This window comes from Thiorhodococcus minor, assembly GCF_010820565.1.
In the GTDB taxonomy this organism is placed as follows: Bacteria; Pseudomonadota; Gammaproteobacteria; order Chromatiales; family Chromatiaceae; genus Thiorhodococcus; species Thiorhodococcus minor.
On sequence record NZ_JAAIJQ010000001.1, the window covers coordinates 1 to 115,343 of the forward strand.

Sequence of the window (115,343 nt, forward strand, 5' to 3'; positions counted from 1 at the left end):
CTGGGTCGTCTGGCCTCGATCCGCGCGGGCCTGCGTGACGCGCTGGAGTCAGGCCCCTGGTGCGACGAGGCGGGCTTTGCGCGGCGCGTCGAGCAGGCCTATCGGGAGATGTGGCGGAAATGGTGTCTCGCAGCCCCGGATACGACGCATCGGTCCTCGTCCGATACCTAAGTGCATGACCGTGACGAGACTACACTGCGGGTAGCTTCGCTGCGCGTAGCGGGGCGGTGGTCCCGCGCTTGAGGGCGGTCCCCGATCAGCCCATGGCCGATCGGGGCGGTCAGCGTTTCCTGCTCCGGGGTTGACGTTCCGCCCGGTGCGTTACCGTGGAACAGCACCGCAGCCGTTCGATTTCGTGGGAGCGGTGCCCCGCCGCGACGAGCTTGCAGGCTGCTGCGGCGTCTGCCCCATGCTCCGGGGGTGCCGGAATCACGGCATGGGCGTTAGCGCGAAAGTCCTGGGGCCGTTGCGGACGACCTCGGAGCTCGGAGCAAGAGCCGGATGGCTTACCGAGCTGCGCCGCAGGCGCCCTGGCCAGCCGCCGGTCCGCTCGCTTGGTTCTTGTGGGCGCGCCACCTGTCGCGCCGGGGCCGCGCTCTCACGCTCATGTATGGTTTCTGCCCTGTCTCCGGGGGAGCCAGCTAGAGATAGGGTATCGAGGCTTCCGCTCTATGTCGGGAGCCCGGTCTCGTGTCGGTCGGATTCATCCCGAGGTGGGCTCATCTCTTCGGCGCGCCGCGGCGTATCTGTGACGCGGCTCACGCTCCCTTTGTCGCGAGTTTCAGATTCGCCACGCCTAGCCGTTATCCAAGGCTGTCAGTGGGCGCGCATCGGTAAGGGAATGGACGGGGCAGCACCCCGCGTCTCATGCAAGATCCGCCGATGGACGCCCAAGACGTCGCTTCGTCGATCGCTATCGCTAAAGGTATCCCCGGCGCCTGCCGTTAACCTTAGCGAACAGCAGAACGTCACCACGGCAGGCCGCTGTCACGTACAGCTCGCCAGTAAGAGGCCCATAGGAGATCCGTCATGGCAATGGTCATCAATTCCAACATCATGTCGCTGAGCGCTCAGCAGAATTTGAACAAGTCGCAGAACTTGCAGTCCCAGACCATGGAGCGCCTCAGCAGCGGTCTGCGTATCAACTCGGCCAAGGACGACGCGGCGGGCTCGGCGATCGTCAGTCGTTTGACCTCTCAAATCAAGGGGCTCGACCAGGCCGTGCGCAACGCCAACGACGGTATCTCGTTGGTGCAGACCGCAGAAGGCGCCTTGAGCGAGTCTTCCAACATCCTGCAGCGCATGCGTGAGCTGGCGGTTCAGTCGGCGAACGGGACCTACACGAGCGGCAACCGCAGTACGCTCAATGCCGAGTCCCAGCAGCTGATCCAGGAGCTGGATCGCATCTCTTCGAGCACCAACTTCAACGGCCTCAATCTGATGGACGGGTCGGTCGGCGAGATCAAGCTGCAGATCGGCTCGGACGCGAACCAGACGATCGGTGTCAGCATCGGCCAGATCGACGCCGAGTCGCTTGGCGTGGAAGATACCGCGGGCGTCGGCTCCTTCAGTCGGACCGGTTCGGCGAACGACGGCACCGTTGCCAACGCCATGGCGAGCGCCGCCACGGACGTCCATGCCCTAGGCTCGGGCGACCTTATCATCAACGGCATTGCGATCGACGGCGCGCAGGCCTCCTACGACACCGCCTCGGCCTACGGCAAGAGCGCGAGCGCAATCTCCACCGCCGCCGCGATCAACGAAAAGAGCGACCAGACCGGCGTGACGGCCATCGTGGGCGCGACCGAGCTGGGCGGTCAAGCCATGACCGTCGGCGGCGGTGGCGCGGTCACGGGCAGCATCAACCTCAATGGTGTCGATATCACGCTTGCGACCGTCGAAGATGATACCTTCGCGACCCGCGCGGGCATCGTCGATGCGATCAACAAGGAAAGCGATCGGACGGGCGTCACCGCCATCGACACCGGCTCCGACAACGGCGGCATCACTCTGCAGGCCGCGGATGGCCGGAACATCACACTGCATCACGCGACAGCAGGAAACTTGACCGAGGCATTGACTGGTCTCGATATCGGTACCAACGATGATGCATCGATCACCACTGGGACGGTGACGCTGGTGTCGGACGGTGGTCAGGATATCAGCATCACCTCTGGAGCCACGGGCAATGCCTCCGACGCCGGCTTCATGGAGGGCACCTATAGCGGGACCAAGACCCAGGTCTCGTCGAACCTCGACGCCGACGCGGCCGGCATGACGACCGCGATGACGGCGGGCAACGTCTATGTCAACGGCGTCTCGGTGGGGCCGTCCTACGCACAGGACGATACCGCCTCTTCCGGTGGTAAGGAGTTCAGCGCCATCTCCAAGGCCGCGGCCTTCAATCTGGTTTCCGACAAGACCGGCGTGACCGCGGTCGTGAACGAAAATCGCGCCGGCAACACCACGGCGCAGACCGCGACCACGGGCAGCGCGGTCTCCGGCTCCATCAACGGGGTTGCGATTGCGGGCTTCAGCACGGTGGGCGATACCAGCGCCGACCGCCAATCGCTGGTGAGCGCGATCAACGCCATCGCGGATCAGACCGGCGTGCGGGCCGTCGACACCGGCGAGGACGGTACCTCGGTCGGCAACGGCGGCGGCGGCGTACAGCTGGTCGCCGAGGACGGCCGCAATATCATCACGAACTTCCTCAACAGCGCGGAGGCTGGCTTCAACGCGGGGCCGCAGACCCATGTCGGCGAGTTCACGCTCACCTCGGACCGGGAGATCGAGATCACCCGCGGCACCAATGAGAATCTCTCCAACTCGGGTCTGAAGGTTGGGGGCTTTGGCGGCGGCGAGGACGGCATGGCCATCAAGAACGTCGACATCTCCACGGCGGAAGGCGCTCAGGAGGCCTTGACGGCGATCGACAATGCGCTTAGCCGGGTGAACGATGTCCGCGCCGATCTGGGTGCCGTGAACAACCGGCTGGACTTCACTATCAACAACCTGTCGAGCATCTCGACCAATGCGGCGGCCTCGCGCTCTCGCATCCAGGACGCGGACTTTGCGTCGGAAACGGCGCAGCTCTCCCGGGCGCAAGTGCTGCAGCAGGCGGGCACGGCGATGCTGGCCCAGGCCAACGCTGCGCCGCAGCAGGTGCTCTCGCTCCTGCAATGATGGTAGCTCTTCGTAGCTGACGGACAGCGGCCTTCCATTCGGAAGGCCGCACCGCTGACACGAAGGAGGCATTCATGGTCAGTGAAGCAAACAATATGGCGGTTGGCGCAGTCCAGGTCTCTCAAGGTCAATCGACGGGGATTTTTCCGCGGCACAATGTGGCCCTTGCAGCCGATGAGCCCCGCGCCAAGCAGGGGACCGAAGCCGCAAGGCTCGAGGGGGAGCGGGCGGATGAAGTTGGCCGCCTCGGTAATCGCGCCGCCAGCGAGGCCGAGTCCGAGGAGGCTGGGCTCGAGCAAGTGACTCAGGCTGTCGACCGCATCAATGAGATGATGCAGAAGGGCAGGAATACGCTGAAGTTCGAGCTCGACGATGACGCAGGACGCATGGTGGTAAGGGTTTTGGATGCGGAGACCGAAGAGCTGATTCGTCAGATTCCGAGTGAGGAAACCCTCAAGTTCGCGGAGTATGTCGAGGGGCTCGTGGGTCTCATCTTCAACGATCAGGCGTGATTACCTGAATCCGGCGGGGAGGTGCTTCGGACGTGGCCAACAACATCATCAGCTCGCTCGGCGCCGGCTCGGGGATCGACATCACCAGTCTCGTTTCCCAGCTCGTGGAGGTCGAGCGTGCCCCCCAGGAGCTGACGCTCGACACGCGCCAGGAGAAGTTGGAGGCACAGATCTCCGGCTACGGGCAGTTGTCGAGTGCGCTCGACGAGCTCAAGGGCTCGATCAGTGCTCTTGCGAACAACGACCTCTTCAACGCGCGCTCCGTGACGGTGCCGAGCTCAGAGGCCATCACGGCCGACTCGGTTGCCCCTGGCGCCCAGACCGGCTCCTACAAGATCGAGGTTCTGGAGGTCGCGAGCGCCCAGTCGCTGGCAATGACGGCGGCTGCTCAGAGCGAGCCCGACAGCGAGCTGGGCAAGTCCGGGCAGATGACCATCCGTTTCGGGGCCTGGACCTACGATGACGACGGCGATCCGGATACTACAGATGCGCCTCTGAGCTTCTCGGTCAATGGCGACCGCGCCGCCTTGACCCTGGATATCGAGTCCTCGGATTCGCTCGAAAGCATCGCGGAGAAGATCAACGGTCAGGGTGCGGGGGTGCAGGCTTCCGTCCTGCAAGTGGACGGCCAGTACCAGCTGATGTTGACGTCGCCCTCGGGCGAGTCCAATGCGCTCGAGATCACCATCGGTGATGGCGCGGTCGGACTCGAGGATTTCGCATTCAACGCGGGCAATTACGCCAACGTGACGGAGACGCAGCAGGCGAGGGATGCCGAGCTGAAAGTCAATGGCCTCAAGGTGACGCGCGACAGCAACACGCTGGACGATGTCGTCTCCGGCTTCCAGTTCACGCTCAACAAGGCTGCTCCCGGCGAGAGCTTCAGCTTCTCCATCACGGCTGACAAGAGTGCCGCGGAAGCGGCGATTAGAGGGTTTGTCGAGACCTACAACGGTTTTCAGGAAGCCGCGTCGAAGCTGGTCGGCTACTCTCGTGACGAGGACAACAATTTGGTGCGCGGCGAGCTGGCCGGAGACAGCACGGCGCGCACGATGATCAACCGGCTGCGTGAGGCGATCGGAAGCGCGGTCCCTGGTGTGGAAAGCGGCTTCACCGCACTGACCAATGTTGGTATTCGCACGGAGCGGGACGGAGCTCTCAGCATCAGCGAGGATGAGCTCACGGATGCGCTCAGCAACAATTTCGCGCTGTTCGAAAGCCTCTTCGCTACGCAGAGCAGCACGACGAACAGTGCTGCGAAGGTGAATCAAGGCAGCTTTGCGTCCAGGGCGGTGTCGGGCACCTACGAGGCTTCGGTGACACGCAATCCGACCCATGGTGAGGTGGCCGCGAGCGCCTTGTCTCATGATTTCGCGGCTCCGCTCGATACCTCGGGCGGGGGCTACAGCTTCAAGATTCAGGTCGATGGAGTCACTTCGAATCTGATCGAGCTGACGGATAGCTATGCGTCGGCCGAGGAGCTGCGCGCCGATCTTCAAGCGCGCATCAATGGGGACGATAATCTCAAGGCGGCAGGCGTTGGTGTGGAAGTCGGCTACGACGTGGCGACTCAACGCTTGAGCTTCCAGTCACGCGAGTACGGCTCCATTTCCCAAGTCGCTTTCACTGAGACTGGGGCAAACATGGGTATGCTGGGTCTCGAGCCAACTCAGGCGCTTATCGTTGGCACTGCCGTGACTCAGGCTGCGTTCGAGAGCAGTACCGATACCTTCACGACTCCGCTGGACGCCGCGGCTGGCGACTATGGCTTCAAGATCAGCGTCGACGGCGTGGAGTCAGGCTCGATCAACTTGAGCGGAACCTATAGCACGGCGGAGGAGCTCCGCGCGGATATTGAGGCGATGGTCAATGCCGACTCCGAGCTCGTCGCCGCTGGTGTCGGCGTGACGGTTGGGTACGATGCCGATAGCGATCAATTCAGCATCACTTCTTTGTCTGGCGGGGCGAGCTCCGAGGTCTCTTTCACGGAGACCGGCGACGACATGGCCGAGCTGGGTATCAGTGAGGCCATGACGGGGACCCGGGGTGTGGATGTCGCGGGTAGCATCGATGGAATCGAGGCCTTCGGCGTCGGGAATGTACTGCTCCCCGATCTCGATTCGAGCGCCTATGGTTTGAATATCAGCGTCAAGGAGGGCGCGGCGGCTCATGGGGATTTCCAGTTCAGCTTCTCTCGCGGGTTCGCGGGCGAGCTGTCCAAGCTGATCGATGATTTCCTCAGCTCATCCGGCGCCATTGCGATGCGCGAGGACAGTATCCAGACCCAGCTCGACAAACTTGACGAAGACCGCGATAAGCTCGATACCCGCATGGAGATGTTGAACAGCCGGCTGCTGGTGCAGTTCACGGCGATGGAGAACATCGTCAATAGCCTTCAATCGACAGGCGATCAGCTCGAAGGTCTCAGCGAGCGCCTGCCCTTCACGGCGAGCAGCTAGCGCGCTCTACGCTTAGGGGTCGTGCGCGCTCATGGGCGGTTTGGGGGCGAGTGAGCATCACAGCTCTACGCGAGCGTGGCGCCGGATCAGCGGCTCGCTCGGGTGGCAGCTTGACAGACACATTCTAGGGCCGTTGCCGCCCTGTCTCATCATCCCGGGGATGCGCTCCCCGCCTAGCTGAGGTCTCTGATTTGGCTTGCCCGGTGGCCGGAGGCTCGGGCGCTGGACGCCCGTTGTGCCCGCCACGGCCGCTTTGCTTCGTTCAGCCGAATGGCGCGGAACAGGTTGTCTCATCGACTCCCGCTCGACCAGCGTCAGCCATTGGTGGGGACGCTGAGTCTGGATCTGTGCGCGGCGTCACGCTGTCCTCTTCGGTTGCGCCGGCTCTGTGAAGCCGGCGATCGCCGAATCGCTAAAGAAAGGTCTCATCGTGCCGTTATCCTGACTGTGCGAGGAGTGGGGAGCGTCGGAGGGTTGACGTGATGCGGGGCTCTCGAGCCGTCTTGGCAAACGTGGTTTCGTATCTATGAACAGGCGAGTGCCGTTCGAGCGCAATGGCTACCGCCAGTGTTAGCGACCGTCGTATGAGTGACAACACCACCTCTCGCATGGAATCGATAGAGCAGCTGAGTGCTCATGCTCAGAGACTTAGGCGCAGAATCGAGGTGACCGGTGCCAGCCCTTCCGATCGTTTCTCGATTCGTGTGATGGACGAAGTCGATCGAGCGACAATTCGACGGATTACAGCGGAGCTAGCGGAGCGGCTCTTGATGTCAGCTCGCAGCTTATCGGCTTGGGTCGCGACTGATGAATTCAATCAACGCCACTCTTGGGAGTGAGACGAGATGTATGGGATGCGCAAAGAGATCAACCAATATCGCCAAGCAGGCCACCTTGCCGAGGCCGCAGTGGCTGATCCACATCGACTGATCCAGATGCTTCTTGACGGCGCTCTCGAGCGGATTGCGGTTGCACGCGGAGCCATGGTGAACGGCAATCCAAAGATCAAGGGTGAGCAGCTTGGGAAAGCCATCTCTATCATCGATGCCTTACGGGAAATGCTCGATCACGAGAAAGGCGGAGAGCTTGCCGAAAATTTGGCGGCGCTCTATGAGTACTCGTCTCGGCGTCTGCTTCAAGGTAGCGCCCGAAACGAGGCTGAAGCGCTTACCGAAGTCTCGAATCTTCTGCGCGAGATCAAGTCGGGGTGGGATGCAGTACCTGACCAGTTAAGGCAGGCATCCTGAGGATCGGGGAGGGCAGCTGGCTAGCCAGTAGGGTTGACCAGCGAAAGTGAAGTCCACCGAATCCCGCGCCAAAGCTGATTGATTGTGCTGAGATTGTCCGGTCTATGTGCAATGACTGACCGAAAGAATGATCGAGACCGGATTGGGTGATGATGTTGTCGATTGCCGGCCACTGACCTGGCAAAGCGCGGCGAAAGTTTGACGTTGTGCGGCTGTATTGCCTACAAGCTCATGATGCCGATTTGGTGAGAGCGACGGATTTCCGTCGCTCTTTTTTATTTCGTTGTAAGTTTTTGTTTAGACTGAGGAATATTATTGGCCCATTAATTGCTTTTTGAAATCTAGGTTCATCTATCCAGGCATGCCGTTGTGAGTCCGACGACCCAAATCGAAAGTCCGCAGCTCAAGCTGGTTTCCTCGACCGCGCACGACGCTCGGCGCGCGGATCAGGGTATCGATCCCGTCCACTTCCTCCAGTCCATGACGGCCTCTCTGGAGCTGGATGAGGTGATGGGGACGCTGGGGCGGTTCCTTTACGACCTGGTCGAGCAAACGGGCTGGGAGTATCGCCGCTCTGAGGGTGACGAGGTCATGACGGGTGGCAAGCCGGATCGTCATCGTCTGGAGTATCTGCTGACGCTCAACGGTGCCGAGATGGGTACGCTCAAGCTGATGAGGGGGCGGCGGTTTTCGGAGTCCGAGCAGGTTGCGATCGAGAGTCTGCTCGGGCTGGCGGCGCCCGCGATCCAGAACGCTGTGCGCTTCTCGGCCGTGACGCGGCAGTTGGAGCGGGATCCCTTGACCGGGCTCGGCAATCGGCGCGCCTTGAAGCTTCAGGGGGCGCAGTGGCTTGCGGACAGCATTCGGCACCAGCAGCCCATCTCGATGCTGGTCATGGACCTTGATCGCTTCAAGGACGTCAATGATACGCACGGTCACCCTGTGGGCGATCGCCTGCTCTGCCGGGTCGCCGAGATTCTGACGGCCTGCACGCGGACGTCGGATCTTTGTGTGCGTCTGGGCGGGGACGAGTTCGTCGTGCTCTTGCCCTGGTCTGGTCTGGCTGACGCCCTGGACTGTGCCGAGCGGATCAGACGTCACTTGGCGAGTGCGCCGATCGAGACGCCAACGGGCGAGCAGGTCGCGGCGCAGGTCAGCATTGGGGTGGCAGGCTATCGCAAGGGCATGGACTTGGATCAGCTCTACCACCAGGCCGACCAGGCGCTCTATGCCGCGAAGCGCTCTGGCGCCAATCGCGTCCTCGCGCTGCCCAGCACCTCTGAGTAGCCGCTAAGTGAACCCGTTGGCATACCGGGCGCGAGGTTTTTCGTAAACTCGCCGCAACATCGGGCTGAGCGGTGGACTTGCTCGGAGAGGGCTTGCGTTTGCGCTCCGAGATCATCCTGGCTCATTGCGCTACCCTCATCCATTCGGCGTCTACGCCGAGCCTTTGAGTCGCCTCCTGTCTGGATCCGCAATCAGGCCGCGGCTCTAGGTCGTCATTGCAGGGAATGCTCAAGTCTGATCCTTGCGTCGAGCGAGCGGCAGCGAATAGGCCGCTGGCTTGGCAGAGCCACGGGTTGTAGGAAGGTATGCCATGAAGAAGTTGCGCTTGAGCGTGAAGCTGATCGTCGGTTTCTCGTCGTTAGCCTTGATCGTCCTGTTCGTCGGTGCGTTCGGCATCAAGGGCGAGACGGATATGCGCTCGCACCTGCTGTCGATCAGTCAGGAATCCCTGCCCATCATCGTCGAGCTGAACCGCCTCAATTACGAGCGGGTGCAGATTCGCGGACAGACCTATGAGATCAAGGGGCTTGCGAGCTGGAATCCCGAGGCGGGCGGGCTGATCGAGCAGGTGATGCGCCAGCGCGTCGCCTCGTGGAGCAATGTCGAGGCCGCGCTCGCGCGTTACGAGCAGCTGCCGCGCAGTGCCGATGAGGCCGCGCTCTATGACGCCTTCAAGGCGGATTACCAGGTCTGGCGCTCGGAGTACGAGGAGCTGGATCAGATCGCTGGGCGAATGGCCGAAGCCACGGATCCAGTCGCCTATGCGGAGCTGCAAGCCGATTATGCGCGTGTGGTGGACGAGACCTTTCTGGTGTCGGATCGCGTTGGCGTGCTCATCGAGTCCATGGTCGCCGTCAAGAATGATGCGGTGCAGTCCGAGCTCGATGATGCCGTTGGGGAGAGCGAGCTGATGGCAAAGCTCTATTCGGGCGGCATCGTCGTGGGGCTGATCCTGGCCGCCGTCTTGGGGACCCTGATCACGCGAGACACCCTCAAGCAGCTCGGCGGGGAGCCGGCGCAGGTGTTGGCCGTCGTCAATCGCTTGGCGGAGGGGGATCTCACCACTTCCATCCCGCTGCGCAAGGGCGATTCCAGCAGCCTCATGGCGGCCATCTCGCGCATGGTGGAGAGCATGAAGCGGCTGCTGCAGGAGGTCTCCAGCGCCAGCTCCCAGGTTGCCGCGGCAGCGGTTCAGCTCGCGGCGACCAGCGATCAGACACGCGAGCAGGTGAAGATCGGCCAGACGGAGACGGATCAGGTCGCGACGGCCATGAACGAGATGACGGCGACTGTCGAAGAGGTCGCGCGTCACGCGAGCGATGCCGCGAGCGCGGCGCAGGAGACCGATAAGGAAACCCAGGCCGGCGGTCAGGTCGTCACGGAGACCATTACGGCGATCGATCTGCTCGCTCAGGAAGTGGAATCCGCAAGCGACGTCATCGCCAAACTTTCGGCCGACAGTGAAGAGATCGGCGCGGTCTTGGACGTTATCCGGGGTGTCGCGGAGCAGACCAATCTGCTGGCCCTCAATGCCGCGATCGAGGCCGCGCGCGCCGGCGAGCAGGGGCGTGGCTTCGCCGTGGTCGCGGCCGAGGTGCGCACGCTGGCGAGCCGCACCCAGTCGTCCATTCAGGACATCCAGGAGAAGATCGAGCGCGTCCAGAATGGCTCGGCCGGGGCGGTCTCCGTGATGGAGAAGGGCCAGTCGATGGCGCGCGAGAGCGTGGCCCAGGCACAGCGTGCCGGGGCGTCCTTCCAGGCCATCAGCGCGGCCATCACCGGCATCAACGACATGAACCGCCAGATTGCGAGCGCGGCCGAGGAGCAGACCGCAGTCGCGGAAGAGATCAACCGGAACATCCATACGATCTCTTCGACCGTCGATCAGACCTCGTCCGGGTCCGAGCAGATCGCGACGGCGAGCGAGCAGCTCGCCAATCTGGCCTCTCTGCTGCAGGAGCGCGTCGGGCAGTTCAGGATCTAACAGGGTCTGTTCGGGCGGTCTGTCCAGCCGAAGTCCGGCAATTTGAGCCGCGAAGGCCCAAAGGGCGCAAAGAAAGGCAAGATTTGTCTTGGGTGGGTGGGGGATGAACCGATGCCGGCGGCGCCACCCCTAGGCGTGTCGGTCTCGAGGCCGACAGGTGTTGACCTGGAGGTCAACACGCCCGGCGCCGCTCAGCCTCTCGAGAGAGGGCTGAGCTGCGTAGGTTGAGCCGACGTAGGAGGCCCAACAATCAGCGCCTTAGCTCGGCCGCTCTGTTGGGCTTCGTGCCTCAGCCCAACCTACTCGATCTTCCTTCCCGACAGTCTCGGAGTACAGCCCACCGGCGTCGACGCGGAATTCGGTGGGCTTCGCGCTCGCTCGTCTGCCCTGGCTGATGGGGAATTCACCGATGCCGGCGGCGCCACCCCTGGGCGTGTCGGCCTCCAGGCCGACAGGTGTTGACCTGGAGGTCAACACGCCCAGCCCCGCTCAGCCTCTCGAGAGAGGGCTGAGCTGCGTAGGTTGGGCCGACGTAGGAGGCCCAACAATCAGCGCCTTAGCTCGGCCGCTCTGTTGGGCTTCGTGCCTCAGCCCAACCTACTCGATCTTCCTTCCCGACAGTCTCGGAGTACAGCCCACCGGCGTCGACGCGGAATTCGGTGGGATTCGCGCTCGCTCGTCTGCCCTGGCTGATGGGGAATTCACCGATGCCGGCGGCGCCACCCCTAGGCGTGTCGGTCTCGAGGCCGACAGGTGTTGACCTGGAGGTCAACACGCCCAGCCCCGCTCAGCCTCTCGAGAGAGGGCTGAGCTGCGTAGGTTGGGCCGACGTAGGAGGCCCAACAATCAGCGCCTTAGCTCGGCCGCTCTGTTGGGCTTCGTGCCTCAGCCCAACCTACTCGATCTTCCTTCCCGACAGTCTCGGAGTACAGCCCACCGGCGTCGACGCGGAATTCGGCGGATTTCGCGCTCGCTCGTCCACCCTGGCCGATCTGATGCCTGAGGTCTTTCTGTGCTCAGAACTGATTGGCGTATCGCAGCACGACTTCTTCCAGCACATTGGGATTCAAGGGCTTGGTGATGTACTCGTCCATACCGGCCTCGCGGCAGCGTGCGGCGTCGGCCTCGAGCGCGTGGACGGTCATGCCGATGATGGGGGTGCGGTTCCCGCCCCGCTCGATCTCGCGCAGGGCGCGGGCGGTTTCGATGCCGTCCATTCCCGGCATGTAGAGGTCGAGGAAGACGAGGTGGAAGCGCTCGGAGCTGTAGCGCTCCACGGCCGCTTGCCCGTCCGTCGCGATGCTGACGTCATGGCCCCATTGCTTGAGCAGGCTGCCGGCGAGCTTTTGCGCGATGGGGTTGTCGTCGACGAACAGGATGCGCAGGCGTTGCCGGTGCTCGGCCAAGTGGTGCCTTGTGACCAGGGGTGCGTCGGACTCCGTCTCGTTGACGCTTAGGAAACGGGTCAGGGTCTCACGCAGCTCCAGCGGTGTCGCCGGTTTGGTGAGGAAGGCGCCGACCCCAGTCTCGCGGCAGCGTCGCGCGTCGCCGCGCTTGCCGGCGGCGGAGACGAGGATGACCTGACAGCGCTCGCTCAGGCCAGCCGCCTTGAGGGCGCTGGCCAGCGCGAAGCCGTCGACGTCGGGGTGCGCGGTGTCGCAGAGATAGACGTCGATGGGCAGATCCTCGGACTGGCTCTTCTGGGCGATCTCCATCGCCTGCTGACCTGTCTCCGCTTCCAGCGTCTCGAAGCCCCATTGTTTGAACCAGTAGACGAGCGCGCGGCGGTTGGCGGTGTGTCCGTCGACGATGAGTGCGCGCTTCCCTGGCCAGTGATGGAGCGGGAGGAGCTGGGTCTCGGTCGGCTGGGCGCGGCGCAACGGCAAGCTGACATGGAAGGTGCTGCCGGTGCCTTCCTGGCTTTCCACCCAGATACGTCCGCCCATCAGATCCACCAGTCGGGCGCTGATGGTGAGCCCCAGCCCTGTTCCTCCGAAGCGTCGCGCAATGGCGGCGTCGCCTTGGCTGAAGGCCGTAAAGATCTCCTCGAGCTTGTCTGGGGGAATGCCGACACCCGTGTCGCTGATGGAGATCTGGATCTCGTCACGCTCGGGGTCATCCAGTGCCCCGCTGGCGGCCGCGATGCGGATCTCGCCCCGATCCGTGAACTTGATGGCGTTGTTGCAGAGGTGGGAGATCACCTGGCGGATGCGGCCCGGATCGCCAAGGCTTTGCTGAGGCAGATCGCCTGCCTGATCGAGGACGAAGCCAAGCCCTTTGTTGCCAGCGGTGAGCGCGAAGGGCTTGAGCGTCTCGCTCAGCATCACCGGGAGATTGAAGGGGATCTCGTCGATCTGCATCTGCTCGGCGTCGATCTTGGCAAGATCCAGGATGTCATTGAGCAGATCCAGCAGGGTGTCGGCGGAGCGGCGGATGAGCTCCATGTAGTCGCGCTGCATCGGATCCAGACCCGAATCGGCGGCAAGCTGGGTCAGGCCCAGAATGCCGTTCAGTGGGGTGCGAATCTCGTGCGTCATGCTTGCGATGAAGCGGCTCTTGGCCAGGCTGGCGGATTCGGTCGCGAGCTGCAGCCGCTGCTTCTCGAGACTCAGCATGGACTCCAGCAGGCAGGCGTGTGCCGCATTCGCGAGCTTCGGCCAGAGCGGAGCGAGCGCATGCTGAGCCTGCGTGGATAGCGCTCCGGTATCCGCGTCGCGGATGAAGAGGAGCACGCCGAAGTCTGGGAGCCGAAAGGCATGTGTCACCCAATCTCCAGTGAGGGAGACGACAGGTAGGCCGGGAGGGCGCTCGGCGAGCGCCCGATCGAGCGCTGCCGGGTGCCATTCCTCCCAGAATGCACTGTAGGCGGGGTGGCGAGGGAGGTCTTCCGGGCTCATGCGGGCAACTGGTGTCAGGTCGTCGTCCGCCGCCTTTGGCGGGTGGAGCTGCAGAACCGCGCCGCCCTGGCCCGCGAGGAGGTCCCGCAACCTGTCGAGAAACCCGTCGAGCATGGCCTCCGGGTCCATGGAGCTGCCGATTGCGAATGAGAGTTTGAGCAGGAGGTCGGTGTCGGTCGCTAGCGTCATGATTGGATGCGAGTCGTGCGAAGAGCCTTAAGGCGATTTCTGTCAATTCCCATACCGTCTGGCTTGTCTTGACGCCCGCCTTCTGTGTCGCCCCGCCAGTCACATCGCCCAGCGATGCTCCTGTCGGCGCTCCGTGAAGGCGGACCTCAATCCGGCGCCACCTGGCATAAGAATGTCCGGCAATCGCCTAAGGAGATAGGCGCCGGGTGCGTCGGTGGGCGCTCGGCACGATTTTCGACGATTCAGGTGAGGGCGTGCGGACAACCGGACGAGAGGTTGCGCGCTAGTGTCGAGGAGGGGGTGTGGAAAAGACAAGGGGGATGACGCCTCATTGCCTTCTAGCGTTGGCGCCGGATCTTTGCGGGGGGAGCTCGGCCGGCTTGAGCGCGGCTGTGCGCTACTGCCGCGAAGGGGGCGGATGCTGCATGCGCTCAGCAGCCTGCCTGATGCGCAGCGAGGGATCGACGAAGAGAAAGTCGGTGTCACCGCCCCTGAGGATCGGTGACACCCTGGTGCCGCTGTGGCTACTCGGAGGCTTGCTGCTCAGGGGCCTCGTCTGGCGTGGCAGCATCTGGCGTCCGCGCGGGCTCGGCCTGCTGGACAGCTTCCGTTGCGGGGCTTGCCTGGATCGATTCCAATTGCTCGGCTTCGGCTTCGGGCTCCGGCGTTGGCATGGCTGCATCCGTCGGGGTCGCTTCCGGCGCAGCGTTCCCGGTTGGCTCGGACCTTGGCTCGTCTTCCGCCATGGGCGTGCTTTCATCCGCCGGCTCGGCCTCCGCGGCCTCATCCTCGACCGGCTCGGGCTGGACGATCAGCTTGGAGCGGTCCAGGTCCAGCAGCCCTTCCAGGTCGTACTTCGACAGCTTGAAGTAGTAGGGCAGGGCATCGGACTTGAGCACATAGTCCTCGCTATCCTCGGGCTTCGAGACGCGGTAGCTGCGCTCGGTGCCGTCGTCCAGGCGGATGCCGATCTCGAGGCGCGGGTCATCCTGCTTGTAGGCCGGGTCGTCCTCGATGCCAAGCACGCCTCGGTAGCGCAGGCCGGCCAGCTTCATGGCGAGGTCCTCGGCGGTCTCCTGATCCAGCGGCTCCTCGCTGTCTGCGAGCGTCCAGCCGTCATCCGTCTTGGTCAGCGCCCAATCCTTGCCGCCGATGGCCGCGAGCGTCTCCTCGTCCAGGCTCAGCAGCCCGGTCTGCGACCAGTCGTCGCGCCGGCTCGAGACATCGGACAGCGCGAGCGGCAGGTCGTAGACGGCGTCATCGCCGGCTGGCCGTCCATAGAGACGGCGGAAGCCGGGCGTCTCGCCCAGGATGAGGGCGACCTCCTCGCCGTCCTTGGTCTCCAGGGTGAGGCGACGCACGAAGTCGTCCTCCGCGACCTTGAAGCGCGTCAGCGATGCCGCGCTGGTGCCGACGGGCAGGGGGCGCTTCAGCTCGGCGACCTGGGTCAGCAGCTGGTCGGCCTTTCTGGCCGTGACCGGCAGGTCGGCGAGCGCGGCGATGACCCAGTCGTCTTCGCCCTTGCGGCTGAGCCGGATGCGCTCGTCGTCCTCCGCGCCCTCGATGGTGATGGCGGTGACCTGATCCGGCTGGATCGCGACGAGCGGCGTCTGCGGGGTCAGCGCCGCCATGCCCGGCTTGCTCAGGCTCTGCCCGAGCGCGATCAGCAGCTGGAGGGCGAGCACCAGCAGCAGCCCCAGGATCAGCGGCGAGCGCAGATCCCGCCCCCAGCCCAGATCGGCCTTCGACGTCTTGATCTGAGTCATGACTGAGTGCCTCCGTTACCCAGGATCTCGGCATAGGCCCGCTCGCGGCGCGCACGGCTCTGGCGATAGAGCAGATAGACCAGCGCCAGGCCGGCGAGCGCCAGGATGTAGTTCAGCGACTCCCAGAAGAGGCGCGTCTGCTGGCCGACGGGCTCGAGCATGCGGCCGAACTGGCCGCGTCCGCGCAGGGCCAGTAGGCCGCGGTCCTCGAGCGACCACTCGGCAGCGTTCTGCACCAGCTCGACCGGCTTGAGGTAGCGCGTCTGGGTCGCCTCGTTGGCCAGGCTGATGGCGGTGTCCGTGAGGAAGCTGGACGAGCCGATGAGGATGAGTCGGGCCGACTCCGGCGAGGACTCGACCACGCCCGAGATGACAGGTGTTTGATCCTCTTCCTCGGCGTCTTCGGTCATGGTCGGATCCGCATCCGCCGCGTCATCGGATGACTCGGCGGTCTCCTCCGGCAGCAGCGGCGAGGGCTTGCCGGCGAAGGGCGAGTCGAAGCGGCCCTCGATGGCGACGGCCAGCAGCTTGCGGCCGGTGTCGTCGCCGACCGGGAAGCCGAGCCCGCCGTGTGCCTCGAAGTCGGGCTGCATGTTGGTGGAGTCGCTGGTCCAAGCGTTGGCGGAGCTCTGGATCAGCGTGGTCACGGTGCGGCTGGCGTTCTTCTCGGCATCGATGCTGATGGGCGACGACCAGTTCATGGTGATCTGACCGAGATTCGCGGTCATGCCGTTGTCTTCCGCCAGCCCGTCGCTGCGCACGTCCGGGAAGTAGGGATAGTCGAGCGTCTGGATCTCACGGACGATGAAGCCGCCGACGTCACGCTCCACCGGGATGGGGAAGGGCGTGTTCTGCGGGTCCAGCACCAGCGCGGGCTCCAGGGTGATGCCCTGATGGCTCAGCCAGTCCTCGAGCCCGGTCTGCGCCTGGCTCGCCGAGATGCTGCCGCCGCTGAGGTCGACCTTGAAGCTGGAGGCGGCCAGCACGACGGTGCCGCCCTGCATCAGGAATTGGTCGATGGCGAACTGCTGCTTTTCGTCCAGTGCCTCGGGTCCCACGACCATGAGCAGGTCGGCGTCCTCGGGCACCTGGCCTGAGCTGAGGTCGGTGTCGCGCACGGAGAAGCTGTCCTGGAGGCTCTGCTCCAGCAGGCTGTAGTCGCCGCCTTGGGGACCGCCCATGAAGGGATTGCTCGGCGCCGCCGGCGGCGTATAGAGGGCGATGGTGCGCATGACGCCGGGCGCGAAGCGCTTGATGCCCGCCTCGATGGCGCGGCTGAGGCCGGCACGGTCCAGCGACTCGGGCAGCGGGATGGGGATGCCCTGCTCGCCGCCCTCCAGGACCATGTAGAAGTAGAAGGGCGTGGGGTCGAGCAGGCTGACGATCAGCGGCTCGAAGCCGTACTCCTCCTTGATGCTGGCCGCCAGGGTACCGTCGCCGGCGTCCGGGTCCTGGATCTCGAAGCCGAACTTGCCCTGAGACTGCGCCTGCAGCTCGCCGAGGACGGACTCCAGATCGCCGCGCAAGGCGGGCAGGGGCTCCGGCAGGGTGTCGGCCGGCGAGATGTAGCCCCTGAGCGTCAGCGGCTTGGTGATGTTGGCGAAGACGTCGCCGCCGCCCTGGTAGCCGTAGAGCACCTTCTTGATGGTGCGCGTGAGGTCGTACTCCGGGTTGCGCAGACGCACGTCCAGGTCGGTCTCGCTGCGCACCTTGACGTCGATGAGGTCCTGGAAGCCGAGCGTCTCGTACTGGTCGCCGTACTTCACCAGGAGGTCGAAGTAGGAGTTGACGACGGCCGCCTGGTACTTGGAGGCGGTCTGGAAGGCGACCGGGCGGATGCCATACTGCTCGCCGGCCTCGCGCTCCAGCTCGGGCGACTGCTGCGGGTCGACGATCTCGACGCGCACCTTGCCCTTGCCGGCGATCTGGTACTCCTCCAGCAGGTCGCGCAGCTGCGGGACCAGCGGGGCCAGCAGCGGGTGGGTCTCGGCGCTGAAGTAGCCGCGGATCAGCAGCGGCTCCTGGAGCTGATCCAGGTAGTTCTCGGTCGCGTCCGAGAGGGTGTAGAGATCGCCGTCGGTCAGGTCGGTACGGACGTTGGTGACGCCCTGCATCCAGAGATTCGCCGCGATCAGGTTGGCGGCCGTGAGCCCTGTGATGAGGGTCCAGCGGTGGTGGCCGCGCGGGTTGGCGGCATGCTCCGCCCAGCGCAGGCGCTCCAGGCTATAGACCGTCAGGGCCAGGAAGGCGCCGACGATGCTCAGGTAGTAGTAGAGGTCGCGTAGGTCGATGACGCCTCGGGTGATGGACTCGAAGCGCGAGCCGGTGCCGATGAGGCGCAGGAGCTCGCCCCCGCTATGGCCGACCAGGCTGGTGAGCGCCGGCGAGCCGAGCAGGTAGAAGACGCCGCACACCAGGGCGCTGCCGATGAGGGCGACGATGGGGTTGTCCGTGCGCGAGGAGACGAACAGCCCGATCGACAGATAGGCCGCCGCCAGCAGCAGGGTGGCGAGATAGGCGCCGATGACCGGACCCCAGTCGAGCGGGCCGAGCAGGGCGACGGTAATGGGCATCGGCAGCGTCAGGGCCAAGGCGACCGTCACCAGGCCCAGGGCGGCCAGGAACTTGCCGAGCACCAGCTTGGGCGTGGCGACCGGCAGGGTCATCAGGCTCTCGAGGGTGCCGGCGCGCCGCTCCTCGCTCCACAGCCGCATGCTGAGCGCGGCGCAGAGGAAGATCAGCAGGATGGGCATCCACTCGAACAGCGGACGGGCGTCCGCGATGTTGCGCGAGAAGAAGGCGTCCACCCAGAAGAAGACGAAGAGGCAGACCGCGAGGAAGGTCCCGATGAAGATGTAGGCCACCGGGGAGCCGAAGAAGGCCGCCAGCTCGCGGCGCGCCACGCGCGTGACTTCAGCCATGGGCCACCTCCTTTTGCTGATGATGCATGCTCTCCAGCGTCACGGCGCCGAACAGCGCCTCCAGGTCTTGGCGCTCGGGCTCCAGGCCGTAGAGTGGCCAGCCCTGCTCGGTGACGGCCTGGGCCACCAGCGGCGAGGTCGCGCGGATGTCGCTCGTCTCCAGGGCGAAGCGCCGCAGCCCGGCCTCCTCGCCGAGGACGCTGACGCCGCTCACGCCCGCGAGCTTGGCCAGGATGGGCTGCGCCTCGCTGGGGTCGCGGTCGAGGCTGACCAGCAGGCGCGGCTGGCGCCCGATGTCGTCGAGCCGGCTGTCGAGGGCCATGCGCCCGCCGCGCATGATGAGCACCCGCCCGCAGACGGCCTCGACCTCCTGCAGGATGTGGGTCGAGATGATGAGCGTCGCGTCCTGGGCCAGCTCCTGGACCAGGCTGCGCATGTGCTGGATCTGCGCCGGGTCCAGGCCGTTGGTGGGCTCGTCGAGGATGAGGATCTTGGGCTCGTGGAGGATCGCCTGGGCCACGCCGACGCGCTGGCGGTAGCCGCGCGAGAGGGTGCCGATGAGCGCCGTCGCCTTGGCCTCCAGCTCGGTGCGCTCCACCGCGCGGCGGATGGTCGCGCGCCTGGATTTCGGCGAGATGCCGTGCAGCGACGCCTGATAGTCCAGGTAGTCCAGCACCGTCATCTCCGGGTAGATGGGGCAGTTCTCCGGCAGATAGCCGATCCGCCGCTGGGCCTCTCGGCGCTGCTCGGCGATGTCCAGGCCGTCGATCCGGATCTCGCCGCCGCTGGGCTCGAGATAGCCGGTCAGCATCTTCATGATGGTCGTCTTGCCCGCGCCATTGTGGCCGAGCAGCCCGACGATCTCACCATGTCCGATGCTGAACGAGACGTCCTGGACCGCCTTGAGCTCGCCATAGCTGCGACTGAGCTCGCGAACCTCGATCATTGAGCTTCTCCTTGGTACTCGATTGCGCGATAGCTTTGGGGCTTCGAGTTCTTAGTTTTCAGTTGTCAGTTGTCAGTTGTCAGTTGGGATTGCTGTCGGCGGGACAATGACAGGCTCGAGGACATGCTGAGCTGGCGCGAATTTCAACCAAGCGCCGTAGGGTGGACAAGCCGCGCGCAGTCCACCGCGCCCGCCACCAGACGCCGCGGCCAGAGTGGATTTCCCTGCGCTCATCCACCCATCGGCCCTAGATGCCTGAGACGCGAGTCAAGCCGACCGCCAACACCTCACCGGCGCGGATTTCAACCCAGCGCCGTAGGGTGGACAAGCCGTGCGCAGTCCACCGCGCCCGCCACCAGACGCCGCGGCCATGGTGGATTTCCCTAAGCTCATCCACCCATCGGCCCTAGATGCCTGAGACCCGAGTCAAGCTGACCGCCAACACCCCACCGGCGCGGCTTTCAACCCAGCGCCGTAGGGTAGACAAGCCGTGCGCAGTCCACCTTGCCTGCCACCAGAGGCCGCGGCCAGAGTGGATTTCCCTAAGCTCATCCACCCATCGGCCCTAGATGCCTGAGACGCGAGTCAAGCCGACCGCCAACACCTCACCGGCGCGGCTTTCAACCCAGCGCCGTAGGGTGGACAAGCCGTGCGCAGTCCACCTTGCCTGCCACCAGACGCCGCGGCCAGAGTGGATTTCCCTGCGCTCATCCACCCATCGGCCCTAGATGCCTGAGAGGTGAGCCTAGCTGACCGCCAACACCCCACCTGCGCGGATTTCAACCAAGCGCCGTAGGGTGGACAAGCCGTGCGCAGTCCACCTTGCCCGCCACCAGAGGGCGCGGCCATGGTGGATTTCGCTGCGCTCATCCACCCGACGGCCCTGGCTGCCTGAGACGCGAGCCAAGCTCGCCGCCAACACCTCACCGGCGCGGATTTCAACCAAGCCGATGAGGTAGCGCAAGAGGGGGCTGCCGCTGGGGCGGATCCGCCGCTCATGGCTAGAGGGAAAATGGCTTACAGGTCAAGCGCTAAGGTGTAAGCCTCAGCCGCCGAGGGCATGGTTAAACTTTGGTAAGGGCCCTATGCGGATGATTGACCTGCGGTTTTCAGGGGCTCTGATGCCAGAGAAGCGGCAGCCGATGGATCCATGGGAGCGGCGCCCCGCCGCGACCGGTGCGGTTGGAGCAGGCCTGGTCGCGCCGGGGATGGCGCTCCCATGCGATGTCCGCCCAGCGACGGAAGATCGAATCGCTCTCGCGCCCCTCAATCGACCTCGACCAAGACCCGTCCGTGCGTCTGTCCGGCCAGCATCCGTTCGAAGACATCCGGGAGTCCTTCGAGCTTGACGGTCTCCGTCAGCATGTCCTCCAGTGCTTGCGGTCGCCAATCGTCCGCAAGGTGTCCCCAAAGGTCTTTCCGCAGCGGGGGCGGGACGTCGACCGAGTTGCAGCCGAGCAGGCTGGCGCCGCGCAGGATGAAGGGCATGACGGTGGTATTCAGCTCATGCCCGCCCGCGAGCCCGATGGCGGCGATGTTGCCGTTCGGGACGACGGTGCGGGTGATCTGGGCCAGCATTTCGCCGCCGACGTTGTCGACCGCGCCGCCCCATTCGGCTTTTTCCAGCGGGCGCTTGGCCTCGGCCAAGGCGTCGCGGCCGACGATGCGGCTCGCGCCCAGGGATGTCAGCCAGTCATGCAGCGCGGGCTTGCCCGAGACGGCGACCACCTCGTAGCCGAGCTTGGCGAAAATGGCGACGGCCATGGAGCCCACGCCGCCGCTGGCACCTGTCACCAGGATGGGACCCATGTCGGGGCGCTGGCCGTTGGTGAGCATGCGATGCACGGCCAAGGCGGCCGTGAAGCCGGCGGTGCCGAAGATCATCGCTGATCGGGCGTCGAGCCTTGCTGGCATGGGAACGAGCCAGTCGCCCGGCACGCAGAGATACTGGGCATAGGCGCCGTCGTGGTCGAAGCTCAGCCCCCAGCCGGTGGCGATGACGGCGTCGCCCGGCTTGTAGTCGGGGTGGTCGGACGCCTCGACCTCACCGGCGCCGTCGATGCCGCCGACCAGCGGGAAGGTGCGCAGGATCTTGCCCTTGCCGGTCCCTGCCAGCGCGTCTTTGTAGTTCACGGCGGAGTGGGCGACGCGAACCAGAACCTCGCCAGAAGCCGGCTCGGGCTTCGGTAGCTGCTCGATCCCGGCGTGATGGCCTTGGTCGTCTTTATGGATACGAAAGGCGGAATAGGTGGTTGCAGACATGACAAATCTCTCGACGCTTCGCAGGTTGATCGAAGGGCTGCTGTGGGTTGGTCCGGTGCTCAGGATAACGTCCGAGCGGGGCCAGGTGGACTTCGCTCGCGCTCGTCCACCCTACGCGGCTCGCGGGTGAGTCAGCCTGCGTTGCCCGGCTCAGAGCAGCAGGCCATCCTCGTACTGACAACTGACAACTGACAACTGACAACTGACAACTGACAACTGACAACTGACAACTGACAACTGACAACTGACAACTTCTCAGGTGACGACCTCGACCGGAATGAGTCCGATCTTGCTCCGCCATTTCGCGGGTCCGGTCTGGTGCACAGATTCGCCGCGGCTGTCGACGGCGACCGTGACCGGCATGTCCTCGACCTCGAACTCGCGGATGGCCTCCATGCCGAGGTCTTCGAAGGCGACGAGTCTGGACCCCTTGATGGCCTTGGCGACCAGGTAGGCGGCGCCGCCGACCGCCATCAGATAGACGGCGCCGTGGCGCTTGATGGCCTCGATGGCCGCTGGGCCGCGCTCGGCCTTGCCGACCATGCCGATGAGACCGGTTTGGCCGAGCATCTGCTCGGTGAACTTGTCCATGCGGGTGGCCGTGGTTGGGCCGGCGGGGCCGACGACTTCGTCGCGTACCGGATCGACCGGGCCGACGTAGTAGATGAATCTGTTGGTGAGGTCGACGCCCTCGGGCAGCGATTCGCCGCGATTGAGGAGGTCGACGATGCGCTTGTGGGCGGCGTCGCGCCCGGTCAGCAGCTTGCCGGAGAGTAGCAGCCGGTCGCCCGGCTGCCAGGCGGCGATGTCCTCGCGCGTCAGGTCGTCGAGATTCACCCGCTTGGCGCTGCTGTCCGCCTCCCAGACGATGTCCGGCCAGTCATCCAGGCTGGGCGGCTCCAGGGCGACCGGACCCGAGCCGTCCAGGGTGAATTCCAGGTGCCGGGTCGCCGCGCAGTTGGGGATCATGGCGACCGGCAGCGAGGCCGCGTGCGTGGGATAGCTGTGGATCTTGACGTCGAGGACGGTGGTCAGGCCGCCGAGCCCCTGGGCGCCGATGCCGAGTGCATTGACCTTTTCATGCAGCTCCAGCCTCAGCGCTTCGAGCGGGTCCGCCGGGCCGCGCGCCTTGAGCTCATGGATGTCGATCGGCTCCATCAGGGCTTCTTTGGCCATCAGCATGGCCTTTTCGGCCGAGCCGCCGATGCCGATGCCGAGCATGCCCGGCGGACACCAGCCGGCACCCATGGTCGGCACGGTCTTGAGCACCCAATCGACCAGGCTGTCGCTTGGATTGAGGATGGTGAACTTGGACTTGTTCTCCGATCCGCCGCCCTTGGCCGCCAGTTTGACCTCGACGCTGTCGCCCGGCACCAGCTCCATGTGCAGGATCGCGGGCGTGTTGTCGCCCGTGTTCTTACGCGCTCCGATCGGCGGGGTCACCATGGAGGCGCGCAGGATATTGTCCTTATGGGTGTAGGCGCGGCGCACGCCCTCGTCGACCATCGCCTGGACGCTCATCTGGGTCTCCCAGCGCACCTCCATGCCGACCTTGAGGAAGACCACGACCATCCCGGTGTCTTGGCAGATGGGACGATGGCCCTCGGCGCACATGCGCGAGTTGTAGAGGATCTGCGCCATGGCGTCGCGCGCGGCGGCGGACTCCTCGGCCGCGTAGGCGGCGGCTAGGGACTGGATGTAGTCGCGCGGGTGGTAGTAGGAGATGAACTGCAGGGCGTCGGCGATACTCTGAATGAAGTCGTTCTCGCGGATGGTCGTCATGGGGCTCGGCATCTATCTGTGGGGCCAGGGGCGCTTGAGTATAGCCATGGTGCAGTGCGGAATTCGATGGGCCAACCCTGGCTTCGAAGGGGGGCGCAAAAAAGTGCTTGCGCAGGCCGAAGGGCGCCTGTAATATGCGCGGCTCCTGACGACAGGCGCGTAGCTCAGTTGGTTAGAGCACCACCTTGACATGGTGGGGGTCGTTGGTTCGAGTCCAATCGCGCCTACCAATTCCGAAAAGCTGCCAGCCTTCAGCGATCAGCTTTCAGCATCCATCCGCTGAGAGTCGGGCGCTGAGGGCTGGCGGCTTTTTTGTTGCCGACAGGATTCATCGCTCCCGCCGCTCTTCTGAAGGGTCAGGGCCGCGCAAACCGCATCATGTGATCCCTCGTATCGATCACCACTGAGACCAGGACCTCGACATGCCTCTGATTACGCTCCCCGACGGCTCTCAACGCCCGTTCGATCAGCCCGTTTCCGTCCACGACGTCGCCGCCTCCATCGGTCCCGGACTTGCCAAGGCCGCGCTCGCCGGGCGTGTGAATGGCGCGCTGGTGGATACCAGTTACGTCATGAGCACGGATGCGGAGCTCGCCATCGTCACCAGCAAGGACGAAGAGACCGCCCTCGAGCTGATGCGCCACGACGCCGCGCACGTCATGGCTCAAGCCGTTCAGGAGCTCTATCCGGGGACGCAGGTGACCATCGGTCCGGCGATCGAGAACGGCTTCTACTACGACTTCGCGCGCGACGAGCCCTTCACGCCGGCGGACCTCGAGCAGATCGAGGCGCGCATGCACGAGATCGTCAAGCGCAATCTGCCGATCGTGCGCGAGGTGATGGATCGCGAAGAGGCCAAGCGGGTCTTTGGCGAGCTGGGCGAGCAGTACAAGGTCGAGATCATCGACGACATCATCCCCGAGGGCGAAGCGGTCTCCATCTATCGCCAGGGCGACTGGTTCGACGTCTGCCGCGGCCCGCATCTGCCGAGCACCGGCAAGCTGGGCAATGGCTTCAAGCTGACCAAGCTGGCCGGCGCCTACTGGCGCGGCGACTCCAGCAACGCCATGCTGCAGCGCATCTATGGCACGGCCTGGCGCGACAAGAAGGAGCTGAAGGCCTATCTGCGCCGGCTGGAAGAGGCGGAAAAGCGCGATCACCGCAAGCTCGGCAAGCAGCTCGATCTCTTCCACTTCCAGGACGAGGCGCCCGGCATGGCCTTCTGGCATGCCAAGGGCCGGGTGATCTACCGGCTGGCCGAGGCCTACATGCGCGAGAAGCTCGACCAATACGGCTATCAGGAAGTCGAGACGCCCCAGGTGCTCGACCGCTCGCTCTGGGAGCGCTCTGGCCATTGGGAGAAGTTCGCGGACGACATGTTCACGACGCACCTGGACGAGCGCGACTACGCCATCAAGCCGATGAACTGTCCCGGCCACATTCAGCTCTTCAATCAGGGGCTGAAGAGCTACCGCGACCTGCCGCTGCGCATCGCCGAGTTCGGCGTGGTGCACCGCAACGAGCCCTCTGGCACCCTGCACGGTCTGATGCGCGCGCGCCGCTTCACCCAGGACGACGCCCACGTCTTCTGCACCGAGGAGCAGCTTCAACCCGAGGTTGCGACCCTTATCGAGATGGTCTTCGAGACCTATCGCGACTTCGGCTTCACCGAGATCGAGCTGGCGCTCTCGCTGCGGCCGGAGAAGCGCGTCGGCTCGGACGCGCTGTGGGACAAGGGCGAGGCCGCGCTGGCGAAATCGCTGACCGACAAGGGGCTGGAGTACAAGGTCAAGCCGGGCGAGGGCGCCTTCTATGGCCCCAAGATCGAGTTCACCCTGCACGACAGCATTGGTCGCGCCTGGCAGTGCGGCACCATTCAGGTCGATTTCTCCATGCCGGGCCGCCTGGGCGCGCACTATATCGCCGAGGACAACAGCAAGCAGACGCCGGTCATGATCCACCGCGCCATCCTGGGCTCGGTCGAGCGTTTCATCGGTATTCTGATCGAGCACTATGCCGGCTTGCTGCCGGTTTGGCTCTCGCCCGTGCAGGCGGTCCTGCTCAACATTACGGATCGTCAGGCGGCTTTTGTCGAAGAGGCCGCTAAGACGTTGCGCAACAAGGGCTTCCGCGTCGAGACAGACTTGAGAAACGAGAAGATCGGCTTTAAAATCCGCGAGCACACCCTGCAGAGGGTACCCTACCTGCTCGTGGTAGGTGACCGGGAGGTCGAAGCCCGGTCCTTGTCTGTTCGCGACCGCCAAGGCCAAGATCTCGGCACTTTCACGCTCGACGCCTTTTCGGAGCGGCTGAGCGAAGAGGTCGCGAACCGAATCCACTAGCGTATGGCTAGGCGGGCCGGCTTGCGATGCTGCTGGTCCGGCCAATTCTATTTGCGTATTTGGAGGAGCTTGCTATCGCCGCACCAAAGAGAAACCGCGTCAATAACGACATCAACGTGCCGGATGTTCGGCTCATCGGCGCGGATGGAAATCAAGTTGGGGTCGTGAGTACGCGTGAAGCGATGGAGCTCGCCACCGAGGCAGAGCTCGACCTCGTCGAGATCGTTCCTAATGCGGACCCGCCGGTTTGTCGATTGATGGACTACGGTCGGTTTCTCTTCGATCAGAAAAAGAAGAAGAACGAGGCCAAGAAGAAGCAGAAGCAGGTTCAAGTCAAGGAAGTCAAGTTTCGCCCAGGGACGGACTCAGGAGACTATCAGGTCAAACTACGCAACCTGACGCGTTTCCTACATGAAGGGGATAAGGCCAAGGTCACCATGCGTTTCCGCGGGCGTGAGCATGCCCACCGCGAGCTCGGTTTGGAGCTGTTGCGGCGAGTGGAGGCGGACCTGGCCGAGATCAGTGTCGTCGAGCAGCAGCCGCTGATGGAAGGGCGGCAGATGGTGATGGTGCTGGGCCCCAAGAAGAAATAGCGACGATCAAGACGCCGGCCTCGGGGCGAGTCCCACTGAGCGAGGCCAGAGGAAGCATCGGGCGCCGCTCTGGCGCCCGATGCTTTCCTGGCGTTTGCGCGAGGCGGGCGGGTGTCTTCGTCGCATCACATCACATCAGCAAATAGCGGAGTAATTGAGACCCATGCCTAAGCTGAAATCCAATCGCGGAGCCGCGAAGCGCTTTACGCGCACGGCCTCCGGAGTCAAGTGCAACGCGTCGCACAGGCGTCACATCCTCACCAAGAAGAGCACCAAGCGGAAGCGTCAGCTGCGCGCCGCCAAGATGCTCCACAAGGCGGATGTGCGGGCTGCGCTCCGCATGATCCCTTATTGCTAGTTGCCCTTGATTTGAATCCGGAGAGCTTGAATGCCTAGAGTCAAACGCGGCGTTACCGCCCATGCCCGCCACAAGAAGGTCTTGGATGAAGCCAAGGGCTATTACGGCGCCAGAAGTAAGGTCTATCGTGTCGCCAAGCAGGCCGTCATCAAGGCCGGCCAATATGCCTACCGCGACCGTCGCCAGAAGAAGCGCCAGTTCCGCGCGCTCTGGATCGCGCGTATCAACGCCGCCGCGCGTGAGAATGGTCTCTCTTACAGCCGCCTGATCGATGGCCTGAAGAAGGCCGGTGTCGAGGTCGACCGCAAGGTCCTGGCGGACATCGCCTACCACGACAGCGTGGCCTTCGCAGCGATCGCAGCGCAGGCGAAGTCGGCCCTGGCCTGATCCAGCGCCGTCCCGTCCGCGTCCGCTGACGACCGAGAGGGAAAGGCCATGGTCTTTCCCTCTTTTCGTTTGTGTCGAGCGCGGTGAGCCGAATTCCAGCCGGAAGTTTCATAGCATGGCCGAGAATAACGAGCTTGGGCTCGACTCCTTGCAGGCCGCCGCCCTAGCGGCCATCGCCGCTGCCGCCGATTTGGCCGGTCTCGATCAGGTGCGCGTGCGCTATCTGGGCAAGAGCGGCGAGCTGACCGCGCTGCTCAAGCAGCTGGGTAAGCTGCCCGCGCCCGAGCGTCCCGCGGCCGGACAGGCGATCAACCAGGCGAAGGTCGCCGTGCAGCAGGCGATCGATGCGCGCAAGTCGGCGCTCGAAGAGGCCGCGCTGGCGGAGCGTCTCGCCGCCGAACGGATCGACGTTACGCTGCCTGGACGCGGACAGCGTCCCGGCGGTCTGCATCCGGTGACCCGCGCGCTCCGACGTATCGAGCGGCTCTTTGCCAACGCCGGCTTCGCGGTGGTCGAAGGTCCCGAGGTGGAGGACGCCTACCACAACTTCGAGGCGCTCAACATCCCCGAGCACCATCCCGCCCGGGCGATGCACGACACCTTTTACTTCGACACCGATCGGCTGCTGCGCACCCATACCTCGCCGGTTCAGATCCGGGTGATGGAGGAGCAGGCGCCGCCGCTCAAGATCATCGCGCCGGGCCGCGTCTACCGCTGCGACTCCGACCTGACGCATACGCCCATGTTCCACCAGGTGGAGGGGCTTCTGGTCGACGAGCAGGTGAGCTTCGCGGACCTCAAGGGCGTGCTCTACGAGTTTCTGACCAATTTCTTCGAGCGCGACCTCAAGCTGCGCTTCCGTCCCTCGTACTTCCCCTTCACCGAGCCGTCGGCGGAGGTGGATATCCAGTGCGTCATGTGTGACGGCAGCGGCTGCCGGGTCTGCAAGCAGACCGGCTGGCTGGAGGTGCTGGGCTGCGGCATGGTCTACCCCGAGGTCTTCCGTCATGTCGGCATCGACCCGGACAAGCACCTCGGCTATGCCTTCGGCATGGGTGTGGAGCGCCTCGCCATGCTGCGCTATGGCATCGACGACATCCGACTGAACTTCGACAACGATCTGAGGTACTTGCGGCAGTTTGCTTGAGCCTGGCTGCAACCTCGGCACGGGGATGGTTTGAGCCGCAAAGGCGCGAAGGGCGCTCAGGGTTTTCGGGTGACTGGCTCTCTGCACGCTGTCGTTGGTAGCTCGGCGGTGCCGTGACCAGCCCTTCAAGCTTCCCCGATCGAAGACAACGACTTTTCAGCGGCCTCATCCATTGCGCGATGACGCGGCTAAGACATAGGAAAGCGGGACATGCGATTCAGTGAGGCGTGGCTGCGCGAGTGGGTGAGTCCACCCGTCGACACCCAGCAATTGGCCGATCAGCTCAGCATGGCGGGTCTGGAAGTAGACGCCGTCGAGCCTGCGGCGCCGGCCTTCAGTGGCGTGACCATTGGTTTGGTCCAGGGCATCGCGCCCCATCCGGACGCCGCCAAGCTGCGGATCTGCACTCTGGACGTCGGTCAGGATGAGCCGCTGCAAATCATCTGCGGCGCGGCCAATGTGGCCGAGGGGATGCGGGTACCGGTGGCGACCATCGGCGCGGTGCTGCCGGGCGACTTCAAGATCAAGAAGGCCAAGCTGCGCGGCGTCCAGTCCTTCGGCATGATCTGCTCCGCGAGCGAGCTTGGCCTGGCCGAGTCCTCCGTCGGCATCCTGCCCCTGCCCGCGGACGCGCCCATCGGTGAGGACTTCCGCGGCTGGCTCAGCCTCGATGATCACTGTATCGAGGTCGACCTGACGCCCGATCGGGGGGACTGCCTCAGCCTCGCCGGGCTTGCGCGCGAAGTTGGCGTCATCAATCGCGCGCCTGTGTCTGCACCCAGGATCGAGCCGGTCGCGCCCGCTTCGGACGCGCGTTTCGCGGTTCAGCTCCTCGCCCCCGAGGCCTGCCCGCGCTATCTCTGCCGCGTCATCCGCAACATCGATCCGAGCGCCGAGACGCCGATCTGGATGCAGGAGCGGCTGAGGCGCGGTGGCCTGCGCGCCATCAGTCCGGTCGTGGACGTCACCAACTATGTGCTGCTCGAGCTAGGGCAGCCGATGCACGGCTTCGACTTGGCGAAGCTCGCGGGCGAGATCCGCGTACGCATGGCCGAGGAGGGCGAGAAGCTGGCCCTGCTGAATGGCGAAGAGGCGAGCCTGCGCGGCGATACCCTGGTCATCGCAGACGCCGAAAAGGCCGTCGCGCTGGCCGGCATCATGGGCGGTGCCGAGAGCGCGGTCGGCGAGGGGACGCGCGACGTCCTGCTCGAAAGCGCCTTCTTCGCGCCCGTTGCCATCAGCGGTAAGGCCCGCAGCTATGGCCTGCATACCGACTCGTCTCACCGCTTCGAGCGGGGCGTCGACCCGCAGCTGCAGGCGACGGCCATGGAGCGGGCGACGCGCCTGCTGCTCGACATCGTCGGCGGCGAGCCGGGTCCGATCGTGGAGGCGACCGCCGAGGCGCACCTGCCCAAGCGCGAGCCGCTGCATCTGCGCGAGCGCCGCGTCGCCCAGATCCTCGGGCTCGAGCTGCCGACCGACACCATCACCGATATCCTCGAGCGTCTTGGCATGGGGCTGGAGCGCCTCGACGACGGCTGGCGCGTCACACCACCCAGCGCGCGCTTCGACCTCGTCATGGAAGTCGACCTCATCGCCGACATCGGCCGCATCCACGGCTACAACGCGATCCCCATAACGCATGCCAGCGCGGCCTCGGCCACCAAGGCGCCGCCGGAGACGGCCTTCGATCTCGACCGTGCGCGTCTGGCACTGGTCGATCGCGGCTTCAACGAGGTCATCACCTACAGCTTCGTCAGCCCGGAGATGCAGGCGCTGGTCGCCCCGGATGCCGAGACGCTCAAGCTCGCCAACCCCATCAGCTCGGAGCTCTCGGTCATGCGCACCAGCCTCTGGCCTGGGCTGCTGCAGGCCGCGGTCTACAACCAGTCGCGTCAGACCGAGCGCGTGCGCCTCTTCGAGTCCGGGCTGCGCTTCCGTCAATCGGGAGACGGGCTCGAGCAGACCCAAGGGCTTGGCGGCTTGATCCTCGGTGCACGGCTGCCGGAGCAGTGGGGTGCGCGGGCGGGCGGGGTCGATTTCTTCGACCTCAAGGCCGACGTGCAGGCCGTGCTCGGTCTGACAGGGGCGCTGGAGCAATTCCGCTTCGTCGCGGCGACCGATCCGGCGCTGCATCCAGGACAGACGGCCGCGATCGAGTGGGGCGGGCGCCGGGTCGGCATCATCGGCATGCTGCACCCGTCGTTGGCCAAGCAGCTCGACCTCGACGGCGATGTCTTTCTCTTCGAGCTGGAGATCGAGCCGATCGCAGAGGGTGTGCTCCCGAAGTTCGAGAAGATCTCGCGCTTCCCCAGCATCCGCCGCGACATCGCCTTGGTCGTCGACGAATCGGTCTCCTTCGACGCGGTCGCGGACTGCGTTCGGGCCGCCGCGTCCGAGCTGCTGAAAGACATCCTTCTCTTCGATGTCTACACTGGCGAGAACGTCGAGACTGGACGAAAAAGTCTGGCTTTGGGATTGATTTTACAGTCTTCTTCTCAGACACTTGAAGACAACATCATTGAAACGACGGTGGGGCGAATCGTCGACAGCCTCACCACCCAGATTGGCGCGAGATTGAGGGACTGAAGGTATGGCGTTGACCAAAGCCGAGATGGCGGAGCACCTGTTCGACCAGCTGGGCCTGAACAAGCGCGAGGCCAAAGATATCGTCGAGATGTTCTTCGAGGAGATCCGCACGGCCTTGGAGCGCGGCGAGCAGGTCAAGCTGTCGGGCTTCGGCAACTTCGATCTGCGCGAGAAGAAAGAGCGCCCGGGCCGTAATCCCAAGACGGGCGAGGAGATCCCTATCACCGCCCGCCGCGTTGTCACCTTCCGTCCTGGCCAGAAGCTCAAATCGCGGGTAGAGGCCTATGCTGGAACCCACAGATAGCGTCGAGGATGTCGGAGACGGCGATCTCCCGCCGATTCCCGGCAAGCGCTATTTCACCATCGGTGAAGTCAGCGAGCTGTGCGGCGTCAAGCCGCACGTCCTGCGCTATTGGGAGCAAGAGTTCCCCCAGCTCAAGCCCGTTAAGCGCCGGGGCAACCGGCGCTACTACCAACGTCACGACGTCCTCATGGTCCGGCAGATCCGCAGCCTGCTCTACGACCAGGGCTTCACCATCGGCGGCGCCCGCCAACAGCTCAGCGGCGAAGGCGCCAAGCACGATCTCAATCAAACCCACCAGATTCTCCGTCAGATGCGGCTAGAGCTTGAAGAGATCCTTCAAGTCCTCAGGCGTTGACACGCCTGCTACCAAACCTTATCCTTAACGGTCTTTACGGGGCGTAGCGCAGCCTGGTAGCGCACCTGAATGGGGTTCAGGTGGTCGGAGGTTCGAATCCTCTCGCCCCGACCAATAGAAACAAGCGGTTAGCTGAGAAATTGGCTAGCCGCTTTTTCTTTATACCGAATAGAGTCGTTTTGTAGTCGCGTCTGTAGTCGCGTTGGATTTTGGTCGCCTCACTGCCCTTGCAAGGTCGTGAGAACGCGCCTGCGCAGATCAAGGGGCGGTGATGTCGGCGATTGCCGGTCGATGCCCCGGAAAAGAGGCGTGCCGCAAGTGCTCGCCCGGAAGACATGAGCGATCTGCGCCTGTGCTGCAGGACGGGTGGCATTGCCTGAGGGCGCTATCCGTTGTGGCCGGGATCCATCCCATGGAAGACAGCAAACCGCCGTCCGCTACGTCCGCTCGACTCGGACCTGCCAATGCGCATCAAGCTGCAGATAGACCGGGCCATGCGCGTCGGTCGCAGCGATCGGCCCGGCGCGGCCGTGCTCGATCAGCGCGCGGATCTGCCCCTCCGTCAGCACCAGAGCGTCAATCTGCTTCCAGACCACGAAATGGCAGCCGTCACGATAGCGGTTGCAGCCGAAGCCGCGGCGACCCTCAATGATGCGTCCCTGGCCGCATTTGGGGCAAGTTGGCGGATCCTCGCGCAGGGAGGGCGCGTGACTGGAGGCAGGCTCCTGGGGTGGCGCTTCGACCCTCTTGTCCGATGCCCGTGGGGCCGCGCCCGAGCTGGCTCTGGCGTTGCGAGGCGCCGCCGAGCGTCCCTTTGCGGCGTCGCCGAAGTCCAGCATCACCTTGCCGGCCGGGTCGAGTCGCAGGGCGGCGGAGAAGGGCTTGCCGGCCTTGGAGACAAACCCCTGGATAGGATCGGTGTGTCCCTGCGCGATGAGCTGGCGGATCTGGGGCTTGGTCAGCGTGCGACCCGCCACCGTCTTCCAGATGGTGAAGCCGCAGCCGTCGCGATAGCGGCTGCAACCGAGCGCCTTGGCCGTCTCGGTGATCTCGCCCTGCCTGCAGACGGGACAGGGGCCGTCTCCCGCGCCCTTGGCGCCGCTCGCCCGTCGCGAGGTCTTCGTGGCGCTTGCGGCCTTGCCCCCGTTGCGGCGGGGCTCACCCTGTCGGGCGGCGTCGACCTGCTCCGGGCTCAGGGCTGGACCTTGGGCGATCTGGGGGACCAACTCACGCAGGAAGGTGACGATGTCGCGATCGAACTCGGCGGCCGTGCGCTCGCCCAGCTCGATCTCCTTCAGCCGCTGCTCCCACTCCGCCGTCAGCTCGGGGCTGCGCAGCGGGGCGGCGACCAGGCCGATCAAGGCCTGGCCCTTGGCGGTGGCGCGCAGCTGCTTGCGCTGCCGTTCCAGATAACCGGTGCGGATCAGCTTTTCGAGGATCTCGGCGCGGGTCGCCGGCGTGCCGAGCCCGCAGCCCGCCATCGCCGAGGCCAGCGCATCATCCTCGATCGTGCGCCCGGCGTTCTTCATGGCCGCGAGCAGACTGGCATCGTCGTAGTGACGCGGTGGCTGGGTCTCCTTCTCCCGCACCTCCAGGCGGTCCACATGCACCCTCTGACCGACCTCCAGCGGCGGCAGCGGGCCTTGGGGCTCGCCGTCATCGGCCTCCGCCTTCGCCTCGGCCGCTTTCGCCGGGCGACGCTCCTGCTCGACCCGCTTCCAGCCCGGCTCCAGCACCACTGAGCCGCGCGCCAGAAAGGTGGCGTCGCCGATGGCGATTTCGACCCGCGTCTCCTCGACGCGCTGATCGGGCAGGAAGATCGCCACGAAGCGCGCCACAACCAGATCGTAGATCCGGCGCAGGGGCGGGGGCAGCGCGGCGGACGGCGCCGTCCCGGTGGGCAGGATGGCGTGGTGATCCGTCAGCTTGGTGCGGTCGACGTAGGCCTTGTTGAGCCGGTGCCCGCCCTCCAGGCGCTGCAGGGCCTCGGGGGCGAGCGGATGCTGCAGCTGCTTCAGGATGCCAGGGAGCTGCGGCAGCATATCCTCGGAGATGTGCCGGCTCTCGGTGCGCGGATAACTGATGAGCTTGTGGGTCTCGTAGAGCGCCTGGGCGTGCTCGAGCACCTGTGCGGCGGTGAAGCCGAAGCGGCGATTGGCGTCGCGTTGGAGATTGGTCAGATCATAGAGCGGGGGCGGGCGGTGGTGGCGGACCTTCTTCTCCACCTTGCTCACCGTCCCGGTCTGGTGCGGGCTGAGTTCGCGCTGCAGACGCTCGGCCGTCTCTTTACGGTCGATCCGGGTCGTGCCGTCTTGCAGATAGAGGGCGACGAAGCCCTCCGTCAGATGCGCGACCAGCTCATAGAAGAACGCCTTGGTGAAGTGGGCGATCTCGGTGTCGCGCGCCACGATCATGGCTAGCGTCGGCGTCTGCACCCGGCCGATGGTGCAGAGCACCCGGTTGTGCACCGTGTAGGCGCGGGTCAGATTCATGCCGACCAGCCAGTCCGCCTGGGCGCGGGCACGCGCGGCATCGGCCAGCGGGTTGAAGGCATGGCCGGGCTTGAGCGCCCGGAAGCCAGCGCGGATCGCCTCGTCGGTCAGGCTCGAGATCCACAGCCGCTCGAACGGCTTCTTGCAGCGGGCATGCTCATAGATCAGCCGGAAGATGTGCTCGCCCTCGCGCCCGGCGTCCGTCGCGCAGATGAGGCGCTCGGTCTCCGGGGCGGTGATCAACGCCTTGACGATCTTGAACTGCTTCGCGGTCTGCTGGCCGATGCGCAGCTTCCAGCGCTCCGGGATCATCGGCAGCGGCTCGGCCGACCAGCGCCCGGCCCAGGCCTCTCCGTACTCGTCCGGCTCGGCGAGATGGACCAGATGGCCGAGCGCCCAGGTCACGCGGTAGCCGTTGCCTTCCAAATACCCCTCACCCCTGCGCCCGGCACCGAGCACCCGCGCGAGGTCACGAGCGACGCTGGGCTTTTCGGCGAGGACGACGGTGGTCATGGCGAGCGCTCATCAGGATGCCCGCGCCAATGGCTTCTGAGCCTACTCCTGATCGGCATGATCTCGCTCCATCCACTCTTGCACGGCCGCAATCAAGGCATCGGTCGAGTTCAGCACCGCATCGACCCGCTCGGTATCGAAGGGCGCAAACCGATTGAGGATACGCAGGCGTGGGCGCGGTCCCAGACTGCCGCGACCCGCCCGCACGTTGGACAGCGTGTTGCGGGCGACGCCAAGAAACTCAGCCAGTTCGGCATCCGTGCGGAACCCGCAGGCATCCTGCACCAGATCGAGCAGCTCACCCTCGACATCCAGGTCGCGGGTGATGCGCTGTCGCGAACGAACCTGGCGTTGCGCCAAGGCGTGGCTCGTGCGGCGGATGCGCGCGCTTAAGTTGTCCGGCAGGAGACTCTCCAGCCACTGGCGGCTGTGCAGAAAGCCAATATGGTCGAGGATCTTCAGCCGCTGCACGATCCCCAGACGCGCTTTGCCATGGCGCACGCTATGAATGGTCGTGCGCGTGATGCCGAGGAACGCCGCGACCTGGGCATCGGAGCCCAGGTCGAATCCTGTCTTCAGGACATCGAGCAGCTCGGCGTCACGGTGAAGGGTGTCGGTTGGCATTGCTTTTTTCATTGCGGATGTTATGGTAGCAAATCATGACATTCGGCGGTTGATGGTTGCACGCTGTCGCGACCGTTAGCTTACCACTGAGCGTTAGGGTCAAAAACGAAAACACTCACATGCACACCCCAGCTACCCCCCGTCGCTATCTGCGCGAACGTGCGCTCGCGGAGCATCTTTCGGTCCACCGCTCGACGCTGCGCCGGTGGGTGGCGCGCGGCCTGATGCCCGCGCCTATTCGCCTGGGTCTGCGCACCGTCGTGTGGGATGCCGAGGAGATCGAGCATTGGCAGGCCGCCCGCGCGGCCGCTCCGCGGGGGCAGCCGGAGTGAGGAGCGACGCCCGATAAAGGAACGCCCCGCCGAACATCAGCGGGGCGTCTCGGACACCGTCGGCTGGCGCCGAGCAGGGCGCTAGCCACGAAGCTCCAACCGTGACCAAGGGTTGAGCACCGGCAGATCCCCGTGTAGCGCACCGGGCCGACGTGCGTCGCCTTGGGGGCAAGCCCTTGCCAACCCCCGTCACGGTTGGTCTCACGCCTTCCTGTGAGACGGATCGATGACCTTGACCTCCCACTCCTCTGAGCCAACGCCCCGTGCCGGGCAGGGTGCTGACGTCATGGCGGCCGGTGTGGCCTTCCAGCGGCCCTGCGCGCAGACTCTAGCGCTCCGCGCCGATCCCTCGGATCCGGTCCTAGACGTCGCCTTTGTCCGCGCGGCCAATCAGCCGATCGCGCGTGCAGGGCGACTGCGCTGGTCGGTGTTGGCGCGGCGGCTCGCGACCGTCCAGATTGGCCCCAAAGACGGACCTGCTTGGCTGCCGGCCGCGATCGCGCCCGGACCGCGCAACGCCCAGCGCGTCGCAGCGATCTCCGCCCTGGTCCTGGACATTGAGGCCCGCACCCGCCTCGACGGCACGACCGGCGTCAAGACGGTCATCGGACCCGAGCCGCCAAGCCTCGAGAGCCTGGCCGCCGAGCTGGAGCTGCATGGCTGGCGGGCCATGCTGCAGACCTCCTATTCCCATCTCGATGCGACCATCCAGCCGAGCGATCAGCCCCATCCACGCTATCACGTGGTGCTGGCCTTGAGTCGCCCGCTCACCCGCGCGGAGCTACGCCCGCTCGGCCTGCATGTCGCGATGCTTCTGGGGCTCAGCGCCTGCCTGGATACCCAGTGCCTGGAGCCGGCGAGGCTCTACTATCTGCCGCGCTGTCCGCCGCAGCGGCAGGCCGACTTTCGCCATCACCTTCTGGCGGGGGAGCTGCTGCCGGTCGATTCCCTCCTCGCGCAGGCCCGGCAGATCACGGCCGCCTGTGCTCAGGTCGGGCACACCGATCCGGGGCCTCAGACGCGCAGTGTCATTGATGCGTTCAATGCCGCCCATCCCCTCGCTGAGTTGCTGCATCAGTACGGCTATCTTCCAAAGGGGGCCGCGCGCTGGCTGCATCCGGCGAGCACCTCGGGGGTGCCCGGTGTCCGGCTGCTGCCGGACACCACGCCGGAGCGCGTCTATTCGTCGCACGCCCAGGATCCGCTCAACACCGGTCAGGCCCACGACGCTTTCAGTGTCTATTGCCTCCTGGCGCATCAGGGCGACATGACTGCCGCCGTACGCGCGGCGGCGAGGGCGCTGGGGCTGGCAGCGAGGCCGAACTCGGCGGTATCTGCCACCGCGCGCCCCGCACCAACGGGGCCATCGACGTGTGCGTCGGGGGAGGGTGATCCAGGACTCGACAAGGCGGCGCTGCGGCGCCGTGCCCAGCAGCGGCTCGCGCCCGACCTCAGCCTGGGCGTCGAGTACCCCATCGACGCCCTCGGACCCTTAGCCGACACCTGTCGCGCCTTGGTCGCCGGGCTGCAGGTGCGTCCCGCGCTGGCCGGACAGTCGCTGCTTGGGACCGCCGCCTTGCTGACTCAATCGATCGCTAATGTCCGCACCCTGGAGGCGGTCAAGCCGCTCTCGCTCTATCTCCTGACGATCGGCGAGTCGGGTGACGGCAAGTCGGCCGTCGACAGCGTTGCCCAGGCGGCGATTCAGGCCCGCCAGCGCAGTGAGACCCGGGCCTATCGCGCCGAACTCGAGGCGATGGCTCAGTCGACGTCGAGCGATTCACCGACCACCCCGCCGCGCGAGCCCTACCGCATCGCCCGCGACGGCACCGTTGAGGGGTTGCGCCGCAGCTTCCTGCAGGGGGTGCCCTCACAAGGCGTCTTCACCGCCGAGGCTGCCGCGCTGCTCGCCGGCTACGGCATGAGCCGTGACAACCGCGCCAAGACCGCCGCGACCTTCAACAGCCTCTGGGACGACGGCGAGGTCTCGGTCGCGCGCGGCACCGCGGGCCGCATCCAGCTCTACGACCGGCGGCTCTCGCTGCACTGGATGCTGCAGCCCGAGGCCGCCCAGGACACCTTGCTCGATCCGCTGCTCGCGGGCATTGGCTTCTGGCCGCGCTTCCTGCTCGCCTGGCCGGAGCCGGCGCTGCCGCGTCGCGCCCAGCACTGGCGGGCCGATCAGGACCCGGTGGTCGGGGACTATTGGCGTGCCTGCAACCGGCTGCTGGATCAGCCGCTCGGCGAGGATTGCGGCGGACTCTCGGTCCTCGAGCCGACCCAAGAAGCGCTGACCTTGGCCGGGGCCTTCTTCGAGCGCATGGAGCAGCTCGCCAAGGGAAGCGGCGCCAAGCTGCGCGACATCAAGTCCTTCGCCGTGCGCCTCACTGAGCAGGCCTTCCGCATCGCCGCGGTGCTGACGGTCTTTGGTCAGCGTCAGGCGACTCGCCTCGAGGTCGAGCCCCTGCGCCAAGGCATGGCGCTGGCCAGCTACGCCCTGGAGACCTGGCGCGGGGTGTTCGGCGAGCGCGATGTTCAGGACGCCCGCGAGGGTGCCCTGAAGCTCTACAGCTGGCTGCTTGAGCAGCCGAGCGCGCGCGCCCATGAGCGCGCCATGCTGCGGATCGGCCCCAAGGCACTGCGCAGCGAAACCCGGCGCGATACCGCGCTCGCCACCCTGGAGCAGGCGCGGCTGGTCTACCGCGACGGTTCTCAGTGGGGTGTGATCATACGCCCGGATGAGGAGGAGGGTGGCGCATGAACGTCCTCGACCTTGTCGCCGATTTGTTGACACCCGCCCTGGAAGAGGCCGCTCAGGCGTCCTCCAACCGGGGCGACAGGGGCGACAAGGGCGACAACGCTTCTGTTTCAAGGTCTTGCGCTTCACTCCAAGGGGGCGACACGGGGGCGACAAGGGGCGACATCGCCACCAAGGACGGCTCAATGTCGCCCTGTGTCGCCCCTCTGTCGCACCCCACAACAAAGGCGCAAGCGCTTGTTTCGAGGGGAATGTCGCCCTTGTCGCCCCTGTCGCCCAGCCCAGATTCACCATCGAGTGAGATGAATCGTGAATCGTGTACAAACGCGCCGATGGGCGGATGCGGGGCTTCGACGCTAACACCACCTGAAAAACGGGCTTTAACCGGAGGACGGTTTGCGACAGGCGGGGTGACCGAGCCGCTCGATCCTTGGGCGCAGAGCGATGAACGGGCCACTCGGAGTGCGCGTGATCAGACGGGACCATCGGCGTCGGAGCCTCCAGCGACAGCATCGCCGTCTGGAGAACAGGCGGCAGGGCGCCGGCGTGCGTCCGACTCGGAGCACCTCAGCGATCGTGACGACACCCGCTATCGGCTCTGGGATGTGATCAAACCCGATGGGCAGTGTCAGTCGGTGTCGCTGACTCCGCCCGCGACCCGTGCCGAGATGCAGGAGGCGCATCCGCAGTGGTGGATCATGCCCGTGATCGAACCCAGCGAAACGGATTCAGGCGGCCGATGAGGCTGGGTCAGCCTCTCCGGGGCTGGTCACGTTGACCTTGGCGGACGCCGCTTCAACAATGCAAAGCGCGTCGTGGCGCAATGACGACCCAGGGCATCCGCCTGGCAGGCCACGGCCATCGCTTCAGAGATCCGTTCTATCATGCCCGCGTTGACCTACACCGAGGAGCAAAGACGCTCGATCGAGCACCCCAGAGGCCACTCCCTGACCTTCGCCGTGGCCGGCTCCGGGAAGACGCACATGCTCGTGGGGCGTGTCCTGTTCCTGCTGGAGCAGGGCCTCATGCCCGAGCGCATCCGGGTCTTGGCCTTCAACCGGGCCGCCGCGACCGAATTCCGCGATCGCCTCACCGAGGCGCTTCCCGTTGGCACGAAGGTGCCCGAAGTGCGCACCTTTCACAGTCTCGGCCTGAAGCTCACGGCGCACTTCGAGACGGTCGGCCTGCTGCCGCGGCGGCGCTTGGAGGCCAGGGAATCCATCGCGAAGACCCTCGCGCGTCAAGCCGCCCAGGCCGCCTTGCGCGAGGAAGGCGCCGACGACTATCCAAGCCCGGACGACCTGGAGGCCTTCGCCCGCTTCATCGACCTGGTGAAATCCGACCTCCTCTCCGCGGCCGACGCCTTCGAGGCGCTCTCGATCCCGCCTCAGTATGGCTATTTCATCCGCGGTTTCGCGCGCTTCGAAGAGGCGCGCGCACAGCAAGGTCTGCGCTTCTTCGCCGACCTGCAAAGTGAGCCCGTCGCGCTCTTGTCTCACAGCGCCGAGGCACAGCGGATGGTCACCAACAAGCTCGACGCCGTCATCGTCGATGAATTCCAGGACGTCAGCCGGGTGCAGGTCGAACTGCTCCGCCACCTCGTCGGCACGCGCGCAAGCCTCAGTGCGGTCGGCGACGACTCCCAGTGCATCTATGTCTGGCGTGGCAGCAAACCGCAGTTCATGGGTGATGATTTCGACCACTTCTTTCCCGGTGCGACCCGCTACAGCCTCTCGCGCACCTTTCGCTTCGGTCATTCAGTTTCGCTCGCCGCCGCCCAGCTCATCGCGTACAACGCCGATCGCATCGACACGCTCTGCGTCTCGGCGCCCGGAACGCCCCACACGCGCATTGAGGTGATTCGTGGCACCTCGAGCGGCGATCAGGCGGGCGTCGTTGCGGCCATTGAGGCGTGGTACCGCAGCGGCCGGCGCTACCGTGACTGTGCCGTGCTCGGGCGGCTCTGGGGCCAGACCCTGGGGCTGGAACTTGCACTGCTCGAGCGCGGCATCCCCTTTACCAAGCCCGGCAAGGACGCCGCCTTCCAGGTCCCCGATGTCGCCGGTCTGCTCGGCTACCTGCGCCTCGCCGCCGGCACCCTGTTCGAGGCGCCGAACGCCCGCGAGATCATCCGACACATGCTGGGCACCCCGAGCCTGCGACTCGCCAATCGCGTGCTCGACGCCCTGATCGAGGCGATCCTCCAAGCCCCCGGGCAGGGCGCCGCGGCCATCGCCCAGGTCGCCAAGCGCGTCAAGATGCCCTTTCACGCCGAGAAGATCCGCGAGCGCGCGGCGCTCTGGCGCGAGGCCACCCAATGGCGTGCGTGGCCGGCCGCCGACGCGCTGCGTCTCTACGCCGCGCGGACGGACCTCCTGCGCGCCTATGCGACATCCGCCGACAGCGACACCGCCTCCGAAAAGCAGCTGGCCTACGACACCCTCCTCGGATGGGCGACGCGAACCGCGACCTCGGTGCCGGACTTTCTGTCCCGGATGGACGACCTGCGCCGCACGGCCGAGCGCTACGCCGCCGGCGGCGACGTGGTCTTGCTCTCCTCGATCCACCAGGCCAAAGGCCGCGAATGGCCCATGGTGGTGGTCCTGGGGCTCGAGGAAGGCCTGTTTCCCGCAAAACGCGCCGATCGCCAGGAGGAACGGCGCTTGGCCTACGTCGCCTTGACGCGTTGCAAAGAGGCACTGCATCTAGTGATCCCCCCGGATGCACACTTCGACGCCCAGTGGCGTGGCGAGCCGATGAAGCCCTATGGTCTGGCTAGATGCAACGCGAGCCTCTTCGCGTTCGAGGCGCGCCTGCGAACCAGCCGTGAGCTCGGTGAGGCCATCACCCGCCATCTTGAGGGTCAAGAACCGCTCAATACCCTTCCAGCCGCGCCGACCGCTCGGCTCGCGGTGCTCAATCGCTATCTCGGTGAGGTCGGCATCGAAGCGCGATACGAGCGGCCGGCGTCGATGGCTCCTGGCAGCGGTGAGCCTCAGCGCCCGCCGCGTTGGGCGTTGAACGACCGCATTCGGCATCGCGTATTCGGGGAAGGCTTTATTGTCGGCCTCGTCGATCGCGACATCGTCGACATCGATTTCAATGGCCAGCTCCGACGGATCAAGACGAGTATGGCTCCGCTGGAGCGGTTGTGACTGTCACTGGACGCGCTCTGCGCGTTGGGAGCATTGCAAGCGGGGTGGGGGCTCGATGTGCTTTTTCGCCATCTCCGGTAAGCCGACGCTTAGTCTTCGGCGCGATCTGGTCGCAATGTCCCATTAGCGGAAACTCGCCCACGACGGCTGAGCGGAAGGACTCGGCCAAGACCGGACTCTCAGCAAACCACCAAACCGATGAGACATCAGGCGTTCCTGCTACTCACAATCCGTGGAATCATCGGACGAGCCGTGCAACCACTCGCATGAGGTCGTCATCGAACTAGGTTTTGAACGACTTTCCCGACTATCGAAACAGTGGAGCATATGGTGGATTGCATGGTTGGCCCAAGCCAGAAACGAGTTTCAAGTCCGATCTCTACCGGCGGCGAGGGTGTGTTCTTCGAGCAACACGTCGCGGCGTACTGGCTAGCTCAGCTGCTCGTCCGCAGCATCCCGCCGATCCTGACCGATGCCGGTGTCACCGAAGTCCATTTCCAGACCGAGCATCTCGGCTTCAATACGGACGACGTCCTCGTCGTCTGCGCGCGCGCCGGCGCGGCGACTGCGCGGCTCGTCGGGCAGGTGAAACGCAGCTTCACCATCAGCGCCGCCGACGACGAATGCAAGAAGGCCATTGGCGACTTCTGGAAGGATTACAAGGAGGCCGACCCTTTCAATCCCCAGCACGACCGCTTTGTCCTCGTGACGCTGCGCGGCACGAACACGCTCCTTGAGAATTTTGTCGGGTTGCTCGACTGCGCCAGAGGCGCGGCCGACGGCGAAGAGTTCAAACGGCGGCTCTCCCTCGACGGGTTCATTGCGAAGAAGTCCATCCGCCAGTGCAACGAGCTTTGCGAGATCGTCAGCTCACTGGAAGGAACGCAAGTCACTGCCAAAGACCTGTGGCCTTTCCTGCGTATGCTCCACGTCCTGAGCCTCGACCTGCACACCTCAACCCGCCAGACCGAGGCGCACATCAAGACGTTGCTCGCCCTCAAGTCAACCGATCTGGATCCTGTCGCGAGCGCGAAGGCCGTGTGGGACGCCCTTCTGACCTTCGCGAGCGACGCCGGACCGGGTGCGCGGAGCCTGAAACGCGTCGACCTTCCAGCCGCTCTCGTCCGGGCGTACGGCGAGGTGGGCGCGAACGAGCAGCGCGTGCTGACGGCACTGAAGAACCATACTGATCTCGTGCTGGGGAAGATCCACACCACGATCGGACCGACCTTCCATCTGCAGCGTCCCAGCATCGTCCAACAGGTGCTTGCGGCCATCGAGGCGAAGCAAGTCGTCCTGATAACGGGGCCAGCCGGCAGCGGCAAATCCGTCATCGGAAAGGGAGCGATGGCCTTTCTCTCCCGCGAATTCTTCGCCTTCGGGTTCCGGGTGGAGGAATTCGCCGTCGCCCACATCGACGAAACGCTCCACAACAGCCAGATTCCGGCGCGCGCCACAGAGCTTCAGGCCATCCTCGGCGCACAGGGCCGCAAGGTGCTCGTGATCGAGAGCGTCGAACGCCTGCTTGAGAAACCGACGCGAGACGGGTTTAGCGACCTCATGACGCTCGCTCAGGGCGACGACGGCCTCGGTATCCTCATGACCTGCCGTGACTATTCCGTGGAGCAGGTACAGGCCAGCTTTCTCCAGGCGGCGGGGATTGATCACGCGGTCATCGAAGTTCCGCCGCTTGACGACACTGAATTGCAGGAGATCCGGGCCGCCTTTCCGTCGCTGGCAGTGCCGCTCGCCAATCCTTCCCTGCGCGAGATCCTGCGCAACCCGTACTTCATCGACAAGGCATTGCGGATTCCGTGGGACGCGGGACGACCGCTTCCGGAGAACGAGCGCGATTTCCGCACCGTCTTCTGGCGGCAGATCGTGCGCGCGGACCAATATCCGGCCGACGGCATGCCGCGCCTGCGCGAAGCGGCTTTGCAGGAGCTGGCGGTGCGCAGGGCGCGCGCCCTGTCGGATTACGTGCCAGCGACGGGACTCAATGCCGCAGCCATCGCCCGCCTCAAACAAGACTCCCTCGTTGTTTCGCCCGACACCAATGCTTTGCTCGTGGCGACGGCGCACGACGTCCTTGAGGACTGGGCCATCCTGCAATGGATCGAGGAACAGCACCTCACGGATGAGACGGCGTTCAAGGCATTGTCGTCGGCGATAGGGCCGCATCCTGCAGTGCGCCGCTCGTACCGGAAGTGGGTTGCCGAACTGGTCGACCGCGATGCGCCCGCAGCGGACCGGCTGTTCAGCGCGGCCATCGCACAGGCCGACGTGCCCGCCCAGTTCCGAGACGATACGTTGGTCTCGCTGCTCAAGGCACCGTCGGCGTCAGACTTCCTGACGCGCAACGAGGCCGAGCTGCTCGCCAATGACCGCGCCATCCTCAAAAGGGTCATCCACCTCCTGCGCGTCGCCTGTGTGACGTCGCCCCCGTGGCTTGCCAACGTGCCCGGACACAGCTCGATCCTGAGCGTGCCGGAAGGCGCGGTCTGGGCAACCGTCGTGAGACTGGTGCATCGCAGCATCGGCAGCTTTGGACCGGAAGACGCGCCGCTGCTTCTTGCATTGATCGAGGATGCCGTGCGCGGCGTTAGCTGGTGTGCGCCTGACATTGACGGGGCCGAACATGTTGCCGGCATTGCCCATTGGCTCCTCCCGCGCTTTGACCACTACAGGGTAGGAGACACGCGCCAACGCATTCTGAAGGTGATTGCGAAGATCCCGAAGGCCGACCCTGCGCGCTTCGAAGCCATTCTGCGCGGGCAAATCAAGGAAGGGCGCCGCCGCGATCCCGTCGCCGAGGAATTCCGCCACATCCTCCTTGCATGCCTAGACGGCGCGCCCGCCGCGCGCGACCTGCCGGACCTCTTGATCTCCGTCGCACTGGATACCTTCCTCGCCACGGAGGAATATCTACGCGCGGAACCCTATGGCCGCTCATCCATCGACATTGACCTTTACTTCGGCATCAAGGGACACCTGCACCATGATTTCTTCCCTGCCAGTGCCTTCCGGGGGCCGTGGATCACCCTGCTCACGCACCATCTGAGAAAGGGCCTCGACTTCCTGATCCAGGTCTTCAATCACAGTGCCGAGTGGTACGCGCATCTGCGTCTCCGTGATCGCCTCGAACCCGCGTGGGAAGTCGAACTCACGTTCGCCAATGGGACCACGCGAAAGCAATGGGTGAACCCGCGCCTTTGGGGCCTGTATCGCGGCATGACCGTCGGGCCTTATTCGCTCCAGTCGCTGCTGATGGCCGTCGAAAAGTGGTTGCTTCACTATGCCAAATCCCATCCCGAGGGGCTCGACGCGGTATTGCTAGAAATCCTCCAGCAAAGCGATTCCGCCGCGCTCGCAGCCGTCGTCGCAAGCGTGGCGACCGCTCATCCTCACCGCTCAGGCGAAGCCCTTCTGGTGCTGCTGTCGGTGCAGGACTACATCGAGATCGATCGCAGCCGCATGTCCGGCGAGCACCAGAACTCGAGCCTCACGGGGTTGTTTCCAACCTTCCGCGCCGAAGACAAGATCTACGAAGAGGAGAGGAAGGAGTCGAATACGCTGCCGCACCGCAAGCACGACCTTGAAGCGGCCATCGCAAACCTGCAACTGGGCTCTCTGGCCCCACGGGTTCACACCATCATCGACCGTTATATCGCGGCACTGCCCGCGCCGGACAAGCGCAAAGAGCGGGATCTCGCATGGCAGCTTGCCCTTCATCGGATGGACTTTCGGCAGTACGACCTGGCCGATGCCCCGCCAGCAGCGGACGAAACGTCGGTGAGTGACGACGAACCGCCTCCGAAGAACTATATTGTCCTCGAACCCAAGCCTCCTGCTCCGGAAGTGCAGCAACGCATTGACGAAAGCGTGAAGAACCTGGGAGAAGTGAATGCCCGGCTGGGCGTTTACGTATGGGGCCTCAAGACCTATAAGCGCGAGGCCGGCCCTGCTGATCCTGCGCGGTGGCAGGAGATGCTGGCAAGTGCCAAGGGCATAGACCGCACTGCGGAACATCCGGACAACAGCCGCAACGCTCCGGGATTTGTGGCCGCCGTCTGCGTCCGCGATCACTGGGACGAGATGTTGCCAGAAGAGAAGGAGTGGTGCATCGATGTCATCTGCTCCGAAATTTCCAGGCACGCGGACCAGTGGGGAACCATCGACCGCGGACAGCGGTTCTCAATGCTTGCGGATCGTCCGTGTGCTTTCGTCGTACCGCTGTTGCTCTCCAAGACCCTGACAGAAGCCCAGACGCTACGCGTGCGCCATGCCTTTATTGCCGCAGTGACCCATCCGATCGATGAGGTCCGCTGGTACGCCACCTGGGGCATCGACAACAAGTTCTGGGCCACGAACCCTGCCCTTGCCCTGCGCGCCGTCAACGCGATCGCGACCGAGGCCGCGCTTGCCGATCGCAACTGGAACGCCGAGGAGAAAAAGCGCTACGACGAACGGCGCACGCCGGACTCGATCTCCGCCACTGCGGCTGAAGACGTCCGCCAGCGGTTCTGGATCGAGGGGGAAATCGCCGCAGATGCGCACGTCAGGTTCGATATCACCGAGATATTCGGAGCCGAGGCGAACGCGAAGATTCTCGCGATCCTCGGCCAGGTGCCCAACGAGCCTGTGGCGGTGGCTGCACACCGACGTGCCAGCGAAGACCTGGTGGAGTGCTGGAACCGTGAGCACGATCGTTCTCCGGACCGGCGCGATAGGAATTTTCACACGGAGCAGGCGATATCCGACCTCATTCAGCCATTTGCTATGCGGGCGTCAGACGCCGATGCCGAGCAAGTCCTCCAGCCGATCCTCGACGCCGTCGATCTTCATCCGCGCGAGGTCCACAACGTCATCCAGGGGCTCACGAGCTTCGAGGATGGTAATCCCAACACGCCGCACTACTGGTTCCTATGGAACCTGTTTGCCCAGCAGGTCAAGCGCGCCAAGTGGCTTGCGCACCTGGACAGGGAGCATCCGCATGGCAGCGAGGTGCTGTCGACGATCTTCCTGACTGCGTGGTGGAAGGACAACGTACGGCACTGGCGGAGCCTGGAAGGCTATGCCCACAACGTTGACGCGCTCTTCGACGCGCTGCCGCCGGTCTGGATCGTGCTGGATAGCTACGTCCGTTTCCTCTACCACATCGGCGAGCGTTCCATGCCCGATGCATTCGTGCGCATCGCGAACGCGCTCAGGCGCGGAAATCCCGCCGACATGCTGCGCGAGTCCAACACCGTCTTCATGCTCGAAGTTCTTCTCCGGGGGCATGTCTACGCGCGGCCGCTGGAACTCAAGCGCGATCCGGCCCTGCGCGAGGCGATCCTGTATATGCTCGATGTTCTTGTCGAGAGCGGTTCCTCCGCCGCGTTCAGGATGCGAGACGACTTCGTGACGCCGGCCACCTGACGCTCCCCGAAATTCTTTCCAAGGAACAGGCTGAAAGATGTGCCGTGGGCTGTTTCAACGATCTACGCCATGCGCTCGGAGCGCCGCTCGCAAGCCGGTCATTCAGTGGCTGCTTCGGGTCGTGACTTGTCACTTGCTCCGCAGGTCGGACTTTCCGCTCCCCGCGTGATACGGACACAGCACGAGCAAACTCCCCTGTCCGCTTTTCTGGGGCGACGGGCTCATCACCGAGGGTCTGTCGGAAGGCGCAAGACGCGTCCCGCGTGGTTGACAGCGCGCCCTGGCGATGCCCCTGATCAGGGATGACGTTTGCGGAACCGGATGAAGAAGTTCTCGCGCAGCTTGAGCGGCTCATCAATGAGGTCGAACCCGGCCTGCGTGACCTCCTTGATGACGGTGCGGCGATCCGCCCGGACATGCCCGAGGATCCAAGGCGCGCTGATGTCCGGCTCCCGTCGGTCGTCGATGATCGCGAGCATGCCGCCGGGTGCCAGTGCTTCGCGGATAGCGGCGAGCATCGCGTCCGGATACTCGAAGTGATGATAGGTGTCGCACAGGAAGACCAGATCGACACTGGCGGGATCTAACTCGACGCTTGTCTGCTGGTTGATCACTGGCACCACATTCTCGAGTCCTTCGGCGCGTGCACGACGCCGAATCGAGTCGACGAAGGATTCCGAGACGTCCACCGCATCGACCCTCCCGCTCGGACCCACCGCCTCAGCAAAGCGCAGTGTGAAGAGTCCGGTTCCGGCGCCGACATCGGCGATCCGCAGTCCGGGAGGAATCTGAAGCGCCTGCAGAATCTCGACGCGGCGGTCGAAGACCTCTCGGCCGCTGCGCTCGAAGATGGATTCCCAGCGCTGGGGGTCGGCGCCATGGTCGTCAGCGTTGATCTCCGGTCCGACCGCCGGGGTCTCGGCGGCCGACAGGACGGGCAGGAGGAGCCACAGCGCGATCAGCGCTGGGCCGCGGAGATGTTGGGCGATGGGCATCAGGCGTTGACCTCTGCGCGTCAATCTCATCGGGAGACCTCCGTCAAGAGCTCCGGTCGGAGCATCCAGGCCAGCCTCCAGTGACCGTCCGCGTCGCGCTCCAGGCAGGCCAGGCTTCCCGGCTGAAAGGCGAGCAGCGACTGGTTGGCGTCCGCAACGAGCAGGTGGGAGGCGAGCCTCCCCACAAAGGGCAGATGCCCGACGATCAAGGTGTCCGCGGACCAGTCGGCTATCTCCGAGGCCAGCGCCTCCACCGGGTCATTCGGCCTGAGGCCGCCGCGCGCCTGCGGCACTGCGCCCGCCCGCAGCGGTCCGGCCAGGATCTCCGCGGTCTGCGCCGCCCGGGTCTTGCCGCTGTGCAGCATCCGCTCAACCACGATCCCGGCTCGATCCAGGCGCGCCGCGAGACGCTCAATGTCTGTGCGGCCCTTCGGGCTCAAGGGACGCTCGGGATCGACGTCCTCGGGGACGGCCAAGCCATGCTGTGCGAGGTAGAGGTGCATCTTGGACTCCGAATCGTTTGGATAGATGGCTCCCCCGGCCCGGCTCACTCCGCATAGAGCATGGTCCGCGTTATCCCGCCGTCGACCACCAGGTTCTGCCCGGTGATGAAGCCGGCTTGCGGGCTGGCCAGAAAGGCGACCGCCGCGACGATGTCGGCCGGCTCGCCGATCCGCCCCACCGCATGCTGGGCCTGGTCGATCAGGCGGTGCGTGGGCGAGCGCCGATCGCTCGGCTTCTGCCAGGGCCGGTCTCGATCCAGCCCGGACTGACCGCGTTGACGCGGATCTCCGGTCCGAGGCTGATGGCCAAGGCATGGGTGAGGGCCAGCAGCCCACCCTTGGCCGCGGCATAGGCCTCGCACTGCGGCTCGGATTGGAGTGCGCGGGTCGAAGCGATGTTGACGATGATCCCGCGCCGCGCGCGCAGCCTGCGTATTCCACGCCCATTCGGCCACCGATTCCACGGGCATTCGGCCACTGATTCCACGCTGATTCGGCCACCCATTCCACGACGATCCGGCCACTGATTCCACGGCCATTCGGCCACCCTTCCGGCAGGAAGCGGCGCAGGACCACGATCCACTAGCATCGGCCCCTTTTTCGAAGCGAGGAGGTCGAGATGGAGCGTTTGTCCATGCGCAAGATTCGAGAGTATTTACGCCTGCGGTTTGAGGCGGGACTGTCCAGGCGCCAGATTGCCGCCAGCCTGCAGGTGGCCCGTAGTAGCCTCGGCGAGTACGAGCGGCGTTTCGCCGCGACGGGGCTGACCTGGCCGTTGCCAGCGTCGTTGAGTGACGCGGAGCTGGAGCGACGGTTGTTTCCACCGCCCCCAGCGGTCCCGATCGAGGCGCGGGTGGTGCCGGACTGGTCGACGGTCCACCAGGAATTGCGCCGCCCCGGCGTGACCCTGATGCTGTTGTGGGAAGAGTACCGCGCCACTCACCCCCAAGGTTTCGGCTACAGCTGGTTCTGCAAGTCCTACGAGGCCTGGAGCGGCAAGCTCGACGTGGTCATGCGCCAGACCCATCGCGCGGGCGAGAAGCTGTTCGTCGACTACGCCGGGCAGACCGTCGAGGTCATCGACCGGAGTAGCGGTGAGGTGCGCACCGCGCAGATCTTCGTCGCGGTCCTCGGGGCCTCCAACTACACCTACGCCGAGGCGACCTGGTCGCAAAACCTGGCGGACTGGATCGGTGCGCACGTACGCGCGTTCGCGTTTCTCGGCGGGGTGCCTGAACTCCTGGTCCCCGACAATCTGGCCAGTGGTGTGAGCAAGGCCCATCGCTACGAGCCCGACCTCAATCCCACCTATGCGGAATTGGCGGCCCACTATGGTGTCGCGGTCATCCCGGCACGGGTACGCCGCCCACGGGACAAGGCCAAGGTCGAAGCGGGCGTGCAGGTCGTCGAGCGCCTCATCCTGGCGGTGCTGCGTCATCGCACCTTCTTCTCCTTGCGCGAACTCAATGGCGCGATCGCCGAACTGCTGGAGCGGCTCAATCGCCGTCCCTTCAAGAAGCTTCCGGGCTCGCGTCTTGAGGCGTTCGAGACCATCGACCGCCCAGCGCTACGTCCCTTACCGGCCACGCCCTATGTCTACGCGACCTGGAAACGGGTGCGGGTGAACATTGACTATCACGTCGAGGTCGACGGGCATTACTACTCCGTCCCCTATGCGCTGGTGAAGCAGGCGCTGGAGGTGCGTGTCACCGACCACACCGTCGAGTGCTTCCATCAACGCCAGCGCGTCGCCAGCCATGTGCGCTCCGCGCTCAAGGGTCGCCACACCACCGTGGCCGAGCACATGCCCAAGGCCCATCGAGAGTACGCCGACTGGACCCCAGAGCGGCTGGTGCGCTGGGCCGAGAAGACCGGGCCGGCGACCGCCGGGGTGGTCGCTCACATCCTCGCCAACCGCCCGCATCCCCAGCAAGGTTTCCGCTCCTGTCTGGGGATCCTGCGCTTGGGCGAGCGTCACGGCAACGACCGCCTCGAAGCGGCCTGCGCGCGCGCCCTGCGCTTCAACGCCTGTCGCTACAAAAGCATCGAATCAATCTTGCAGCGCGGCCTCGACCGCCAGGCATGGCCCGAGCAACCGACCCTCGACCTGCCACCCGCGCACGATCACCTGCGCGGTCCAGGCTATTTCCACTAACGACTAACCATTGGAGTCAGAGACCCATGCTACATCATCCCACCCTGGATAAACTCCAACAGCTGCGACTCAACGGAATGCTCGCGGCCCTGCGCGAGCAGCGCGATCTCCCCGAGATCGCCACCCTCGGCTTCGAGGAACGCCTCGGGCTGCTGGTCGATCGCGAGCTCACCGCGCGTGAAGAACGCCGCCTGCAAAGCCGCCTACGTCAGGCCAAGCTCAAGCACAGCGCCTGCCTTGAAGACCTCGACCGTCACACCCCACGCGGACTCGATCAGGCGCTGATCACCCAGTTGGCCACCGGGGAGTGGATCCGCGAAGGGCTTAATTGCCTAATCCTTGGACCCACCGGAGTCGGGAAAACCTGGATGGCGTGCGCGCTCGCCCAGCAAGCGTGCCGCCAGGGCTTCACCACCCGCTATCTGCGCGTCCCGCGGCTCTTCGAGGACCTGCGCCTCGCCCATGCCGACGGTGGCTTCCCCAAATTGATGCGCGACTTCGCCAAGACCGATCTGCTGCTGCTCGACGATTGGGGACTGATGGGGCTCGATGCCGAGGCGCGACGCGACCTCCTGGAACTGGTCGATGACCGCCACGGCCAGCGCGCCACCCTCATCACCAGCCAGCTTCCGGTCGAACATTGGCATGATTTGATCGGCGATCCCACCCTGGCCGACGCCATCCTCGATCGCCTGGTGCATAATGCCTATCGGGTCACCCTCAAGGGGGAATCGATGCGAAAGCGTCGGGATCGGCCATTGACCGCCACCACCGTCACCGAGTAACAAGGCCACACCTGCGTCGCTTCGCTCCGACGGCCCGGCCGAATCGACGTGGAACGGGTGGCCGGATCCTCATGGAATCACCGGCCGGATGCCGGTGGAATGGGTGGCCGAATGGCGTGGAATGCGCACGCAGCCCAGGGATGGCCGCGCGGGTACAGAGAAAGGCGCCGGTCAGATGACTGTCCTGCCAGCGACGCCAGGCGGTGAGTGTCAGGGATTCCAGCGGACCGCTGACCGGATCGGCAATGCCCGCATTGTTGGCCAACAGATCGATTCCCTCGGGCTGGTCGGTGCGTGCCTGCCACTCGACCAGGGCCGCGAAGGCCGCGGTCACGGCCGCTTCCTCGCCCACATCCGCCGTGCATCCCCGCAGGGCCGGGTGCTTCAGGCTGGCCTCCAGATCGGCCATGGCCTCGGCATCACGGTCCAGGACCAGAACCCGCCAGCCCGCGCTCAGGAAATGCTGCGTCAGGGCGCGGCCGATGCCTTGCGCACCGCCCGTGACGATCGCGACCGGAGTTTGGTCGGCCTCAGTCATCGCCAGTGCTCCTCTGGGCTGTCGTGTGCCCGGTTTGGGACGGGATGCCGGTGGACACGCTGATCGACGCGGATTCCACCTCCCGCCGATAGCCGCGCTGCCGTCGTCGCCGGGCGATGCCCTCGATCTGCGCCAATCCCTCCGCCTCGGACGCCACGCCGACCACCCGCAGGCGTCCCCGCCGTGAGCCGAGTGCGCCCCAGCAGAGCACCAGCGTCCAGTCACCGAGCAGGTCCTGAACCAGATCGACCAGGTAGTAGCGATCCTTCTCCGCATGGATCCAGCGTTGCATGGCGTCCGCCCACCAGGAAACGATGGTCCAATGATGGCACAGGAACGGTTGATTGCAGGCTGGACCGTTTCAGGTTGAGGAGGACGTGCGTGCGGCGCAAAAAAATCCCTGCCAGGGCGGCAGGGTAAGGATGGCCGAACAGGAACTGGAGCGCGGGTCGCTGAGGTCAGCCCGTGGGCGTGGGCAGCGGCCGGGATGGCGGCGTTGACTTAGCCATCGGACGCTGGCAGCGCACCTCACCGCCGTGTGTCAGACCGCAGACCTGCCCGTCGAGCGCTAGTGCATGTGTCCGACGCCCGGCGCGCCACGCGGCCCCGGCGAGCCTCGGCTCGGGTGCATGCGTGGCATACCGCGGCAACGGCATGCGGATCAGATGCGGGGTCGGTGGTGGCTGGATCGGCGGTGCGGCACAGCCGACCAGGCTGGCGAGCGCGGCGACGCTGAGCAAGGGATGCAGACGCATGGGGCATGGACTCCGCGGATGGCACTGTCTGCGATCCTAGTCCGCCGACCTCACCCGCAACAGTCGAAAACGGTCCCCGGAGCGAGAGACCGTTTCGACTGTCCTGGCGTGTGCACATCTGCTGTGATGCAGCCATCTCCGGTGACTGATCAACCGCTTCTCCCTACCGCGATGCCGACCTTGCTGACCCGCTGCCGTGCAGCCTGGAGCGCCTTTCGCGTGGGCGAATCCGCCGCTGATCCAGCGTCGCCTCCAGCTGTCAGTGTCGCCATCGCCGAGTCCGATATCCCACGCTATCCGCCCTTTCTCCAGGGCCTGCCGGTGGCCAGCACCGCCCAGATCCTCGCCACCCAGTCCGAGCTGATCGCCAGTCTCCAGGAGGCGTTGGCGATGACCGATAGCGACTACCAGACGTTGGTGCTGCCGCTCATCGAGCGCTATGCCGCCTTCGCCCATCTGCTCCCGGCTTCGGAAACCCATCATCATCGCGGCGCCGGCGGACTCTTCCGCCATGGACTCGAGGTCGCCTTCCAGTGCGCGCGGGCGAGTCGAGGGCGCCTCTTCGCCGTCGATCGCCTGCCCGAGGAGCGTCGCCTGCTCGAGCCGCGCTGGCAGCTCGCCGCCGCCGTCGTCGGACTGCTGCACGATGTCGGTAAACCCGTGGCCGATCTCCTGGTGCTCGACCGTGAGGGCACGACCCGCTGGCAGCCGGTCGACGAGACCATTCTCGACTGGGCGACCCAGCGCGGCATCGACCACTACTTCCTGCGCTGGAACGGCCAGCGGCTGCATCAGGGGCACGAGGTCTTCACCACCTCGGTGTTTCCGCAACTCATCACCCGCGAGCTGCGCCGCTGGCTGATGGATCCCGATCCGCTGGTTTGGTACAGCCTGGGCAGCGTGCTGGCGGGGCGCGACGACCAGGCGCTGCTCGCCCAGTTGATGCGCGAGGCCGATCGGATCAGCGTCGCGCAGGACCTACGCGAGAACCGCCTCGACCCCGAAGCGCTCTCGCTCGGGGTGCCGATCGAGCGTTATCTGATCGACACCATGCGCGCCTTGCTGCGCGATGGGACTTGGGCGGTCAACAGCCCGGGCGCACGGGTCTGGGTCTTTCCCTACGGTCTACATCTGGTCTGGCCAGAGAGTGCCCAGGACCTGGTGCAGCGCCTCGCCGAGGCCCGGGTGCCCGGCATTCCGCGCGATCCCGACACCCTGGCCGATCTGCTCCTGGAACGGCAGCTCGCCATCCCCTGTCCGCTGGAGGGGAGCGAGCGTCCAGCGCGCACCTGGCGGCTCGCCCCGCAGGTTCTAACGCGCGATCAGCCGCAGTGGCTCAGCTTCCTGCGCCTGGCCGAGCCCGAGCTGCTGTTCTCAGGCGTGGTGCCACGTGCGACAGCGTTGATCGAAGCGTGCGTAGCCTCAGCAACGGCACCGCGCTCCGTGCCGACCGAGCTGGTGGCCGAGGAGACGTTCGCGAGGGCGGTTGTGGCGACCGATAAGGAGGCGATGCCCACGGCGCCCCAGCCGCTGAAGGCGACGTCGAGCGCGGACACCGAGGCAGTGCCGGCCGAGCCACCGCAGGGGGCGCCGCGACCATCATCGCGAGCTGCAGCATCGGAGGCGCCCGAGCCATCCGCCGCCGAATCGGCTCGCGCCTGGCTCGACCAGCATCCGCCCGCCGGTCCTGGTCTGATCGCACTCATGCGCCGGGTGGAGGAGGGGAGCCAACCACCCGAGGGGCAGCCCCGCCGGATCGACGGACAGCTCTTCCTGCCCTATCCGCAGGCCTTCGCCGGGGGCGAGCATGCGCCCGGCCCCGAGAGCATCTTGGACGACCTCTGGATGCGGGACTGGATCACGCGCGATCCGCGCCGACCGCTGGTGCGCGTGCGCGCGCTGGATGGCGTCAGCGGTGTCCTGCTCACCCCGGCCATCTCTGAGCGGCTGCTGGTCTTGGCCAACCCGGCCGCGAGCGTCGCGGTGGAATCGTGTCGTCCGGCCCCCGAGCGGAAAGCGCCGCCATCCGCCAGGTCGGTGTCATCGGCCACGGGAACACCGCGACCGCGTCCGGCTAAGCCAGCACCCGCCCGCACCGGCGCGGCCGACTACGCACTCGCCCTGGAGCAGCGCCTGCTGGCCCGCGATCCGGCCCTGGGACCGATCCAGGTGCACGAGAACGCCCTGTCGGTCGCGCTGCACGGCCCGGTCCTGGACGGCGCCAAGGCCGCCGGCATTGCCGAGGCAACCCTGATCCGGGCGCTGCGCAAACGGCCTCGGGGACAGGTCGAGCAGGGACGTTTCATCCTTGGCCTATAGCCCACCCTGGCGACCCAACTTCGAGGGCGCGGCGTTGCTCACCTGGCTGGTGGTTGCGTTCGTTGCTGCCGTGCTCCAGAGCCGCTGGCCGCTGCACCAGGCCCCCTTTCAGGCCCTCACGCTACTGGCCGTGGCCATGATCCTGCGCTGGTTGCCCTCCGCGCTGCGTCACGGCCACCGCCGGGCCAAGCTGGGGGGGCTTCCGCAACGCTTTCTCACCCCCGCCGAGCTAACCCGGCACCGGCGCGCGCGCCCCGGCGACCTCTGGCTCGGCTGGGGCTTCGACTGGAACAGCGAGCACGCCCAGCTCGCGCTCGATCTGATCCGTGCCGGTCCCCATCGACTGGTGCCGGGCGATGCGGAGACCCTCGGCGCCCACTGGCTCCATGGTTTGGCCGACCGGGAAACCCCGGTCTGGTTGCCGATCGCCCACAGTGCCGGCCATCTCCTCATCGTCGGCACCACGGGCGCCGGCAAGACCCGGCTGCTCGATTTGCTCGTCACCCAGGCCGTGCGCCGAGGCGAGGCGGTGGTCATCCTCGACCCCAAGGGCGATCAGGACTTGCAGGCCTCTGCCCGGCGGGCCTGTGCCGAGCAACCGGGACGCTTCGTCAGCTTCCATCCGGCCTTCCCTGATCGCAGTCACCGCATCGATCCGCTCTATTCCTTCAACCGGGCGACCGAATTAGCCAGCCGCATCGCCGCGATTCTTCCCAGCGAGACCGGCAACGACCCCTTCAAGAACTTCTCCCAGATGGCCCTCTCGCACGTCATCGGCGGGGTGCTCGCCGCCGGTGAGCGGCCAAGCTTGGTGATGCTGCGCCGCTATCTGGAGGGTGGGGTGGACGCCCTGGTCGAGCGGGTGCTGCGTGAGTACCTCAAGACCCAGGCTCCGGGCTGGGATCCGGCGAGCAGCCGCTCGCTGGCGAAGGCCAACGACACCAATGCCCGGGCACGCGCCCTGGTGCGGCTCTATCAGGAAAAGCTCCGCCCGAGCAAGCCCTCGAGCGTTATCGACGGCTTGGTCTCGCTGTTCGAGCACGACAAGGTGCACTTCTCCAAGATGGTCGCGAGCTTGTTTCCGCTGCTCAACATGCTGACGGCCGGGGAACTGGGTCCATTGCTCTCACCCGACAGCGACGATCCCAAGGATCCCCGCCCCATCACCGCCATGGCGCGGATCCTCGAGCGCGGCCAGGTCGCCTATATCGGGCTGGACTCGCTTTCCGACACGCTGGTCGGCGCGGCTATCGGCTCCATCCTCATCGCCGACCTCGCCGCCGTGGCCGGGGATCGCTACAACTACACCCCCAAACCGCCCCCGGTGAACGTCTTCATCGACGAGGCCGCCGAGGTCGTCAACGATCCCCTGATCCAGCTCCTGAACAAGGGCCGGGGCGCGGGCCTGCGCCTGACCATCGCCACCCAGACCTTCGCCGACTTCGCTGCCCGCACCGGCAGTGAGGCCAAGGCTCGCCAGCTGCTCGGCAACCTCAACACCCTCATTGCCCTGCGTGTCCTTGATGCCGAGACCCAGGAGTACGTCACCGCGAGCCTGCCCAAGACCCGACTCAAGACCCTGATGCGCACCCAGGCGACCTCGACCCAGCGCAATCCGCTCGAGCACGCCGGCAACGTCGGCGAGCGCCTGATGGAAGAGGAGGGCGAGCTGTTCCAGCCGGCGCTGCTCGGGATGCTGCCGGACCTGCACTACATCGCCCGCCTCGCCGGTGGGCGCATCGTCAAGGGGCGGCTTCCGATCCTGGGGGCACCGAAAACCGCTCAGGTCGGAGCGCGTGGTTCAGGGTGCCCGTCACGCGATGACTGACCGAAAACCCTTGTTCCCAAGAGTGCCGCTGTGTCGGCTCGCTCGACGGCCGCGCCTCCCCACGCAACCCATCATCCACCCGCCTGGAGATCCATTTGATGTCCCTGCTCGTCAACGCCCTCGTGATTGCCGACACCCTCATCCGCCAGGACGCCCAGGGTCGCTATGGTCTCAACGACCTGCACCGCGCGGCCGGTGGCGCCAAGCGCAACCAGCCCTCTGACTGGCTGCGTCAGCCGCAGACCCAGGGCTTGATCGCTGCTATCCAGGCCGCCGAGTCAACTCCGGGAATTCCCGGAGTTAATCAGAATCAACCGCTTAGCAGCGTCCCAGGCGCGCCTGCAACTGGCGGTGGGATCGACGTCTGCAAGGAGCTGGTCTATGGCTATGCCATGTGGATCAGCCCGGCCTTTCACCTCCAGGTGATTCGGGCCTATGACGCCTTGGTTCGGGACACCTCGGCCGGCAAGACCAGGTTGCCGGAGGCGCTGAGTGCCAACACCCAGTTCAGTCCGCATACCCGTGAATTCCGCGCTGCCTGCACCCTGGCGCGCGCCGTGGGCTTGCGTGGCAATCAGGCGGTCCTCGCTGCCAACCGCGCCTATCGCCAGGCGACCGGAGTCGACGTACTGGAGTTGCTGGAGACGACCCATCTGCCGGCCGACTCGCGTGGGCAGACCTATACCCCGACCGAGCTTGGTCAACAGCGGATCCCGGCGCAGTCGGCCCGGCAGATGAATCACGCCCTGCAGGCGGCTGGGCTGCAGACACGGGATGCGCAGGGCCGTTGGGTAGCGACCGAGGCGGGCACCTTGTTGTGCGAGTGGAGCGATACCGGCAAGCGGCACAGCGACGGGACACCCGTGAAGCAGCTCAAGTGGTTCGCCGAGGTGCTGGAGCGACTTCAGGGCACGCCGCAGCAGGCAATGCCCGCCGAGGCGCAGACGCATTGAGTCGGGGGCTGTGTCGAGCCGATGGCCGAGCCTTCCGACCACGACGCCACGCCGATGCTCGCCCTCCTGCGGTGGGTGCTGCTGCTCCTGGTGCTGGGCGCGTTCGGGCTCGTCTGGATCCCGGCCGACTGGCCGGTGAGGGTGCTGGCTGTGGAGCGACACTGGTGCCTGAGCGGTCTCGGCACAGTGACAGGGCCGGCGGTGCTTCAACAGGCAGCGCGCTGGTCGGCCGAGTCAGATGCTGACCACGTCAGCGAGCCGACAGTTTCTGCTTCGATCGAGCTTAAATGGCTGATCGGTGTGGACGCCGCCTCCTGGGGCGCAGGTTGGAGCGCCGATCGGCTGGCCCTGCTCACGGCGATGCATGAGCTGCTGATCCTGCGTCTGACGCTCCTCGCCGCCTGGGGGCCGGCGCTGCTGATGCTCCTGGCTGCCGCCGTCCTCGACGGTCACTGGTGGTGGCGTATCCGTCAATGCGGCTTCGACTACCCGAGTCCCATCGGCCGGCAGGCGAGCGCGACCGGCGCAGGGCTGCTGATCCTCGTGCTGGTCCTGGAGCTTGGTCTTCCTGTCCCCTTGCATCCCTGTTTATTGCCGATCGGTGTGGTGATGGCTGCCGTCCTCATCGCCACCGGGATCCGGCATCTGCCCAAGCAGCTATAAGCCTTGAAAGTCGATCGAAAGGGTCTTATTGGCTCTGACGGATCTGTCGAAGCCTCTGATTCGTCTCGAAAACGGTCCTGCTTTCGACGGACCGTAGTCGCCTGACAGCCGCATGCGATTCCGGCAAGGTAGCGCCATCCGACTCCGCTGACCCGCATCCAGGAGCCCCGATGGCCACGCTCGAGCTGCCGCGTCATGTCGATGATCCGCCCAATCTGTTGCTGTGGCGCATCGACGATCTGGTGCCCTTCTTCCTGATGCTGGTGATCGGGATCCTGATCAATCAGACGACGCTCTTCATCCTGCTCGGTCTACTGGTGACGCGCGGCTATGGCCGCTTTCGCGAGAGCCGTGCCGATGGCTTTGCGCTGCATGCCCTCTACTGGAGCGGGCTGATGCCACTGCGCCATCGCACCACCCCCAATCCCTACAGCCGTTGCTACCTGCCATGACCTTGGCCCGCTTTCGTCAGACCTGGCAGTGGCTGGTGGCGGAGAACCGCTTCCACCGCGGACTCGGCGTCGTCCTGCTCGGGACCAATCTGCTCACCCTGATCGCGCTGCTGCAGGCCGAGCGCACCGTGGTGCTGGTGCCGCCGATCCTGGAAAATCAGGTCAACGTCGCCCGCGACCGCGCGAGCCAGGACGTCAAGGAGGCCTGGGCGCTGTTCGTCACCGAGCTGCTCGGCAACGTCACGCCGAGCAATGCGCCCTATCTGCGCAAGACCCTGGAGCCGCTCTTGAGTCCCGCGCTGCGCCGCGCCATTGCCGACGCACTCGATGCCCAGGTCGAGGCCCTGCGCCGCGATCAGGTGAGCGTGCGCTTCGAGCCCAAGCGCATCCACTACGACGCCGCCCGCGATCGCGTCCTCATCAGTGGCAAGCAAATCAGCACCGGCCCGGCCGCAGCCCCGGTCACGCGCCCACGGCTCTACGAAGTGCGGGTCGCCTTTCGCCACTACCGCCCGACCATCACCCACCTCAATGCCTACCAGACACTGCGCGAGCGCACGGCGGAGACGTCCGAGGGTGAGGCGTCGGTGTGGGAGGAGGGCGCCGCGGACACCACCGATTGGGTGCCGGATGCCACGCTGAGCGCAGCATCCACGTCATCCAGTTCAACCGACACCCCCTGACTCCAGGCCGCCCATCCGCCTGAACGAACGAGGATTGCCCGATGCATGGTCACCACCCTTCGCTGCCCCAGCGTCTCCATCCGCTCACGTGCGCGGTGTGTTTGATTCTGGCTGGGACTGGATCCCCAATCCTGGCCGAGGAGGATCCAGGGATTGCACTGCCGCCCGTACCCGATACGCTGATCGATGGGACGCGTGACCTTCAGTCAGATCAAGTTCCAGGTGTCGGTTCCGGCGCAGCGGGGAAAGGGCATTCGACCTTGGCCCAACCGAGCCACCTCGAAGTCGGCCCGGTGACCTTGAACGTCACCCCCGGCGTCAACGTCCTGGTCGAGATCGCCATCGACCAGCTCAACCGCATCCTCACCCCCTTCCCGAATCCGCAGGTGCGCACCGTCGCCGAGGCGAGCACCAGTGTCGACGGCTCGGCGGTCTATCTGGCGACCTCCAGCGAGGTGCCGATCACCCTCTTTATCAGCGATGCCTCGGATCCCAACCATGCCCTATCGCTGACACTCGCCCCACGACGCATCCCGCCGCGCGAGCTGCGCCTGGTGCTGACCGATCCCTTGCCGCTTCCGTCCCAGACGGCATCGGCAACGGTGCCACCGGGCGCGAGCGCGCCGGAGTACGTCGAGCGTCTCACCGAGGCGATGCGCGCCCTGGCCCGTGAGGAGCTGCCGGAGGGCTACCGTCTGCGCCCGGCACGGCCGGATGAATCGGTCGACTGCGTGCAGGATGGGCTCGAGACGCGTCGGGGACAGGTGCTCGAGGGGCAGGACGTCGCGCTCGTCACCGCCTTGGTTCGCAATGTCTCCGCCGCGCGTCTGGAGATCGAGGAGCGCGCCTGTCGCGCGCAGGGTGAGGACGAGACGGTGGCCGTGGCGGCCTGGCCGCAGGTCTGGCTGGAGCCCGGTGAGATGGTGGAGCTCTATCTGGCCGTGCGTCCAACGCCGCCCGAGCGCGTGCATCCGCCGCGCCCCTCGTTGCTCGGCGCGGAGCGCCGCTAGATGCCCGTGACGCTCGATTCGACCTGGGGACGGCTATCACCCAATCTGCGCCGTGGCCTGGTGATCGCCGGCGTGCTTGGTGGCATCGCCGGCATCCTGGTGCTGGCCTTCGGTGATCCCGAGCCACGCGCGGTGCGCGAGCAGCGGGCGCGTGAGCAGCTGACCCGCACCCTGCTGACCGATGTCGATCCTCGCTCACTGGGCATCGACGGCCTGGCGCGGCGCCTCGAGCGCCTGGAGCAGCAGCTCGCCGCGACCGTCGGTGCCGTCGACAAACAAGACGCCAGCGGGGCGCGCGCGGTCGACCGCGAGATGGCCGCGCTGCGAGAGGCGCAGGCCGCGCAGATCGCGGAGCTGCAACGCCAAATCGAGGCCCTCAAGGGCACGCTGGAGGCCACGCCTCAGGTACCGCCGCGTCAGCCTCCGCAGGATCGCCGTGTGTCCAAGCCGGAGTCGGCGACACCGCCCGCCCTGGACGACCCCGCGCTCTTTGCACCGCCCAGTCGTCAATCGCCGGCGAACGATGGACAGGGCGCCGTCACTGGGCTGGCGCCCAAGCGCCAAGCCAGCGGCTCACGCGGAGCTGAGCTGAAGATCCGCGTTGTCGGTCAGGAACCAGCGTCTGGGCAAACGGCTGCTCCACATGCCAAGGTCTCTGCAGCAGATCCCGCCACCGAGCAGGTGATGATCCCCGCCGGATCCATCCTGCGCGGTGTCCTGCTCTCCGGTATGGATGCCCCGACCGGCGTGCAGGCCCGGCGCGACCCCTATCCGGCCCTGGTGCGCCTTAAGCATGCGGCCATCCTCCCCAACCGCTTCCGCTCCGACGTGCGCGAGTGCTTCGTGCTGGTCGCCGGCTACGGTGAGCTCTCGAGCGAGCGCGCCTTCCTGCGCACCGAGACGGTGACCTGCGTGCGCCGCGACGGCGGCGTGATCGAGATCCCCCTCGACGGCTATGCCGTCGGTGAGGACGGCAAGGTGGGTTTGCGCGGGCGTCTGGTCTCCAAGCAGGGCCAGGTCATCGCGCGCGCCATGCAGGTCGCCTTCCTCGAGGGCGTGGCGCAGGTCTTCAACAAGACGCCGGTGTCGGTCATCAGCACGCGCTCCGACGGCAGCGTCCAGTACCAGGACCTACTCTCCGGGGATTCATTGCAGGCGGCCGCGGTCAGCGGCACCGGCAAGACCCTCGATCGGCTCGCCCAGTATTACCTCGACATGGCCGAGGAGATCTTCCCGGTGATCGAGATCGACGCCGGCCGTCCGATCGAGCTGATCCTCAACCGCGGCGCGAGCCTGCAGCTGCGCGCCCCGCGTGCCTCGCGTGGACGGCGGCGCTGAGCGCGTGAGCCGACCGTCACACCTGATTCAAGGAGCCATCTGCATGTGTCCCTCTCATCCCTCTTCAGAGACGACGTGGCGTCTGCTGCTGACGGTAACCCTAAACCTGCCGTTGGGGTCGGTCCTCGCTGAGCCCGCTCCAGCCGATGTCCAGCCCAGCGACCTCGCCGGCCTGATGCAGGGCATCGGCGGCATGCGCCGCCTGCCGGTGTCGGGGGTGCAGATGGTGCAATCCGGCGATCAGGTCTTTTTCGTCTCGGCCAACGGGCGCTATGCCTTCCTGGGGCTGGGCTTCGATCTGTGGCACGGGACGCGGCTGACCTCGCTCGCCGAGGCCGACCGACTGATGCAGCGCATCGACCGCTCGCGCCTGAAGCTCGCCGGCGAGGATCTGGGCGCGCTCGATCTGGGGACAGGCGACGGTGAGGTGCTGGTGTTCGTCGACCCGCGCTGTCCACAGTGTGCGGCGCTGCTCGATCGCATCCGGGCGCTGTCGGAAGTCGTGCTCAAGACCTATCGGTTTCGATTGATCCCGCTGCCGGTCTTGAGCCAGGCCTCTCAGCGCGAGGTCCTGGCGCTGAACTGTCTGGCCGAGACCGATCAGCCGGGCGCAATCGCGGCCCTGTTGGAGCACCGGACCGACGTACTCTCACCCGCGACTGGACGTTGTGGTCAGGGGCCGATCCAGCGCGCCTTGGTGACGGCCCATCTGCTCGGCATCGAGCGGGTTCCCTTCCTGATCGCCCCGGACGGGCGTCTGCAATCCGGGGCGCCGGCCGATCTGAGCGCCTGGCTTGCGGGCGAGGAGGGCGCATGAGCCGCTCATCCGCGCCATCATTGTCCCTCCTGATCACCGCGCTGCTTGCGACCGGCGCGACCAGCGGCTGCGGCTCCCTTGCGCTGGGCAAGGGCACCTTCAGCTGTGCGGGGCATCCGAGTCACCCGATGTGTCTGCCGACCTCCAAGGTCTATGCACTGACCGAATCGAGCGCGCCGCTCCAGGCCGTTGATGAGGCGCCAGAGCCCGATGCGCACATCGGTTTCCGCGCAGAGACCGAGACGGTCGCGGAGGCTGAGCCGACCGCGTTGGAGCTGTTCACCGGCGCGGCGACGCCTGAGCCGCGCCCGCGCTTCAAGCGCAAGACGTCGGCGCCTGAGCCCGATCTGCAGCCACCGCCGCGCTTGCCCGATGGCCTGGAGCCGTTTCCCGGCATTGCGGACGAAGACCTGCTGCTGCCGCGCTCCACCGACCCGCTGCCGCTGCGTCTGCCTGCCCAAGTCATGCGCCTCTGGCTCGCGCCCTGGGAGGATGACCGCGGCGACCTACACGCCAGCGGCTACGTCTTCACCGAGATCGCCCCGCGCACCTGGACTCTGGCCGAGGGGCCGAGTCGCTTCTCCAACGCCGTGCTCCGACCCCTGCAGGTCGCCGAGCGCCGCGCCCAGCCAGGCGAACAAGCGACCAGGCGCTCAGCGCCGTCTGCCGGTCTCACTGACCGGATTCCGAACGCCACCCCGACCCCAAGGAGTCAACCATGACACGCACCACCACCAAGACCGCCGGCTGGATCCTCATCCTCGGCACTGCCCTCCTGCCGCTGCTCGCCGTGGCGGGCACTGGGGGCAGCCTCGAGGGCAGCGAGTTCGAGGAGATCTACACCCTGCTGCAGGGCTGGATGACCGGCTTCCTCGGCAAGGTCATCGCCATCGCCTTCATCCTCGTCGGCCTGGTCGCCGGCGTCATGCGCCAGTCGATCATGGGCTTCGTGGTTGGCGTGGCGGCGGGTGTCGGCATGCTGGTCGCCCCCGGCGTCATCGACAACATGTATGGCGCGACCCTGCCGCTGGTGGTGGCCGTGCCCTGATCACCTTTTGCGCGTTGCACGTTCCTGTGCCCATGCGTTGACCAGCCTCCCCGGCTGAGTCCGGGCCGGCAACGGCCCATCCTCTTCTGATCGTCGCCCCTTCACCGCGATCGGGCGACGATGCGAGTCGCTTCCATGACGCATCGATTCGATTTCAGGTTTCACCTGCAAGCCCAGAACGGCCAGCGGCGGCACTATCTGTCGGTCCCCAGGGGCGTGTTCCAATCCTTCATCCGCTTGCCGGTGCAGGCGCGCGATGCAACGCTTGAGCGCGCCTTGGCCTCGGTTCAGGGACGCGCACGCGTGCTGGTCTGCGACGCCAACCGCGTCCTGCTCAATCCCTGTCATCCGGCGCGGGCGCGTGAGCTGATTCGGCGCGGGCGCGGGCGCTTGGTGTCCGTGCAGCCGCCCGTGCTGCAGCTGCATCGCGCTGTGGCGAACCATCAGGCGGAGGAATTGGGATGAGTGAGCGCCACTTCCGGGGCGAGCGCGCCTCACAGCTCTTTCCAGTCCTGGCCTGTGAGCCCGAGCAGGGGATCTTCCTCCTGGACGATCAGAGCCTCGGCTTCGCCTGGCGCTGCGAGCCCATGGCCGGTGCCGACCCGGGCCAGGCCGACCGGCTCACCGCCTTCGTCAATCAGGAATGGCCGAAGGACACCCTGATCCAGGTGATACTCTGGGCCTCGCCCGATATCGCTGGACCGCTGGCGGTGATGAATGCCTTGCGCACGGACCTGCGCCAACCGCTGCTGCGACAAGCGACGGCCGAGCGCGCCGCCTTCTTGGAGACGGGCGTCACCACACCGCTGCTACGCCAGTCCGAGACCCGCGTGCGTGATGTTCAGGTGCTGGTGACCGTGAAGATCCCCTTGGCCGGTGCCTTGCCCACCACCCACGAGCATCAGGCCGCCGTCGATCTGCGTGCGAGCACCGAGCAGGTGCTGACGACCGTGGGCTTGCAGCCACGCGCCCTGAGCGCGGCTGACCAAGTGCGCCTCATGAATACCCTGCTCAACTGGGGCGCCGAGGCGACCTGGCGCGAGCGGGTGCGCCCCGAGGCCGATCCGAGCCGCATCCTCCGCGAGCAGGTCCTCGATACCGACCAGGCGATCGAGGTCGACAGCCGGGGCCTGACGATCGGTGATTGCCGCATCCAGACCCTGTCGGTGAAACGCTATCCGGATCGGCTGCCCTTTGGGCTGGCCGGGCGCTATCTGAGCGATCCCTTCTCGGGGACGCGCGGCATTCCGCACAACCTGCTGGTCTGTCTGAATCTGCACTTCCCCGAGCCCGAGGCAACCCGCGCGGTGCTCCAGGCACAGAGCCAGTGGGCGACCAAGATGGCGGCGGGGCCGGTCGCCATGTATCTGCCGCGTCTGGGCGAGCGGGCACGGGGCTTTCGGGTGCTGTTCGAGCGCCTGGATGCCGGGGACCGGCCGGTGCGGGCCTATCTGGGGCTGGTGTTGTTCTCCCATCGCGATGAGGCAACGGCCGCCGCGTCCAATCTGCGCACCTACTGGCGGGAGCTGGGCTTTCAGGTGGTGAGCGACCGCTTCTTCACGCTGCCCCTCTTTCTCAACTGTCTGCCCTTCGGCGCCGATCGCGGCGCCATCCGCGACCTGCAGCGCTACCGCACCCTGTCGGCGACCCACGCGGTCAATCTGATGCCGGTGCATGGGGACTGGAAAGGGACCGGCACCCCGGTCTTCAACCTCATCAGCCGGGGCGGGCAGCTGATGAACCTGTCGCTCTTCGACTCGGCCTCCAACTACAACGCCTGCATCGCCGCCCAATCGGGCTCGGGTAAATCCTTCCTGACCAACGAGCTGATTTCCACCACGCTGTCGGTGGGCGGGCGTTGCTGGGTGATCGATGTCGGCCGCTCCTACGAGAAGCTCTGCGAGGCGCTGGAGGGGCAGTTCCTGGCCTTCACCCGCGACTCGACGATCTGTCTCAATCCCTTCCAGCTGGTGCGCCACTGGGACGAGGAGGCGGACATGATCGCGACGCTGCTCGCGACCATGCTCGCGCCCTCGGAACCCTTGGGGGATTACCGGCTTTCCGGGCTCAAACGCATCCTCAAGCAGGTCTGGGATGCGCTGGGGGCGGCGATGACCATCGACGCGGTCGCCGAGGCCCTGGCGGCCGAGACGGATGATCGGGTGCGGGATCTGAGCACCCAGCTCTATCCCTTCACCACCCAGGGCGAGTATGGACGCTTCTTCAACGGACCCAACAGCATTGCGTTTTCAGCCCCCTTTGTGGTCCTGGAACTCGAAGAGCTGAAGGGCCGCAAGCACCTCCAGCAGGTGGTGTTGCTGCAGCTGATCTATCAGATTCAGCAGGCGATGTACCTTGGGGAGCGCGAGCAGCCGAAGCTTGTGATCATCGACGAGGCCTGGGATCTGCTCACCCAGGGCGATGTCGCCCGCTTCATCGAGACCGGCTATCGGCGCTTTCGCAAGTACCGTGGCGCGGCGGTGACCGTCACCCAGTCGCTCAACGACCTCTACGCCAACCCGACCGGGCGCGCCATCGCCGAGAATTCGGCCCATACCTTCCTGCTCGCGCAGCCGGCGCAGGCCATCGATCAGCTGCGCGAGGCCAAGCGCCTGCCGCTGACCGAGGCGGGGGCGGAGCTGTTGAAGACCGTCCATACCCAGCCCGGCGTCTATTCCGAGATCATGACCGTCTGCGACAGCGGAGCGGGCATTGGCCGTTTGGTCGTCGATCCTTTTCGTCAGTTGCTCTATTCGACCCATCCGCGCGATGTGGCGGCGCTCGATGCGCTGCGCCGGCAGGGGCTTTCGGTGAGCGAGGCGATTCTGCGGCTGCTGAAGGAGCGGGGGCATGGCTGAGATCCGCACGCCGCCGCGGCGCACCTGCAAACCAACACCAACCGGTTATGGCTGGCCGCCAAGCATGCTCGCGCTCCTTGTGTCGGTGGTTGTGACCGGCACCGGGCTGATCTGGATGCAGCGGGAACTGGACCGGTCACTCGCCGTGCGTCCGCCGATCGTGGTGCTCGACCTGTCCGCTGCCGCGCGCGAGACGGATCCGGCACGGCTGAAGACACTCTTGGACCACTATCGCACGACCGCCGAGCGGCTGGCTGGTCAGGGGCTCCTGGTCCTGGATCGTCAGGCGGTGCTGGCCGCCCCAAAGGGTCTGATCCTGACAGATCGGGAGGTGCGGCATGCAGCGGATTGAGCCGCTCGCCCAACGACAGCGCGGGCTCTTCGGGAAGCGAGCTTCACGTCTATTGATCCGGCGACGCTCGCGACGCTTCCTCTGGCTGTCGACTGTCCTGCTGCTTGTGCTGGTGGCCATCGCGTTCTATGGGAGCACACGCTACCGCCTCGGCATCGACACCCAGGCGCGGGTGAGTTTGGCCCCGCATCGCGTCTTCCTGGTCGACACCTGGCAGGGGCCGGAGGACATCACCCAAGGCGATTTGGTCGCCTTTCGCGCTCAAGGACTCGCGCCCTGGTTCCGGGACGGCCAACTGCTGATCAAACATGCGGCGGGAGTGCCGGGGGATTGGGTGACGGTCGATCCCCAGCACACCTGGATCAATGGGATGCGGATGGCCGACGGACTGGCCCTGGCGGCGACCCTGAAGCGGGATCCGGCGACCTTTCTGCGCCACGAGCGGGTGCCGGTCGAGCATTTCTGGATGCTCGGCGAGACGGCGGACAGCTTCGACTCGCGCTACTGGGGGTTTCTGCCGCAGGCGCAGGTCGTGGGAAAGGCGTATGCGTTGTTCTGAGTGCTGGCTGGCGACATCGGTGCTGGGACTCGTCGTCGGCAGCGGTGCAGTGACGTTCGCGTTGGCTCAGTCCGCGCTGCCTGAGACCAGACTTCGGGATGAGACGGTGCGCATCCAGGAGCAGGCGCTGACTGCGCCGCGCCCGGCGTGGCTGACGAACCAGAAGGGGACGATCGAGGATTGGTCGCGACGGTTGGGCAATCTGGAGCCCGGCGCTCCGTCGTGGGGTATGCCTCTGGCCGCCGATGCAACGCCGACGGGGCAGAGCGACCGTGGGCTGACGCTCACCATTCTGGCGTCCCGTGCCCTGGGCGAGGCGCAACTGCGCGAGCTGTTCGCGCAGGCGTCCGGACGGCCCGAGGTGCGGGTGGTCTTTCGGGGCGTGGCACCCCGCGAATCGCTGGGTGCCTTCATACGCCAGATCCACGGGCTCTTGCGTGAAGCGAGCAACGACATGGATAGCGACGCACTTCCCCGCATCGAGATCGACCCACGTCCCTTTCAGACTCCGTTGGTTGAAGTCGCTCCGACCCTGATCGCCACCGATGGGGCCGGGAAAGAGGTCGCCCGCGTCAGCGGCATCAGCCGTCCGGACTGGATCCTTGAGCAGGTGGGGCAGGGCCGGCGGGGCGATCTGGGCGTACGCGGACCCACCGTCGCCGTCAGCGAGCCCGACCTGATTGCAGAGCTGCAAGGGCGTCTGGCGGGCATCGACTGGGGCGCCCGGCGTGAGGCGGCACTGGCGCGCTATTGGGAGCGGGCGGCCTTTGCCGAGCTGCCGGTGGCGGATAAGGCACGTGAGCGACGGCTGGACCTGACGCTCGTGGCTCAGACCGATGCGGCCCTCCCGAACGGGACCACCCTGATCCGCGCTGGCGAGCGTGTCGATCCGCTTGCCGTCATGCCTTTCCGTCAGCGCCTCTTCATCTTTGACGCCACCGACCCACGTCAAGTGGCCGAGGTCGCGCGACGCGGAGCGGCGAGTCGTGCCGAGGGACGGCTGCCGCTCTATCTGGCGACACGGTTGGATCGCGAGGCGGGGTGGGGTGGCTACCGTGATGTCCAGACGGCCTTGCAGGATCCGCTCTACCTGCTGACCCCCGACGTCCGGCGCCGCTTCCAGATCGAGCGAGTGCCCGCCATGGTCGAGTCGCATGACGGCATCTTGGTGGTGGCCGAATGGCCGCCGGAGGGCTGAGCATGCGCAGAATGCTGAGCTGCCGCTTCCTTCAGGCCGCCGTGCTGGTGGGTTTACTGCTCGCGCTGGCCCTGACCGTGCGCGCCCAGGCGGCGGCCACGACGGGTCTGGGCAACGCCGTCTGCCCCGACGCTGAGCTGCTCGGACCCAAGCTCATCACCGACATCTGCTGGAGCTGTCTCTTTCCGCTACGGATCGCTGGTGCGCCGATCGGGGGAGGATCCGTGCCGAGCGGTGCCAGCGACCAGGCGCTGTGCGCCTGTCCCGATCCGGCCGGGCTGCCGAGTCCAGGTGTCGTGATCGGGATGTGGGAGCCGGCGCGCATCGTCGAGCTGGTCCGTGTTCCTGGCTGTATGCCCTCGCTCGGCGGTGCCCGGCTCGATCTGGGTGCCTTTCGCACCCTGGGCACGCCGGGGCAGGCCGAGTACGACGGCTCGGACAAGGCCTTCTACAACTATCACTACTACGCCTTCCCGGTCCTGGTGATGCTCGATCTGTTCTTCCCGGACCGCTGCAACGTCGATCACTTGACCGACTTCGACGTGCTCTATCTCTCCGAGCTGGATCCGACCTGGAACAACGACGAGCTGGCCTTCTTCACCAATCCGGAGGCGGCCTTCGTGGCCAACCCCATCGCCCAAGCGGCCTGTCTGGTCGATGCCGCCTCCGCGACCACGGTGCAGAAGCCCTTGGACGAGCTCTTCTGGTGCGCCGGTGCCTGGGGCGGGCTCTATCCCTTCACCGGGCGCATCCCGACGCTCAACGGCCGCCCCTCGGAGATGAGTCTGGCGAGTGCCCGGGTGCTCGCCGCCCTGCATCGGCGGGGACTGGCGCGTCAGACCGTCGGGGATGAAGCCCTCTGCGAGGCGCCCTTCGCACTGATGCTGCCCAAGGCCCAGTACCGACTGTCCCAGTTCTATCCGCTCCCTGAGGCCAATTCCAACCACGTCATCGGCGAGAGCGAGCTGCGCTGGGGCATGTGGCGCAACATTCCTGGGGTCGGCGAGGACCACCTCTATCTGATCTGGCGCTGGCATGACTGCTGCCTTAGCTGGTTGTGATCCCAGGCCGCCGGGTTGGGGTCGGCGATCACTGGTCAGCGTCCTGACTCTAGCCATCGTCTGGACCCCCTGGGCGCTGGTCTGGGGTGATGACCTGCGTCGGGCGCTCGACTTCGATCAGGCGGCGACCGATGGACAGGATCTGGGAACCGCACTCGGCAGCGATCCAGCGCTGTTGGCCCCCTTCGATCAGCCTGGCGACTATCGGGTCTTCTTTCCGGGCGCGGAGGCCGGCGAAGCGACTGACTGGAGCGCGCTCTACGGCAATCCGGAAGCCTTGGAAGCAGCCGGTCTCCAGACCCTGCAGGACCTGGTCGACACGCCCTATGCCGACTCCTCCGCGACCGGCCAGGCGTATCAGACCCTCCTCGAGCCGGTCGATCGTCCGCGCAGCGACCTGAGCGCCGATCCGCTATGGGACTTCACCGATGCGACCGTCGGCTCACTGGACGACTTCACCACAACCTATGCCGACTGCACCTGGGACAACAGCTTTCTCAGCCGTCCGCGCAGGGTGCATGTCCCCGAATACGAAGCCTGTCTGATCCCGGACAAGGATCAGCCCAAGCTCAGTTGCACGGCCAGTCGGACGTTGGACGCGACGGTCTATTGGGACCCGGTGCAGGTCGGCACCGATCCCGAGACCGGCGAGCCGATCATCGAGTATGTCAGGCGGGTCGAGAAGCGGGTGGATCTGTGGAGTTGGGAATCCGCCGCCTGCCTTGAAACGATCAGCGAACGGTTGATGGACGGCTTCTGCCGCAGTACCACGACCTGCAGCAGTAACCCGGATGCCGACTGCGTCCCAGTCACCGGCGGAGAGCTGTGCGGGGGTGAGCTGGTCGCGCCGCCCTATCTGGGCGTCACCGGCAACGAGCCCTGGGAGGAGTTCTCCGGGATCGGTGCCGCCTGTATGCAGGTGAGCGTCGCCCTCGACTGCACCAGCTTCAACGAAGGCCAGATGGATTGCTGGACCGATCCGGATGGGGTGCAGCACTGTCCCGAGAATCCCGGCGATCTGGACAACTGCGCGGTCCTCGACGCCAATCCCAACTGTCGGCCGGTGAACCGCCAGTGTGCCGAGGAAGCGACCGGCCGCTCAGGTGTCTGCTACGTCGATCAGCTGGTCTACGACTGCGGCACCGATCAGGAGATCGCCGGCATCGAGCGCACCTCGGAGCTCGACTGTGGCGGTGAGATCCGCTGTCTGGGTGATGACTGTGTGGCGATTGAGCCTGAGTCTTCCGACGACTTCGACGAAGCTGTGGCGGCGCTCAATGCCGCAGAGATGGTCTCGCTCGATGCCGATTGCACAGCGGGGAGCTGTCAGGTCTTTAAAGGCGAGGCGCTGGAATGCAAGCGCGCGGTTGGCGGCATCGTCAACTGCTGCGAGCGTCCGAGCGGGATTTCGCTCGGGCTCTATCTGCAGCTGATGTTCTCGGTGGCCAAGCTCGACAGCGTGACCCTGTCATTGGTCAAAGCCGGCGTCTCCAATCCCGCCTTCGGCGCCTGGGAGACCCTGCGCTCGCCGCTGGTCGACACCTGGTCGGCGGTCAAGGACGCCTTCACCTCGGCGGTCAACAATATCACCGGCAATACCACGGCGGTGACCACGGAGGCGGCCAAGCAGGGGCTGATCGCCACCTTCAAACAGCAGCTCCTGCAGCAGACGGTGCAGTGGACCGCCTCGGTATTCGGCCCCCAGGCGGCCAACGCGCTCTTCGTCGATGCCGCGACCGGTGGCGCTGCCGTGGCCGCCGATGGCTCGGTGGCCTCGACCGTGGCCCTCAATCCCGCCATTTCGGTCGTGCTCTACTGGGTGATGTGGGCCTATCTGATCTACACCATCGTCATGATCCTGATCCGCCTCATCTGGGAGTGCACCGAGGATGAGTTCACCCTCGGCGTGCAGCGCGAGCTGAGGTCCTGTCACCGGGTCGGCTCTTACTGCAAGAAGAACTTCTTTGGTGCCTGTATCGAGAGTCGCGACAGCTTCTGCTGCTTCAATTCACCGCTCTCGCGGATCTTGAATGAGCAGATCCGGGGCCAGGCCGGCATCGGCGGCTACGGCAGCGCCAAGCACCCCAACTGCTCCGGGATCGCTGTCGAGACGCTGGCCCAGGTCGACTGGAGCCGCATCGACCTCTCGGAATGGCTCACCATGCTGACGGAATCGGATCTGATCCTGACCACCACGGGTCTGGACCTGGAGACGCTGACCGAAGGGCAGGGCAACCGCACCGCTGATCGGCTTGAGGACCTGAGTGATGTCCAGACCGTCGGGGGAGCGAATCGAGCGGCCGAGGCGCAAGGATGGGATGAGACGCTGGAGACCTTACCGAGGGCGACTGAGCCGAGCACGCATCGAGGCCCGACGGAGCGCGATTGACGCGGCGCCGCGAGCGGATAGAGTGTCGGGCGGGCCTCAGGCGCCATCGAAGCATCGAACGCCCGTCGCTGGACCCGACGGCGGATACGACCTCTGGAGTCGGCTTCCATCCTCACTCGGAGATCACTCATGCCGCGTCCTCTTCTGATCCTGGCCGCCGTGCTGCTGTCGTGCTCCGCCTTCGCCGAGGACGCGGACATCGCCGCCCTCTTTGCACAGACCGACCGCGACGGCACGCTGGTGCTCTCCGCGCTGCGCACGGGCGAGACCTTCGTCCACGATGAGGCACGCGCCCGGCGCCGTTTCTCGCCGGCCTCCACCTTTAAGATCTTCAACACCCTGATCGCCCTTGAGGCCAAGGCGATCGGCGGTGCCGACGACCGCTTTGCCTGGGACGGTCAGCAGTATGCCTTCCCGGACTGGAATCGGGACCAGACCCTCGACAGCGCCTTCAGGGTGTCCTGCGTCTGGTGCTATCAGGTCCTGGCGCGTCGCGTGGGCGCGGCCGCCTATCGTGAGGCGATCGAGCGGGCGGGATACGGCGTGCTGCCCGAGCCCTTCCCGCTGACCGAGTTCTGGCTCGACGGCTCGCTGCGGATCAGTGCCCGCGAGCAGGTCGACTTCATCAAGCAGGTGGTCCGCCGCACGCTACCGTTCGGTGCTCACGTCTATGACACCCTGCGCGACATCATGGTCGTCGAGCAGACCCCGGATTGGACGTTGCGCGCCAAGACCGGCTGGTCGACGCGCTTGAGCCCCTCGATCGGCTGGTACGTCGGCGACCTCGAAACACGCGACGAGACCTGGGTCTTCGCGCTGAATCTCGACCTGCGCGACGCCGAGGACCTGCCGTTGCGGGCGGCGTTGACACGGGCAGTCTTGCAGGCCAAGGGCGTCATCGACTGACGAGGCGCCGTGTCGTCGTCGGACGGATCAGGGGCGGCGCGTGACGAAGAACTCGTAGGCATAGTGCTGCGAAGAGCGACGGTGCATCGCGGGCTCCTCGGCCATCTGCTCGAGGATGGCCAAGGCCTCGGCATCCTGGGCGTAGGTGCGGTGCAGCGCATCGATGCGTTGCTCCATCGGCGTGTAGAAGTCGTCCCACCAGGCCGCGTCCGGCAGGGTGAAGTGATCGATCAGCTCGAGCTCGGACGCTTGAATGGTGGCGATGACGTCGTCCGCCCGGCCCATCGTCGGGTAGTCCTCGAAGCTGGCCCTGACGGCCGGCGGTGGATTCTCCGTGCGCCAGACCGCATCCGTGAAGGCGAGATAGCCGCCAGGACGCAGCAAGTCGTGGCCGATCCGCAGCGCCTTGGCGATCCCGATGTTGTAGAGCGCGCCCTCTGACCAGACGAGATCGAAGCTCCCTGGTGGCTGTTTCGGGTTGGCCATGTCGCCAACGATGGCCTGAATACGCGAGGCAAGCCCGCGCTCGGCCAGGGTCGCCGTCAGCCGTGCGATGCTTGGCGCGTGGCTGTCGATCGCCACGATCGAGCCCGCCGTCAGCTCGGCGAGATGGAGGGTTTGGCCACCGACGCCGCATCCCAGATCGAGGATCGCCGGGTCCGGCGGCAGCCCGCTGCACAGCCCGAGCGCGCGGGCGGTACAGGCGCGGCTACCCGGACCCTGCCTCGGCAGGGCTTCGTAGACCGCGAAGAAGATCTCCCAGAAGCGCGGCGTTGGATCTGTCATCGGCGTGGTGCTCTGAGGGTGACGCGTCATGAGCACGCCGTGCCGGCTCGGCACGGCGTCGAACGCCTGTTGCTGTTGAAGTCGGCCTTGGCGAAGCCTACCAGGCCATGTTGTTCATCAGGAGAGCGAGCATACAGCCATGATCCTTCGCTACGCCGTCCTGGAAGACGTGCCGGCATTGCGCACGGTCTACGCCGACGCGGTCCACACCCTCGCGCCGCCGCTCTACAGCGCCGAGCAGGTGCGGGTGTGGGCCAGCTTTTCCGAGCAGGATGCGTTCGTGGCCTTCATCCGCGATGTCGACACCCTCGTCGCCGAGGTCGACGGCCGCCCGGTCGGATTCCGCGGGATCGGCGCCGACGGTCACGTCGCCTCCGTCTACGTCGTTGGCCACGCCGCCGGGCAGGGAGTCGGCACCCGGCTGCTGAGCCAAGCCCAGCAGGATCATACCGCACCGACCTCGGGCCGCTATTTCACCGAGGCCAGTCTGCTCAGCCGCCCACTCTTTCTCAAGCTGGGGTTCGTTCAGATTGGCATCGAGCACGCGGATCGGGATGAGATTGCCTTCGAGCGATTCCTCATGCAGCGGCCTTTGGACCGTCCGGTGCGGAGCGACTGCGCGAAGATCCTGCGGCCGTGAGTCAGTCGAAGATGCGAAGACAGGGTTGCGACTGGGACTTGCGCTGTCTGGTCTACGCGGATACCAGTCACCGGACGCCTGTCGGCCGAGCAACCGCAAAGGACGCACTCCGGTCGCTCGCAGACGGCCCTCTGGATGGCTTAGATCGGACAGCGGGCACTGCTGGGTCAGGCCATGAGCTACCGCGAGTTTGGTCGTTGGCCCATTTGGCCACAAGCAGCTAACGAGAAGGCCGAGTCGCCAACGGCAGCAAGACCCAGGACGCAGGACGTCATCGCCGGCCATACAACCGGCACTTAGATGTTTCTGCCGATCTAGCAGGCCGTTCGGAGCTTCTAACGGTCTGCTGGGCCTGTCACTGCATTCGTGGCAGTTAGGCCGCCAGCAGTCTAGCGGAGCCCGACATCTGCTTACGCTTGCCGGGGCTCAAACTGCCGAAGTTGCTACAATTGGGCTCTGTCGACTGGCTTCCCGTGCGCCACCGATGGAGTTGAGTAGCCTCTCAACGGCAGTTGGACGTGAGCTGGTCGGGTATCATCCTGACAATATATACCCGCTCTTGTTAGCACATCTTATTTCTAAATAAAAAGGGTAATCCCCCGGCTTTGCCGGGGTGACCGTAGCAGTTTGACATTTCCGGGAGTCCATCGGGGACACTCCGTCGCGTGAGCCGCCAAGCACACGCTTGTGGAGAGTCCCGATGGACGAGTATGAGAGCCTAAGTCACTCCAAATGGGAGTGCAAATATCACATTGTGTTTATTCCAAAATGCCGCCGTCGCGTGCTCTACGGGCAGCTCCGGGCGCACCTTGGTGAGGTTTTTCACCAGTTGGCCAAGCAAAAGGAGAGCCGAATCGAAGAGGGGCATCTGATGCCAGACCATGTGCATATGCTCATTTCGATTCCGCCCAAGTATGCCGTCTCGCAAGTGGTGGGATTCATCAAAGGCAAGAGCGCGATCCACTTAGCCAGAGTGTACGGCGAGCGCAAACGAAATTTCACGGGCCAGAGTTTCTGGGCACGGGGATACTTCGTCTCCACGGTTGGTCGAGACGAAGCGCTGATTCGCCAATATATCCGCCACCAAGAGCAAGAACTCATCGTTCGCTTAATTTTCCCCTTCGGTCCATGAAAGTGAGTCAAGCTACAGGCACTGACCATCCTGAGTCATAAACACCATGGAAACCGCGCCCACAGTGACTCGTATCGAACGGGTCGATGACATCCCGCTGCTCTTGGCGCAGCTGGCCAAGATGGAGGTGGCGTCGCGGCTGGACCAGCACTTTCCGACACACGGGAACTGGCAAGGGCTGAGTCTTGGTGAGGTCGCCGTGGTGTGGTTGGCCTACATTCTCAGCGCTGGTGACCACCGTCTGAACTCGGTCCAGGGCTGGGTGGCGGGGCTGTTGATGACCTTGCGGGTGTGCCTGGGAGCACCGGGCTTGCGCGCACTCGATGTCAGCGACGATCGTCTGTGCATCGTGCTCGAGCGTCTGGGTCGCGACGATGCGGCGTGGGACGCCTATGAGCGCGCGCAGAACGCGACGCTGCTGCGGGTCTATGACCTGACGGCCCGACGGGTACGCATCGACAGCACCACGGCGAAAAGTTATGTCGGCGTCACCGAGGACGGTCTGTTCCAATTCGGTCACAGCAAGGAGCATCGCCCTGACCTGCCGCAGTTGAAGATCAATCAGTCGACGCTCGATCCGCTGGGGTTGCCACTGAGCACCACCGTGGTCAGCGGCGAGCGGGCCGATGATCCGTTGTACGTCCCGGAGATTCGCAAGGTGCAGGCGATCCTCCAACAATCAGGCGTGCTTTATGTCGGCGACTGCAAGATGGCGGCGCTCGCCACCCGCGCCTACCTGGCGGCGAGCCAGGATTATTATCTGTGCCCGCTGCCGGGGGTCCAGATGCCGGCTGCCACCCTGCACGCCTTGTTGGCGCCGGTGTGGACGGGGGAGCAGGCGCTCACACCCGTGTTCCGCGCCCCCGTGACGGCCGCTGACAAGCCCCAGCACATCGCCAACGGATTTTCCGATCAGGTTACGCTCACGAGCACCGAGGGCCTCGCGTGGCAGGAGCAGCGCATGGTGGTGCACTCCCTGAAACACGCTGCCGCGCAACACCAGCGCCTGGACCAGCGCCTGCAACAGGCCGAGCAAGACATCGCGGGACTCAACCAGCGCGGGCGTGGCCACAAGCGCCTGGATGAAGCACAGGCGCACGCCGCCGTGGACGCGATCCTGACGCAGCAGGCGGTGGGCGCCATCCTCGTCGTTGACTACCAGGTGGACACCCATACCACCCGTACGCGGACCTACCTCAGGCATCCTGCCCGGGACGTCACCACGCTCAGCGTGACTGTGCGCACGCACCGCGACCCCGTGGCGTATGAGGAGACCGTGCGGGGCTTGGGCTGGCGGGTGTTCGTGAGCAACGACCTCGTCGTGGATGTGGGCGAGGCGGTGCTCGCCTACCGCGAGGAATACCTCATCGAGCGCGGCTTCAACCGTTACCGGGGCAAGCTCCTGGGCTTGACGCCGTTGTACCTGTGTTCGACCACCCGCATCAAGGGCCTCATCCGTCTTCTCGCCATCGGCCTGCGCGTCTTGTGCCTGGTTGAGTTCACGGTGCGCGAGGCATTGCAGGCGAAGGCCGAAAAGCTCGATCACCTCTACGCGGGAAACCCCAAACGGGCGACCGCCAGGCCCACCACCGAAATGATGCTCAGGACCTTTACCGGCATCAGCCTGATCGTGGTCAGCCTCGGCGGCACGGACTGGCACAGCATGACTCCACTGAACCCGGTGCAGTCGCGCATTGTTGGCTTGCTCGGATTTCCGGAAATCATTTATCAAGGGCTGGGTATGCAATCCGAGGACACGGCTTTCAAAATGGGCGAACCGTGAGCAAGAAGATCAGCGCTTAGAGCAGTTAAACCTCTGGCGCTGATTTGCCCCCTTTAGGGGGCGCAAGAATTTAGGGTCGCGTTAGCGACCCTCCGCCGCTTCGAGCGGCTCACGAATTCAAAGCCCCCGGCTCTGCCGGGGGATGGTTACTTTTCTAATAATGCAACTTCATTTTTTCTCTTCTTACAATCACACGCTGTATCGCCAGTATCTCGCCCTCAAAGCGTCCACTTTCGGACAGCCTAGGCACAGTCAGGAATTGGTATTACCGCTCGAATCTCAAGTAGCAGAACCCGACGAAGCGGACAAGCACAGTTTATTTCTCGGCTGTATAACCAATGATGGATCAATGGCGGGAATGATTAGGGGTACTGAACTTTGCAGAGCGTTCCCTCATCGAGAATACTTCTCGGCTCAGCTAGATGCGGCCGAGATGCGTTATCTCGAAAAAAAGGGGTTCACTATGAATGCGCTGGGTGTGCGGAAAAAATTTCGTGGACATGATCGCGGGCATGATGTCGAGCATAAAGGTGTAGTTTACAGAAGCGTCAGCCTGGCTCTTATCTCGTGTATGTCTGAACGATTTTTTGAGAACAACTATGATATATGCGTGATAACAGCTATCCAGGGAATATCCGCGAGACAATGCAGAGAGGTCGGTTTTCAGCAGCTAGGTTGCAGCTTTGCGCCTGATTGTCGTGATAGGAAACTAATAAACTTATTCAAAATCAATCCTTCTATCGCAGGAGTCGCGCTCTATGAATGCTTACGGTCTTTTCAGAACTGAAGTTTCCGGATTCTGGCGCGATCAGGTGTCAGTAGCGCTTGGGGAGGCTGGGATTTCGGCAGGGTTTGCGCAAATCTAGACAAACCCCCTCAAAATACCCCCACCCATGTCGCCAACCCGGTCCCAAAGCCGGAAACTTCAGTTCATGACTGAAGGCTACCGCCTTCGAGTACATCGAGGTGTTATACAACCGCAGGCGTCTGGATTCCACCCTCGGTTACACTTCCCCGATACAGGTTCTGAAGGACTAGATCAACCTTGTACCTGATTACCAACGAGACTCAGCAGGCTCACGTTTTGATCCACCGGCCGGCGCACACTGGCGCCGTATCCACCATCGCCGGGAGTCTGCACATGGCCAAGAACCCCATCCAGTTCCAGAAGGGTTTGAGTTTACATGCGTTTCTCGATCAGTACGGGACCGAGGAGCAGTGCGCCGACGCACTGTTCGGCTGGCGCTGGCCGGGGGGCTTAGTCTGCCCGGAGTGCGGGCATCCCGAGGACTTCGTCGCCCTGCACACGCGCGACCTGATGCAGTGCAGGCATTGCCACCACCAGGCCTCGCTGACCGCCGGGACGATCTTCGCCTACACCAAGCTGCCCCTGACCGTCTGGTTTCTCGCCATGTATCTGCTCACCCAGCAGAAAAACGCCATCTCCGCCCTCGAACTCAAGCGCCATCTCGGGGTGTCCTACCCCACGGCGTGGAGGATCAAGCACAAGCTCCTGCAGGTCATGCTCGAACGTGACGCCGATCGGCAATTGACCGGGGTGATCGAGATCGACGACGTGTACTGGGGCGGCGAGGTTCATGGCGAGACCCCCGGACGCGGCTCGCCCAACAAGACCCCCTTCGTCGCCGCGGTGGCCAAGAACCACGAGGGCCACCCGATCGCGCTGCGCATGAGCGTGGTCAAGGGGTTCCGCAAGACCGAGCTGGCGCACTGGGCCGCCAAATTCATCCACCCCGACAGGATCGTCGTCAGCGACGGCCTCGCCTGCTTTCGCGGGATCGCGGATGCCGGCATCGAGCACCAAGCCATGGTGACCGGCAGCGGCGCGGGCGGCGTCGAACTGCCCGAACGCAAGTGGATCAACACTATCCTCGGCAACGTGAAAACCGCCATGAAAGGCACCTACCATAAGGCCGGCCCTCGCCATCTGCCGCGTTACCTCGCGGAGTTCTCCTATCGGTTCAATCGCCGCTTCGACCTGGCGGCCATGCTGCCGCGCCTCGGCGTTGCGGCCGCGCGGACCCCGCCCATGCCCGAACGCCTGCCCAAGTTGGCTGAGTCTCGTTGGTAATCAGGACCTTGTAAAGGGAGAAAAGCAGGTCGCATGAACCCCTGCCCTTGGAAGACGAAAAACCGAGGGAAGCTCAGTTCGAGAATACCTCTCCTTGCAGATTGCCTCCACTAGGGCTAATCTGGCTCGGAGGCTTTAAGCGTGGGAGGGGTTGCAAAATGCGCATGCAGACAGATGATGTCGGGCCCGGTTCAAACGTAATAGAGGATCGTCCTGTCGGTCCCGTGCCAATAACTGCCGGTAACGAACTCTATCTTGGAGCGCAGATCTCATCGCGAGATGATCTCAACGCCTACTTCAACGAGTTGAATCGTCTAGGAAAAGCTACAGGTTCGTCCTGCTGCGATTTCTGTTGCATTCACACACCAGCTCCAACAAAACCGTAAGGCCAATCCTGATTTGCTTTTTGTTGGGTTCGCAAGTCCTTCGAGACACCGGCTGCTCGGCGTGCGGTGTCTCGGGTGTGCTTGACTTGTATGGACTCACACCTCGGGGTTCGGAGGCAGCTGTAGCACGCGCCGAGCTGGGGCCTGACGTGGTGGGCGAAGGTGGACCGTATCTGTTGCTGGACAAAGGGCGTCGCTTAAGCAGAAACTCAGCGACACTTCGTTGCGGCGAAATCCTGTTCGCGGCCAACAACGCATGGAGACGGTTGTTGTTGAACTCGCAGTCCGCGCTCTTGTGCAGTTCTCTGTATCCCGCTCGACGCTGATAACGCCGGGGAGACGGACTCGTGCGGCCGGCACTACTCGTACCCCATTCAACGCAGTAGGCCTCGAAGCCATAAGCGGTGAGAATGTTGGGCCGGCGAAGCCACTTCTGAGATCGCACGTAGTTTAATGGTGCCGCTCAACTCTCTAGCCCGTTTGCGGCTCTTCGCACCCATTTTACGCAACCGGTTGTTTGGCCTATCCCGTAGGTGCAGGTTCGCCGCTACACCCGATTAGTATATTATGCAATGGAGTGCGGCGGTGATCCTCGGTGGCGTCTGCGCGGGCAGCTGCAGATTCAGCGGGTCGAGCAGTAGTTGCTGGTCTGGTCGGCCTGCGGCTCGGTGTAACGGCTAAAAATCAGCGTACGGACATTGGTAATCGGCAGATGGATATCGACCGTCTGCATGGCGGCCAATGTCGCCATACGGTCCGCGGGGATCGGGCTCAAAGCAATGACTCGCAGAGGTCCTTCGGGGCTACCTGCAGGCCATAGTCCGACAAGGACTACAGCGTCGCCTGTGCCTCATCATAAGTACCTAATTACAATTGCTTGTAATAGCCAATTCTTTTCTTATAAATAAAATATTAATATAAAATATTGATTTTTATATATTTTTTAAATAACTGAATTGAATTCAATATTTTTATTCACCACTCTTGATTCTGTTGAGGTACTTACCGCGCCGCGGCATCCAGCTACCGCGCCGATTGGATCATTGGTGACGGCTTTCTTGCCTGGGCTCGCCCTGTGGCCCATTCAGAATTTCCGCCACGGTCTGTCCTATCATATCGATATCGTCGCCCCGGTTGATATATCGAGGTTTTAGCGGCCCGCCGCGCATGCGGTTCTACCCAGCGCTAAGTCTCTCGGGACTATCAACCGGGGCCGCCCCACGACTGGTCGCTCTGAGGCGAAGCGTTGCTAGTGTTCCGTTTCCTCGTGCCAGAGTGATGGTATTGTTTCGGAGATCCGTTACATGTTTGCCAGCAAATACAATATTATTACGAAATTAAACCGGCCCGTGTCTTGCTATAGTCATATCATCTTGAACACCCTAACGGGCTCCATGGACGCACTTGATCAGCCATCACTAAGGACTATCGAGGCTTTACAGGCAGGCGCGCCTCTCAATCGAGAGCAAGAACGTATCGCCGCATCGCTAAAACATCGCGGTTATTTTTATGATAATCGTTTAGATGAGGAAAGAAAGGTTTATTTAACTGTTGGAGCAATGAAGGAAAGTGGCTTTATTGACAAAAACCCTGTATTCATTATATTGACTTCCTATAATTGCAATCTTGCTTGTCCGTATTGTTTTCAACAAAAGACTAAGCCCGTAAGCTCTGTGATTACACCGAAACAAATCGAGAATGTTTTTCGCGCGATCACACATCTTGCTCGTGATTACGAGCGAGATAACGTGAGGATTGACTTAATGGGTGGAGAGCCGCTATTACCTGGCGTCCACTATGAGCAGGCGGTTAAAGAAATCTTGGCTCGAGCCGCAGTAGAAGGGTTTCGGGTCCACATTACCTCAAACGGAACTTTTCTGAAAGATTATGTAAGTATATTGGCGGATAATGCTGTACACAGTGTCCAAATTACCGTTGATGGTCCTCCAAGTGTTCAAGAGGTGCGTCGTCCCACGAAAGATCGTCAGCGAACGAGCGATATGATATTTGCTGGCATAAATGAAGCGCTACAAAAAGGCATAAGAGTGAGTGCGCGAACAAATCTCGATCACACCAACATTGAGCATCTTCCAGCGCTGGCATCCTTCTATGAAGAGAATGGATGGCTAGCGCACGGTAATTTCTTAGCATATGTCTCGCCAGTTCACGATCATTCGTGCATTAAAGGGTTTCCAGTGGACGGCGAACTCGGCCTATTTGAAAAATATCTCGAGTTAGTTAATCGATATCCAAGCCTTGATCGAGCATTTCAGGCAAATAATTTTGGTGCTTATCGGTATTTGGGATGCACGTTGAGTGGCGGAGAATCTCCTGTTCCACGCATTTATCGATGCGAAGCGAATGTAAACGAATTTGTGTTTGACTCGGCAGGTAATATATACCCGTGCTTAGAGTCCGCAGGTTCAATAGAGCATGCTGTTGGAGCATATGAACCTGAGTTCCTTCTGCAGGAAGTAAAGCTCGCCGAGTGGCGGCGCCGGCAGGTTACTGAGCTTCCGGAGTGTAATGACTGTGTCGTGCGTTTTGTATGCGCAGGGGGGTGTATGTGGCACGCAATGTCGCAGGCAGGTGGTGGGGCGAGAAGTGTTGCCTGCGAACCCACCGAAGAAGAAATACGTTTGTTTCTGGCGCGAAGGGGACATGAATTGCTAGCGCCTGCCCTAGGAGGCCGTGCGACTGAGGTTTCGGGCTCCGCGCCGGTAGCCCGACGTGGTAGATAAAGACACGCTTGGTCGGGCTCGGAAGGCGAAAAAGCTGCGTCTTGTCGGAAAATCACACAATCATGTGACTATTTTCCGGGAAAGTGGCCGGGCTCAATTATGACCGTTACCGGAAAGGCGCCGCAACATGCGCATCGGGAGGCCTGACCACCAGCGTCCGCAACGCGCGTTTACCGGACGCTCGGCTCGGATGTGCCAGTGACCGGACCTGGGACACGGCCGTCGCCCGTAGGGATCAAATAGCACTCTTCCATACGCCGAGGCAAACGGTCCCCGGCGTCCACTGGAACTGACCTCGGCTGACCGCACGGCAAGCTAGGTGCCCGAGTCCGTCGGCAGCCGAAAGTCCCGGATCAGGGCCACAGTCCAGTAGAGCGTATAGGCCAGAAAGATACCAAGCGCGGCGAGGAACAGCGGCTGATCGAGCCGGACGGGGTCGGCGAGGTTGGCCGCGAGGGTCAAGAGCCCAACGGCCAGCAGGAAGAGGAAGAGCGCCGTGCCGAAGGCCCAGAGTCGCTGGCTGAAGCGGGCGATGGTCGCTTCGCGCCGCTCGGGGCTCAGCCAATAGGTGCGGTTGGGCAGGTTGACCCAGTGGACTGGCGTTCGGCGCAGCCATGCAGGCGAGAGCCAGAAGGTCAGGAAGAGCAGGGTGTCCAGAGCGAGCGTCAAGAGGACGCTGTCGAGCCGAGCGGCCCAGCCGTCGGCGGCACCGCTCCAGGCGAAATGAATGGCCACCCGCTCCGGTAGGACCAGGGCGGAGACGAAGGCCACAAGTAGATTGACCACAAAGCTCAGGGTGAGCGCGACACGCATGTTTTCGAGACCTCCCATCACCTGAGAAGCGGGGAGGGCCACGCCAAGACGACCCCGTGTCGATCAGACCGGATGGAAGATCCCCCTTCCCCCTAAACCAGACGCATCATACGACGACCGACGATGTCGTCGAGCCGCGTCGCGCGCTTGTCCCCAGATCCTCTGCATGGAGCTGTGGATAAGCTGTGTCACGTGGCTGTAACCGACTGTCTGCCATGGTCGACGCGTCGACTGGTCGAAAACTGACCGGCTGTGTGATGCTTGGGCTTCCCCGGAGATGACTGGACTGGCCGACCGCCATGGGACAACGCGCTCCAACGACACTCGCGCTCCTGTTCTGGAGCGCCTTCACCGGCGCCGCCGGCTTCCCGCTGTCCTGCGCCTATGTCGCGCAAGCCGCTGACGCCGAGTTGGTGTCGCACCCCGCGTGCGCGGCCCTTGATGGCGAGCGGCTGATCCTGGCACCGACGCATTTCCGGCAGATGCGCTTCGAGACCGACGGTCTCGCGAGCGTCTGGGTCGCGGGACGCTGGTACGACGTTCAGCCTTCGGGTGCCGCGTTACCCGTGGTGACGCTGGACAATGGACCGGACCCCTTCACCGAAGGGTTGGTCCGCTCCCAACGCCAGGGCCGCATCCTTTATGTCGACGTCCACTTCCGGGAGATCATCGGTCCGCGCTACGACTGGGGTTGGCCCTTCGTGCGCAGGCGGGCGCTGGTCTGTCGTGGCTGCCGTCTGATTCAGGAGGGCGAGCACAGCCGCCTGAGCGGAGGCCGGTGGGGCTGGATCGATCGTCAGGGCCGGGAAGTCGTTCCGGTGCAGTTGACCGAGGCGCAGGCGCGGTCACGCTGAGGGTGCCTCGGACGCGCTGCCTGGTGGCACAACGCGTCCGGAAGCCGGTGGGGCTCAGTGCAGCGTCCGCGCCGTCCGCGCCGCGCCGTCCAGGAGCCCGGTGAGCCGTCCGCCGACCTCGCTTATACGGGTGAAGCGGGGTGTAGCGAAGGTGCGTGCGCCTGGCGCCTGGCCGCTCGCCGCGAGCGGCACCTGCGCCGCCCACATCCCCTGGTCCGTCTCCAGCGCGAAGGAGACGCTGTCGAGGCGGTAGGGCGAAGCGCCGATCGAGCCGTACTCGGCGAGGATGGCTTGGTAGCGCGGCGCCTGCTCGGGCGGCAGGGTCCAGGCCTCGGTGATGACGAAGACGAAGTCGGCCTGGAGCTGCCGGGCGATCTGACGGATCTCCGCCGCCGAGGCATCCTTCCCGGCCTCACTGTCGGTGCGCAGCGCGACCGCCAGGAGCGATTGCTGAGCCAGGTTGCCGACGAAGGCGAAGGGGGCCAGTGACTCGCCCTGCTCCAGAATACGTCGGGCCTGCGCGATCAGCGGGCTCAGGATCTCCTGGTAGACGTCGGGAAGGGTCGGCATGAGGTCGGCTCCGTGGTCGCTGGTATCTGGCGCCCGCGAGCGCGCCGAGGTGAGTCTCTCAAAGATGACCCTTTGATGCATCCAGATCCGCTGGACGCGCCTTGGCAGGGGGCGTGGGTTTCGTCCCTGATCCCCTCCGTGGTCGACCGTGCGTGACGGACGCCGGTCTCCAGTGTCAAGCGATCCAGCGCGGCGCCCTGGAAGGGCAGCGGTTGCGGCGGCCGCATCGCCCCCAGACGTGTCAGCACGCGCCGGATGAATGCAGCGATGCGCGGCAGCGGCGGTCCGTACTCCGAATTCCGCGCCGAGCGCTTGATCCGCAGCAGGTCGTCGATCGCCGCGTGGAGGTCCGGATCGCGGATCAGTGCCTCCATCAGGGTGGCGAAGCGCGTTGGTGCCGGGCTGCGTCCCGGCTCGATCCAGCGGGTCGCCAGCAGCGGGCGCAGTCCATCGAGGTACTTCTGCAGGCGCACCCGCGCGCGGGTGAGGATTTCGCGATGGGTTGCGCCGGGCCATGTGGACGTCGTGATGGAAGGACTGCACGGGCTGATGAACCTCGCGGACGAACGCACGCAGCGCCTCCAGGAAGACCGGCTCCGCCCGATAGACCACCGGTGAGTCGCGCCATTCAATCAGGGTCGCATTCACTCGCTTCAGCAGCCCCAGCGCCTTTGCAGCGCCCAGCCATTGATGTCGAGCACGGCGGTCAAGGGACGCTCGATGACATCCCGTCCCGGCGTCACCCGCAGGTACCAGAGCCGGGCATGGACATCGAGGACGCGTACGTCGTCGCTGTCGGGCGAGGCGAAGCCCCAGCCACGGCTACCCGATGCGCAGGCATAGCGCACCTGGACGTGATGCTCGTCCTCGCTGGCACGCAGCGGCTCCAGGATCGCGGTGCGGATGACCGGGTCAATGGAGTGCTCTGTACGCTCCTGAAGCGGCCTGTTCCGCGAGTGATCGCAAACGGTCACTGCCCGGAGGGACGGTTGATCGCACGCCTCCCAGCGGTGCCTGTGCCAGAGTGATCTCAAGCACCGCTGGTCTGTCGAGGTGCCCCCAGGGCGTGCCCGACTGGCCAGACGGTCCTACGCATGCTGACACGATCGACCCCAGGGCCGGTCGTCCCATCGCGAGCGGACGCGATTCACAAGCCTCCGCGCACCACCGACCGGCGCTGTCCCGGTCATCCTCCACCGGGGAGCGGTCCGTTCCCCGCCCGGGGCCGGTCGTGTCTCCGTTTCATCGCAAAGGAGCAAACGCCATGTCCCGAAGTATCAACAAGGCCACCTTGATCGGCCATCTGGGCGCGGACCCCGAGGTCCGTGCCCTCCCGAGTGGCGATGCCGTCGCCAACCTCTCCCTGGCCACCAACGAGACCTGGACCGACAAAGCCTCCGGCGAAGCCCGCGAGCGCACCGAGTGGCATCGCGTGGTGCTCTTCGGCCGCCTGGCCGAGATCGCCGCACAGTACCTGCACAGCGGTTCCCGGGTCTATGTCGAAGGCAAGCTGCGCACGCGTCAATACCCGGCGCAGGACGGCGGCGAGCGCAGCGCCACCGAAGTCGTCATCGACGGCGGCGGTACCCTGCTGATGCTTGATGGCCCGGCCGACGCGACGGCTCAGCCGACGCGGGCACCATCCAGTCGTGGTGCGCGTCAGACCCGGCAACACCAAGCGACCGGATCGCGCGGAACAGCCGCGCGCGGCCGCGAGCGTGTCGGTGCGCAAGCCGTCCATGCGGCCGCGCCCATCGTCAACGACGCCATTCCCTTCTGAGGATCTCCCTCAACGCGCGGGTCGAGTCCATCGGCCCTTCACCCCACCGGGGCATCGTTGCCCCCCAGGGGCGTGGTGTCCCTTGCCTTCGGAGGCACCATGAGCAAGACCACCCAACAACCCCAAACGACCGTGCCCGCGTGCCGACTGGCCATCAGCCAACAGGCACTCGCCGACATCGGCCTCGATCCCGCCACTTGGCAGGTGCTGGTCGAATCCATCTTTCCCGCCGCCAAGACGGTCGAGGGCGTGCAGTTGGCGGTGCGCTACTGCCAGGCGCGCGGGCTGGACGTCATGAAGCGCCCGGTTCATGTGGTTCCCATGTGGAACCGCACCCTCGGGCGCGAGGTCGAGACCGTCTGGCCCGGCATCGCCGAGGTGCAGACCACGGCCGCGCGCACCGGCCAATGGGCCGGGATGGATCCCGCGCGCTTCGGCCCCGAGGTCGCGCGGGCCTTCGCCGGACGCGCCAAGACCGACGAGGGCTGGCAGGAGCTTGAAATCCAGGTGACCTTTCCCGCCTGGTGCGAGGTCACCGTCTACCGACTGGTCAATGGCACCCGCTGTCCCTTCACCGAGACCGTGTTCTGGGAAGAAAGCTATGCCCGCCTGGGCGGCGGCGAGGTGCCCACCGCCATGTGGGTCAAGCGCCCGCGCGGGCAGCTTCTCAAATGCGCCAAGGCGGCCAGCCTGCGCGCGGCCTTTCCGGAAGAGACCGGTTATACCGCCGAGGAGATGGCCGGCAAGCCGATCGAGGGCGATCTGGTCGTTCTGGCGGAGACCCTGACACCCACGGGAACGACCCCGCGCCCGAACGCGGGCGCGCCGGATCGCGAGCCTAAACCCACGGCGATCCCGACACTCGATGAGGCGACCCTGACCCAGATCGAGGGGCTGGTGAATCGTGCGACCAAGCGCCATGCCTGGGCCTCGGCCCAGGACTACTTCCAGCAACGCTTCCAGGGCGAGGTCCTCCGCTATGCGCTAGCCGAGCTGGCCCGTGCCGAGCAGGAAAACCGCCAGGCGGCCCAGGCCGCCTGATTCAAGCCATCGACCGGAGCGCCGGTCTCACCCCCAGGGGACAGCCGTCCCTTGGGGTGGGTGTCCCTGTTGTTTGGAGACACCCCCATGAAGATCATCAACCTCTCACAACGCAGCCCTGAATGGCTCACCTGGCGCGCCCAGGGTGTGACTGCCTCCGAGGCGGCCGTCATCCTGGGGCGCTCGCCCTACCAAACCCCTTGGCGCCTGTGGGCCGAGAAGACCGGGCTCTGCCAGCCCGCCGACCTGTCCAACAATCCCTTCGTCCAGCGCGGCATCCAATGCGAGGACAACGCCCGCCGTGGGTTCGAGGAACGGCATCAAACCTGGCTGCTGCCGGTCTGCGCCGAGTCCGAGACCCATCCGATCCTGCGCTGTTCCTTCGACGGACTCACCGAGACCGGCGAGCCGGTCGAACTCAAGGTACCGGGCCAGAAGACCTGGGACGACGTCGCCCGGCACGGTCAGGCGAGCCTGGCCTATCGACTCTACTGGGTGCAGGTCCAGTTCCAGTGCTGTGTGGCCGAGGCCGAGCGCGGCTGGCTGGTGTTCGATCCAGTCAAGTCCAAGGTCAACCCGCTCGAGTTCGAGATCCTCCGTGAGGCGGACTTCATCGAGCAGGAATTGGTGCCGGCCTGTCTGCGCTTCGCCGAGATGATGGCAAGCGGACAGGCGCCGATGCCCGATCCCGCGCGCGATCACTTCGTCCCGCAGGGAGAGCAACACATCGAATGGCAGCGCCACGCGCACGCCTATCGCACCGCCGAGGCCGAAGTCCGTCGGCTGGAGTCCGCCCTCAAGGCCGTCAAAGGCCAACTGAGCGAGGCCCAGTCGAGTCTGGTCGCGCTCATGGGCGAGTACCTTCTGGCGGACCAGGACGGGGTGCAGGTGCTGCGCTACCGCCAACGTGGGAGCGTCGACTATCCGGACCTTCTGGCCGAGATCGCTCCCGACCTGGATGCCCAGGTTCTGGAGGCGCATCGACGTCCGAGCACGACGCGGGTCAAGGTGACGCTCAAGGACGATCCTGCCGCAGTGGAGGAGGGCGCCGACGCGGAACAGACGGTCGCAGTTGGGGAAGGCAATCCTCCGTCGCGAGCCAAGCGCCGGCGGCGTAAGGAACCCGAGCCAGCGGTTGACGCGGTCGATGCGACCGAGGGCAGCAGCGACGAGGGCGACATCATCTTCGGCTATTTCTGATGACCGACGTACCGAGTCGGGGATCCCCAGCGGGTCTCCGGCTCGTCGCTGTCCAGAAGGTCTGTCCCCTGACGTTCCACCGGGTCGTCACGGGAGAGACTTTCCGTGGTGACTCCTACAGAGCCACCACCCCATCGCCTGCGCGGGCGATCCACAAGAGCGCGCGCATCACCGCCCGGACCTCGGTCCGGCTCACCACCACCCCGAGGGGAGATCCATCCCTTTGGGAGGGCGTCTCTCCCTCATCCGGAGACGACGCATGACCACCCAGCTCTACAATGTTGCACAGGCCTTCGGCGTCAAGGCCCCCAAGGGGCTCAGCATCGAAGGCTTCGCGGATACCACCCATCCGCACATCCCCCCGGCGACGCCCTATGTGTTTCGCCAGGGACTCGCGGGGATCATCGCCTTCCTGCGCGATCCCGCGGGCGACGCCTTCCTGCTCACCGGTCCGACCGGCAGCGGCAAGACCTCGCTCGTCTGCCAGGTCGCCAACCGGCTCAACTGGCCGGTGCAATCCGTGACCTGTCACGGGCGCATGGAGCTGTCCGACCTCATCGGGCAGTTCGTGCTCTGCGAGGGCTCGACCCGCTTCGTTCATGGCCCCCTGGCCGTGGCGCTGCGCGAGGGCCACCTCCTGCTCCTGAACGAGATCGACCTCATGGACCCGGCTGAATTGGCCGGACTCAACGACGTGATCGAGGGTCATCCCCTGGTCATCCCCCAGAACGGCGGTGAGGTCATCCGACCGCATCCCAAGTTCCGCGTTTTCGCCACCGGCAACTCGGCCGGGGCGGGCGACACCACGGGACTCTACCAAGGGGTGCTGCGCCAGAACCTCGCCTTCCTCGATCGCTTCCGGGTACTGCAAGTTGGCTACCTGGAGCCCGAGGTCGAGCTGGGCGTCCTGGAGCGGGCGGTGCCCAGTCTGCCGCAAGCGGTCGGCGAGAAGCTGATCGCCGTGGCCAACGAGGTCCGCCGCCTGTTTATGGGCGAGGCCGATGCCGGGGCGGAGCTGACGGTGACGCTCTCGACCCGCACCCTGGTGCGTTGGGCACGGTTGGCGTTGACCTTTCGGGGCGCGCCCCAGCCGATTCGGTTCGCGCTGGAGCAAGCGCTCACCGCCCGGGCCGATCCCGAGCAGCGCGAGGCGATCCACCGCATCGCGGCCGACGTGATGGGGGATCTGTGGAGCGGAGGCACCCCGGCATGAGCGGGGCCTTCCGCATCTATCGCTACCACCATCCCGACGGTCGGGCCAAGGACTGGGCCTGGCGCGAGGATCCCGGTCGAACCCTGACCGTGCGGTGGGGACCGGCGGGGCGGCTCGCGCAGCGCAAGACCTATCCGGCGACCGCCCTCCAGAGGGTCGAGCAGACCCTGCGGGAGAAGCTGCGCAAGGGCTATGTCCTGCTCGACGATCAGGGACGGCGGCTCGAGTCAGTGCCGGCCTCAACTCCGGGGATTCCCGGAGTTGAAAAAGGGCCTTCGATCGATCTGTCGCGGATCGACACGGGCGTCGAGGACGTCTGGTTCTGATCGGCCATCAGATACCCTCAACCCAAACCTCAACCACATCCACCAACCAATGCCGCTGGGCGCCTGTCTTGCCCAGTGGGGCAGGCGTGTCCGTGGCGAGGAGACGTCACATGAGCCACGATCATACCGACACCAACCCCGTCATCACCCTCACCGAGGCCATGACACTCATCTCGCTCTCGATCCCCATCTGGGGCGGGCGCAAGAAGCTGCGGCCCGAGGACCTGGGCCTTGCCGACGCGGACATCCCCTCCGAGGAGCTGGTCCACTGGGGCTCCAAGCGCATCTGCAATCCGGAGGCGCTACGGGTCTTCCAGACCCTCAAGGGCCAGGCCGAGCGGGCCTGCCTCAAGGTCGGCACCCGGTTCCTCGGCGGCTTCCTGGTCCCCAATGACCAGGTGCCGGGGCTCAGTACCGAGCTGGAGCGGCTTAAAGACGCCTTCGAGCAAGAGGTTCAGTCCTTTCTCGCCGGTTACGACCACGAGATCGCCGACTGGATCAACCGCCACCCGCACTGGGAGCGGCAGCTGCGCGAGGCGGTAGAGCCCGCGAGCCGGGTCGCCACCCGCTTCGCCTTTCGCTACCGCCCGCTGGTCATCCGCCCCGCGGACGACCATCCGGGCACCCTGGCCGAGGACGCCGCCGAGCTTGGCGGCTCCATCTTCCACGAGATCGCGCAGATCGCGCGGGATCTGGAGAAGAGCCTGGTCGGCCAGACGCAGATGAGCCAGCGGGCGCTGGGCACCTTTCGCCGGGTGCGCGACAAGCTCGCGGTGCTGTCGTTCGTCGATCCGCGTATCCCACCGGTGCTCGCGCCCCTGGAGGGGTATCTGCGCCGGGTGCCGCGCTCGGGACCCATCCGTGGGAACCTGTTCCGCGAGGGCTTCGGGCTCTGGCTGCTGCTGCGCGATGAAGATCGCCTGGCACGGCATGGGGCTGGAATCCTGGCGGGCGAGGTAGGAGACCTCGCGAGCGAGCAGGAGGACGCGGACTCGGCCGCGGCGAGCTCGGCGGAGGAGGGCACTCCAGAAGCCAACGTCCCTGACGGGAATGAGGCGGATCTGGGTGTCTTCGAGTCGGAGGCGCTGGAGCCTGAGCGAGAGATCGCTCCTGCGCCAGTGATGGGGCGGTCGGCATCCGAAGCGCTGCCCCTGGCGGCTGCACCTCCCGTCGCACGCACGACTGAGGCGCGCGTCGCGGCGCCCGCAGCAGCCTCCGAGCTGCTCGAGGACGACTGCTTCTTCTGACCAACGGCCCCTCTGGGGTTCTCCACCACCGGCCGGTCTTTGCATCGGCCTTTACCCCAACGGGGCACGCTCGCCCCCTTGGGGTGGGTGTGCCTCCCGCACAGGAGCTACACCATGACACGCACGACACTGAAGAATGCCATGCCGATCGTCGCCACCGCTCTGGGCCGCAAGTTCGGCGTGCAGGTCCAGGTCGGGGGCCAACAGGCCGCGACCGACGGACAGACCATCTGGCTGCCGGACGTGTCGGCCGATTCCCGGCTGCGCCCGGTCGCCTGGGGCCTGCTGGCCCACGAAGCGAGCCATGTGCGCCATACCGACATGGCGGTCTATCGGGCCGCCGCGCAGCAATCACCGCTTCGGCGCCATCTACTGAACCTGCTGGAGGACATTCGCGTCGAGCGCGCCATCCGCCGGGACTATCCCGGCACCGAGGCGACTTTGGCGCGGGTGATCGACTGGATGCTTGCCGAAGGGCAGTTGAATCCGCCGGACCCGCAGGACCATCCGGCCCAGATCCTCACGGCGGCACTCTTGCTGATCCTGCGCCATCGGGTGCTGGGGCAGCAGACGCTCACCCAGTCCGCGCAGGAGGGCGAGCAGGTGCTGCGGCAGACCTTTCCGTCCGCGTTGGTGCATCGGCTCTTCGGACTGATGGCCGAGGTGCGGGCATTGGGCTCCACCGCCGAGGCAGCAGATCTGGCCGAACGGATCCAGCAGCTGTTGGACGAGGCGGCGCGCCATCCGCAACCCGAGACGACAACGGCATCAAACGCCGCGGAGGAGGCGCCGAGCCGCGAGGATGAGCAATGCGTCGGCACGGCAGGGGACGAGGCTGACCGCGTCTCTGAAGACGACCAGCCGGAGGACACCGACGGACCGGACGCGTCCAACGAGGGGGCCGACCAGCCGCCTTCCGAGGGCGGTGATGGCAACCCTGAGCGTGAATCCACGCCTGAGGCGGCGGGAGCGCAAGCCGATGCGACCGAGACCAAAGCCGCTGCCCCGTCCGGGTGCTCTGAATCGGATGGCCAAGCGGCCGATGCGCGGTCGGGTGGTCAGGCTCCGGGCGACCCAGCCTCGGGCGATCTGCTCCAACGCGTCCTCGCCGCCGGCGAGGGCGATCTGGCCGGTGATCTGTTCGACCGTGCCCGTCAGGCGCTGCTCATTCAGTCGGGAGAGACGGGCTTCAGTCCGTCCAAGCTTCCGGTTGGTGAAGATGCATCCTGCAACCCAAGGCTAGGCGAGGTGCTGCACCGTCAGGTGGAGGCCACTTCGCGGGCGCTGATCGCCCGGCTCCAGGGCTTGGTGCAGTCGAGCCGGATGGACCGCCCGCAGGCGGTCTGTCGCGGTCGGACGTTGGTCCCAGCACGGCTGCATAGAGCTGGGGTCGGGGATGCCCGGCTGTTCGCCCGGCGACGTGAGCGGGTCGCGCCCAATACGGCCTTCCATCTGCTAGTGGACCTGTCGGGCTCGATGAACAGTCCCACCGCCTCCGGGCGGCGGGCCTTTCAGGTCGCTCTGGAATCGGCCCTGGCAGTGGCCTTGGCGTTGGAGCGTATCCCCGGCGTCTCGGTGGCGGTCAGCGCCTTTCCGGGGCTCGGAGGCGACGACGAGCGGATCACCCGGCTGGTCCAGCACGGACAGTCGGTCCGCCAGCGGGCCGGGGCCTTCCAGCAAGGCCCGCGCGGCGGTACCCCACTGGCGCAGGCGCTCTGGTACGCGGCGGCGGACCTGAGCCTGCGTCCGGAGACCCGGCGCATCGTCCTGGTGATGACCGACGGAGCGCCCAACGACTGGGCGGCCGCGGTCGAGATCCTCGGCCTCTGTGAGACCGCTGGCCTCGAGCCGGTCGGGATCGGCATCGGCTGTGATGTCTCGGCGCTGTTCCGCGTCGGGACCCGTGTGCAGGATGCCAGTGATCTGAAACAGGCCCTGTTCGGCCTGGCCGAACGATTGCTGGTTGCCTGAACGCGCCGCGCCTGCGGCTCGACCATCCAACCACCCACCCCGGCATCCGCCGGGTTCACCCCATGGGGACGTCTCCCCATGGGGGCGTCTTCCCTCGGGCGCCCAGTGACCGGCGGCCGAGCGGACTGGCTTTCGCCGGTGATCCAGAGCGGGTCGCCGTCCATCGCCAGCGGAGGCGATTCATCAAGTGTCCGCGCACCACCGGCCGGTCATCCGGCCTGCCATCATCCCCCGGGGAGCGTCTCGACTCCCCTGGGAGCCGTGTGTCTTCCCCGTCCACCCGGAGAAGACCATGTCCACCTCGGCGACCACCCGCATCCTGCACCTCGTCACCCACGGCACGATCCCGATCGACCGGGCACGGGCGGACGAGGACGTGCTCATCCGCCAGGCGATGGCCATCCTGGAGCGGCGGATGCGCCGCACCCTGGACCCCGATGTCCTGACATCACCCGAGTTGGCGCAGCGCTATCTCCAGCTGCGCCTCGGAACCCGCGAGCACGAGGTCTTCGGCGTGATCTGGCTCGACCACCGACACCGTGTCCTCGCGATCGAGGAGCTGTTCCGTGGCACCCTCGACGGGGCGAGTGTCCATCCGCGTGAAGTCGTCAAGCAGGCCATGAGGACCAATGCCGGTGCCTGTCTACTGTTCCATAATCATCCCAGTGGGATCAGCGAACCCAGCCCGAGCGATCTGACCATCACGCGACGGCTGAAGGAGGCCCTGGGTCTGGTGGAGGTTCGGGTGCTCGACCACCTCGTGATCGGTGAGACCTGCACCTCCCTGGCAGAACAGGGGGTGCTGTAACCGGGAGCGTGGTTGCTCCTGTCGTGCGGCGGAGCATGCTCCGTCTGAATACGCACTGATCTGCGCCGCCACCCCATGCGGGGCTGGCGGCGTTGTCTTCTGGGCTAGGCGCGAGGCGACGGATGGGGCTGGTCTTCCTTCCGCCACGGCATCCTCTGTGCCATGCGTTACCATGAGTACGGTGTGCCTACGCCTGAGGCGTCAATCCATGGAGACGGCTGGAGGCCCGTATGACATCGCATGTGTGGAAGATCGGCTCGATTGATCTGCATCTAGCGGTTGCGGATCTCTTCGACCTGGATGTCTCGGCGATCGTCAACAGCGATCAGACCGACTTCTATCTGGCTCGCAACCCCAAGACCATCAGCGGTCAGATCCGCCGCCGTCTCGGCTCGGTGATTCAGGACGAGCTGGATGCGCTCACCCAGAAGACGATTCTCCCAACCGGCACGGTCCTGTCGACGGGGGGTGGAGCCCTGTATGAGCGCATCTACCACGCCGGATTCCACCAGCCGGGAGAATGGCTCGATTCCGAGGATGTCGACCACGAAGCGGATGCGCTGAACACCGTCATCCGCTGTGTGCGCACCATCCTGACCGATCCGGATCTGCCCGAGTCGATCGCCTTCCCCTTGCTCGGTACTGGGCTGTTTGGCTTGAGCCCGGCCTTGGTCGCCTATGAATTCGCCCGCGAGATCCTCGCTGTTGGTCTCCGGGGTGGACCGCGACGGGCGGTTTGGCTGGCAGTGCGGCGCGGGACCTACGACCAGATCGTCGATTCACTGATTCAAGGACTGATCGATCACCATCTGGGCGTCTCACCCATACAGGACCTGCGGCTCGGGATCGGTTATCTGGATCAGTTCAACCGCCTGCATGTGCGCAGCGCCGACCCACGCTTCCTCGCGTGGATGCTGCTTCGCTATGCCGAGCTGCTGGCGAGCTACCTGCTCGCGCGTCTGGCGATCGCGGCGGGACCAGCTGGGGCGGTGACCCAGCTCATCCCGATCGGCCAGAGCCTCTCGTTCGGGATGGTTCGGCGCGACACGCAGCATCTTGCGTTGCAGCTTCAGTCTGCCGTGAGTCTTGACCCCTGGACACGGCATCTGCGGACTCTCGTGCTCTCCGACATGCATCTCCATCACCGCTTGAGTCACCTCAATGAGGACCGGAACCGTCTCGCGCACGGTCAGCCATCCCGCACGCCAAGTGAGATCGAAGCCGATCTGCGTGCCTTTATTGCCTACGAGCGCTGGAGCGCGCGGTGCGAGGCGCTGGGGAATCCCAATGTGGACGGACTGGAGCCCTGGTTACGACGTTTCGCGCCCGGACACGATGACACCCAAGGGGCTGGAGTCGAGACGCAGGGGCTGCTCAATCGCTGGACACCGAACAAGTTGGAATATCTGCTGCCGGTCACCGGTCGCACGATGCAGGTGGCCGAGTCCCTGACGTGATGGGGTGGGCGTCAAGTGTCCGGGGTCACGCCGTATTTGTTCAGCCAGTTCGTCAGCGTCATGTAGCTCGACAGCCCGAGTAGCTCCGCCGCCCGGGTCTTGTTGCCCCCGGTCGTCCGCATCGCCGCGGCCAGGTAGTGGCTGGCCAACTGGCGCATCAGGTCCGGCAGATCCACGCCCTGCGCGACCGGGCGGCCCAACAGCGCATTCTCCTCTGACATGGGGCTCGGCAGCGCCAGCAAGGCATCTTCGATGTCCCGTTCACCGAGGGTGTCGCCCGTCGACCAGAGGGCCGCCCGCGCCAAGGTGTTGGACAGCTCGCGGACATTGCCTGGCCAGGCATGACGCGCCAGTCGGTTGAGCGAGGCCGGCACCAGGCGCTTGGCCTGCCAGCCGGGGTCGGAGGCGGCGTCACGATTGATCTGCGCGAGGAGGTGCTCGACCAGCGGTGTGAGATCGCCCGGACGCTCGCGCAAAGACGGCACCTGAATCAGGGCCACCGCGATCCTGAAGAAGAGATCGCTCCGGAAGCGGCCGGCCACGACCTCTGCAGCCAAGGCGCGGTTGGTGGCGGCGATCAAGCGGACGTCGATGGTGCGCGGTTGTGTGGTACCGACCCGTGTCACCTGACCCTCCTGTAGCGCCCGCAGCAGCTTCACCTGCAGATCCAGCGGCAGCTCGCCGATCTCATCGAGGAAGAGCGTGCCGCCGTCGGCCGCCTCGAAATAGCCGATGCGCTCCGACGTCGCGCCGGTGAAGGCCCCCTTGCGGTGGCCAAAGAATTCCGACTCGGCTAGCTCGCGCGACACCGCGCCGCAGTTGACCGCAATGAAGGGACGGTCGCGGCGGGGGCTTGACCGATGGATGGCGCGCGCCAAAAGCTCCTTGCCGGTGCCGCTCTCGCCTTCGATCAGCACGGGAACCCTCCGCGCGGCCACCCGCCGGGCACGCTCGATGACCCGCCGCATCGCCGGTCCCTGATGGATGATGTCCGAGAATTCGGGTGCGCTCTCCGCTAGGCCGGAGCCGACCCGCACCAGGTCGCGATCGGCCTGCCGGTAGACCTCCGGGATGAACTCGGCCGCGATGTCGAAGGGAATCTCCGCCGTGCGCACCCCCTCCTGTGGAGACGACTCGATCAGCTCGGCGCCATAGCGGGTCTTGGCCACCAGTATCCAGACCGCCGCCATCGCCGGGGTGCCGGGGCTCAGATGAAAGGTCAGGCGGGCCGCGTCACCGTAGCGTTGGAGCAGGTGCGCCAAGGTTTCGGTCACCGCCTGGTAGATCTCCCCGAAATGGGTGGGGCGCGAGAGGCTGACCAGCGTGAGCTCGACGCTGGCCGAGGTCTGTCGCTCGATCCAGGGCAGAAAGCCCGCGCTGTCGGTCTTTGGATAGTTGCACAGCAGCACGACCCGCTCGAAGGCGCGCTGCGTTACCGCCTGGCCAATCGGCCCAAGCCCCACGGCGTCCACGCCTGCCGCTGCCTTCAGGTCCGTCTGCCCGACCCAGCTCACCAGGATGCGCATGGCTTGCCTCAGCGTGAATGAGCGGCTAGAAATACAAGAAAATTTGTTTTTGAACAATAAAATCTGCTAATTAAGTTGGCGGCCTGTTCAGGGACGCTCTGCATAGAATTCCCTATATCGCTGATAAGAAAGGTGTTATCACTAGCGCAGTAGGTGGTCAATCTGGCTGGCACAACGAGTGCTTTAAGCGGTTGTGTCATCAAGGAGATCTACCATGCACATGATTCGCGACCGCCTGAGCCAACTGACTTTCGGGGAGGTGCTTCAGCACCAGACATTGAGCCTGACGCCCTTGCTCGCCGCCGATGGGCGTGAGCCCGACTATCTCACCTTGGACGAGGCGCTTGCGCGCGGCGAGCTACAGATCACCGAGCTCTCCGAGAGCGGATCGGTGCCCGAGCTGCGGCTGATCAACCGCGCCGGGCAAGCCATCTTGCTGCTCGACGGCGAAGAACTGGTCGGCGCCAAGCAGAACCGGGTCCTGAATCTCAGTTTGCTGGCCCCGGCGGCGGTTACGCTCACGATTCCGGTGTCCTGTGTCGAGGCCGGACGCTGGTCGTCCGCGAGCCCGGCCTTCAGCAGCAAGGGACGCGCTTTCTATGCGAGTGGGCGCGCCCGCAAAGCCGGGCATGTGACCGAATCGCTCCGCGCGCGTGGCCAGCGGGAATCCCACCAGGGCGAGATCTGGCAGGACATCGCCGCCAAGTCGGCGCGCATGGGCAGCCGCTCGAGCACCGATGCCATGGCCTGTCTCTACGAAGACTTCGATGCACTGATGGCGCAGTACGTCCAGGCCATGCCGCCGCAGCCCGACCAGGTCGGCGCCGTCTTCGCGATCAACGGGGCCATCCGGGGCCTGGAGCTGTTCGACTGCGCCGCGACCTGGCGCAAGCTGCTGCCCAAGCTCGTCGTCAGCTATGCCCTGGATGCCGTCGAGCTCGGGCGTGGTGCACCTTCGGATGCTGTGACCGGCGCAGATGATTTCCTGCTGGAGATGGCTGCGGCGCACGCCTCGACGCATCCGTCGGTCGGGGAGGGCGAGGATGTGCGTCTTACGGGGCCAGGGCTGTCTGGCGGGGCGCTGCTGGCACGCGGTCGGTTGATGCATCTGTGTGCGTTTCGCCTGCCGACGGCGGAGCGACAGGGAACACGGGAGGCGTCGGACCGGATGACAAGCGCTTCGAGCCGGAGACGAGGGAGGGCGCATTGAGATGGGAAGCCACGCCGACTGGATCTTCACGAACCACTTGCAGACACTTTTAGTGGACTGCGCTTGAATCGCTGTTTGACCCTCGGAAATGGAGTTGCGACATCGTGCATAAGTGGTTAACCCAGTTCCTGTTCTTCTCGCGGCAGACCCGTCCGGATGGCCGACCGCTGTACGCCTACAAGATGAGCGAGAGGACGTACGCGGAGCTCAAGGAGCTGACACGCCAACAGATTCAGACGGACAGGCGCAGGGGGCTGGTGGCTGACCTGGAGCCCTTGTTCTGTCTGTACGCCGCGGAAACCTTCTGCCGGGAGCATAGCGAGGGCCCCTGGGCATGGCGGACCGTCTTTACACACTTGGGGTTGGAAGAGCCAGAGCACTCGGTGATCGCTGACTGGGTGGAGAAGGGGTTGCGATTCTGGAGGCGGAAGCTCCTGCACGATAGCCGTGGCCGGCTCTTTCTAATGACATTGGCCTGTGAGGGCGGACTGCCGCTGCGCTTGCTGGAGCGCGAGAGCACGCATCTCACGCATTACTTCCGCTCAGTCCTTGAGCACTACTACCGGTTCGATCAGAGCGATCAGTCGCTGGCCGAGGCGATTGCCTGCCAACAGGCCCATCGCCTTCCTGCGACCCTTCGACAGCCGCCGGTCTTCCACCTCGCGGGGACGCTCGTCGCCAAGGTTAAGGAGCTGCAATCGCACGTCGGCTCAGCCGCTGATCCGATTGCGGCATTGGACCGCCAGGATCCGAACTGGCGCCGTGATCTTCCGCTGAGGCTGGACGATCAGATTGCACTCTCCCTGCTGACCGGGTTGGTGAATCGTTCCGCGGAGCTGGCGCGTGAAGCAACGGCGCGGTTGCGTTGGCGTGGGTATCTGCGTGCCACGGGTGATGACTGGTCGGTCGAGAAGGTGCTGGAGCTGCCAGAAGCGCCGACGAGCGAGCACCTCGAGTCTTGGATTGTTGGCCAGGCGTCTCATCGGCCTCGTTGGCGTCTTCTACTGAATACCGCTCAGGGAAGTGAGCCGGTTGCCTGGCTGACCCTGATGCAAGGAGAGAGCGCCTCCGCGCACTACCGTCGCGAATGGCTTCGGCGTGGGGGCGTCGTGCTCCGTGGGGCGGCGGTCGTCGAACGGCACGGGTTGAGTCTGCACGACGGCACGCAGGAGCATCCCCTGGTCGTCAGGGATGGTGAGCCCTGGGGGGATGCGCCCTGGGTCTTCGTTGCGCGTGGCGATGGTGCGCGGCTGGACTGGCTGACCGAGGGCTCGGCTAGGACGCGAGCCGCGCAGGTCTGGGTTCTGGCGCCCTCGGATGTGACGCCAAACGCGGAGAAAGGTCGATGCGAGTGCCTGGGGCGGATCGACGTGCTCGACCGTGTCCTCTTCTGCGTTCAGGGCCAGGTTGACTTCCTCACGCCCCAGCAGGATCGGTATCGCATTCAGTGTCAGGCCGAAAGCGATAGCGACTGGAGTTTCTGTGTCGTTGGGCAGACGGTGGCCGCCGCGTTGGATGAGCGCCCCCGCTATCAGGGGCTCCCGCGGATCGAGTGCCTGAATGCGGACGGGCGCCGCGAAGCCAGCCCAACGGATCGACTCCAGTGGCGTCACCGGGGCGTCAACGGCTCTTGGAGTGACGCTCGGCTCACTGCCCAGGGTTGTGTCTGGGTGCGGCTTGTGCGTGCTGACGGCGTCGAGCGCTGCCGGCGCTTGGTGGACGTGGTGCCTTCCGATTTCCGAGCTCAAGCGACGATCGGGACGACGGACCGAGCAGGGCAGCTGGTCTTGAGTGGATTGGGAAAGGGGCGAGTCTCGCTCGGCATCGATCGGCCGACGGGCGTCACCATTGAGGGGACCGAGGACCAGGCGCTGGTGCTGTGTCCGGCGCTGACAGGTGTCTTGCCGCCACTCGTGCTCAGGGTGCACTGGCCCGGCTCGGAGCCGATCATGCTCACCCTGCCATATCCGCAGCGAGGCGCCTTCTTTCGGCTGGTGGGTCGTCCTCTGCCCGACGACGACTGGGTACCTTTGGATCGCTTGGGCGGCTTGCACGCCTTCATTCAAGACACGGCGGGCGGCTGCCGCTATCGGTTGCAGGGCTCGTTCCTCACCCATGACCTATCGGGTCAGCCTTGGGCGCCACTGGGACAGCTTCGTCAGCTGATGACTGACGGTCACCGCTGCTTCTCGACCCAGTTGGCCCCTTTGGATCATGGACGGCTGGAGATTCCGCTCTCGACCTGGCGCGACCGCGTCGCTTCATTCCTGGCCAGCAGCGCCGATCTGGATGCGCAAGTCCGACTGTCGATCATTTCCTCGAGGGGGGATCAGCTGGCAAGCGTTCGGGTGTCGCGCTTCGATGTCGTCATGGAGCCCAATCGTGAGTCGTGCTCTGTGCGTATCCCAGAGGAATCGCAAGACCGTCTTGGCGCCGGTTGGGAGACGCGTGCCCGATTCGAGATGCTGCGACTTTGGGCGCCGGCCGCCGAGTCGGTCGAATTGCAGCCCGACCCAAGTCAAGCCGCCTCCTGGACGATTCCCGCGGAGCTCGAGTCGGGACCCTGGTGGGTCATTGGGTACGATGGCGAGTGGGCTCGCTTTCGGCCCATGCTCTGGGTCGTTCCGGCGCGCGAGGGCGATACGCCAGCGGTCGAGGCATCGCCGTTGGCGGCTGCTATCCTCGAGCCACATCCCGAGCGGCGGCAGCAGGCATTGGGTCTCGCACTGATGGGTCTGGCCGAGGATCCCGACCACTCCGATTGGGCGCTCCTGCTCGAGTACCTGCGGTTGGCCCAGGAGTTTCCGCCGAGCGCGCTCGATGTCTTGTGTGTCTTGGTGACGCATCCCCGGACCCTCGCGCAGGCGCTGATGCGGGCCGATGCGCAGACCTTCGAGACCATTTGGGCCTTGTCGCGTCACCTGCCGTTCCTCTGGACCCTGGTGCCCGTCGACGACTGGCTGGCGGCGGCCGAGCGCTACTATGAGGGGCTGCGCCAGTCGTTGTGTCAGATCGATTCTGGCGAAGACATCCTCTTCGATTTGTTTCAGGCCTTTCGTGGGCGCGCTGGTGAGCATCGGCTCTACTGGCTGCCGCTATGCGACTGGATGCAGCGGTCACTGTTCCGCGGCCGTGGCCGTCCCTTGCCGCCGGACAGCATGCTGAAGGTGGCACGGAGTGCGCCTGGGATCCTGGAAGCGCAGATTGAACCGGCGATCCTCGAGCTTCAGGGGCGTCATGACGCCAACGAGCGATGGCCGGATGGACAAGAGGTGAAAGAGCGCATCGGGGGGCTGCCGCCTTGGGTTGCGCCACACCTCAGCCCACAGCCGGCCTATAGCCTCGCGGTGCGCTCCGCGCCGTTCGTGGCCGCGCACCTGAGTCTGCAGGGTCTCCATGCGAGCCCATCACTCATCCTGGAGCTGCGGTTGCTTCGGGCATTCGACCGCGACTGGTTCGATCTCATCCATGCCATCGCCATGACGATCGGCTTGGCCCAACGATCCTCGGAGTCCTGAGATGGCGAGCACGGAGCCGTTCTTCACCACCCTGATCGAGCAACTGGGGCGCCGGGCGACACGCGCGACGCTCGGCTTGCGCGGTTTCCGCAATGATGCCCTGCGCGAGCACCTGCGATCTATGCTCGGTCAGGGGGCTGGCTTGCCCGACGCCTTTCTTGCCGATCCAGTGTTCGAGGCCAGCTTCGGATGGCGCCAAGCTGACGTCACCCTGGGCGGGCTCAGTGGCAAGCTGCTGCATCCCGATCTGGTCAAGGCGCTGTGTGAGCCGCAGCGACAGGGTCTGAGCGAGGATTATCGCTTCCCGGCGCGTCAGCACCCCTATCGGCATCAGTTAGAAGCCTGGCGCGCCTTGTTGGAGGCGATGCGCTCCATCCTGGTGTCCAGTGGCACTGGCTCGGGCAAGACCGAGTGCTTTCTGATCCCGATCCTGAATGATCTCGCCGCCGAGCTCGCGCATCGCCAACACGTTCCGCTGACCGGGGTGCGCGCGATCTTCCTATATCCCCTAAACGCCCTGATCAAGAGTCAGCGAGACCGTCTGATCGCCTGGTCCGAGCCCTTCAAGGGCGGCGTCCGTTTCTGTCTGTATAACGGTGATACGCCTGATCAAGCCAGGAACGAGTGGCGGTGCGAGGTTCCCGATCGGCGGACGCTGCGCGAGGACCCGCCGCCCCTGTTGATCACCAATGCGACCATGCTCGAGTACATGCTGGTGCGCAACGAGGACCGCCCGATCCTCGATCGCTCCCAGGGGCGGCTGCGGTGGATCGTGATCGACGAGGCGCATACCTACGTGGGCTCGCAGGCGGCCGAGCTGACGCTCTTGCTGCGCCGGGTCATGCAGGCCTTCGGCGGCGATCCGAGTGAGGTGCGCTTCATCGCGACCTCGGCCACCCTGGCCGACGCCAGCGAAGACGCGCGTCGCCACCTCGCGGATTTTCTGGCCGACGTCGCGGGCGTCAGTCCGGATCGCGTGCGGGTCATCGAAGGGCAGCGTGAGACGCCTCCGCTGCCGGAATCCCTGTTGACCCTCAATGAGCCCTGCGCCGATCCGGCGGCCCTTCATGCGCTGGAGCCGTCTCAACGGTTTCAAGCCCTCGCCAGCGACGGGCGGATGCGACGCTTGCGGACGCGCCTGGTGACACAACCGGCGCGGCTCAGCGAGCTGGCGAGCATCCTTTCTGGTCGGGAGGACGCCCAGGCGCGTCGCGAAACACTCGGCTGGCTGGACCTCTGTACGTCTGCGACGACCGAGAAGGGCGTGCCTTTCCTTCCGCTGCGGGCGCACCTCTTCCAGCGCACCATCAATGGTCTGTGGGCCTGCGCCAATGCGAGCTGCCCCGGTTGCGTCAGTTCCGGGCTCGACCGTCCAGATTGGCCCTTCGGCGCCGTCTTTCTCGAGCGGCGCGAGCACTGCTGTCACTGTCGGACACCCGTTTTCGACCTGGTGCAATGCGGCGAGTGCGGTGCGGAGTACCTGGCCGCCGCGGAGACCTTTCAGCAGGGCGAGGAGCGACTCACGTGTCGCGCGTTCGACTCGGATGAGGACGAGTTTCAGCAAGAGCTCGAGCCCTTGGCTGACGAGGATGACGACGAGCAGGAAGGCGAGCAGAGTCTCCCGACGGTTGCGCAGCCCCGCCTGATCACCCGTTCCGAAGACGCGAGTGCGACAGACTGGGGCCTGGAATCGAGCGGACAGCTCGACCCATCAGGGCAGCGCGGCGTGCCTGTGCATCTGCGGCTTCCGGGCGAAGAGGGTTTGGATTGCCCGGTCTGTGGGGAGAGGGAGCGCGGTCGGGCCTTGTTTATGCCGGTGCGTATCGGAGCGCCGTTCTTGTTGAGCACCGCGATTCCTGTCTTGCTCGATGCCCTGCCGCCGATGAAAGGCGCTCAGGAGCCGCGTCCACTCGATGGGCGTCGGCTCATCACCTTTACGGACAGCCGCCAGGGGACGGCGCGATTCGCGGCCAAGCTGCAGCAGGAGAGCGAGCGCGATCATGTGCGCAGTCTGCTCTATCACCACCTCGCCGCCAGTGCCGAAATCGCCGATGCCGGAGAAATCGAGCAAGTTCAGCGGATGATCAAGGATCTCGAGCCCGCAGTCGCGGCGAGTCCGTCTCTCAAGGCCCTGCTCGAGGAGCAACGCGCCAAGCTTGTCAAACTGACCACGCCGCCCGTCGGACATCTGACGTGGATGGATGCCGAGAACAAGATTCTTGGCTCTGAAGACTTCCGGCGTTGGCTACTCCCGAGCATCAAAGAGCTCACGTTCGGGCTGCTCGCCGACGAGCGTCAACTGGTCAGACTCTGTCTGCTCCGTGAGTTCTTCGTACGTCCTCGCCGGCAGTTCTCGCTGGAGGGACTGGGTCTGGCGCAGTTGCGTTATCCGAAGCTCGATCAGGCGCAACCGCCCGCCGTCATGCGACAGCGTGGCGTCAAGCCGGAGGAGTGGCGGGCCTTGCTGCAAGTCGGTATCGACTATTTCATTCGCAGCGGTAGTCCCGGCATCGCCGCTCCGCCCGATGTGATTCGATGGCTCGGGTATCCAGGGCGACCGAGTGTCCTCCTGGCGCCAGGACAGTTGAAGGATCGCAAGATCCAGCGCGCGTGGCCCTCTGCCAGCTCGCCTCACGCCAAGCGGAATCGTCTGGTCCGTTTGATCGGACACCTCTTCAAGCTGGATCTGGCGAATACCGAGCAGACCATGCAGTTGGAGGAGATCCTCAAGACCCTCTGGGACGGCATTCGGCCCGTATTGAGCCAGACCGAATACGGCTTCCACTTGGAGCTCGACAAACAGGCCGAACTCATGGAAGTCCGCGAGGCCTGGTTCTGCCCCGTGACGCGGCGTCTGTTGCCGATCACCTGCCGCGGCATGACGCCCTACTTGCCGGGTGCGCCCGCGCCTGATCAGCTCGCGCGCTGTGAGCCTGTCGAGATGCCCAGAATCCCCGATCCCTTCTGGCTGGAGTCTGCTCCCGAGGCCGCCGAGGCTTGGCTCGAATCGGATCCCCGGGTGCAGAGACTCCGAAGCCTCGGGGCTTGGCCGGACCTGAGTGATCGGCTGGCCGTCCATCGCCGCTATTTTCGAGCCGCCGAGCACTCGGCGCAGATCCGCGGCGCGGATCTGACGCGGCGCGAAACCGCCTTCAAGGCCGGACAGATCAATCTCCTGAGCTGTTCCACCACCATGGAGATGGGTGTGGACATCGGCGGATTGACAGCGGTCGCAATGAACAATGTCCCGCCACATCCCGCCAACTTCCTGCAACGCGCCGGGCGCGCCGGACGTCGCGGTGAGACGGCCGCATTGAGCTTTACCCTCTGCAAGGCGACCCCGCAGGGCGAGGCGGTCTTCCGCAATCCGCTCTGGCCCTTTGTCACCCGGCTTGGGTTGCCGCGCGTTGCGCTCCAGAGCCTGCCAATCGTCCAGCGTCATCTCAATGCCCTGGCACTCGCGGTCTTCTTCCGCGAGCAGTCTGCCGACATTCGCAGACTGCAGGTCGGTTGGTTCTTCGAGGCTTCGGATTCAGCGGCCTCGGCGCCTTGCGATCGGTTCGCCGACTGGTGCGAGACGCACGCCCTGTCTTCCGAGAGGCTCATCGCGGGAGCGCGGATGCTCATCCGCCGGACACCCTTGGCAGGGCGGTCCATGAGCGACCTGCTGAGTGGAACAGCCCAATCCGCACGCGAGTCGGCTGAGCGTTGGCGCCGGGACCTGGACGCGCTGCTCGCCCAGCGGGAGGCGGTCAAAACCGCAACGGGTGACAGCAAGCCAGAGCAGGCGATCGATATTCAGCTCAAGCGCCTGCGGGGGGAGTACCTGCTGAGTGAGCTGGCGAACCTGGGCTTCCTGCCGGGGTATGGCTTCCCGACCAATGTCGTGCCTTTCGTGACGACGACACTCGAGAACCTGATTGGAGCCCTGTCTGCCGAGCGGGAAGACAACCGCTCGCGCCGCGCCGGGTATCCGACCCGCCATCTCGCCGTGGCCATCCGCGACTACGCGCCGGGCACCGATACGGTGCTCGATGGACGGGTCTATCGCAGTGGCGGCGTCACCCTGAACTGGCAGGTACCCGCCGATGCCGAGGCCGCCCCCGAGATCCAGGATCTGCGTTGGGTGTGGCGCTGCAAGAGCTGTGGCGGCAACGGTGTCCGGCTCTCCATGCCCGAGCGTTGCCCACGCTGCGGCGAAGCGGACGGCGGAAAGCTGACGCGCCACCGCTTCATCCAGCCAGCGGGCTTCGCCGTGGACATTCGCGCCAAGCCCGACAACAACTTCGCCGTCCCTCAGTACATTCCGGTACGCGACCCCTTGATCTCGCTCGACGGCGCCGACTGGATGCCGCTGCCGGTTGCGGGATTGGGCCGCTATCGCGCAACGCGCTACGGGTCCATCTTCCACCATAGCGACGGGCTGCACGGGACCGGTTATGCCTTGTGCTTGCGGTGTGGTCGGGCCGATTCCATGCTCCAGGACGAGCGGTTGCCGGCGACCTTCGTCCAGGACGTCGAAAAGCAGGGGCCTTTGTTCCACAAGCGCCTGCGCGGTGGTCGCCTGAACGACAAAGAGACCCACTGTCCAGGCAATGACTCGGACTGGTCCATCCTGCGCGGCGTCCGCTTGGGCGTGGTGAGCCACACCGAGATTTTCGAGCTGCAGCCGCACGATGCCAGCTTCCGCCCCGTCGACCGGACCACGGCCTACACGCTGGCCGTGGCCCTGCGCCGCTCGCTCTGCGCGATGCTCGGAATCGAAGAGCCCGAGATCGGTGCGCTCGCGGCGCCGAGCCGCGCGAATGATGAGGAGTCGACCTATTCAATCTACCTCTACGACACGGCGACGGGCGGCGCCGGTTATGTCAGTCAGGCTCCAAGCCTCTTGCCGGCGCTCATGCGGCGGGCACGGGACGATCTGCAATGCCCCAAGGGCTGTGACGCGGCCTGTCAGGCTTGTGTTCTGACCCATGAGACGCAGCACCATCTCGATCATCTGAACCGCCACGCGGCGTTGGATCTCCTCTCGGACGAGCTCCTGAATGCGCTGGCCTTGCCGCCGGCGCTTCGCGCCTTCGGCTCCGAGACCCAGCTGGAGATGGAGCCGCTCGTCTTGGCCTTGAACCGGGAGGCGCAGCGCGTCGCCATGAGCGAGCTGCGCGTCTACCTGGGCGGTCAAGCCGACGACTGGGAGCCGCTGGCCTGGCGTCTGCGTGACCATCTCACGCGATGGGCCGAGAACGGTACGGTGGTCCGCCTGATTGCGCCGGCCACCACCTTGGAAGGGCTCAACCCCGCTCAGCGTGACGAGCTCGCAGCCTTGACGGCTTACACGGGAGCCGAGCTCTTGCGCATGCCGGAGCAGGATAGGGCGGTTGCTGGTGGTCTACCGCTAATTCTCGAGCTTGGCGGAGCCGATCGACGGGTACGCTGGGCGGTCAGCGACCCCTCAGCATTGGTCCCTCGGCCCACATGGGGTGGTGGTGAGCCAGGTGGTCCTTTCGTACGTGTGACTGATTCCGTTGCGCTCGACACAGTCCCCGACACCTGGCAACACCTCGCCCCGGCCGATCTTCATCCAACGATTCCTGGGTTCGTTGCCATGTCGATCACTCAGGAGCTCGATGGCCCGTCGGCGACCTTTGGTGAGCGCGCTTGGTCCTACTTGGAAACACGGATTCCTCAACTGGCCGAGCGTCTCAATGGGAACCTATCGCTTCGGTCCGTTCACTACGTCGATCGGTACTTACGCAACCCATTTGCAATCCTGTTGCTGCAAAGCTTTTTTCAGGGGCTTGAGTACTATTCGGGTGGCATTAAGAAAGAGACGCCCCTGCGCATCGAGACGACTGACCTGGATCGCTTTGGTACCCAGTCACCACGCCTGTTTCTCCACGATTGGTGCGATGCCGAAGATCGCCGACAAGTTGTGCAAGACTGGCTTGGTGAGAGCTGGTCGGATCTCACATGGAACGAAATGCCGACCCGCGAGCTGCCGCACGCGCGGGAATTGACGTTGACTTGGAGTGATGGCGAGTCCTGGTCGATTCGCTTGGATCAGGGGCTTGGATACTGGCGCACCTCGCGGCTCATTCGCCCGGAATTTCCTTTCGAGGCTGACGTCGCTCGGCAGATTACGAAGCTTCGCTCGAAGAATCTGCGGATCGAGGCCGTGAGTGGCGATTACCCGACGTACTGGTATTGCGGACGGCGAGATTAGCCGTTGGTGGGGAGAGCTGAGATCCAGACAGCCGTCATGAGCTTTCGGGTCAACGAGGTTTGCACTCCACCGTCCGCGGGGCAGGCACGGGCGACTCGCGTGAGCTTCACCCGGACCTTTGCGCCTGCGGCTTGACGTTGATCCACCACGCCCGAGGTATCTCCCGACTCAATGGTCGCAATCAGGACAGCGTAAGGAAGTTTATGCTTGTATAAGAGAACAGATATCTTGACGCCTCGCTTCCGCTTGCACGGTGTCAGCTGCGAGCGACTTGAGCGTCTTCTGCGGCTGGCCTGAAGGGTGTCCGATCAAAGGTCGGACAAGCTCGATTTGGATACCTGCCAACGATCAGGTCTGGCGCGATAAAACCTGTTCTGAGTATGTGATGACTCGATATAACTATATTATTTTCAAATTCTTATTTAGCGATAGAGGAGATTGTGATCTGGTCAAGGCCTCCGCTAGACAGCGTCGTGAGAATGCACCTAATCGTGTTGCAAGAGATATCGCTCAGATGAGTCTAACCGGCAATCTTCGACTGAGATCCCTGGCGCCTATCAAAGTGGCGCATTGTTTGCTTAAGTCTGCGCATGGACTGCTTCTTCATGAAATCCATCAATTTTGAGTTTCTGCGCCCAGATTGGGACGATCTTGCCGCGCTCGGGGGATTTGCCGAGGGCTACGCGGCAACCGATCCTCAGAGTGCCCTGGTCAAGCTGCGCTTGTTCGCCGAGCAGATGGTCTCGGCCATCTATCGGCGTCTCAACCTACCCAAGACTCCCCAAGCCAACCTGATCGAGCTGCTCCAAGGTGCGGCGTTTCGGCAGGCGACCCCGAAGGTCGTGCAGGACAAGCTGCATGCACTGCGGATCGAGGGCAACAAGGCCGCGCATGGCGACCGCGTGGGTGTGACGATCGCCGACGCACTGATCAAGGAGGCCCACGATCTTGCCCGATGGTTTTCCATAGCCCATCTCGGCCGCGCGGCATCGGAGTGCCCGTCATACCAATCGCCACCGCCAGGAGGCGCTGGTGCTGGACTCAAGGCCAAGCTCAAGCAGGAAAAGAAGGCCGCCTTGGAAAAGCTCGCGGCGCAAGAGGCGCAATTACTGGCGCTGCTTAAGGATCTCGAGTCGGCGCGCGAGCAAGCCGCGAGCGCCGAACAGCGCGTCGCCGACCTCCAGGCCGCGGCATCCAAGGGTCAGCGGGCCGCGGATGAGCTGCGGTTCGATGAAGCCGAGACCAGACGTCGCTTGATCGACACCCAGCTCGTGGATGCGGGCTGGTCCGTCGGCCCTAATGGCACGGACACGGAGGAGGTGACGCGGGAAGTGCGGGTGGAGCATCAGCCGACGACGTCCGGCATTGGCTTCGCCGACGACGTCTTGTGGGACGACAACGGCAAGCCGCTGGCCGTCATCGAGTCCAAGCGCACCTCCGTCGACGCCGAGAACGGGCGCACCCAAGCACGGCACTATGCCGATGGCTTGGAGAAGATGCACGGGCAACGCCCCGTCATCTTCTACACCAATGGCTTCGACATCTGGATTTGGGACGACACCAACGGCTATCCACCACGCAAGCTGTTTGGCTTCTACTCCAAGGACAGCCTGCAGTACCTGGTCTACCAACGTCACGGCCGCCAAGCGCTCAACACCTTGTCACCCAAGCGTGAGATCGTCGACCGTGGGTATCAGATCGAGGCCATCAAGCGTGTCACCGAGCGGCTGACCAGCAAACGGCGCAAGGCACTCATCGTTCAGGCCACGGGCACCGGCAAAACGCGCGTCGCGATCGCTTTGGCCGAGCTGTTGGTCCGCGGCGGCTGGGTCAAGCGCATTCTCTTCCTCTGCGATCGCCGCGAGCTGCGCAAACAGGCCAAGAACGCCTTCAACGATTTCCTCAACGAGCCGCTCGTCACCGTCGGTGCCCGCACCGCCCGAGACCGGCAGAAGCGCATCTATCTGGCCACCTATCCGGCCATGATGAAGGTCTTTCAGAGCTTCGACGTCGGCTTCTTCGACCTCATCATCGCCGACGAGTCGCACCGTTCCATTTACAACGTCTATGGCGACCTCTTTCGGTGGTTCGATTGCCTGCAAGTCGGGCTGACGGCAACGCCGGTGGAGTTCGTCGCCCGTAATACCTACCGCATGTTCGATTGCGAGGACCAAGCGCCAACGGTCTACTACTCGTTCGAGCGCGCGGTCGAGGAAAGAAACCTCGTCTCGTTCGAGGTGCACACCTACACCACCGGATTCCATCGGCGCGGAATCAAGTACGACCAGCTCACCGACGATCAGCGTCGGCAGCTCGAAGAGGACGGGGTCGATCCGGAGGGGCTGAGCTACGAGGTGCGCGACCTGGACAAGAATGTCTACAACAAGGACACCAGCCGTCACGTCGTCCGTAACCTCATGGAGAACGGCATTCGCACCGCCGACGGCCAGGAAATCGGCAAGAGCATCATCTTTGCCCGCAACCACGAGCACGCCATGGTGCTGCGCAAGGTCTTCGATGAGCTCTATCCGCAGTATGGCGGCACCTACTGCCAGGTGATCGACAATTACGACCCGCGCGCGGAGCAGCTCATCGACGACTTCAAGGATCCGGCGAATCCGCTCACCGTCGCCATCTCAGTGGACATGCTCGATACCGGTATCGACGTCCCCGAGGTCGTCAACCTCGTTTTCGCCAAGCCCGTCTACTCCAAGGTCAAGTTCTGGCAGATGATCGGCCGCGGCGCGCGTCTCTGCCCGCACTTGTTCGGCCCCGACAAGCCCAAGACAGGCTTTCGCATCTTCGACCATTGGGGCAACTTCGACTACTTCGATTTCCACTATCAGCCGATGGAGCCGACCCAGTCCAAGTCGCTGATGCAGAATCTCCTGGAGGCACGCATCGCCCTCGCGGAAGGCGCGCTTCAGGCGGCCGAGCCGGATGCGTTCGCTGTTGTCGCGCAGCTCATTGCCGAGGACATCAATCGCCTGCCCGAGGAGTCCATCGCCGTGCGCGAAAAATGGCGCACCAAGCGTCAAGTCGGCAACCCCGAGACGCTGCATGCCTGGGCGCCGGCCACCGTCGCGACCCTGCGCGCCGAGATCGCGCCGCTGATGCAATGGGCGAATATCCGAGACCACACCGAGGCCCATGCCCTCGACTTGCTGATTGCCCGCATGCAGCTCGAGCTGTTGCGCAAGTCCGGACGGCTGGACGATTTGCGGATCGACCTGCTCGACAAGGTCAATAGGCTACAGATGCACCTGAATCCGGTGCGGGATAAGGCGCAAAGGATCCAGCAAGTTCGCTCCGCGGGCTTCTGGGAGTCCGTCTCGTTCGCTGACCTGGAGGCCGTGCGCAAGGATCTACGCGAGATCATTCACCATCGGGCGACGGGGAGCGGTCCCCCGACCACAACGGCCAGAATCCTCGACATCCAAGAGGAGGCGAGCCAGGTCCAGACCGGACGCCGCTCGTCCTCGATACCCAGTGTCGACATGAGGGCTTACGAGCGTCAGGTCGAAGCCGCGTTGAAGGACCTGTTCGAGACCGATCCGGTACTGAGAAAGATCCGACACGGCAAGCCGGTTACCGACACGGAGCTGGCCAGCTTGGCGTCACTCGTGCTGACCCAGCATCCGGACGTGAATCTCGCGACCCTGCGCGAGTTCTACGGGGAGGCGGTGCCGCTGGATCACATCCTGCGCACCATCGTCGGCATGGAGCCGGATGCCGTGCGTGAGCGCTTCAACGACTTCCTCTTCGAGCACCCGGCGCTCACTGCCAAGCAGACCCGTTTTCTCGGTCTGCTGCAGAACCACATCGCCAGGTATGGTGCGTTGGCGGTCGAGCGACTGTACGAAGATCCCTTCACCATGATCGATGCCGACGGCATCGACGGTGCCTTCCCGAACGAGGCGGACGCGGATGCATTGGTCAATGTCATCCAGAGCTTCGGGCCAGCCACGCAACCCGACGATAAACCGAGCCCCATGTGAGCCGTTGTGATGAACGAACCCATGAACCCCCCTCGACTTGCAAGCCGGGGCCTTTGAGAGTGCTCCAGACAAACATGAACGCCATCGAACTCGAAGCCAACGTGGACGAGAACAACGAACTCCACCTCAAGCTGCCGGAGCAGCACAGTGGCAAGCACGCGCGGGTTATCGTCCTGCTGGATTCCCCGAAATCTAATGCGCCCGGTAACCTGGATGCCTTCCTCGCCGCCCTACCGATCGCCGCAAAGGGCCGCGACCGTGCCGACATCACCGCACAGGTGCGGCAAGAGCGCGCGGGCTGGGACTGAGCATGGCGCGACTCTTTCTCGACCTGGACCAACGACGACCTCTTGGCCAAGGCCGCCGACGCTCGTCTCGCCGTGTGGGATTGGGCGCGCATCGAGGCTGAGTCTCAGATCGAGCCGAGTCGAGCGTCTCAGCACCAGCCTTCCGAACAACAACCGACACCACCTCTCACGGACCCCGACACCGACCACCAATGATCACTGGCGACCTCAAGCACCGCGTCGACAAGCTCTGGACCGACTTCTGGACCGGCGGCATCACCAATCCGCTCACCGTCATCGAGCAAATCAGTTTCCTGATGTTCGCGCGCCTGCTCGACATCACCGAGAGCCGCAACGAAAAGCGCGCGGCCCGCACCGGACGCCCCTTCAAGCGCATCTTCGTGCCCAGCGATGACCCGGAGAAGGATCAGCGGCGTCTGCGCTGGTCCCAGTTTCGTCAGCTCGGCGCGGACGACATGCTGCCCCTGGTGCGCGATCGCGTCTTTCCGCACTTCAAGACCATCGTCCAGATGGAGACCGCCGAGGGCGCCCGGCAGACCAGCTTCCGCGAGTATTTCAAGGACGCCCAGCTCATGATCCAGAAACCCTCGCTCCTGGTGCAGGCGGTCAACATGATCGACGACCTGCCCCTGTCCGAGGGCGATGTCAAGGGCGACCTCTACGAATACCTGCTCTCCAAGCTCACCACCGCCGGCATCAACGGGCAGTTTCGCACCCCACGCCATGTCATCCGCCTGATGGTCGAGATGCTCGACCCCCAGCCCACCGAGACCGTCGCCGACCCCGCCTGCGGCACCGCCGGCTTCCTGGTGGAGGTCATGGAATACCTGCTGCGCACCTATTCCTCCCCGGAGGGCACCTACCAGAAGCAGGTCAACGGCCACACCGAGACCATCCATACCGGCGATCTGCTTGAGAAACACTGGCAGCACATCCGCACCGGCATGTTCCACGGCTTCGACTTCGACGCCACCATGCTGCGCATCGCCGCCATGAACCTGTTGCTGCACGGCGTCGACGCCCCGGACATCCACTACCAGGACACCCTGAGCAACAATTTCACCGAGCGCTTCCCGACCAAGGCCGCGGACGCCTTCGACGTCATCCTCGCCAATCCGCCCTTCAAGGGCAGCCTGGACTTCGAGGACGTTCACCCAAGCCTGCTGCGCAAGGTCAAGACCAAGAAGACCGAGCTGCTCTTCATCGCCCTGATCCTGCGTCTGCTCAAGAACGGCGGGCGTTGCGCCGTCGTCGTGCCGGACGGCGTCCTGTTCGGCGCCAGCAAGGCCCATCAGACCTTGCGCAAGCACCTCATCGACGACAACCAGCTCGAGGCCGTCATCTCACTGCCGTCCGGTGTGTTCAAGCCCTATGCCGGTGTTTCCACCGCCATCCTGGTCTTCACCAAGGGCGGGCTCACCGACCGGGTCTTCTTCTACGATGTCGAGAACGATGGTTTTTCGCTGGACGACAAGCGGCAGCCTGTCGAGGCCAATGACTTGCCGGATGCGCTGAGCCAATGGCGGAGCTGGAAAAATCTCCCCTCTCACGTGGGCGCGAGAGCCGGGGCTGAGGGCGTGACCTCCAGTGGCACCACTCCTTTTGCTGACTGTACCTCCAAAGCCTTTACCGTGCCGGTGGTGGAGATCGCCGGTAACAAATATGACCTGTCCATCAACCGCTACAAAGAGTTTGTCTACGAGGAGGAGCGATACGATCCGCCGAGGGAGATTGTGGCGCGGATGAAGGCGTTGGAGAAGGAAATCTTGGGGGATATGGATGAGCTAGAGGGGATGTTGAGATGAAGGGATTGGCAGAGAGTCCTGGTGCCATTACGATTAATTGCGAAGCGTCATTCAATCCTAGTGGCCCGGATTCGTCTCAATGGGTGACCGGTCGGTTATCTGACGTAGCACAAGTCGAAAGAATAGGTGTTGATCCTGCGATCTTGTCTGATGAGAGATACGTTGGCCTAGAGCATATCAGCGGTGACTCGGGTGACTTGAGATGGCAGTATTCAAGAGAGGCTGAGCTAAGAAGTACAAAGTTCCGCTTTTCGTCTAGACATCTGCTATATGGGAAGCTGCGCCCCAATCTCAAGAAGATCGCACGCCCAGGTTTTGAGGGCGTTTGTAGCACCGATATCCTTCCGATTCGCCCTCGCGACGGAGTCATGGATCGGGACTATCTGTTTCACTTCTTACGTCAGCCGCAGATGATCGAGCTTGCGGTTTCTCAAACGTCTGGCGTTAATCTTCCTAGGTTGAGTCCGTCGTTACTTAGCGACTTTCCCATCTCGTATCCGAGAGATATTGCGGAGCAAAAACGCATCGCCGTCATCCTCGACAAGGCCGACGCCATCCGCCGCAAGCGCCAGCAAGCCATCCAACTCGCCGACGAATTCCTGCGGTCGGTGTTCTTGGATATGTTTGGCGATCCTGCGACCAACCCGAAAGCTTGGCGACGCGTGATAATCAGCGAGATCGGTAAGGTTATTACGGGAAATACGCCACCGCGTGAGCAAAAGCGTTACTACGGTAATCATATCGAGTGGATTAAGACAGACAATATCAGCGCCGCTAAATATTTCTTGACCAAAGCAACCGAGGGACTATCCGAATCCGGTCTGGGAGTCGGTAGATCAGTCCCTGCCGGCTCAACGCTGATAACCTGCATTGCCGGCAGCCCCTCTTCGATCGGAAACTCTGCCTATGCCGATCGTTCTGTTGCATTCAATCAGCAGATCA

Annotated in this window: 82 protein-coding genes, 2 tRNA genes and 1 pseudogene (1 of these 85 running past the window's edge); 63 read left to right on the forward strand and 22 right to left on the reverse strand. The window is 64.8% G+C overall.

The window, feature by feature from the left end; translation table 11 throughout:
* Positions 1 to 1,029: 1,029 nt before the first annotated feature.
* The 6 genes from G3446_RS00005 to G3446_RS00030 all read left to right on the forward strand — a co-directional run bounded on the left by G3446_RS00005 (position 1,030) and on the right by G3446_RS00030 (position 10,675).
* On the forward strand, positions 1,030 to 3,186 hold the full coding sequence (locus G3446_RS00005; protein ID WP_164450344.1) for a flagellin N-terminal helical domain-containing protein: 2,157 nt from the start codon (positions 1,030 to 1,032) through the stop codon (positions 3,184 to 3,186).
* 74 nt (positions 3,187 to 3,260) lie between these two features.
* Positions 3,261 to 3,698: a flagellar protein FlaG gene (locus tag G3446_RS00010; RefSeq protein ID WP_245232213.1), complete on the forward strand. Its 438-nt coding sequence runs from the start codon at positions 3,261 to 3,263 to the stop codon at positions 3,696 to 3,698.
* Positions 3,699 to 3,730: 32 nt separating this feature from the next.
* Positions 3,731 to 6,157 (forward strand): flagellar filament capping protein FliD, encoded by a 2,427-nt coding sequence (gene fliD, locus G3446_RS28895; RefSeq protein ID WP_164450345.1) that lies wholly within the window; start codon positions 3,731 to 3,733, stop codon positions 6,155 to 6,157.
* Between the two features lie 845 nt (positions 6,158 to 7,002).
* Positions 7,003 to 7,404 (forward strand): flagellar export chaperone FliS, encoded by a 402-nt coding sequence (gene fliS / locus G3446_RS00020; protein WP_164450346.1) that lies wholly within the window; start codon positions 7,003 to 7,005, stop codon positions 7,402 to 7,404.
* Between the two features lie 369 nt (positions 7,405 to 7,773).
* Positions 7,774 to 8,691 (forward strand): diguanylate cyclase, encoded by a 918-nt coding sequence (locus tag G3446_RS00025; protein ID WP_164450347.1) that lies wholly within the window; start codon positions 7,774 to 7,776, stop codon positions 8,689 to 8,691.
* Between the two features lie 310 nt (positions 8,692 to 9,001).
* Positions 9,002 to 10,675, forward strand: a complete 1,674-nt coding sequence (locus G3446_RS00030) for a HAMP domain-containing methyl-accepting chemotaxis protein (RefSeq protein WP_164450348.1) — start codon at positions 9,002 to 9,004, stop codon at positions 10,673 to 10,675.
* Between the two features lie 1,016 nt (positions 10,676 to 11,691).
* Here the strand turns inward: G3446_RS00030 and G3446_RS00035 are convergent.
* The 6 genes from G3446_RS00035 to G3446_RS00060 all read right to left on the reverse strand — a co-directional run bounded on the left by G3446_RS00035 (position 11,692) and on the right by G3446_RS00060 (position 23,438).
* Positions 11,692 to 13,761, reverse strand: a complete 2,070-nt coding sequence (locus G3446_RS00035) for a response regulator (protein WP_164450349.1) — start codon at positions 13,759 to 13,761, stop codon at positions 11,692 to 11,694.
* A 524-nt stretch (positions 13,762 to 14,285) separates the two neighbouring features.
* A complete protein-coding gene (locus G3446_RS00040; RefSeq protein WP_164450350.1) occupies positions 14,286 to 15,527 on the reverse strand; it encodes a DUF4340 domain-containing protein in 1,242 nt (413 codons plus the stop codon).
* The gene (locus G3446_RS00045) at positions 15,524 to 18,448 is read right to left on the reverse strand and encodes a Gldg family protein (RefSeq protein WP_164450351.1); all 2,925 of its coding nucleotides are present in this window, start codon (positions 18,446 to 18,448) and stop codon (positions 15,524 to 15,526) included. The genes G3446_RS00040 and G3446_RS00045 overlap by 4 nt, the downstream gene beginning before the upstream one ends.
* Complete coding sequence (locus tag G3446_RS00050; RefSeq protein ID WP_164450352.1) at positions 18,441 to 19,394, reverse strand: ABC transporter ATP-binding protein; 954 nt, start codon at positions 19,392 to 19,394, stop codon at positions 18,441 to 18,443. The genes G3446_RS00045 and G3446_RS00050 overlap by 8 nt, the downstream gene beginning before the upstream one ends.
* Positions 19,395 to 20,660: 1,266 nt before the next feature.
* Positions 20,661 to 21,656: a YhdH/YhfP family quinone oxidoreductase gene (locus G3446_RS00055; RefSeq protein ID WP_164450353.1), complete on the reverse strand. Its 996-nt coding sequence runs from the start codon at positions 21,654 to 21,656 to the stop codon at positions 20,661 to 20,663.
* Positions 21,657 to 21,911: 255 nt separating this feature from the next.
* Entirely contained in the window at positions 21,912 to 23,438 is a 1,527-nt protein-coding gene (locus G3446_RS00060) for a fumarate hydratase (protein WP_164450354.1), read from the reverse strand.
* A 153-nt stretch (positions 23,439 to 23,591) separates the two neighbouring features.
* Here G3446_RS00060 and G3446_RS00065 point away from each other — a divergent pair.
* The 10 genes from G3446_RS00065 to G3446_RS00110 all read left to right on the forward strand — a co-directional run bounded on the left by G3446_RS00065 (position 23,592) and on the right by G3446_RS00110 (position 31,627).
* Positions 23,592 to 23,668, forward strand: a tRNA-Val gene (locus G3446_RS00065).
* A 192-nt stretch (positions 23,669 to 23,860) separates the two neighbouring features.
* A complete protein-coding gene (gene thrS, locus G3446_RS00070; protein WP_164450355.1) occupies positions 23,861 to 25,780 on the forward strand; it encodes a threonine--tRNA ligase in 1,920 nt (639 codons plus the stop codon).
* A gap of 26 nt (positions 25,781 to 25,806) precedes the next feature.
* Positions 25,807 to 26,373 carry a translation initiation factor IF-3 gene (infC, locus tag G3446_RS00075; RefSeq protein ID WP_209262194.1) on the forward strand — a complete coding sequence of 189 codons (567 nt, stop codon included), beginning with the start codon at positions 25,807 to 25,809 and terminating at the stop codon, positions 26,371 to 26,373.
* A 163-nt stretch (positions 26,374 to 26,536) separates the two neighbouring features.
* Positions 26,537 to 26,731: a 50S ribosomal protein L35 gene (gene rpmI / locus G3446_RS00080; RefSeq protein WP_164450356.1), complete on the forward strand. Its 195-nt coding sequence runs from the start codon at positions 26,537 to 26,539 to the stop codon at positions 26,729 to 26,731.
* 30 nt (positions 26,732 to 26,761) lie between these two features.
* Positions 26,762 to 27,118, forward strand: coding sequence for a 50S ribosomal protein L20 (gene rplT, locus G3446_RS00085; RefSeq protein ID WP_164450357.1), 357 nt, complete (start codon positions 26,762 to 26,764; stop codon positions 27,116 to 27,118).
* 115 nt (positions 27,119 to 27,233) lie between these two features.
* Entirely contained in the window at positions 27,234 to 28,265 is a 1,032-nt protein-coding gene (gene pheS, locus G3446_RS00090; RefSeq protein ID WP_164450358.1) for a phenylalanine--tRNA ligase subunit alpha, read from the forward strand.
* A gap of 210 nt (positions 28,266 to 28,475) precedes the next feature.
* Positions 28,476 to 30,854, forward strand: coding sequence for a phenylalanine--tRNA ligase subunit beta (gene pheT, locus G3446_RS00095; protein WP_164450359.1), 2,379 nt, complete (start codon positions 28,476 to 28,478; stop codon positions 30,852 to 30,854).
* A gap of 4 nt (positions 30,855 to 30,858) precedes the next feature.
* Positions 30,859 to 31,158 (forward strand): integration host factor subunit alpha, encoded by a 300-nt coding sequence (ihfA, locus tag G3446_RS00100; protein WP_164450360.1) that lies wholly within the window; start codon positions 30,859 to 30,861, stop codon positions 31,156 to 31,158.
* Entirely contained in the window at positions 31,139 to 31,513 is a 375-nt protein-coding gene (locus tag G3446_RS00105; protein ID WP_164450361.1) for a MerR family transcriptional regulator, read from the forward strand. The genes ihfA and G3446_RS00105 overlap by 20 nt, the downstream gene beginning before the upstream one ends.
* Before the next feature lie 37 nt (positions 31,514 to 31,550).
* Positions 31,551 to 31,627: transfer RNA gene (locus tag G3446_RS00110), tRNA-Pro, on the forward strand.
* Positions 31,628 to 31,950: 323 nt separating this feature from the next.
* Here the strand turns inward: G3446_RS00110 and G3446_RS00115 are convergent.
* Both G3446_RS00115 and G3446_RS00120 read right to left on the reverse strand, forming a co-directional pair.
* Positions 31,951 to 34,518, reverse strand: a complete 2,568-nt coding sequence (locus tag G3446_RS00115) for a DNA topoisomerase 3 (protein WP_164450362.1) — start codon at positions 34,516 to 34,518, stop codon at positions 31,951 to 31,953.
* A gap of 42 nt (positions 34,519 to 34,560) precedes the next feature.
* On the reverse strand, positions 34,561 to 35,142 hold the full coding sequence (locus G3446_RS00120; RefSeq protein WP_164450363.1) for a bacteriophage CI repressor: 582 nt from the start codon (positions 35,140 to 35,142) through the stop codon (positions 34,561 to 34,563).
* A 119-nt stretch (positions 35,143 to 35,261) separates the two neighbouring features.
* Between G3446_RS00120 and G3446_RS00125 the strand changes: the two genes are divergently transcribed.
* The 4 genes from G3446_RS00125 (at position 35,262) to G3446_RS00140 (ending at position 46,808) form a co-directional block, all read left to right on the forward strand.
* Positions 35,262 to 35,474, forward strand: coding sequence for a helix-turn-helix transcriptional regulator (locus tag G3446_RS00125; RefSeq protein WP_164450364.1), 213 nt, complete (start codon positions 35,262 to 35,264; stop codon positions 35,472 to 35,474).
* Positions 35,475 to 35,700: 226 nt separating this feature from the next.
* Positions 35,701 to 38,235 carry a DUF3987 domain-containing protein gene (locus G3446_RS00130; protein ID WP_164450365.1) on the forward strand — a complete coding sequence of 845 codons (2,535 nt, stop codon included), beginning with the start codon at positions 35,701 to 35,703 and terminating at the stop codon, positions 38,233 to 38,235.
* An 881-nt stretch (positions 38,236 to 39,116) separates the two neighbouring features.
* Positions 39,117 to 41,387: an ATP-dependent helicase gene (locus tag G3446_RS00135; RefSeq protein WP_164450366.1), complete on the forward strand. Its 2,271-nt coding sequence runs from the start codon at positions 39,117 to 39,119 to the stop codon at positions 41,385 to 41,387.
* A 396-nt stretch (positions 41,388 to 41,783) separates the two neighbouring features.
* Positions 41,784 to 46,808, forward strand: coding sequence for an NACHT domain-containing protein (locus G3446_RS00140; RefSeq protein WP_342449992.1), 5,025 nt, complete (start codon positions 41,784 to 41,786; stop codon positions 46,806 to 46,808).
* A 296-nt stretch (positions 46,809 to 47,104) separates the two neighbouring features.
* On the opposite strand, the gene G3446_RS00145 is transcribed toward G3446_RS00140, so the two are convergent.
* From G3446_RS00145 to G3446_RS29075, 4 genes are read right to left on the reverse strand one after another with little or no spacing between them, the layout of a single operon-like run.
* The gene (locus tag G3446_RS00145) at positions 47,105 to 47,803 is read right to left on the reverse strand and encodes a class I SAM-dependent methyltransferase (protein WP_164450367.1); all 699 of its coding nucleotides are present in this window, start codon (positions 47,801 to 47,803) and stop codon (positions 47,105 to 47,107) included.
* A gap of 26 nt (positions 47,804 to 47,829) precedes the next feature.
* Positions 47,830 to 48,306, reverse strand: a complete 477-nt coding sequence (gene sixA / locus G3446_RS00150) for a phosphohistidine phosphatase SixA (RefSeq protein ID WP_164450368.1) — start codon at positions 48,304 to 48,306, stop codon at positions 47,830 to 47,832.
* A gap of 44 nt (positions 48,307 to 48,350) precedes the next feature.
* On the reverse strand, positions 48,351 to 48,485 hold the full coding sequence (locus G3446_RS29070) for an SDR family oxidoreductase (RefSeq protein ID WP_425338371.1): 135 nt from the start codon (positions 48,483 to 48,485) through the stop codon (positions 48,351 to 48,353).
* A 20-nt stretch (positions 48,486 to 48,505) separates the two neighbouring features.
* Positions 48,506 to 48,811, reverse strand: a complete 306-nt coding sequence (locus G3446_RS29075) for an SDR family oxidoreductase (RefSeq protein WP_425338372.1) — start codon at positions 48,809 to 48,811, stop codon at positions 48,506 to 48,508.
* Between the two features lie 114 nt (positions 48,812 to 48,925).
* Here G3446_RS29075 and istA point away from each other — a divergent pair, with 114 nt between their 5' ends.
* Positions 48,926 to 50,461: an IS21 family transposase gene (gene istA, locus G3446_RS00160; RefSeq protein ID WP_164450369.1), complete on the forward strand. Its 1,536-nt coding sequence runs from the start codon at positions 48,926 to 48,928 to the stop codon at positions 50,459 to 50,461.
* A 26-nt stretch (positions 50,462 to 50,487) separates the two neighbouring features.
* The gene (istB, locus tag G3446_RS00165; protein WP_164450370.1) at positions 50,488 to 51,246 is read left to right on the forward strand and encodes an IS21-like element helper ATPase IstB; all 759 of its coding nucleotides are present in this window, start codon (positions 50,488 to 50,490) and stop codon (positions 51,244 to 51,246) included.
* On the opposite strand, the gene G3446_RS00170 is transcribed toward istB, so the two are convergent.
* From G3446_RS00170 to G3446_RS00180, 3 genes are all read right to left on the reverse strand, one after another.
* Positions 51,236 to 51,784, reverse strand: a complete 549-nt coding sequence (locus tag G3446_RS00170; RefSeq protein ID WP_245232214.1) for an SDR family oxidoreductase — start codon at positions 51,782 to 51,784, stop codon at positions 51,236 to 51,238. The genes istB and G3446_RS00170 overlap by 11 nt on opposite strands.
* Entirely contained in the window at positions 51,777 to 52,076 is a 300-nt protein-coding gene (locus G3446_RS00175) for a WGR domain-containing protein (RefSeq protein ID WP_164450371.1), read from the reverse strand. Before G3446_RS00175 ends, G3446_RS00170 begins: the two co-directional genes overlap by 8 nt.
* Positions 52,077 to 52,242: 166 nt before the next feature.
* Entirely contained in the window at positions 52,243 to 52,539 is a 297-nt protein-coding gene (locus G3446_RS00180; RefSeq protein WP_209262195.1) for a hypothetical protein, read from the reverse strand.
* Between the two features lie 219 nt (positions 52,540 to 52,758).
* On the opposite strand from G3446_RS00180, the gene mobH reads away from it, so the two are divergent.
* The 19 genes from mobH to blaOXA all read left to right on the forward strand — a co-directional run bounded on the left by mobH (position 52,759) and on the right by blaOXA (position 72,973).
* Positions 52,759 to 54,858, forward strand: a complete 2,100-nt coding sequence (gene mobH / locus G3446_RS00185) for a MobH family relaxase (protein WP_342449993.1) — start codon at positions 52,759 to 52,761, stop codon at positions 54,856 to 54,858.
* Complete coding sequence (gene traD / locus G3446_RS00190; RefSeq protein WP_164450372.1) at positions 54,848 to 56,686, forward strand: conjugative transfer system coupling protein TraD; 1,839 nt, start codon at positions 54,848 to 54,850, stop codon at positions 56,684 to 56,686. Before mobH ends, traD begins: the two co-directional genes overlap by 11 nt.
* Positions 56,687 to 56,784: 98 nt before the next feature.
* Positions 56,785 to 57,639 carry a KilA-N domain-containing protein gene (locus tag G3446_RS00195; protein ID WP_164450373.1) on the forward strand — a complete coding sequence of 285 codons (855 nt, stop codon included), beginning with the start codon at positions 56,785 to 56,787 and terminating at the stop codon, positions 57,637 to 57,639.
* A gap of 21 nt (positions 57,640 to 57,660) precedes the next feature.
* Positions 57,661 to 58,302, forward strand: coding sequence for an IncC plasmid conjugative DNA transfer DtrJ family protein (locus G3446_RS00200; RefSeq protein WP_164450374.1), 642 nt, complete (start codon positions 57,661 to 57,663; stop codon positions 58,300 to 58,302).
* 170 nt (positions 58,303 to 58,472) lie between these two features.
* Positions 58,473 to 58,754: a type IV conjugative transfer system protein TraL gene (gene traL, locus G3446_RS00205; protein WP_164450375.1), complete on the forward strand. Its 282-nt coding sequence runs from the start codon at positions 58,473 to 58,475 to the stop codon at positions 58,752 to 58,754.
* Complete coding sequence (locus G3446_RS00210; RefSeq protein WP_164450376.1) at positions 58,751 to 59,437, forward strand: TraE/TraK family type IV conjugative transfer system protein; 687 nt, start codon at positions 58,751 to 58,753, stop codon at positions 59,435 to 59,437. Before traL ends, G3446_RS00210 begins: the two co-directional genes overlap by 4 nt.
* A gap of 293 nt (positions 59,438 to 59,730) precedes the next feature.
* Positions 59,731 to 60,447, forward strand: a complete 717-nt coding sequence (locus G3446_RS00215) for a TraK domain-containing protein (RefSeq protein WP_342449994.1) — start codon at positions 59,731 to 59,733, stop codon at positions 60,445 to 60,447.
* The gene (locus tag G3446_RS00220; protein ID WP_164450378.1) at positions 60,448 to 61,785 is read left to right on the forward strand and encodes a TraB/TrbI/VirB10 family type IV secretion system protein; all 1,338 of its coding nucleotides are present in this window, start codon (positions 60,448 to 60,450) and stop codon (positions 61,783 to 61,785) included.
* Between the two features lie 43 nt (positions 61,786 to 61,828).
* Positions 61,829 to 62,602, forward strand: a complete 774-nt coding sequence (locus tag G3446_RS00225) for a thioredoxin domain-containing protein (RefSeq protein WP_209262196.1) — start codon at positions 61,829 to 61,831, stop codon at positions 62,600 to 62,602.
* Positions 62,599 to 63,324, forward strand: a complete 726-nt coding sequence (locus G3446_RS00230) for a TraV family lipoprotein (protein ID WP_164450379.1) — start codon at positions 62,599 to 62,601, stop codon at positions 63,322 to 63,324. The genes G3446_RS00225 and G3446_RS00230 overlap by 4 nt, the downstream gene beginning before the upstream one ends.
* A complete protein-coding gene (gene traA, locus G3446_RS00235; RefSeq protein ID WP_164450380.1) occupies positions 63,321 to 63,650 on the forward strand; it encodes a TraA family conjugative transfer protein in 330 nt (109 codons plus the stop codon). Before G3446_RS00230 ends, traA begins: the two co-directional genes overlap by 4 nt.
* A 135-nt stretch (positions 63,651 to 63,785) precedes the next feature.
* Entirely contained in the window at positions 63,786 to 64,115 is a 330-nt protein-coding gene (locus G3446_RS00240; protein ID WP_164450381.1) for an RRXRR domain-containing protein, read from the forward strand.
* Positions 64,112 to 66,508 carry a type IV secretion system protein TraC gene (gene traC / locus G3446_RS00245; RefSeq protein WP_164450382.1) on the forward strand — a complete coding sequence of 799 codons (2,397 nt, stop codon included), beginning with the start codon at positions 64,112 to 64,114 and terminating at the stop codon, positions 66,506 to 66,508. The genes G3446_RS00240 and traC overlap by 4 nt, the downstream gene beginning before the upstream one ends.
* The gene (locus G3446_RS00250) at positions 66,501 to 66,860 is read left to right on the forward strand and encodes a hypothetical protein (protein WP_245232215.1); all 360 of its coding nucleotides are present in this window, start codon (positions 66,501 to 66,503) and stop codon (positions 66,858 to 66,860) included. The genes traC and G3446_RS00250 overlap by 8 nt, the downstream gene beginning before the upstream one ends.
* Positions 66,847 to 67,419 carry a signal peptidase I gene (gene lepB, locus G3446_RS00255; RefSeq protein ID WP_164450383.1) on the forward strand — a complete coding sequence of 191 codons (573 nt, stop codon included), beginning with the start codon at positions 66,847 to 66,849 and terminating at the stop codon, positions 67,417 to 67,419. The genes G3446_RS00250 and lepB overlap by 14 nt, the downstream gene beginning before the upstream one ends.
* Positions 67,406 to 68,617: a TrbC family F-type conjugative pilus assembly protein gene (locus G3446_RS00260; RefSeq protein ID WP_164450384.1), complete on the forward strand. Its 1,212-nt coding sequence runs from the start codon at positions 67,406 to 67,408 to the stop codon at positions 68,615 to 68,617. The genes lepB and G3446_RS00260 overlap by 14 nt, the downstream gene beginning before the upstream one ends.
* Before the next feature lie 2 nt (positions 68,618 to 68,619).
* Complete coding sequence (locus G3446_RS00265; protein ID WP_164450385.1) at positions 68,620 to 69,678, forward strand: TraU family protein; 1,059 nt, start codon at positions 68,620 to 68,622, stop codon at positions 69,676 to 69,678.
* Positions 69,653 to 72,067 (forward strand): conjugal transfer protein TraN, encoded by a 2,415-nt coding sequence (gene traN, locus G3446_RS00270; protein ID WP_164450386.1) that lies wholly within the window; start codon positions 69,653 to 69,655, stop codon positions 72,065 to 72,067. The genes G3446_RS00265 and traN overlap by 26 nt, the downstream gene beginning before the upstream one ends.
* 129 nt (positions 72,068 to 72,196) lie before the next feature.
* Positions 72,197 to 72,973 (forward strand): class D beta-lactamase, encoded by a 777-nt coding sequence (gene blaOXA, locus G3446_RS00275; protein WP_164450387.1) that lies wholly within the window; start codon positions 72,197 to 72,199, stop codon positions 72,971 to 72,973.
* 27 nt (positions 72,974 to 73,000) lie between these two features.
* Here blaOXA and G3446_RS00280 read toward each other — a convergent pair whose 3' ends face one another.
* On the reverse strand, positions 73,001 to 73,759 hold the full coding sequence (locus tag G3446_RS00280) for a class I SAM-dependent methyltransferase (protein ID WP_164450388.1): 759 nt from the start codon (positions 73,757 to 73,759) through the stop codon (positions 73,001 to 73,003).
* A gap of 139 nt (positions 73,760 to 73,898) precedes the next feature.
* Here G3446_RS00280 and G3446_RS00285 point away from each other — a divergent pair, with 139 nt between their 5' ends.
* The 4 genes from G3446_RS00285 (at position 73,899) to G3446_RS00300 (ending at position 79,406) form a co-directional block, all read left to right on the forward strand.
* Positions 73,899 to 74,399, forward strand: a complete 501-nt coding sequence (locus G3446_RS00285) for a GNAT family N-acetyltransferase (RefSeq protein WP_164450389.1) — start codon at positions 73,899 to 73,901, stop codon at positions 74,397 to 74,399.
* Between the two features lie 700 nt (positions 74,400 to 75,099).
* Positions 75,100 to 75,531, forward strand: coding sequence for an IS200/IS605 family transposase (gene tnpA, locus G3446_RS00290; protein ID WP_164450390.1), 432 nt, complete (start codon positions 75,100 to 75,102; stop codon positions 75,529 to 75,531).
* A gap of 46 nt (positions 75,532 to 75,577) precedes the next feature.
* A complete protein-coding gene (locus G3446_RS00295) occupies positions 75,578 to 77,314 on the forward strand; it encodes an IS1634 family transposase (RefSeq protein ID WP_164450391.1) in 1,737 nt (578 codons plus the stop codon).
* A 1,141-nt stretch (positions 77,315 to 78,455) separates the two neighbouring features.
* Complete coding sequence (locus G3446_RS00300) at positions 78,456 to 79,406, forward strand: IS1595 family transposase (protein WP_164450458.1); 951 nt, start codon at positions 78,456 to 78,458, stop codon at positions 79,404 to 79,406.
* Positions 79,407 to 80,414: 1,008 nt separating this feature from the next.
* Here the strand turns inward: G3446_RS00300 and G3446_RS00305 are convergent.
* Positions 80,415 to 80,567, reverse strand: a complete 153-nt coding sequence (locus G3446_RS00305) for a hypothetical protein (RefSeq protein WP_164450392.1) — start codon at positions 80,565 to 80,567, stop codon at positions 80,415 to 80,417.
* A 529-nt stretch (positions 80,568 to 81,096) separates the two neighbouring features.
* Between G3446_RS00305 and G3446_RS00310 the strand changes: the two genes are divergently transcribed.
* Positions 81,097 to 82,533 (forward strand): radical SAM/SPASM domain-containing protein, encoded by a 1,437-nt coding sequence (locus G3446_RS00310; protein ID WP_164450393.1) that lies wholly within the window; start codon positions 81,097 to 81,099, stop codon positions 82,531 to 82,533.
* 315 nt (positions 82,534 to 82,848) lie between these two features.
* On the opposite strand, the gene G3446_RS00315 is transcribed toward G3446_RS00310, so the two are convergent.
* On the reverse strand, positions 82,849 to 83,346 hold the full coding sequence (locus G3446_RS00315; RefSeq protein WP_164450394.1) for a DUF1648 domain-containing protein: 498 nt from the start codon (positions 83,344 to 83,346) through the stop codon (positions 82,849 to 82,851).
* Positions 83,347 to 83,645: 299 nt separating this feature from the next.
* On the opposite strand from G3446_RS00315, the gene G3446_RS00320 reads away from it, so the two are divergent.
* Positions 83,646 to 84,200 (forward strand): WG repeat-containing protein, encoded by a 555-nt coding sequence (locus G3446_RS00320; RefSeq protein WP_164450395.1) that lies wholly within the window; start codon positions 83,646 to 83,648, stop codon positions 84,198 to 84,200.
* A 54-nt stretch (positions 84,201 to 84,254) separates the two neighbouring features.
* Here the strand turns inward: G3446_RS00320 and G3446_RS00325 are convergent, their stop codons facing one another.
* From G3446_RS00325 to G3446_RS28565, 3 genes and pseudogenes are all read right to left on the reverse strand, one after another.
* Positions 84,255 to 84,770, reverse strand: a complete 516-nt coding sequence (locus G3446_RS00325; protein ID WP_164450396.1) for a hypothetical protein — start codon at positions 84,768 to 84,770, stop codon at positions 84,255 to 84,257.
* On the reverse strand, positions 84,734 to 85,342 hold the full coding sequence (locus tag G3446_RS27530) for a DNA polymerase beta superfamily protein (protein WP_342449995.1): 609 nt from the start codon (positions 85,340 to 85,342) through the stop codon (positions 84,734 to 84,736). The genes G3446_RS00325 and G3446_RS27530 overlap by 37 nt, the downstream gene beginning before the upstream one ends.
* Positions 85,329 to 85,744, reverse strand: a pseudogene (locus G3446_RS28565) (DNA polymerase beta superfamily protein); the annotation flags it as partial. The pseudogene G3446_RS28565 and the gene G3446_RS27530, both read right to left, overlap by 14 nt.
* 290 nt (positions 85,745 to 86,034) lie before the next feature.
* Between G3446_RS28565 and ssb the strand changes: the two are divergent.
* The 9 genes from ssb to G3446_RS00375 all read left to right on the forward strand — a co-directional run bounded on the left by ssb (position 86,035) and on the right by G3446_RS00375 (position 95,813).
* Complete coding sequence (ssb, locus tag G3446_RS00335) at positions 86,035 to 86,550, forward strand: single-stranded DNA-binding protein (RefSeq protein WP_164450397.1); 516 nt, start codon at positions 86,035 to 86,037, stop codon at positions 86,548 to 86,550.
* Between the two features lie 99 nt (positions 86,551 to 86,649).
* Positions 86,650 to 87,591, forward strand: coding sequence for a phage recombination protein Bet (bet, locus tag G3446_RS00340; RefSeq protein WP_164450398.1), 942 nt, complete (start codon positions 86,650 to 86,652; stop codon positions 87,589 to 87,591).
* 87 nt (positions 87,592 to 87,678) lie between these two features.
* On the forward strand, positions 87,679 to 88,791 hold the full coding sequence (locus G3446_RS00345; protein ID WP_164450399.1) for a YqaJ viral recombinase family nuclease: 1,113 nt from the start codon (positions 87,679 to 87,681) through the stop codon (positions 88,789 to 88,791).
* Between the two features lie 259 nt (positions 88,792 to 89,050).
* Positions 89,051 to 90,004, forward strand: coding sequence for an AAA family ATPase (locus tag G3446_RS00350; RefSeq protein ID WP_164450400.1), 954 nt, complete (start codon positions 89,051 to 89,053; stop codon positions 90,002 to 90,004).
* Positions 90,001 to 90,330 (forward strand): hypothetical protein, encoded by a 330-nt coding sequence (locus tag G3446_RS00355; RefSeq protein ID WP_164450401.1) that lies wholly within the window; start codon positions 90,001 to 90,003, stop codon positions 90,328 to 90,330. Before G3446_RS00350 ends, G3446_RS00355 begins: the two co-directional genes overlap by 4 nt.
* A gap of 110 nt (positions 90,331 to 90,440) precedes the next feature.
* Positions 90,441 to 91,577, forward strand: a complete 1,137-nt coding sequence (locus tag G3446_RS00360; protein WP_245232216.1) for a DUF3150 domain-containing protein — start codon at positions 90,441 to 90,443, stop codon at positions 91,575 to 91,577.
* A 114-nt stretch (positions 91,578 to 91,691) separates the two neighbouring features.
* Positions 91,692 to 93,548, forward strand: a complete 1,857-nt coding sequence (locus tag G3446_RS00365) for a cobaltochelatase CobT-related protein (RefSeq protein WP_164450402.1) — start codon at positions 91,692 to 91,694, stop codon at positions 93,546 to 93,548.
* A gap of 292 nt (positions 93,549 to 93,840) precedes the next feature.
* Positions 93,841 to 94,356 (forward strand): JAB domain-containing protein, encoded by a 516-nt coding sequence (locus G3446_RS00370; protein ID WP_164450403.1) that lies wholly within the window; start codon positions 93,841 to 93,843, stop codon positions 94,354 to 94,356.
* A gap of 230 nt (positions 94,357 to 94,586) precedes the next feature.
* The gene (locus G3446_RS00375) at positions 94,587 to 95,813 is read left to right on the forward strand and encodes a macro domain-containing protein (RefSeq protein ID WP_164450404.1); all 1,227 of its coding nucleotides are present in this window, start codon (positions 94,587 to 94,589) and stop codon (positions 95,811 to 95,813) included.
* Positions 95,814 to 95,824: 11 nt separating this feature from the next.
* On the opposite strand, the gene G3446_RS00380 is transcribed toward G3446_RS00375, so the two are convergent.
* A complete protein-coding gene (locus tag G3446_RS00380) occupies positions 95,825 to 97,339 on the reverse strand; it encodes a sigma-54 interaction domain-containing protein (protein ID WP_164450405.1) in 1,515 nt (504 codons plus the stop codon).
* Positions 97,340 to 97,553: 214 nt separating this feature from the next.
* Here G3446_RS00380 and G3446_RS00385 point away from each other — a divergent pair, with 214 nt between their 5' ends.
* The 7 genes from G3446_RS00385 to G3446_RS00415 form a co-directional block, all read left to right on the forward strand.
* Positions 97,554 to 98,549 (forward strand): ARPP-1 family domain-containing protein, encoded by a 996-nt coding sequence (locus G3446_RS00385; protein ID WP_164450406.1) that lies wholly within the window; start codon positions 97,554 to 97,556, stop codon positions 98,547 to 98,549.
* A 104-nt stretch (positions 98,550 to 98,653) separates the two neighbouring features.
* On the forward strand, positions 98,654 to 102,067 hold the full coding sequence (locus tag G3446_RS00390; RefSeq protein ID WP_164450407.1) for an STY4851/ECs_5259 family protein: 3,414 nt from the start codon (positions 98,654 to 98,656) through the stop codon (positions 102,065 to 102,067).
* 1 nt (position 102,068) lies between these two features.
* Positions 102,069 to 108,290: a DEAD/DEAH box helicase gene (locus G3446_RS00395; protein WP_164450408.1), complete on the forward strand. Its 6,222-nt coding sequence runs from the start codon at positions 102,069 to 102,071 to the stop codon at positions 108,288 to 108,290.
* Between the two features lie 605 nt (positions 108,291 to 108,895).
* The gene (locus G3446_RS00400) at positions 108,896 to 112,288 is read left to right on the forward strand and encodes a DEAD/DEAH box helicase family protein (protein WP_164450409.1); all 3,393 of its coding nucleotides are present in this window, start codon (positions 108,896 to 108,898) and stop codon (positions 112,286 to 112,288) included.
* A 74-nt stretch (positions 112,289 to 112,362) separates the two neighbouring features.
* A complete protein-coding gene (locus tag G3446_RS00405; RefSeq protein WP_164450410.1) occupies positions 112,363 to 112,596 on the forward strand; it encodes a hypothetical protein in 234 nt (77 codons plus the stop codon).
* A 191-nt stretch (positions 112,597 to 112,787) separates the two neighbouring features.
* Positions 112,788 to 114,401: a type I restriction-modification system subunit M gene (locus G3446_RS00410; RefSeq protein WP_164450411.1), complete on the forward strand. Its 1,614-nt coding sequence runs from the start codon at positions 112,788 to 112,790 to the stop codon at positions 114,399 to 114,401.
* On the forward strand, positions 114,398 to 115,343 hold the 5' portion of the coding sequence (locus G3446_RS00415) for a restriction endonuclease subunit S (protein WP_164450412.1). Its footprint extends 287 nt past the window's final position; 946 of the gene's 1,233 nt are visible here — the first part of the coding sequence; the start codon lies at positions 114,398 to 114,400; its stop codon lies off the right edge, out of view. The genes G3446_RS00410 and G3446_RS00415 overlap by 4 nt, the downstream gene beginning before the upstream one ends.

Excerpts from the sequence above, each read along its gene's own strand:
- G3446_RS00005 (WP_164450344.1), top strand. The coding sequence starts at position 1,030 with ATGGCAATGGTCATCAATTCCAACATCATGTCGCTGAGCGCTCAGCAG.
- G3446_RS00010 (WP_245232213.1), top strand. The coding sequence starts at position 3,261 with ATGGTCAGTGAAGCAAACAATATGGCGGTTGGCGCAGTCCAGGTCTCT.
- fliS (WP_164450346.1), top strand. The coding sequence starts at position 7,003 with ATGTATGGGATGCGCAAAGAGATCAACCAATATCGCCAAGCAGGCCAC.
- G3446_RS00030 (WP_164450348.1), top strand. The coding sequence starts at position 9,002 with ATGAAGAAGTTGCGCTTGAGCGTGAAGCTGATCGTCGGTTTCTCGTCG.
- G3446_RS00035 (WP_164450349.1), bottom strand. The coding sequence starts at position 13,761 with ATGACGCTAGCGACCGACACCGACCTCCTGCTCAAACTCTCATTCGCA.
- G3446_RS00040 (WP_164450350.1), bottom strand. The coding sequence starts at position 15,527 with ATGACTCAGATCAAGACGTCGAAGGCCGATCTGGGCTGGGGGCGGGAT.
- G3446_RS00045 (WP_164450351.1), bottom strand. The coding sequence starts at position 18,448 with ATGGCTGAAGTCACGCGCGTGGCGCGCCGCGAGCTGGCGGCCTTCTTC.
- G3446_RS00050 (WP_164450352.1), bottom strand. The coding sequence starts at position 19,394 with ATGATCGAGGTTCGCGAGCTCAGTCGCAGCTATGGCGAGCTCAAGGCG.
- G3446_RS00055 (WP_164450353.1), bottom strand. The coding sequence starts at position 21,656 with ATGTCTGCAACCACCTATTCCGCCTTTCGTATCCATAAAGACGACCAA.
- G3446_RS00060 (WP_164450354.1), bottom strand. The coding sequence starts at position 23,438 with ATGACGACCATCCGCGAGAACGACTTCATTCAGAGTATCGCCGACGCC.
- thrS (WP_164450355.1), top strand. The coding sequence starts at position 23,861 with ATGCCTCTGATTACGCTCCCCGACGGCTCTCAACGCCCGTTCGATCAG.
- infC (WP_209262194.1), top strand. The coding sequence starts at position 25,807 with ATGCTGCTGGTCCGGCCAATTCTATTTGCGTATTTGGAGGAGCTTGCT.
- rpmI (WP_164450356.1), top strand. The coding sequence starts at position 26,537 with ATGCCTAAGCTGAAATCCAATCGCGGAGCCGCGAAGCGCTTTACGCGC.
- rplT (WP_164450357.1), top strand. The coding sequence starts at position 26,762 with ATGCCTAGAGTCAAACGCGGCGTTACCGCCCATGCCCGCCACAAGAAG.
- pheS (WP_164450358.1), top strand. The coding sequence starts at position 27,234 with ATGGCCGAGAATAACGAGCTTGGGCTCGACTCCTTGCAGGCCGCCGCC.
- pheT (WP_164450359.1), top strand. The coding sequence starts at position 28,476 with ATGCGATTCAGTGAGGCGTGGCTGCGCGAGTGGGTGAGTCCACCCGTC.
- ihfA (WP_164450360.1), top strand. The coding sequence starts at position 30,859 with ATGGCGTTGACCAAAGCCGAGATGGCGGAGCACCTGTTCGACCAGCTG.
- G3446_RS00105 (WP_164450361.1), top strand. The coding sequence starts at position 31,139 with ATGCTGGAACCCACAGATAGCGTCGAGGATGTCGGAGACGGCGATCTC.
- G3446_RS00115 (WP_164450362.1), bottom strand. The coding sequence starts at position 34,518 with ATGACCACCGTCGTCCTCGCCGAAAAGCCCAGCGTCGCTCGTGACCTC.
- G3446_RS00120 (WP_164450363.1), bottom strand. The coding sequence starts at position 35,142 with ATGCCAACCGACACCCTTCACCGTGACGCCGAGCTGCTCGATGTCCTG.
- G3446_RS00125 (WP_164450364.1), top strand. The coding sequence starts at position 35,262 with ATGCACACCCCAGCTACCCCCCGTCGCTATCTGCGCGAACGTGCGCTC.
- G3446_RS00130 (WP_164450365.1), top strand. The coding sequence starts at position 35,701 with ATGACCTTGACCTCCCACTCCTCTGAGCCAACGCCCCGTGCCGGGCAG.
- G3446_RS00135 (WP_164450366.1), top strand. The coding sequence starts at position 39,117 with ATGCCCGCGTTGACCTACACCGAGGAGCAAAGACGCTCGATCGAGCAC.
- G3446_RS00145 (WP_164450367.1), bottom strand. The coding sequence starts at position 47,803 with ATGCCCATCGCCCAACATCTCCGCGGCCCAGCGCTGATCGCGCTGTGG.
- sixA (WP_164450368.1), bottom strand. The coding sequence starts at position 48,306 with ATGCACCTCTACCTCGCACAGCATGGCTTGGCCGTCCCCGAGGACGTC.
- G3446_RS29075 (WP_425338372.1), bottom strand. The coding sequence starts at position 48,811 with ATGGGTGGCCGAATCAGCGTGGAATCAGTGGCCGAATGCCCGTGGAAT.
- istA (WP_164450369.1), top strand. The coding sequence starts at position 48,926 with ATGGAGCGTTTGTCCATGCGCAAGATTCGAGAGTATTTACGCCTGCGG.
- istB (WP_164450370.1), top strand. The coding sequence starts at position 50,488 with ATGCTACATCATCCCACCCTGGATAAACTCCAACAGCTGCGACTCAAC.
- G3446_RS00170 (WP_245232214.1), bottom strand. The coding sequence starts at position 51,784 with ATGACTGAGGCCGACCAAACTCCGGTCGCGATCGTCACGGGCGGTGCG.
- G3446_RS00175 (WP_164450371.1), bottom strand. The coding sequence starts at position 52,076 with ATGCAACGCTGGATCCATGCGGAGAAGGATCGCTACTACCTGGTCGAT.
- G3446_RS00180 (WP_209262195.1), bottom strand. The coding sequence starts at position 52,539 with ATGCGTCTGCATCCCTTGCTCAGCGTCGCCGCGCTCGCCAGCCTGGTC.
- G3446_RS00195 (WP_164450373.1), top strand. The coding sequence starts at position 56,785 with ATGTCCCTGCTCGTCAACGCCCTCGTGATTGCCGACACCCTCATCCGC.
- G3446_RS00200 (WP_164450374.1), top strand. The coding sequence starts at position 57,661 with ATGGCCGAGCCTTCCGACCACGACGCCACGCCGATGCTCGCCCTCCTG.
- traL (WP_164450375.1), top strand. The coding sequence starts at position 58,473 with ATGGCCACGCTCGAGCTGCCGCGTCATGTCGATGATCCGCCCAATCTG.
- G3446_RS00210 (WP_164450376.1), top strand. The coding sequence starts at position 58,751 with ATGACCTTGGCCCGCTTTCGTCAGACCTGGCAGTGGCTGGTGGCGGAG.
- G3446_RS00220 (WP_164450378.1), top strand. The coding sequence starts at position 60,448 with ATGCCCGTGACGCTCGATTCGACCTGGGGACGGCTATCACCCAATCTG.
- G3446_RS00225 (WP_209262196.1), top strand. The coding sequence starts at position 61,829 with ATGTGTCCCTCTCATCCCTCTTCAGAGACGACGTGGCGTCTGCTGCTG.
- G3446_RS00230 (WP_164450379.1), top strand. The coding sequence starts at position 62,599 with ATGAGCCGCTCATCCGCGCCATCATTGTCCCTCCTGATCACCGCGCTG.
- traA (WP_164450380.1), top strand. The coding sequence starts at position 63,321 with ATGACACGCACCACCACCAAGACCGCCGGCTGGATCCTCATCCTCGGC.
- G3446_RS00240 (WP_164450381.1), top strand. The coding sequence starts at position 63,786 with ATGACGCATCGATTCGATTTCAGGTTTCACCTGCAAGCCCAGAACGGC.
- traC (WP_164450382.1), top strand. The coding sequence starts at position 64,112 with ATGAGTGAGCGCCACTTCCGGGGCGAGCGCGCCTCACAGCTCTTTCCA.
- G3446_RS00250 (WP_245232215.1), top strand. The coding sequence starts at position 66,501 with ATGGCTGAGATCCGCACGCCGCCGCGGCGCACCTGCAAACCAACACCA.
- lepB (WP_164450383.1), top strand. The coding sequence starts at position 66,847 with ATGCAGCGGATTGAGCCGCTCGCCCAACGACAGCGCGGGCTCTTCGGG.
- G3446_RS00260 (WP_164450384.1), top strand. The coding sequence starts at position 67,406 with ATGCGTTGTTCTGAGTGCTGGCTGGCGACATCGGTGCTGGGACTCGTC.
- G3446_RS00265 (WP_164450385.1), top strand. The coding sequence starts at position 68,620 with ATGCGCAGAATGCTGAGCTGCCGCTTCCTTCAGGCCGCCGTGCTGGTG.
- traN (WP_164450386.1), top strand. The coding sequence starts at position 69,653 with ATGACTGCTGCCTTAGCTGGTTGTGATCCCAGGCCGCCGGGTTGGGGT.
- blaOXA (WP_164450387.1), top strand. The coding sequence starts at position 72,197 with ATGCCGCGTCCTCTTCTGATCCTGGCCGCCGTGCTGCTGTCGTGCTCC.
- G3446_RS00280 (WP_164450388.1), bottom strand. The coding sequence starts at position 73,759 with ATGACAGATCCAACGCCGCGCTTCTGGGAGATCTTCTTCGCGGTCTAC.
- G3446_RS00285 (WP_164450389.1), top strand. The coding sequence starts at position 73,899 with ATGATCCTTCGCTACGCCGTCCTGGAAGACGTGCCGGCATTGCGCACG.
- tnpA (WP_164450390.1), top strand. The coding sequence starts at position 75,100 with ATGGACGAGTATGAGAGCCTAAGTCACTCCAAATGGGAGTGCAAATAT.
- G3446_RS00295 (WP_164450391.1), top strand. The coding sequence starts at position 75,578 with ATGGAAACCGCGCCCACAGTGACTCGTATCGAACGGGTCGATGACATC.
- G3446_RS00300 (WP_164450458.1), top strand. The coding sequence starts at position 78,456 with ATGGCCAAGAACCCCATCCAGTTCCAGAAGGGTTTGAGTTTACATGCG.
- G3446_RS00310 (WP_164450393.1), top strand. The coding sequence starts at position 81,097 with ATGTTTGCCAGCAAATACAATATTATTACGAAATTAAACCGGCCCGTG.
- G3446_RS00315 (WP_164450394.1), bottom strand. The coding sequence starts at position 83,346 with ATGCGTGTCGCGCTCACCCTGAGCTTTGTGGTCAATCTACTTGTGGCC.
- G3446_RS00320 (WP_164450395.1), top strand. The coding sequence starts at position 83,646 with ATGGGACAACGCGCTCCAACGACACTCGCGCTCCTGTTCTGGAGCGCC.
- G3446_RS00325 (WP_164450396.1), bottom strand. The coding sequence starts at position 84,770 with ATGCCGACCCTTCCCGACGTCTACCAGGAGATCCTGAGCCCGCTGATC.
- ssb (WP_164450397.1), top strand. The coding sequence starts at position 86,035 with ATGTCCCGAAGTATCAACAAGGCCACCTTGATCGGCCATCTGGGCGCG.
- bet (WP_164450398.1), top strand. The coding sequence starts at position 86,650 with ATGAGCAAGACCACCCAACAACCCCAAACGACCGTGCCCGCGTGCCGA.
- G3446_RS00345 (WP_164450399.1), top strand. The coding sequence starts at position 87,679 with ATGAAGATCATCAACCTCTCACAACGCAGCCCTGAATGGCTCACCTGG.
- G3446_RS00350 (WP_164450400.1), top strand. The coding sequence starts at position 89,051 with ATGACCACCCAGCTCTACAATGTTGCACAGGCCTTCGGCGTCAAGGCC.
- G3446_RS00355 (WP_164450401.1), top strand. The coding sequence starts at position 90,001 with ATGAGCGGGGCCTTCCGCATCTATCGCTACCACCATCCCGACGGTCGG.
- G3446_RS00360 (WP_245232216.1), top strand. The coding sequence starts at position 90,441 with ATGAGCCACGATCATACCGACACCAACCCCGTCATCACCCTCACCGAG.
- G3446_RS00365 (WP_164450402.1), top strand. The coding sequence starts at position 91,692 with ATGACACGCACGACACTGAAGAATGCCATGCCGATCGTCGCCACCGCT.
- G3446_RS00370 (WP_164450403.1), top strand. The coding sequence starts at position 93,841 with ATGTCCACCTCGGCGACCACCCGCATCCTGCACCTCGTCACCCACGGC.
- G3446_RS00375 (WP_164450404.1), top strand. The coding sequence starts at position 94,587 with ATGACATCGCATGTGTGGAAGATCGGCTCGATTGATCTGCATCTAGCG.
- G3446_RS00380 (WP_164450405.1), bottom strand. The coding sequence starts at position 97,339 with ATGCGCATCCTGGTGAGCTGGGTCGGGCAGACGGACCTGAAGGCAGCG.
- G3446_RS00385 (WP_164450406.1), top strand. The coding sequence starts at position 97,554 with ATGCACATGATTCGCGACCGCCTGAGCCAACTGACTTTCGGGGAGGTG.
- G3446_RS00395 (WP_164450408.1), top strand. The coding sequence starts at position 102,069 with ATGGCGAGCACGGAGCCGTTCTTCACCACCCTGATCGAGCAACTGGGG.
- G3446_RS00400 (WP_164450409.1), top strand. The coding sequence starts at position 108,896 with ATGAAATCCATCAATTTTGAGTTTCTGCGCCCAGATTGGGACGATCTT.
- G3446_RS00405 (WP_164450410.1), top strand. The coding sequence starts at position 112,363 with ATGAACGCCATCGAACTCGAAGCCAACGTGGACGAGAACAACGAACTC.
- G3446_RS00410 (WP_164450411.1), top strand. The coding sequence starts at position 112,788 with ATGATCACTGGCGACCTCAAGCACCGCGTCGACAAGCTCTGGACCGAC.